Source organism: Novosphingobium sp. GW835-FHT14H07, assembly GCF_058793515.1.
In genome coordinates, this window is sequence record NZ_JBXAFX010000004.1 from 55,258 (window position 1) to 165,494 (window position 110,237).

117 protein-coding genes and 2 tRNA genes (2 of these 119 only partly in view) are annotated in these 110,237 nt (G+C 63.5%); 63 read left to right on the forward strand and 56 right to left on the reverse strand.

Features of this window, described 5'->3' with window-relative positions:
* On the forward strand, positions 1–1,740 hold the 3' portion of the coding sequence (gene metH, locus AC1Q5P_RS05245; RefSeq protein WP_492518336.1) for a methionine synthase. Its footprint begins 897 nt before the window's first position; only the last 1,740 of its 2,637 coding nucleotides appear in the window; its start codon lies off the left edge, out of view; the stop codon is at positions 1,738–1,740.
* 43 nt (positions 1,741–1,783) lie between these two features.
* Here the strand turns inward: metH and AC1Q5P_RS05250 are convergent, their stop codons facing one another.
* Positions 1,784–2,287, reverse strand: coding sequence for a hypothetical protein (locus AC1Q5P_RS05250; protein WP_492518337.1), 504 nt, complete (start codon positions 2,285–2,287; stop codon positions 1,784–1,786).
* 518 nt (positions 2,288–2,805) lie between these two features.
* Between AC1Q5P_RS05250 and AC1Q5P_RS05255 the strand changes: the two genes are divergently transcribed.
* Together AC1Q5P_RS05255 and AC1Q5P_RS05260 are read left to right on the forward strand one after the other, a co-directional pair.
* On the forward strand, positions 2,806–3,417 hold the full coding sequence (locus AC1Q5P_RS05255) for a polysaccharide biosynthesis/export family protein (protein ID WP_492518338.1): 612 nt from the start codon (positions 2,806–2,808) through the stop codon (positions 3,415–3,417).
* Between the two features lie 15 nt (positions 3,418–3,432).
* Positions 3,433–5,637 carry a GumC family protein gene (locus AC1Q5P_RS05260; protein WP_492518339.1) on the forward strand — a complete coding sequence of 735 codons (2,205 nt, stop codon included), beginning with the start codon at positions 3,433–3,435 and terminating at the stop codon, positions 5,635–5,637.
* An 86-nt stretch (positions 5,638–5,723) separates the two neighbouring features.
* Here the strand turns inward: AC1Q5P_RS05260 and AC1Q5P_RS05265 are convergent, their stop codons facing one another.
* A complete protein-coding gene (locus AC1Q5P_RS05265) occupies positions 5,724–6,635 on the reverse strand; it encodes a polysaccharide pyruvyl transferase family protein (protein ID WP_492518340.1) in 912 nt (303 codons plus the stop codon).
* Positions 6,636–6,802: 167 nt separating this feature from the next.
* Between AC1Q5P_RS05265 and AC1Q5P_RS05270 the strand changes: the two genes are divergently transcribed.
* Together AC1Q5P_RS05270 and AC1Q5P_RS05275 are read left to right on the forward strand one after the other, a co-directional pair.
* On the forward strand, positions 6,803–8,155 hold the full coding sequence (locus AC1Q5P_RS05270; protein WP_492518341.1) for an O-antigen ligase family protein: 1,353 nt from the start codon (positions 6,803–6,805) through the stop codon (positions 8,153–8,155).
* A 32-nt stretch (positions 8,156–8,187) separates the two neighbouring features.
* On the forward strand, positions 8,188–9,156 hold the full coding sequence (locus AC1Q5P_RS05275; RefSeq protein WP_492518342.1) for a glycosyltransferase family 2 protein: 969 nt from the start codon (positions 8,188–8,190) through the stop codon (positions 9,154–9,156).
* Here the strand turns inward: AC1Q5P_RS05275 and AC1Q5P_RS05280 are convergent.
* Positions 9,129–10,652 carry an oligosaccharide flippase family protein gene (locus tag AC1Q5P_RS05280; protein WP_492518343.1) on the reverse strand — a complete coding sequence of 508 codons (1,524 nt, stop codon included), beginning with the start codon at positions 10,650–10,652 and terminating at the stop codon, positions 9,129–9,131. The genes AC1Q5P_RS05275 and AC1Q5P_RS05280 overlap by 28 nt on opposite strands.
* A 190-nt stretch (positions 10,653–10,842) precedes the next feature.
* Between AC1Q5P_RS05280 and AC1Q5P_RS05285 the strand changes: the two genes are divergently transcribed.
* From AC1Q5P_RS05285 to AC1Q5P_RS05300, 4 genes are read left to right on the forward strand one after another with little or no spacing between them, the layout of a single operon-like run.
* Positions 10,843–11,646, forward strand: a complete 804-nt coding sequence (locus tag AC1Q5P_RS05285; RefSeq protein WP_492518344.1) for a Stf0 family sulfotransferase — start codon at positions 10,843–10,845, stop codon at positions 11,644–11,646.
* Complete coding sequence (locus AC1Q5P_RS05290; protein WP_492518345.1) at positions 11,643–12,527, forward strand: glycosyltransferase family 2 protein; 885 nt, start codon at positions 11,643–11,645, stop codon at positions 12,525–12,527. Before AC1Q5P_RS05285 ends, AC1Q5P_RS05290 begins: the two co-directional genes overlap by 4 nt.
* Positions 12,524–13,660, forward strand: coding sequence for a glycosyltransferase family 4 protein (locus tag AC1Q5P_RS05295; RefSeq protein WP_492518346.1), 1,137 nt, complete (start codon positions 12,524–12,526; stop codon positions 13,658–13,660). The genes AC1Q5P_RS05290 and AC1Q5P_RS05295 overlap by 4 nt, the downstream gene beginning before the upstream one ends.
* The gene (locus AC1Q5P_RS05300; RefSeq protein WP_492518347.1) at positions 13,657–14,280 is read left to right on the forward strand and encodes a sulfotransferase family protein; all 624 of its coding nucleotides are present in this window, start codon (positions 13,657–13,659) and stop codon (positions 14,278–14,280) included. Before AC1Q5P_RS05295 ends, AC1Q5P_RS05300 begins: the two co-directional genes overlap by 4 nt.
* On the opposite strand, the gene AC1Q5P_RS05305 is transcribed toward AC1Q5P_RS05300, so the two are convergent.
* The 7 genes from AC1Q5P_RS05305 to AC1Q5P_RS05335 form a co-directional block, all read right to left on the reverse strand.
* On the reverse strand, positions 14,277–15,449 hold the full coding sequence (locus tag AC1Q5P_RS05305; RefSeq protein ID WP_492518348.1) for an acyltransferase family protein: 1,173 nt from the start codon (positions 15,447–15,449) through the stop codon (positions 14,277–14,279). The genes AC1Q5P_RS05300 and AC1Q5P_RS05305 overlap by 4 nt on opposite strands.
* Positions 15,440–15,844: a VOC family protein gene (locus tag AC1Q5P_RS05310; RefSeq protein WP_492518349.1), complete on the reverse strand. Its 405-nt coding sequence runs from the start codon at positions 15,842–15,844 to the stop codon at positions 15,440–15,442. The genes AC1Q5P_RS05305 and AC1Q5P_RS05310 overlap by 10 nt, the downstream gene beginning before the upstream one ends.
* Complete coding sequence (locus AC1Q5P_RS05315; protein ID WP_492518350.1) at positions 15,844–16,914, reverse strand: hypothetical protein; 1,071 nt, start codon at positions 16,912–16,914, stop codon at positions 15,844–15,846. The genes AC1Q5P_RS05310 and AC1Q5P_RS05315 overlap by 1 nt, the downstream gene beginning before the upstream one ends.
* 13 nt (positions 16,915–16,927) lie before the next feature.
* Positions 16,928–18,487 carry an MBOAT family O-acyltransferase gene (locus tag AC1Q5P_RS05320; RefSeq protein ID WP_492518351.1) on the reverse strand — a complete coding sequence of 520 codons (1,560 nt, stop codon included), beginning with the start codon at positions 18,485–18,487 and terminating at the stop codon, positions 16,928–16,930.
* 22 nt (positions 18,488–18,509) lie between these two features.
* Complete coding sequence (locus AC1Q5P_RS05325) at positions 18,510–19,445, reverse strand: class I SAM-dependent methyltransferase (protein ID WP_492518352.1); 936 nt, start codon at positions 19,443–19,445, stop codon at positions 18,510–18,512.
* Positions 19,442–21,334: an HAD-IIIC family phosphatase gene (locus tag AC1Q5P_RS05330; RefSeq protein WP_492518353.1), complete on the reverse strand. Its 1,893-nt coding sequence runs from the start codon at positions 21,332–21,334 to the stop codon at positions 19,442–19,444. Before AC1Q5P_RS05330 ends, AC1Q5P_RS05325 begins: the two co-directional genes overlap by 4 nt.
* Positions 21,335–21,434: 100 nt before the next feature.
* Positions 21,435–21,677 carry an acyl carrier protein gene (locus tag AC1Q5P_RS05335; RefSeq protein ID WP_492518354.1) on the reverse strand — a complete coding sequence of 81 codons (243 nt, stop codon included), beginning with the start codon at positions 21,675–21,677 and terminating at the stop codon, positions 21,435–21,437.
* A 277-nt stretch (positions 21,678–21,954) separates the two neighbouring features.
* Here AC1Q5P_RS05335 and AC1Q5P_RS05340 point away from each other — a divergent pair, with 277 nt between their 5' ends.
* Positions 21,955–22,215, forward strand: coding sequence for a spike base protein, RCAP_Rcc01079 family (locus AC1Q5P_RS05340; protein WP_492518355.1), 261 nt, complete (start codon positions 21,955–21,957; stop codon positions 22,213–22,215).
* A 29-nt stretch (positions 22,216–22,244) separates the two neighbouring features.
* Entirely contained in the window at positions 22,245–24,242 is a 1,998-nt protein-coding gene (locus AC1Q5P_RS05345) for a hypothetical protein (protein ID WP_492518356.1), read from the forward strand.
* Positions 24,243–24,291: 49 nt separating this feature from the next.
* On the opposite strand, the gene rfbB is transcribed toward AC1Q5P_RS05345, so the two are convergent.
* From rfbB to AC1Q5P_RS05400, 11 genes are all read right to left on the reverse strand, one after another.
* Complete coding sequence (gene rfbB / locus AC1Q5P_RS05350; RefSeq protein WP_492518357.1) at positions 24,292–25,341, reverse strand: dTDP-glucose 4,6-dehydratase; 1,050 nt, start codon at positions 25,339–25,341, stop codon at positions 24,292–24,294.
* Positions 25,334–26,191, reverse strand: a complete 858-nt coding sequence (rfbD, locus tag AC1Q5P_RS05355; RefSeq protein ID WP_492518358.1) for a dTDP-4-dehydrorhamnose reductase — start codon at positions 26,189–26,191, stop codon at positions 25,334–25,336. The genes rfbB and rfbD overlap by 8 nt, the downstream gene beginning before the upstream one ends.
* On the reverse strand, positions 26,188–26,733 hold the full coding sequence (rfbC, locus tag AC1Q5P_RS05360; RefSeq protein WP_492518359.1) for a dTDP-4-dehydrorhamnose 3,5-epimerase: 546 nt from the start codon (positions 26,731–26,733) through the stop codon (positions 26,188–26,190). The genes rfbD and rfbC overlap by 4 nt, the downstream gene beginning before the upstream one ends.
* The gene (gene rfbA, locus AC1Q5P_RS05365) at positions 26,730–27,650 is read right to left on the reverse strand and encodes a glucose-1-phosphate thymidylyltransferase RfbA (RefSeq protein WP_492518360.1); all 921 of its coding nucleotides are present in this window, start codon (positions 27,648–27,650) and stop codon (positions 26,730–26,732) included. Before rfbA ends, rfbC begins: the two co-directional genes overlap by 4 nt.
* 185 nt (positions 27,651–27,835) lie before the next feature.
* On the reverse strand, positions 27,836–29,071 hold the full coding sequence (locus AC1Q5P_RS05370; RefSeq protein WP_492518361.1) for a nucleotidyltransferase domain-containing protein: 1,236 nt from the start codon (positions 29,069–29,071) through the stop codon (positions 27,836–27,838).
* On the reverse strand, positions 29,058–30,773 hold the full coding sequence (locus AC1Q5P_RS05375; protein WP_492518362.1) for an ABC transporter ATP-binding protein: 1,716 nt from the start codon (positions 30,771–30,773) through the stop codon (positions 29,058–29,060). Before AC1Q5P_RS05375 ends, AC1Q5P_RS05370 begins: the two co-directional genes overlap by 14 nt.
* Positions 30,763–32,754, reverse strand: a complete 1,992-nt coding sequence (locus AC1Q5P_RS05380; RefSeq protein ID WP_492518363.1) for an asparagine synthase-related protein — start codon at positions 32,752–32,754, stop codon at positions 30,763–30,765. The genes AC1Q5P_RS05375 and AC1Q5P_RS05380 overlap by 11 nt, the downstream gene beginning before the upstream one ends.
* A complete protein-coding gene (locus tag AC1Q5P_RS05385) occupies positions 32,735–33,202 on the reverse strand; it encodes a lasso peptide biosynthesis B2 protein (protein ID WP_492518364.1) in 468 nt (155 codons plus the stop codon). The genes AC1Q5P_RS05380 and AC1Q5P_RS05385 overlap by 20 nt, the downstream gene beginning before the upstream one ends.
* Positions 33,203–33,251: 49 nt before the next feature.
* Positions 33,252–33,521: a PqqD family protein gene (locus AC1Q5P_RS05390; protein ID WP_492518365.1), complete on the reverse strand. Its 270-nt coding sequence runs from the start codon at positions 33,519–33,521 to the stop codon at positions 33,252–33,254.
* A gap of 24 nt (positions 33,522–33,545) precedes the next feature.
* On the reverse strand, positions 33,546–33,683 hold the full coding sequence (locus AC1Q5P_RS05395; RefSeq protein ID WP_492518366.1) for a hypothetical protein: 138 nt from the start codon (positions 33,681–33,683) through the stop codon (positions 33,546–33,548).
* A gap of 131 nt (positions 33,684–33,814) precedes the next feature.
* Positions 33,815–34,681: a hypothetical protein gene (locus AC1Q5P_RS05400; protein ID WP_492518367.1), complete on the reverse strand. Its 867-nt coding sequence runs from the start codon at positions 34,679–34,681 to the stop codon at positions 33,815–33,817.
* A 395-nt stretch (positions 34,682–35,076) separates the two neighbouring features.
* Here AC1Q5P_RS05400 and AC1Q5P_RS05405 point away from each other — a divergent pair, with 395 nt between their 5' ends.
* The 3 genes from AC1Q5P_RS05405 (at position 35,077) to AC1Q5P_RS05415 (ending at position 37,554) form a co-directional block, all read left to right on the forward strand.
* Positions 35,077–35,334 (forward strand): hypothetical protein, encoded by a 258-nt coding sequence (locus tag AC1Q5P_RS05405; RefSeq protein ID WP_492518368.1) that lies wholly within the window; start codon positions 35,077–35,079, stop codon positions 35,332–35,334.
* Between the two features lie 157 nt (positions 35,335–35,491).
* The gene (locus tag AC1Q5P_RS05410) at positions 35,492–36,850 is read left to right on the forward strand and encodes an O-antigen ligase family protein (protein ID WP_492518369.1); all 1,359 of its coding nucleotides are present in this window, start codon (positions 35,492–35,494) and stop codon (positions 36,848–36,850) included.
* Positions 36,851–37,065: 215 nt separating this feature from the next.
* Entirely contained in the window at positions 37,066–37,554 is a 489-nt protein-coding gene (locus tag AC1Q5P_RS05415) for a hypothetical protein (RefSeq protein ID WP_492518370.1), read from the forward strand.
* Between the two features lie 20 nt (positions 37,555–37,574).
* Here AC1Q5P_RS05415 and AC1Q5P_RS05420 read toward each other — a convergent pair whose 3' ends face one another.
* From AC1Q5P_RS05420 to AC1Q5P_RS05430, 3 genes are read right to left on the reverse strand one after another with little or no spacing between them, the layout of a single operon-like run.
* On the reverse strand, positions 37,575–38,150 hold the full coding sequence (locus AC1Q5P_RS05420; protein WP_492518371.1) for an LptA/OstA family protein: 576 nt from the start codon (positions 38,148–38,150) through the stop codon (positions 37,575–37,577).
* Positions 38,147–38,791: an LPS export ABC transporter periplasmic protein LptC gene (gene lptC / locus AC1Q5P_RS05425; RefSeq protein ID WP_492518372.1), complete on the reverse strand. Its 645-nt coding sequence runs from the start codon at positions 38,789–38,791 to the stop codon at positions 38,147–38,149. Before lptC ends, AC1Q5P_RS05420 begins: the two co-directional genes overlap by 4 nt.
* Positions 38,792–38,815: 24 nt before the next feature.
* A complete protein-coding gene (locus AC1Q5P_RS05430) occupies positions 38,816–39,433 on the reverse strand; it encodes a ribonuclease D (RefSeq protein ID WP_492518373.1) in 618 nt (205 codons plus the stop codon).
* A gap of 111 nt (positions 39,434–39,544) precedes the next feature.
* On the opposite strand from AC1Q5P_RS05430, the gene cysD reads away from it, so the two are divergent.
* The 3 genes from cysD to AC1Q5P_RS05445 are packed head-to-tail and all read left to right on the forward strand — an operon-like array spanning position 39,545 to position 42,791.
* Positions 39,545–40,564, forward strand: a complete 1,020-nt coding sequence (gene cysD / locus AC1Q5P_RS05435) for a sulfate adenylyltransferase subunit CysD (RefSeq protein ID WP_492518374.1) — start codon at positions 39,545–39,547, stop codon at positions 40,562–40,564.
* Positions 40,564–42,486, forward strand: coding sequence for a sulfate adenylyltransferase subunit CysN (gene cysN, locus AC1Q5P_RS05440; protein WP_492518375.1), 1,923 nt, complete (start codon positions 40,564–40,566; stop codon positions 42,484–42,486). Before cysD ends, cysN begins: the two co-directional genes overlap by 1 nt.
* A gap of 32 nt (positions 42,487–42,518) precedes the next feature.
* On the forward strand, positions 42,519–42,791 hold the full coding sequence (locus AC1Q5P_RS05445) for a DUF2061 domain-containing protein (protein WP_039337221.1): 273 nt from the start codon (positions 42,519–42,521) through the stop codon (positions 42,789–42,791).
* Positions 42,792–42,795: 4 nt separating this feature from the next.
* Here the strand turns inward: AC1Q5P_RS05445 and AC1Q5P_RS05450 are convergent, their stop codons facing one another.
* Entirely contained in the window at positions 42,796–44,100 is a 1,305-nt protein-coding gene (locus tag AC1Q5P_RS05450) for a UDP-glucose dehydrogenase family protein (protein WP_492518376.1), read from the reverse strand.
* A 98-nt stretch (positions 44,101–44,198) separates the two neighbouring features.
* Between AC1Q5P_RS05450 and ung the strand changes: the two genes are divergently transcribed.
* A complete protein-coding gene (ung, locus tag AC1Q5P_RS05455; RefSeq protein ID WP_492518377.1) occupies positions 44,199–44,897 on the forward strand; it encodes a uracil-DNA glycosylase in 699 nt (232 codons plus the stop codon).
* A gap of 51 nt (positions 44,898–44,948) precedes the next feature.
* Here ung and AC1Q5P_RS05460 read toward each other — a convergent pair whose 3' ends face one another.
* From AC1Q5P_RS05460 to ileS, 3 genes are read right to left on the reverse strand one after another with little or no spacing between them, the layout of a single operon-like run.
* A complete protein-coding gene (locus AC1Q5P_RS05460) occupies positions 44,949–45,362 on the reverse strand; it encodes a DUF3035 domain-containing protein (protein WP_427465615.1) in 414 nt (137 codons plus the stop codon).
* Positions 45,362–45,880, reverse strand: coding sequence for a signal peptidase II (gene lspA / locus AC1Q5P_RS05465; protein ID WP_427465613.1), 519 nt, complete (start codon positions 45,878–45,880; stop codon positions 45,362–45,364). The genes AC1Q5P_RS05460 and lspA overlap by 1 nt, the downstream gene beginning before the upstream one ends.
* Entirely contained in the window at positions 45,880–48,708 is a 2,829-nt protein-coding gene (gene ileS / locus AC1Q5P_RS05470; RefSeq protein WP_492518378.1) for an isoleucine--tRNA ligase, read from the reverse strand. Before ileS ends, lspA begins: the two co-directional genes overlap by 1 nt.
* A 97-nt stretch (positions 48,709–48,805) precedes the next feature.
* Here ileS and AC1Q5P_RS05475 point away from each other — a divergent pair, with 97 nt between their 5' ends.
* A complete protein-coding gene (locus AC1Q5P_RS05475; RefSeq protein WP_492518379.1) occupies positions 48,806–49,270 on the forward strand; it encodes a cupin domain-containing protein in 465 nt (154 codons plus the stop codon).
* Here the strand turns inward: AC1Q5P_RS05475 and AC1Q5P_RS05480 are convergent.
* The 6 genes from AC1Q5P_RS05480 to AC1Q5P_RS05505 are packed head-to-tail and all read right to left on the reverse strand — an operon-like array spanning position 49,267 to position 53,157.
* Positions 49,267–50,190: a bifunctional riboflavin kinase/FAD synthetase gene (locus tag AC1Q5P_RS05480; RefSeq protein ID WP_492518380.1), complete on the reverse strand. Its 924-nt coding sequence runs from the start codon at positions 50,188–50,190 to the stop codon at positions 49,267–49,269. The genes AC1Q5P_RS05475 and AC1Q5P_RS05480 overlap by 4 nt on opposite strands.
* Positions 50,187–50,684 (reverse strand): dihydrofolate reductase, encoded by a 498-nt coding sequence (locus tag AC1Q5P_RS05485; protein WP_492518381.1) that lies wholly within the window; start codon positions 50,682–50,684, stop codon positions 50,187–50,189. Before AC1Q5P_RS05485 ends, AC1Q5P_RS05480 begins: the two co-directional genes overlap by 4 nt.
* A complete protein-coding gene (locus AC1Q5P_RS05490; RefSeq protein WP_492518382.1) occupies positions 50,681–51,739 on the reverse strand; it encodes a 5-(carboxyamino)imidazole ribonucleotide synthase in 1,059 nt (352 codons plus the stop codon). The genes AC1Q5P_RS05485 and AC1Q5P_RS05490 overlap by 4 nt, the downstream gene beginning before the upstream one ends.
* Positions 51,739–52,224: a 5-(carboxyamino)imidazole ribonucleotide mutase gene (gene purE, locus AC1Q5P_RS05495; protein WP_492518383.1), complete on the reverse strand. Its 486-nt coding sequence runs from the start codon at positions 52,222–52,224 to the stop codon at positions 51,739–51,741. The genes AC1Q5P_RS05490 and purE overlap by 1 nt, the downstream gene beginning before the upstream one ends.
* A 32-nt stretch (positions 52,225–52,256) precedes the next feature.
* Positions 52,257–52,943, reverse strand: coding sequence for a 2,3-diphosphoglycerate-dependent phosphoglycerate mutase (gpmA, locus tag AC1Q5P_RS05500; protein ID WP_039337234.1), 687 nt, complete (start codon positions 52,941–52,943; stop codon positions 52,257–52,259).
* 46 nt (positions 52,944–52,989) lie between these two features.
* Complete coding sequence (locus tag AC1Q5P_RS05505; protein ID WP_169745743.1) at positions 52,990–53,157, reverse strand: hypothetical protein; 168 nt, start codon at positions 53,155–53,157, stop codon at positions 52,990–52,992.
* A 151-nt stretch (positions 53,158–53,308) separates the two neighbouring features.
* Here AC1Q5P_RS05505 and AC1Q5P_RS05510 point away from each other — a divergent pair.
* Positions 53,309–53,383, forward strand: a tRNA-Thr gene (locus tag AC1Q5P_RS05510).
* A 109-nt stretch (positions 53,384–53,492) separates the two neighbouring features.
* Positions 53,493–54,467 carry a PAS domain-containing protein gene (locus AC1Q5P_RS05515; RefSeq protein WP_492518384.1) on the forward strand — a complete coding sequence of 325 codons (975 nt, stop codon included), beginning with the start codon at positions 53,493–53,495 and terminating at the stop codon, positions 54,465–54,467.
* Here the strand turns inward: AC1Q5P_RS05515 and AC1Q5P_RS05520 are convergent, their stop codons facing one another.
* Positions 54,468–54,758, reverse strand: a complete 291-nt coding sequence (locus AC1Q5P_RS05520) for a GNAT family N-acetyltransferase (RefSeq protein WP_039337238.1) — start codon at positions 54,756–54,758, stop codon at positions 54,468–54,470.
* A gap of 63 nt (positions 54,759–54,821) precedes the next feature.
* Here AC1Q5P_RS05520 and AC1Q5P_RS05525 point away from each other — a divergent pair, with 63 nt between their 5' ends.
* Entirely contained in the window at positions 54,822–55,838 is a 1,017-nt protein-coding gene (locus tag AC1Q5P_RS05525) for a threonine aldolase family protein (RefSeq protein WP_427465597.1), read from the forward strand.
* Entirely contained in the window at positions 55,835–56,773 is a 939-nt protein-coding gene (locus AC1Q5P_RS05530) for a DMT family transporter (RefSeq protein WP_492518385.1), read from the forward strand. Before AC1Q5P_RS05525 ends, AC1Q5P_RS05530 begins: the two co-directional genes overlap by 4 nt.
* Here the strand turns inward: AC1Q5P_RS05530 and AC1Q5P_RS05535 are convergent.
* The gene (locus tag AC1Q5P_RS05535) at positions 56,683–57,531 is read right to left on the reverse strand and encodes a Rossmann-fold NAD(P)-binding domain-containing protein (protein ID WP_492518386.1); all 849 of its coding nucleotides are present in this window, start codon (positions 57,529–57,531) and stop codon (positions 56,683–56,685) included. The genes AC1Q5P_RS05530 and AC1Q5P_RS05535 overlap by 91 nt on opposite strands.
* A 56-nt stretch (positions 57,532–57,587) precedes the next feature.
* On the opposite strand from AC1Q5P_RS05535, the gene pepN reads away from it, so the two are divergent.
* The 4 genes from pepN (at position 57,588) to AC1Q5P_RS05555 (ending at position 62,733) form a co-directional block, all read left to right on the forward strand.
* Positions 57,588–60,239 carry an aminopeptidase N gene (gene pepN, locus AC1Q5P_RS05540; protein ID WP_492518387.1) on the forward strand — a complete coding sequence of 884 codons (2,652 nt, stop codon included), beginning with the start codon at positions 57,588–57,590 and terminating at the stop codon, positions 60,237–60,239.
* Positions 60,236–60,997 (forward strand): peptidoglycan editing factor PgeF, encoded by a 762-nt coding sequence (gene pgeF, locus AC1Q5P_RS05545; protein WP_492477228.1) that lies wholly within the window; start codon positions 60,236–60,238, stop codon positions 60,995–60,997. The genes pepN and pgeF overlap by 4 nt, the downstream gene beginning before the upstream one ends.
* A 4-nt stretch (positions 60,998–61,001) precedes the next feature.
* Positions 61,002–61,631 (forward strand): glutathione S-transferase, encoded by a 630-nt coding sequence (locus AC1Q5P_RS05550; protein ID WP_492477227.1) that lies wholly within the window; start codon positions 61,002–61,004, stop codon positions 61,629–61,631.
* A gap of 226 nt (positions 61,632–61,857) precedes the next feature.
* Positions 61,858–62,733: an OmpA family protein gene (locus AC1Q5P_RS05555; protein ID WP_062346536.1), complete on the forward strand. Its 876-nt coding sequence runs from the start codon at positions 61,858–61,860 to the stop codon at positions 62,731–62,733.
* Between the two features lie 169 nt (positions 62,734–62,902).
* Here AC1Q5P_RS05555 and AC1Q5P_RS05560 read toward each other — a convergent pair whose 3' ends face one another.
* Positions 62,903–63,511 carry an HAD-IA family hydrolase gene (locus tag AC1Q5P_RS05560; protein ID WP_492518388.1) on the reverse strand — a complete coding sequence of 203 codons (609 nt, stop codon included), beginning with the start codon at positions 63,509–63,511 and terminating at the stop codon, positions 62,903–62,905.
* 146 nt (positions 63,512–63,657) lie between these two features.
* On the reverse strand, positions 63,658–63,783 hold the full coding sequence (gene ykgO, locus AC1Q5P_RS05565; RefSeq protein ID WP_011446910.1) for a type B 50S ribosomal protein L36: 126 nt from the start codon (positions 63,781–63,783) through the stop codon (positions 63,658–63,660).
* A gap of 175 nt (positions 63,784–63,958) precedes the next feature.
* Between ykgO and AC1Q5P_RS05570 the strand changes: the two genes are divergently transcribed.
* Positions 63,959–64,681, forward strand: a complete 723-nt coding sequence (locus AC1Q5P_RS05570) for a hypothetical protein (protein WP_492518389.1) — start codon at positions 63,959–63,961, stop codon at positions 64,679–64,681.
* A gap of 9 nt (positions 64,682–64,690) precedes the next feature.
* Here AC1Q5P_RS05570 and galE read toward each other — a convergent pair whose 3' ends face one another.
* Positions 64,691–65,692: a UDP-glucose 4-epimerase GalE gene (gene galE / locus AC1Q5P_RS05575; protein WP_492518390.1), complete on the reverse strand. Its 1,002-nt coding sequence runs from the start codon at positions 65,690–65,692 to the stop codon at positions 64,691–64,693.
* A 119-nt stretch (positions 65,693–65,811) separates the two neighbouring features.
* Between galE and AC1Q5P_RS05580 the strand changes: the two genes are divergently transcribed.
* The 4 genes from AC1Q5P_RS05580 (at position 65,812) to AC1Q5P_RS05595 (ending at position 68,463) form a co-directional block, all read left to right on the forward strand.
* Positions 65,812–66,486 carry a DUF4136 domain-containing protein gene (locus AC1Q5P_RS05580; RefSeq protein ID WP_492518391.1) on the forward strand — a complete coding sequence of 225 codons (675 nt, stop codon included), beginning with the start codon at positions 65,812–65,814 and terminating at the stop codon, positions 66,484–66,486.
* Between the two features lie 81 nt (positions 66,487–66,567).
* Positions 66,568–67,161: a DUF4136 domain-containing protein gene (locus tag AC1Q5P_RS05585; RefSeq protein ID WP_492518392.1), complete on the forward strand. Its 594-nt coding sequence runs from the start codon at positions 66,568–66,570 to the stop codon at positions 67,159–67,161.
* Complete coding sequence (locus tag AC1Q5P_RS05590; RefSeq protein ID WP_492518393.1) at positions 67,158–68,288, forward strand: M14 family metallopeptidase; 1,131 nt, start codon at positions 67,158–67,160, stop codon at positions 68,286–68,288. Before AC1Q5P_RS05585 ends, AC1Q5P_RS05590 begins: the two co-directional genes overlap by 4 nt.
* A 43-nt stretch (positions 68,289–68,331) precedes the next feature.
* The gene (locus AC1Q5P_RS05595) at positions 68,332–68,463 is read left to right on the forward strand and encodes a hypothetical protein (protein ID WP_492518394.1); all 132 of its coding nucleotides are present in this window, start codon (positions 68,332–68,334) and stop codon (positions 68,461–68,463) included.
* A 53-nt stretch (positions 68,464–68,516) separates the two neighbouring features.
* Here AC1Q5P_RS05595 and AC1Q5P_RS05600 read toward each other — a convergent pair whose 3' ends face one another.
* The gene (locus AC1Q5P_RS05600; RefSeq protein WP_039332961.1) at positions 68,517–69,173 is read right to left on the reverse strand and encodes a hypothetical protein; all 657 of its coding nucleotides are present in this window, start codon (positions 69,171–69,173) and stop codon (positions 68,517–68,519) included.
* 290 nt (positions 69,174–69,463) lie between these two features.
* Positions 69,464–69,805, reverse strand: coding sequence for an arsenate reductase (glutaredoxin) (arsC, locus tag AC1Q5P_RS05605; protein ID WP_039333306.1), 342 nt, complete (start codon positions 69,803–69,805; stop codon positions 69,464–69,466).
* Positions 69,806–69,993: 188 nt separating this feature from the next.
* Here arsC and AC1Q5P_RS05610 point away from each other — a divergent pair, with 188 nt between their 5' ends.
* Positions 69,994–72,081: a TonB-dependent receptor gene (locus AC1Q5P_RS05610; protein ID WP_492518395.1), complete on the forward strand. Its 2,088-nt coding sequence runs from the start codon at positions 69,994–69,996 to the stop codon at positions 72,079–72,081.
* 53 nt (positions 72,082–72,134) lie between these two features.
* Here AC1Q5P_RS05610 and AC1Q5P_RS05615 read toward each other — a convergent pair whose 3' ends face one another.
* Both AC1Q5P_RS05615 and AC1Q5P_RS05620 read right to left on the reverse strand, forming a co-directional pair.
* Positions 72,135–72,644 carry a (2Fe-2S)-binding protein gene (locus AC1Q5P_RS05615; protein WP_039332965.1) on the reverse strand — a complete coding sequence of 170 codons (510 nt, stop codon included), beginning with the start codon at positions 72,642–72,644 and terminating at the stop codon, positions 72,135–72,137.
* Between the two features lie 32 nt (positions 72,645–72,676).
* A complete protein-coding gene (locus tag AC1Q5P_RS05620) occupies positions 72,677–73,441 on the reverse strand; it encodes a class II aldolase/adducin family protein (RefSeq protein ID WP_062346958.1) in 765 nt (254 codons plus the stop codon).
* A 46-nt stretch (positions 73,442–73,487) separates the two neighbouring features.
* On the opposite strand from AC1Q5P_RS05620, the gene AC1Q5P_RS05625 reads away from it, so the two are divergent.
* The gene (locus tag AC1Q5P_RS05625) at positions 73,488–74,120 is read left to right on the forward strand and encodes an SOS response-associated peptidase (RefSeq protein WP_492518396.1); all 633 of its coding nucleotides are present in this window, start codon (positions 73,488–73,490) and stop codon (positions 74,118–74,120) included.
* 3 nt (positions 74,121–74,123) lie between these two features.
* Here the strand turns inward: AC1Q5P_RS05625 and AC1Q5P_RS05630 are convergent, their stop codons facing one another.
* From AC1Q5P_RS05630 to AC1Q5P_RS05655, 6 genes are all read right to left on the reverse strand, one after another.
* Positions 74,124–74,819 (reverse strand): HPP family protein, encoded by a 696-nt coding sequence (locus AC1Q5P_RS05630; RefSeq protein WP_492518397.1) that lies wholly within the window; start codon positions 74,817–74,819, stop codon positions 74,124–74,126.
* Positions 74,820–74,970: 151 nt separating this feature from the next.
* Entirely contained in the window at positions 74,971–75,510 is a 540-nt protein-coding gene (rpsI, locus tag AC1Q5P_RS05635; RefSeq protein ID WP_039332972.1) for a 30S ribosomal protein S9, read from the reverse strand.
* A gap of 2 nt (positions 75,511–75,512) precedes the next feature.
* Positions 75,513–75,992 (reverse strand): 50S ribosomal protein L13, encoded by a 480-nt coding sequence (gene rplM / locus AC1Q5P_RS05640; protein ID WP_039332974.1) that lies wholly within the window; start codon positions 75,990–75,992, stop codon positions 75,513–75,515.
* A 167-nt stretch (positions 75,993–76,159) separates the two neighbouring features.
* Positions 76,160–76,468, reverse strand: coding sequence for a hypothetical protein (locus AC1Q5P_RS05645; RefSeq protein ID WP_492518398.1), 309 nt, complete (start codon positions 76,466–76,468; stop codon positions 76,160–76,162).
* 76 nt (positions 76,469–76,544) lie between these two features.
* Positions 76,545–76,871: a divalent-cation tolerance protein CutA gene (cutA, locus tag AC1Q5P_RS05650; protein WP_039332978.1), complete on the reverse strand. Its 327-nt coding sequence runs from the start codon at positions 76,869–76,871 to the stop codon at positions 76,545–76,547.
* Entirely contained in the window at positions 76,868–77,932 is a 1,065-nt protein-coding gene (locus AC1Q5P_RS05655) for a COX15/CtaA family protein (RefSeq protein ID WP_492477213.1), read from the reverse strand. The genes cutA and AC1Q5P_RS05655 overlap by 4 nt, the downstream gene beginning before the upstream one ends.
* Positions 77,933–78,064: 132 nt before the next feature.
* Here AC1Q5P_RS05655 and AC1Q5P_RS05660 point away from each other — a divergent pair, with 132 nt between their 5' ends.
* Entirely contained in the window at positions 78,065–78,436 is a 372-nt protein-coding gene (locus AC1Q5P_RS05660; protein WP_427465560.1) for a MerC domain-containing protein, read from the forward strand.
* Between the two features lie 43 nt (positions 78,437–78,479).
* Entirely contained in the window at positions 78,480–79,475 is a 996-nt protein-coding gene (gene thiS / locus AC1Q5P_RS05665; protein WP_082013311.1) for a sulfur carrier protein ThiS, read from the forward strand.
* A gap of 50 nt (positions 79,476–79,525) precedes the next feature.
* Here thiS and AC1Q5P_RS05670 read toward each other — a convergent pair whose 3' ends face one another.
* Both AC1Q5P_RS05670 and AC1Q5P_RS05675 read right to left on the reverse strand, forming a co-directional pair.
* Positions 79,526–81,790, reverse strand: coding sequence for an NADP-dependent malic enzyme (locus tag AC1Q5P_RS05670; RefSeq protein ID WP_039332981.1), 2,265 nt, complete (start codon positions 81,788–81,790; stop codon positions 79,526–79,528).
* A gap of 131 nt (positions 81,791–81,921) precedes the next feature.
* Positions 81,922–83,568, reverse strand: a complete 1,647-nt coding sequence (locus AC1Q5P_RS05675; protein WP_492518399.1) for a hypothetical protein — start codon at positions 83,566–83,568, stop codon at positions 81,922–81,924.
* A 154-nt stretch (positions 83,569–83,722) separates the two neighbouring features.
* Here AC1Q5P_RS05675 and mutS point away from each other — a divergent pair, with 154 nt between their 5' ends.
* Positions 83,723–86,299, forward strand: a complete 2,577-nt coding sequence (mutS, locus tag AC1Q5P_RS05680; protein WP_492518491.1) for a DNA mismatch repair protein MutS — start codon at positions 83,723–83,725, stop codon at positions 86,297–86,299.
* Entirely contained in the window at positions 86,292–86,906 is a 615-nt protein-coding gene (locus tag AC1Q5P_RS05685) for a 5'-methylthioadenosine/S-adenosylhomocysteine nucleosidase (protein WP_492518400.1), read from the forward strand. The genes mutS and AC1Q5P_RS05685 overlap by 8 nt, the downstream gene beginning before the upstream one ends.
* A 118-nt stretch (positions 86,907–87,024) precedes the next feature.
* Here AC1Q5P_RS05685 and AC1Q5P_RS05690 read toward each other — a convergent pair whose 3' ends face one another.
* Complete coding sequence (locus AC1Q5P_RS05690; protein WP_193827461.1) at positions 87,025–88,281, reverse strand: NupC/NupG family nucleoside CNT transporter; 1,257 nt, start codon at positions 88,279–88,281, stop codon at positions 87,025–87,027.
* 88 nt (positions 88,282–88,369) lie between these two features.
* On the opposite strand from AC1Q5P_RS05690, the gene AC1Q5P_RS05695 reads away from it, so the two are divergent.
* From AC1Q5P_RS05695 to AC1Q5P_RS05725, 7 genes are all read left to right on the forward strand, one after another.
* Entirely contained in the window at positions 88,370–89,017 is a 648-nt protein-coding gene (locus AC1Q5P_RS05695; protein WP_492518401.1) for a queuosine precursor transporter, read from the forward strand.
* Between the two features lie 76 nt (positions 89,018–89,093).
* Positions 89,094–90,002, forward strand: a complete 909-nt coding sequence (argB, locus tag AC1Q5P_RS05700) for an acetylglutamate kinase (protein ID WP_492518402.1) — start codon at positions 89,094–89,096, stop codon at positions 90,000–90,002.
* 243 nt (positions 90,003–90,245) lie between these two features.
* A complete protein-coding gene (locus AC1Q5P_RS05705) occupies positions 90,246–90,614 on the forward strand; it encodes a hypothetical protein (protein ID WP_156135732.1) in 369 nt (122 codons plus the stop codon).
* A 154-nt stretch (positions 90,615–90,768) separates the two neighbouring features.
* Positions 90,769–91,068: a YggT family protein gene (locus AC1Q5P_RS05710; RefSeq protein ID WP_492518403.1), complete on the forward strand. Its 300-nt coding sequence runs from the start codon at positions 90,769–90,771 to the stop codon at positions 91,066–91,068.
* A 26-nt stretch (positions 91,069–91,094) separates the two neighbouring features.
* On the forward strand, positions 91,095–91,988 hold the full coding sequence (folD, locus tag AC1Q5P_RS05715; RefSeq protein ID WP_062348090.1) for a bifunctional methylenetetrahydrofolate dehydrogenase/methenyltetrahydrofolate cyclohydrolase FolD: 894 nt from the start codon (positions 91,095–91,097) through the stop codon (positions 91,986–91,988).
* Between the two features lie 66 nt (positions 91,989–92,054).
* Positions 92,055–92,825 (forward strand): hypothetical protein, encoded by a 771-nt coding sequence (locus tag AC1Q5P_RS05720; RefSeq protein WP_492518404.1) that lies wholly within the window; start codon positions 92,055–92,057, stop codon positions 92,823–92,825.
* 4 nt (positions 92,826–92,829) lie between these two features.
* Entirely contained in the window at positions 92,830–93,450 is a 621-nt protein-coding gene (locus AC1Q5P_RS05725; protein WP_039332992.1) for a MarC family protein, read from the forward strand.
* Between the two features lie 12 nt (positions 93,451–93,462).
* Here AC1Q5P_RS05725 and AC1Q5P_RS05730 read toward each other — a convergent pair whose 3' ends face one another.
* Both AC1Q5P_RS05730 and AC1Q5P_RS05735 read right to left on the reverse strand, forming a co-directional pair.
* A complete protein-coding gene (locus AC1Q5P_RS05730) occupies positions 93,463–94,092 on the reverse strand; it encodes an LON peptidase substrate-binding domain-containing protein (protein WP_492518405.1) in 630 nt (209 codons plus the stop codon).
* A 5-nt stretch (positions 94,093–94,097) separates the two neighbouring features.
* Positions 94,098–94,994, reverse strand: a complete 897-nt coding sequence (locus tag AC1Q5P_RS05735) for a tetratricopeptide repeat protein (protein WP_492518406.1) — start codon at positions 94,992–94,994, stop codon at positions 94,098–94,100.
* A gap of 204 nt (positions 94,995–95,198) precedes the next feature.
* Here AC1Q5P_RS05735 and AC1Q5P_RS05740 point away from each other — a divergent pair.
* The 6 genes from AC1Q5P_RS05740 (at position 95,199) to AC1Q5P_RS05765 (ending at position 98,854) form a co-directional block, all read left to right on the forward strand.
* Positions 95,199–95,273 (forward strand) — tRNA-Gly (locus tag AC1Q5P_RS05740).
* A 317-nt stretch (positions 95,274–95,590) separates the two neighbouring features.
* Positions 95,591–96,574, forward strand: a complete 984-nt coding sequence (locus AC1Q5P_RS05745) for an ArdC family protein (RefSeq protein WP_492518407.1) — start codon at positions 95,591–95,593, stop codon at positions 96,572–96,574.
* Complete coding sequence (locus AC1Q5P_RS05750; protein ID WP_492518408.1) at positions 96,571–96,972, forward strand: DUF2958 domain-containing protein; 402 nt, start codon at positions 96,571–96,573, stop codon at positions 96,970–96,972. The genes AC1Q5P_RS05745 and AC1Q5P_RS05750 overlap by 4 nt, the downstream gene beginning before the upstream one ends.
* Positions 96,972–98,204, forward strand: coding sequence for a hypothetical protein (locus tag AC1Q5P_RS05755; RefSeq protein ID WP_492518409.1), 1,233 nt, complete (start codon positions 96,972–96,974; stop codon positions 98,202–98,204). Before AC1Q5P_RS05750 ends, AC1Q5P_RS05755 begins: the two co-directional genes overlap by 1 nt.
* Positions 98,201–98,587 carry a hypothetical protein gene (locus tag AC1Q5P_RS05760; RefSeq protein WP_492518410.1) on the forward strand — a complete coding sequence of 129 codons (387 nt, stop codon included), beginning with the start codon at positions 98,201–98,203 and terminating at the stop codon, positions 98,585–98,587. The genes AC1Q5P_RS05755 and AC1Q5P_RS05760 overlap by 4 nt, the downstream gene beginning before the upstream one ends.
* 57 nt (positions 98,588–98,644) lie before the next feature.
* Positions 98,645–98,854, forward strand: a complete 210-nt coding sequence (locus AC1Q5P_RS05765) for a hypothetical protein (protein ID WP_139797296.1) — start codon at positions 98,645–98,647, stop codon at positions 98,852–98,854.
* Here AC1Q5P_RS05765 and AC1Q5P_RS05770 read toward each other — a convergent pair.
* Both AC1Q5P_RS05770 and AC1Q5P_RS05775 read right to left on the reverse strand, forming a co-directional pair.
* Complete coding sequence (locus tag AC1Q5P_RS05770) at positions 98,838–99,026, reverse strand: DUF6771 family protein (RefSeq protein WP_139797295.1); 189 nt, start codon at positions 99,024–99,026, stop codon at positions 98,838–98,840. The two genes, AC1Q5P_RS05765 and AC1Q5P_RS05770, sit on opposite strands and share 17 nt — an antisense overlap.
* 111 nt (positions 99,027–99,137) lie before the next feature.
* Positions 99,138–99,635: a GNAT family N-acetyltransferase gene (locus tag AC1Q5P_RS05775; protein ID WP_084277440.1), complete on the reverse strand. Its 498-nt coding sequence runs from the start codon at positions 99,633–99,635 to the stop codon at positions 99,138–99,140.
* Positions 99,636–99,836: 201 nt separating this feature from the next.
* Between AC1Q5P_RS05775 and AC1Q5P_RS05780 the strand changes: the two genes are divergently transcribed.
* The 12 genes from AC1Q5P_RS05780 to AC1Q5P_RS05835 all read left to right on the forward strand — a co-directional run.
* Positions 99,837–100,052, forward strand: coding sequence for a hypothetical protein (locus tag AC1Q5P_RS05780; protein WP_139797294.1), 216 nt, complete (start codon positions 99,837–99,839; stop codon positions 100,050–100,052).
* A gap of 137 nt (positions 100,053–100,189) precedes the next feature.
* Complete coding sequence (locus AC1Q5P_RS05785; RefSeq protein ID WP_492518411.1) at positions 100,190–102,370, forward strand: ParB/RepB/Spo0J family partition protein; 2,181 nt, start codon at positions 100,190–100,192, stop codon at positions 102,368–102,370.
* 65 nt (positions 102,371–102,435) lie between these two features.
* Positions 102,436–102,630 (forward strand): hypothetical protein, encoded by a 195-nt coding sequence (locus AC1Q5P_RS05790; RefSeq protein ID WP_084277437.1) that lies wholly within the window; start codon positions 102,436–102,438, stop codon positions 102,628–102,630.
* Positions 102,631–102,711: 81 nt separating this feature from the next.
* Positions 102,712–103,179, forward strand: coding sequence for a DUF6878 family protein (locus AC1Q5P_RS05795; RefSeq protein ID WP_084277436.1), 468 nt, complete (start codon positions 102,712–102,714; stop codon positions 103,177–103,179).
* A 7-nt stretch (positions 103,180–103,186) separates the two neighbouring features.
* Entirely contained in the window at positions 103,187–103,597 is a 411-nt protein-coding gene (locus tag AC1Q5P_RS05800; protein WP_492518492.1) for a DUF6915 family protein, read from the forward strand.
* Positions 103,594–103,863, forward strand: a complete 270-nt coding sequence (locus tag AC1Q5P_RS05805) for a DUF5983 family protein (RefSeq protein ID WP_492518412.1) — start codon at positions 103,594–103,596, stop codon at positions 103,861–103,863. The genes AC1Q5P_RS05800 and AC1Q5P_RS05805 overlap by 4 nt, the downstream gene beginning before the upstream one ends.
* A gap of 78 nt (positions 103,864–103,941) precedes the next feature.
* Positions 103,942–104,694 (forward strand): hypothetical protein, encoded by a 753-nt coding sequence (locus AC1Q5P_RS05810; protein WP_492518413.1) that lies wholly within the window; start codon positions 103,942–103,944, stop codon positions 104,692–104,694.
* 75 nt (positions 104,695–104,769) lie between these two features.
* Positions 104,770–105,249, forward strand: coding sequence for a UCP036055 family protein (locus tag AC1Q5P_RS05815; RefSeq protein ID WP_492518414.1), 480 nt, complete (start codon positions 104,770–104,772; stop codon positions 105,247–105,249).
* On the forward strand, positions 105,246–105,536 hold the full coding sequence (locus tag AC1Q5P_RS05820; RefSeq protein ID WP_492518415.1) for a hypothetical protein: 291 nt from the start codon (positions 105,246–105,248) through the stop codon (positions 105,534–105,536). The genes AC1Q5P_RS05815 and AC1Q5P_RS05820 overlap by 4 nt, the downstream gene beginning before the upstream one ends.
* The gene (locus tag AC1Q5P_RS05825) at positions 105,533–106,852 is read left to right on the forward strand and encodes a DUF4326 domain-containing protein (protein ID WP_492518416.1); all 1,320 of its coding nucleotides are present in this window, start codon (positions 105,533–105,535) and stop codon (positions 106,850–106,852) included. The genes AC1Q5P_RS05820 and AC1Q5P_RS05825 overlap by 4 nt, the downstream gene beginning before the upstream one ends.
* Positions 106,853–107,040: 188 nt before the next feature.
* Positions 107,041–107,235, forward strand: a complete 195-nt coding sequence (locus AC1Q5P_RS05830) for a hypothetical protein (RefSeq protein ID WP_492518417.1) — start codon at positions 107,041–107,043, stop codon at positions 107,233–107,235.
* 97 nt (positions 107,236–107,332) lie between these two features.
* On the forward strand, positions 107,333–110,237 hold the 5' portion of the coding sequence (locus AC1Q5P_RS05835) for a strawberry notch-like NTP hydrolase domain-containing protein (RefSeq protein WP_492518418.1). It continues 1,445 nt past the right edge of the window; the window shows 2,905 of its 4,350 coding nt (coding positions 1–2,905); it begins with the start codon at positions 107,333–107,335; its stop codon lies off the right edge, out of view.

Below are 110,237 nucleotides of genomic sequence, written 5' to 3' on the forward strand. Positions count from 1 at the left end.
AAGGACAAGGTCGCCGAAAAGGAAGCCGAGGAATGGCGCGGCTGGGACGTCGTCCGCCGCCTCGAACACGCGCTGGTCAAAGGTATCGACGCTTTCGTCGTCGAGGATACTGAAGAAGCCCGCGCTGCCATCGCTGCGCGGGGCGGTCGCCCGATCGAAGTGATCGAAGGCCCGCTGATGGAAGGCATGAACACGGTCGGCGACCTGTTCGGTTCAGGGAAAATGTTCCTGCCGCAGGTGGTGAAATCGGCCCGCGTGATGAAGAAGGCGGTTGCCCACCTTATCCCCTTCATCGAGGCGGAGAAGGAAGAGGGCGCCAAGGCGAAAGGCCGGATCATCATGGCCACCGTCAAGGGGGACGTTCACGACATCGGCAAGAACATCGTCGGCGTGGTCCTGCAGTGCAACGGCTATGAAGTGATCGACCTGGGCGTGATGGTGCCGTGGGCGACGATCCTCGACGTTGCGCAGAAGGAACAGGTCGACATGATCGGGCTGTCCGGCCTGATCACGCCATCGCTCGACGAGATGGTTACCGTTGCCGAGGAAATGCAGCGTGCGGGCATGACCATTCCGCTGCTGATCGGCGGCGCGACGACCAGCAAGGTCCACACCGCGCTGCGCATCGATCCGGCCTACGATGGCCCGGTCGTCCACGTGCTTGACGCCAGCCGCGCCGTGGGCGTCGCTTCGCAGCTCTTGTCCGATACGCAGGCCCAAGGCTTCATCAAGGCCACTGCCGCCGATTACCAGCATGTCCGCGATGCGCGTGCAGGCAAGGGTGCCTCGAAGCTGCTCAGCCTCGAAGACGCGCGCCTGAATGCCTTCGCGCCGGACTTCTCGGAAAAGGCCCCGCCGCCCGAACAGCCCGGTCGCCACGTCTTCGAAGACTGGGATCTCAAGGATCTGGTCGAATGCTTCGACTGGACGCCGTTCTTCCGCTCTTGGGAGCTTGCTGGCACCTATCCGGCCATCCTCGATGACGAAGTGGTGGGCGAATCTGCGCGCAATCTCTACGCCGATGCCCGCGCGATGCTGGAAAAGATCATCGCAGAGAAGTGGCTGACGGCCAAGGGCGTCGCCCAGTTCTGGCCCTGCGCCCGGCACGGTGACGACGTCATCCTGCACCCGAACGACGACGAGCTTTCGGTGCGCCTGCCGTTCCTGCGCCAGCAGTTCATCAAGAGCCGCGGCCGTGCCAACTTCTGCCTTGCTGACTTCATCGACCCGGCGGGTGACTGGATCGGCGGTTTTGCGGTCGGCATTCACGGCATCGACGCACACCTCGCCCGCTTCAAGGCCGACAACGACGACTATTCGGACATCCTGCTGAAGGCCCTGGCCGACCGCTTCGCCGAAGCCTTTGCCGAGCGCCTGCACCAGTATGTCCGCACCACGCTCTGGGCCTATGCCCCTGGCGAGCAGCTGACCAACGAGGCACTGATCCGCGAGCAGTACCGCGGCATCCGCCCGGCGCCCGGCTATCCTGCCTGTCCGGACCACACGCTCAAGCCGATCCTGTTCGACCTGCTCGATGCCACCAACACGGCGGGCATCACGCTTACCGAATCGCAGGCGATGCTGCCGACCTCGGCTGTCTCGGGCTTCTACTTTTCCCACCCCGAAAGCCAGTACTTCGGCGTCGCAACCATCGGCCGCGATCAGCTCGAAGACTATGCCGGCCGACGCGGCTGGGACGTGCCCGCCATGGAGCGCTGGCTGCGGCCGAATCTCGATTGATGCAGTGCGAGCCGGCCTTGGCCCTGCGCGTCAGGGCTAGGCGCTACGGCTTGCGACGAGCGCTTCGTGGCGTGGATTTCTCTGCCTGCACCAATTGTGGGTAGATCCATGCTGCGCCGCCGACGCACAGTGTCGCGCCGATGTCGAACAGCCAGTTGAGGTGAGGACCGCGGTAGAGCAGCCGGTCAACCGCGTGCAGGGAAATCAGGCGCAAACCCATGAGTCCAATCATGCCGACTGACGCCAGACGCGCGGCGCGAAGCGCGATGGTCGAGCGTCGCCAACGATCGCCGCCCGCCCGGAAGGCCAGGCTCGCGAAGACCAGCGTCACGACCACCGCTGCTGCAGCCAATGGTGCCTGCAATTCGCGCCGCTCCCGGTAGTCGCCAGCCAGCAAGAGAGATTCGCGCAGGAGATCGCGCAGCACCTCTTCCAGGTTGAGCGCACGCATAACGCTGAGAATCAGGAACAGCACGCCGCAAAGCACCCAGGAAGATATCGCCTTCTGGCGCCCCGGGTAATCACCCAGCCCGCGCAACTGCAACACGGCGTGGACGCAGAGCCCCGTTACGACGACATAGCAAAAACTGGCGATCAGATTTAGGGTCACAGCTGCTGACCTCGCATTGCAATTGAGCGGAGCCGACCGCTCCAAACAGGTTCCATGTCGCAGTTATTGCGACATTAACTGCCAGTCCATACACCGAACGACTTTGTGCGCTGCAGCATTTCGGCGCAACCTCGGAACCGACCGGCGCAAAAACGGTCGCGTCAGCACGTGCCAAGACGCTGAATTACCGTGACGAACCGTTCCCCCGCCAACACGCCTTCCTAGTTGCCGCACTGCAGCCAAGGGCGTGATGCGGGTTGCTTAGGTAAAAGTTACAGCCTATGCAAAACCACGTGTTTCATGAGGTTCCTCTGCGAATGGCAATAATTCGGACCGGCCGTAAGGCGCCCAAGGCAACCGCTTCCAGAAAATCATATATCAACGGGACTGCTGCACTTGCTTTGGCGTTGGTGATATCAGGTTGTGGGTCCACCCCTCCGCCGGTTGTGGGAACAGTGAACTCGGCACCGGTCGCAGAAGACGGCCAGTCCGGTTACAGCACGATGGTTTCTCCGGATTATCCGCTGAGGCCGTCGGATACGATCTCGGTTGCAGTGTTCCGTGAGCCTGACCTTTCGGCCGAGCGTGTGCGCATAGACACCGACGGCTTCGTCGGCCTGCCGCTCGTTGGGCAAGTGCAAGTCAAGGGCATGACTCCGTCCGCCGTCGCGCGCATGATCGAGCAGAAGCTGGCCGGCGGATATATCAAGAACCCGCATGTCGCAGTAAATGTGATCGAATACGGATCACATCTGGTGACCGTGGAAGGCAGCGTAAAGAAGGCTGGCATCTTCCCGTTCCAGCCCGGAACCCGCCTTTCGGGTGCTATCTCGCTGGCGGAAGGCCCTGCCCGCGTGGCCAAGATCAACCAGATCGCGGTATTTCGCCCGACGGCAGAGGGCATGACGGTAGCGAAGTTCGATTATGCCGCGATCAAGCAGGGTACGATGCTTGATCCGGTCATGCTGCCCGGAGATCGCATCGTGGTGGGCACGTCCTCGCTGTCACAAGCCTGGCAGGACTTCCTCACGGCGATTCCGCTTTTTGCCTTGTTCACCCGCATCTGACGGGCCGATCGAAAGATGCTTATGTCCGATAATTCGCGCGCCCTTCAGGGAGGCACCGGTCCGATGGTCGATGGTTATTACCTGGATGGCCCTGCGCAAGGCGGCACCGGCGGATTCAATCTGCTGGACCTTTCCCTCATCCGTGGCTTCCTGTGGCGGCAACGCTTCATCCTGGTGGGTGTCACTGCGGTCATCCTGATCCTCGGCTACGTCGCGACGGTCCTCACCCAGCCGCTCTACACCGCCACAGCAACGGTCCGGGTCGATCCCGAAGGCGGCGAGATCGTCGAAGGGCAGGAGATGCTGGACCTTCGCGGCAGTGACATGGTGCGATACACGCAAACCTTGTCGGCAGTGCTGCAGAGCCGCTCGATGGCCTATCAGGTGGTCGACAAGCTCAAACTTGCAAGCGACCCCAGCTTCATGGGGGAAGCCGCCGCTCCCAAGAATGCGGATGCAAAGACGCTCGCTTCGCGGCGCGAAGCTGCAGCCAGCAGGGTGCGCGGCGGACTGGCGGTGAACAATCCTTCGACCGACCGCATCATGGCGATCAGCTATCAGTCCGAGAAACCGGCCGAGGCTGCCAGGATTGCGAACGCCTATGTCGACGCCTTCGTCACTGACGACTTGCGTCGGAGCTTTGAAAAGAACGCGTACGCGCAACAGTATCTCGCTGATCAGATCGCCAAGACGCGAGCAGAGCTGACCGCAGCCGAGCGTCGCGCGATTTCCTATGCGCGTGCCAACAAGATCGTCAGCCCTTCGTTGCTGGGCGGCGTCAGCCAGCAGGGCACGTCTGACAGCAACATTCCGCAGACCGTCACTGCATCGAACCTCGCCAGCGTGAACTCTGCGTTCACGTCAGCACGGACGCGGCGCATCGCTGCAGAACAGAGGTGGCGCGCCATTGCCGGCGTTTCTCCGGAGCGCCTGCCAGAAGTTCAACAGAATCCAACGTACCAGAACCTGGTAGCGTCACGCGCAAAGGCGGCGAGCGAAGCCGCCGATCTGCGCACCCGCTATGGCGACAACTATCCTCGCATTGTCGAGCTTAACGCCCAGATCAACACGCTGGACCGCCAGCTTTCGAAGACTGCCAGCGATATCAAGGATGGCTTGCGCCAGGCCTACGAAGTGGCGGCGAAGGAAGAAGGTGCGCTTTCCGGTGAACTGAGCAAGGTATCGGGCGACACGCTCGACGAACAGGATCGTCGCGTTGCGTTCAATCAGATGGATCGCAGCGTTACCGCGCTGAGCACCCAGCTGCAGTCGCTGCTTGAGCGCTACAACCAGATCTCGTCGGCTGCGAACCTGAAGCCTGGCACCATCACCAAGCTCGATGCAGCAATGGTTCCAGGTGCTCCAAGCTCTCCCAATCTCTTCAAGAACCTGATCGTCGCTCTTGGACTGGGCCTTGGTCTTGCCGTTGCGCTGGCCGTCCTGCGTGATGTGCTCGACGACCGGCTGCGTTCGCTGGAGGATGTCGAGCGCAAGCTGGATCTGCATCCGCTTGGAGCCACCCCGCTGGTGCAGGAAGGCGAAGTGGGCGAGCTGTCACTGCCTCTGGCAGAAGCCTACTCCTCGATCCGCACCTCGATCGACTTCGTCTTGCCCGACCGCGATCACAATGTGCTCATGCTGACTTCCAGCCAGGCCAGCGAAGGCAAGTCGACAACCTCGGTTGCCATCGCCCGGCGCTTTGCCCAGCTCGGCCGCAAGGTCCTGTTGGTAGAAGCCGACTTGCGCAAGCCGTCGCTGAACCTGCAGTTCGGCCTGCCGCGCGCAAAGAAGGGCTTCGTCGAGGTCCTGCTGGGAGAATGCAAGCTGGAGGACGCGCTTCTCGAACAGCTGACTCCGAATCTGGACGTTCTACCGGTCGGCGCAATTCCGTCGAACCCCACCGACGTGCTTTCCTCGGCCCCGATCGCAGATTTCATCGCCAGGTATCGTCAAGAATACTCGATGATCATCTTTGACGCTCCTCCGGTCATGGGTCTTGCCGACGCACCGCTTCTGTCGCGTCAGACCGATGGCGTGATCTTCATCATCGAAGCAAACCGCGCTCACTTCGGCCAGGCCAAGGCTGCGGTACGCAGGCTCCGCGCTGCCAATGCCAATTTCCTGGGCGTCGTGATGACCAAGTTCCGTGCGCTCGAAGCCGGCGAAGCCTACGACTATCACTATTCGTACTACACCTATGGCAACGAGGCGAAGAGCTGACCGGCTCAGCTTTTAGCCAAGCAAAAAGAAGCCCCCGGCGCCATGCGGCTCCGGGGGCTCTTTTTTTGCGCTGAAGCAGTTCGCTCTCAGGCCTCGTAATCCTTTGCCACTTCGGCGAGCATCGCCGCAAAGCGGTCCTGAGCGTTGGTCAATGCCGATGTATCGGAAAGTTGGCCCGATTGCCTTGCAAGCTTGCGCAGCATTCTGCGGGCACTAGCCTCGAGCAGACGCCGCTTCAGGCCCTTGGCACGATATTCGCGACTGCCGCCTGCCGCTTCGGAATGGCTTGCTGGGCCTGCCTTGCGCGGGAACAACTTGAGTGCGAGCTTCTGTGCGGAACGCAAAAGCGGGAAGAACTGGACGAAGCGCGGCTCGATGCCGAGGCTGTTACCCCAATCCCGCCATTTGAACCTGTTGAACTTGCGAGCAATCGCAACCGCTTGCCAAGGAACGCGGAAAGCATCGGCGATGATGGCGGCGTGCATCGATTCAGCAATGACCATTCGCGCGCTGGCCAGTTGCGCAATGACCGCATCAGGATCCCCCGAGGGACTGAGCGCAGTGATCCCGACCTCTTCGCACAGCGCCGCCCAATCAAGCAGCCCTTCGCTGCCATGATGGGGAACAAACAGAATCCGGTCGGTCTTGGCTATAGCCTGGAACCGGGGAAGTCGCGGCAGCATCACTGCGGCATCAACGATCGCCTGCGATGGCGGCAACCCCAATGCTGCGGCCGTGAGCGGGCCGCGCACGGCCCGGATATCCCAGAGTTCGGGGTTTGACTTTACATCGGGCGGTTCGCCATAACCCACGCCGGAGCCCAGCACGAGCTTGGGCACGCCTTCCGGCACGAAGCCCCGCTTGAGAATGGTGCCAACGCCGACCAGAACCGCGTCCTTTGGCCAATCCCTCCAGCCTGGCAGCAGTTCGTCCCACAACCAGACGTTCAGATCGTCACCGAAGTTGCCCCCGGGAACACCGAAATAAAGCAGATTCACCAAATGTCCTTTTCGTGCGGTCGGGCGAGCCGGCGGGTGCGCCACGCCCCTTGCCCAAGCACTGTTCCATAAGGTATTGCACTTGGCTAGACAGCATTTTTTTGCAATGCAGCATGTAAGTGTGAGAGTGCCGGGTTGGCGCTGTTGTCTCGAGGGAGTGCATCCACTTGACCAAAAGCGTAGCGGCGCAAGGAGCTTTCGTGGCGCCGCCGGTGTTCGTACCGGGCCGCCTGCCGACTTCGGCTCTGCACCGGTATCTCCCCATAGTGCTGCTATATTCGCTGATCATTCCGGCAGGCATCAGCTTCAGCATCGGCACGGTGGTGCTTTTCCCGTTTCGCCTGCTGCTGCTGGTGTCGTTGCCCTTTGTGGCCATGGAACTGGTGCGGGGCCGGGTAAAGTGGGTTTGGGCCGACACTTGCGTCCTTTTGGCCGCGCTGTGGATCTTCGCCTCCCTCATATTGAATAGAGGTACTGACGAGGGTCTGGAATCAGGCGCTCGCGAAGCCATCGACTTTGCCGTGGGCTATTTTGTAGCCCGAGTATATATCCGCAGCGGCAATGACGTCGCCCGGTTGCTGAAGGCATTCCTGCCCGGTTTCCTATTCATAGCGGCCATTCTTGCGTTCGAGAGCATTACGCACAAATTGGTGCTCTATCCCCTATTTGAATACAACGTGAAGTATGCCGAGGTGCTCAATCAGAAGCGCCTGGGCCTGTTGCGCGCTTGGGGTCCGTTCCCCCACCCGATCCATGGCGGGCTATTCATGGCGATGTTCCTGCCGCTGTATTACGTAACCGAGGCACGGTCAGGGCGACGCTGGACAGGTGTGCTCGCCTCGTGCGCGGGATTCTTTTCGCTCAGCTCCGCAGCAATTCTTGCGCTCCTGCTTGCGGCCGGACTGACTTTCTACATCTGGATTTCCGCCCGCTTGTTCCGGCGCGTGAACTGGCTCTACCTTCTTGTACCATTCGGTGCGATACTATCAGTGCTGGAATTCGTCACACAGAGCGGTGTCGTCAAGCTGATCATCCGTTATTTCTCCATCAGCCCCGGAACCGGTTATTATCGCTTGCTGATCTGGGAATACGGCACGGCATCAGTCTGGGCACATCCTTGGATCGGGATCGGCTATGCAGGCTATGAGCGCGTCGTGTGGATGCGCAGCGGCAGCGTCGACAATCATTGGCTGGCTTTGGCCATGCGGTTCGGCCTGCCGGTCTCCGTCTTTCTCGTGGTGGCAATGGTCCTGGCGCTTTGGTACCTTTCAAGCGCGCGTCGCCTGGCTTTCGTTACCCCACGCGACCGTTGGCTCAGCCACGGTCTTACCATCTCGATCGTCGCGACGTCTGCATGCCTCCTGACGGTGTTCGCATGGCTTCAGGTGCAGGTCTGGTACATGATGCTTCTAGGCATTGCCGTAGCGCTTTCGCAGAGCATGACGCGGCAATCCGCGTTTGCAGCGCGATCACGGATGCACCAAATGGCGAGCCCGGCAACCGGGCAAACTCCGGCTTGACTATCGAGCCTACTATGGACGGAACAGGTGCCATGAACGCGCTGGACAGCACCCCCTCGCTCTCGATCCTCATGGTGAACTGGAACACGCGAGAGATGACGCTCGCGTGTTTGCGGTCGCTTTTCGATCAGACGCGCGAGACTTCGTTCGAGGTCATCATGGTCGACAATGACTCGAAGGATGGCTCGGCCGAAGCGATAACGCGCGAATTCCCGACGGTTCGCCTGCTGGCCGAGAAGCACAATCACGGCTTTGCCAAGGCGACGAACATGGCCGCAGACGTGGCGCGCGGCGAATACTTCCTTCTGCTGAACACCGATACCGTCGTTCTGGATGGCGCCATCGACAAGCTGATGGCATTCTCCCGCCAGCGCCCTGAGGCCAGGATATGGGGTGGCCGCACCCTGTTCGGCGACGGCAAGCTGAACCCCAATTCCTGCTTCAACCGCATCACGCCATGGAGCGCATTCTGCCTTGCCACCGGCCTGACGCGGCTGTTCAGCCACTTTGCATTCTTCAACCCCGAGATCTTCGGCAAGTGGGCCCGTGACGACGAGCGCCAGGTCGATATCGTTTCCGGCTGCTTCCTGCTGATCAAGGCTGGCGACTGGCGAGCGCTCGGTGGCTTTGACCTGACGTTCTACATGTACGGCGAGGAATCAGACCTGTGCGCGCGCGCGCGAGCACGAGGCGCTTTGCCGCGCATTACGCCGGATGCCACCATCATTCATTATGGCGGGGCCAGCAACACGCGGGCCGCCAAGCGGATCTGCTATCTCCATGGCGCGCGGATCGGACTGATCCAAAGGCAGTTCCCGATGGGTTTGCGCAAGTTCGGCCAGAATGCCACCGTATTTGCAGTTGGCCTGCGTGCGGCCCTTTTCAAGATCGCCGCGATGATCAAGGGCGACGAAGGCACCAGAGCCAATGCCCGCGAATGGGGCGAGGCCTGGAGCAAGCGGGCCGTGTGGCGTCACGGCCCGGTCAACGGTCCGCTCTGATCCTTCCGCACCCGCAGGATTGCGCGGATGGCTGAAGAACGCAGCAGTTTGGCTGCGAGTTTCGGCGTGGCGGTCTGCAGCATTTCGACAATCAGGGACGGCCGGGCTGCGATCAGGAACAGGCCGTACGTCAATCCGGCAAGCATTGAGGTAGAGGCCAGCCGAACAAGAATTGGCAGGTCCTCGAAGAACGCTGCGTTTCTGATCGCAACCACCGGTGCCACTCCCACACCTGCGGCAATGACCGGCCAGACAATTGTCCCCAGCGTTTCACGCCAGGTCACGCCTGTTTCGCGCCACAAGAAGTAATAACTGAGCGGAGTTGTCAGCCAGGTTCTGGCGACATGGCCAATGGCTGAATAGAACAGTCCGAAAGGCGCCGAAACAACGGCCAGAAGGATGGCACAGAGTGATTGCACTGTCGACATGACGACCTGCGATCCGGGTTTTCCGGTCGAACCGAGCATGGCATCGATCAGCCTGTTTGAAGTGCCTGCGAAGACAGCGAAACAAAAGACGGGTATCAGCGGGGCTGCAGCATCGAAGCGGGCACCATACATCACACGACCGATGTCGGCCCCCATTACAGCCATCCACGCAAAGATAATGAAGGTACACAGGCTGGTTACCTGGACGATACGCAGATAGCCCTCACGCAGCTTTTCGCGATCGCCCCGAAGGCGGGCGAACAACGGGACTGCAACGTTCACGAATGGCATGATCGTAAGTTGGGTACAGAGGTCTACTGCCGAGAAGGCAAGCCGGAACAAACCGGCCTCGGTAGTACCTAGCAAGAAGCCGATTATTAGGCCAAAGCCGGACAGATTGACCGAACTCAGCATCTGAGCAGTCGTATAGCGCACGCCCATTGACCAAACCTGGCGCACATGTTTGCGACCGCCGGCGAAGTCGAGAGTCCAGCGGTAATTCCACGCCATGGTAAGCGTTCCGAACGTCGCCATGACCAATTGCTGCACGATCAAGGCATAAAGACCGAGCCCGCCCAAGGCGCAGGCGATGGCAGCAGAACCGCCCGCAAGTACTCCGGCCAACCTTCGCACTGCCAGTGCCCGAAAACCGAACGCCTTTGTCAGCATCGCTTCTTGAACCGTGCCCAATGCCTTGATGACAAAGATCGGACTGAGAAGTTCGATTGCCGGTTCCAGCACAGGATCGGAGAAAGCGAGCGCCAGAGGTTCTGCGAGCAGAAAGAGGGCTGCGGAACACGAAACGGCGAAGGCGCAAGTGGCCATCAGCGCCCCCGTCAGCACGGCCTGATCAGGTTTCTCGTGCTGGATCACGTAGTTGTAACTGCCGAACCGGGCGACCGGCCACAGAATAGTGATAATCATCACCGCTGTGGTTGCTGTCCCGAATTCCTTCACGTCGAGCAGTCGCACAAGGACAAGCATGATCAGGAAAACGGATGCCCGCTCCCCAATCGTCGCAATCGAGGACCAGGCCACCCCCGAGAACGCCTTCCGTTTGAGGCTCATGCCGGGTGGCCCTTCACGGTAAAGACTGATGCCAATCCAAGGCTTGCGCACTTGGACCCGCATTTTTCGAAACGGTCCCCGCTGGATGAGTTCTCAGGCAAGAGCACCGCCACGCTTTGTTTGTTGCAACTGCGAAGTGCACCTCTTATCCAGTATGGATAGATCTTGGAAGTCGGCAAACGGAACAAAAATGGCACTCTACGAAGACCAGTTTGAAGACCGTTTTGACTTTCCCAACTCTGCGCCGACGCGACGCACGTTGATCATTGCATCCACGCCGCGGTGCGGGAGCCATTATCTGGGCCATGCATTGCAGGGCACTGGGCTGTTCGGGTCACCTTTCGAGTACGCGAACCCAGTCAATCTGCAGCGGTGGCAGTCGGTCATAGGCACCGTGAACATGCCTGAGGCAATCCGGGCAATCATGGCTCGGCGCACCTCGGAAAACGGGGTTTTTGCGATTAAGGTGCACTGGTCTCACATCGGCCAGTTCGGCAGCGTCAACCGCATGCTGGGTCTGTTCCCGGACGCTCGCTTCTTCCATATCAGGAGGCGTGATCTTGTTGGGCAAGCCATTTCGTTCGCTATTGCCCGGCAGAACGGTGTCTGGATTTCGGGACAGGAGGGCAATGGTCGCGTTCCCGAGTACGATTTCCAGCAGGTATACCGGTGCCTCGGCACACTTGTGGACCACAATGCTGCGTGGCAGGCAGCGATTGCTCAGACAGGTTTGCCGTTCGACGGAATGGATTTCGAGGACATTCGCAAGGACCTGCCTGCTGCGGTGGATCGCGTGGCGTCATTGCTGCACATAGATTTGCCAAGCACAGCGCTGGATGTTTCGGAGAAGACTGAAAAGCAATCCGGTGAGCGGAACGCCGAGTGGCGGGCGCGCTTTCTCGAGGATGTTGCTTCGAGCCGGTACCGCCCCGCCAGGATGGCAGTGGATTTCAGGCGGGTGGCGTCAATGGCCAAGGGGGCCATGTCGCGATGAGCCTGTCGGCAGCTCCGCCCTATTCCGTGATCGTGCCGGCGCACAACGAAGGCCGCGTGATCACGCGGTTGCTGCAGGGCCTGCTGGGCGGGTTTGCTCACGACGACCCGGCCCGGCCCGAGGTCATCGTGGTGTGCAACGGCTGTTCGGACGACACGGCGGCCGTGGCACGCTCGGCAGCGCCAGGATGCAAGGTGATCGAACTGGCGCAGGGTTCCAAGCCTCTTGCGCTCAATGCCGGCAATGCCGCGGCGACAGCTTACCCGAGGTTCTTCGTCGACGCCGACATCCTCGTCACGCACCGCGATCTGGCAGCTGTCGCGCAAGCGCTTGATGAACCAGGCATCCATGCGGCCGCTCCGCGAATCGTAATCGACTTGGCCGGGTGTTCGGCCCCGGTTCGGGCTTATTACAAGGTCTGGCAGTGCCAGCCCTATGTGCAACGCGGCATGGTGGGTTCCGGGGTGTTTGGCCTGTCCGAGGAGGGCCTGGAAATCGTCGGCGAGTTTCCGGCGATCATCGCGGATGATGGCTATGTGCGTTCCCGCTTTGCCGAGGAGCAGCGGCGCTCGATTGCGAAGGATCGCGAGGGCCACGCGGTTTCCTTTACGGTCTTTCCGCCTCGCGACCTTGGATCGTTGCTTTCGATCGAGGCACGGCGCCGGCGCGGTGACGCCGAGTTGCGCGCAAAGTTCCCCACAGCGTTTGCTGTACGCACGACAAGCGGTGGCTCGCTGCTCTCCAGTCGTAAAGAGGGTGCCACCCTTGGCCAGATCATGACCTATGCGGCGATAAAACTGGGCGGCCGCGCGTTGTTCGCGTTCGAGAAACTGACAGGACGACGCGCAAAATGGCGGCGTGACGAGAGTTCACGAGCGTGAGAGTTGCCTTCGTTGCGATGGGCGATCCGCATGACCGGCGGACATGGAGCGGAACGCCTTATTACGCGATGCAGCAGATCGGGCCGCGCGTTTCGGAGTTCAGGGTTCTCGAAACGCCGCGCCTCGATCGCTGGCTCAAGAAGGTCAACGGTGCGGTGCGCAGGCTGGGCCGCGACCTCACCCGTAATCCTCTGATCACACGGCTCTTTGCGCGGGCGATAGAGCGCCAGCTGGAACAGTTCCGCCCTGATGTGATCCTGGCCGTCGGTGGCGCCTACAAGCTGGCCCGGATCAGATCGTCAGTGCCGATCGTGTTCGTTTCCGATGCCCTGTTCTGCTCGATCGTGGATTACTATGCGAAGTTCCGGCGCATGGACGGTGCCACGCGGCGCCGGTCGATGGCGCTGGAAAGCGCGTTTCTGGAACCAGCCAACCGTCGTCTTGCGCTCATGTCAAAGTGGGCAGCGGACACGGCCATCGCAGCACATGGCATCGCGCCTGACCGGGTCCGCGTTGTTCCGATCGGGGCCAATCTCGACGCCGATCCCGGCCGACGGGTGCTCGATACAGTGAAGGACCGACTTATCCTGTTGTGGATCGGGGTGGACTGGGAGCGCAAGGGCGGGAGGCTGCTGCTCGAGTCCTTCGGCCGCATCCGTAAAAGGCACCCTGAAGCGGAACTGCATATCGTCGGCATGGACCCTGCGGAAGCGCACGGGCGTGATGGCGTGACCGTCCACGGTTTCCTGCGCAAGAGCGTACCGGAAGAGCGGGAGCGACTCCTCACCCTGTTCGAGCGATCCGCGCTGTATGTCATGCTGAGCGCCGAGGAAGCCTTTGGCCTCGTCTACTGCGAAGCAGCCGCCTTTGGAGTGCCCAGTATCGGCTATCGTACCGGTGGCGTGACCACCATCGTCAAGGATGGCGAGACCGGCCTACTGCTTCCACTCGAGGCAGGCGCGGAGGAAGTGGCGGACGCTGTCGATGCGATCTGGCTGGATCAGCCGCGCTATGCATTGATGCGAGCGGCGGCACGCAAGCGGTACGAGGATGTGCTGAACTGGAATGCGTGGGGCGATGCCGTGCTTGAAGAACTGACCAACGCCAGCCGCATGGGAGGCAGCGCCGCATGAGCCGGGCGAAAGTATTCTGCATCGGTTTCCAGAAAACCGGGACATCATCGATGCGTGATGCGCTGGAGCAGCTGGGCTACCGGGTGACCGGCGTGTTCGGACGCAAGAACACCCTGGCCGACCTGCGGGCGAATTACGTGAAGATGGGCATTGCCATCGCCCGAGACTTCGATGCGGTGGAGGATATGCCGTGGCCGCTGATGTACCGCGAACTGGATGAGGCCTTTCCTGGTTCGAAATTCATCCTGACGGTCCGCAATACCGACAAGTGGTACAAGTCGATCGCGGGGCACTTTGGCGCCAATCCCTACCACATCCAGCAACTGACCTATGGTGACGATGCGCCCGCTCCGGTTGGGCATGAAGCGCGCTATCGAGAGGTCTACGAGGCGCACAATTCAGCCGTACGGGAGTATTTCCGTGACCGTCCGCAGGACTTGCTGGTCATGGAGCTGGAGAAAGGCGACGGGTGGGAAAAGCTTGGCGCGTTTCTGAACGTGGCGGTGCCGGGCGGGCCCTTTGTGCAGACCAACTCTTCGCGGCAGCGCGCAAGCTTCCTGCAGCGAGTGCGCAAGCGTCTGCACAAGCTGGGGCTGCCAGTAGGCGTAATGGACGGCTAAACCGCGGGTTCGGATTGCGGACGAGGGCCCATGATCCGAGACGCGTTGGCGTTGATCCAGTCGCGAACGGGGCGCTCAAACCAGATATGCGCGGCCCAGGCGAGCAGGGTAACCGCGACAATACCCGCCGCGATGAGCAATAGTGCCGTCCCTGAACCAGCCCCTTGCCAGTCTGGCAAGACGAGATCGTAGAGGGCAATCCCGAAGCCGAAGTGGATCATGTAGACCGCATAGGACACCTCTCCCAGCAAGACCGGGAACGGTGTGCAGGCAGCCTTCAATCCGCCATTCCTCTCGGCATCGGCCGCTGCCAGTATCAAAGCACCGAACGTCAGAACGATGACCGGCAATGGCAGGCGCAAAAGGACAGACGCCAGCATCGCCGCCACGGCTGCGAAGAAGCCGAGCGTCGCTGACCGCCCCGCGCTGTGCCGCATCCCGAAACGATAGAGTGCGACGCCGAGGACAAATTCAGGCAGGATGCGCAGTATTCCGACGTTCCACGTCATCGAGAAGACCGCGAGTCCGATCGCCGCCCTGACCGCGTAGAAATACAGCACGATGCCGATAGCCAGCGCAGCCAGCACGAGTGCCGGCCTGCGCACGGCCGGGGCCAGTACAGCCGTCACCAATGGGAAAAGCAGGTAGGCAAACCATTCAGCGCTGATGGACCAAGATGGCTTATTGAAATACAAGGCATCGCCTGCACCCCAGGCGTGGATCAGCAGGACATTGCCGATGGTCTCACGCAGCAGTTCGCCCCGTGGCAAATGAACGAACCGGCCGGGATCCCACTCGGTGAAGGACCAGTTCGCCTTTGTGGAAATGATGCCGAACACGACCATTACCACCAGCATCAACACGTGCATGGGGTATATCCGCGCAATCCTCCGGCTGAGGAAGTTCCAGTAATCCAGACGCCCCTGTTCCTGCCTGGCCATGTAAACGTGGGCGAGCACGAAGCCTGACAGGATGAAAAAGAAGTCCACGCCGAGAAAGCCATATTTCACGACCGCGAGCGACTTGAGGCCACTCTCCGGGAAGTAATTGGACCAGTGGAACAGGACAACCCACGCCGCAGCAAGCCAGCGCAAGGAGGTAAGTGTCCGGATGTCGGCAGGGTAGTCCTGCTTAGGCAGTGAAACAGTGACGATGTCCGTCACTTCCATGGCTGAACGAATTCAATCTGGATGCCCCGGGTCGAAACCGGGTGGATGAAATTGCACCAGAAATCTCCCGCCCCCTTGATCGGCGCAGGTTCCAGCAGCCGCAACTGGCGCTCTTCACACCACCGCGCCACCGCATCGAAATCGTCAATCTCGTAGGCGAAGTGGTGAACACCGCCCGCACCCTTGTTGAAACGCAGGAGCGGGCCGTCATCTGCCACGACGAGTTCGACTGCGGTTCCCCCGGCGGCCGGCTTGGTGAAAATGCACCAGCTGTGCCAAGGCTCGACATAGCCTCGATAGTCCTCGACCAGACCGAACGTCTCGAGATGTTCGTCAACGTCCTGCATTGATGGCAGGACTACGCCGACGTGGTGCAGCTTGTACGCCTCGAACATCAACGGTCATCCTTTCCCGCGGGTTGGCCCAGCCAGCCCGCTTCTACCATGCGGTCACCCAGCCACTGCGTTACCTTTGCTGCGCCAATGCGGTTAACGTGGCCATAGTCGGAGAAATTCCGGGGATCGGCTGCAAGGAAGCGCGCTTCGAGCAGGCTCCCTCGCGCCGTATAGAAATCGGCGTCCTGAACCGGCATCTCGAAGTGGAAGATCGGCGTGTAGAGGAATACCAGCCGCGTGCCGTTGGCTTTGGCCAAATCGGCGATCTCGCGGGTATAGAAGCGCTCCTTGGCGAACTCCTGATCCTTGGCCCAGGCCGGCAGAAGCGGCGGGGTGATCGAAGTTGCCCGCACCCGCGCATCCGGCATGAGTTCTTCGGCGGTGTGGATGCCGTCACGGTCAACGTGGCCACCGGTCGGCGTATCGAAGGACCTGGTCGAATCGAAGCGAGGGCCGATGTAGTTGGCGGCATCGAATGCAACGTGATTGCCGAAGGCTTCGGGGAACAGCGTCTGCACGAACAGCGACATCTGGCGATAGGGAACGTAGGACAGGTCGCTGAAGTACTCGGTATTGAGCAGCACCGGCGCGCTTACCAGATCGCTTGCCTCGGCGATGTTGCGGAACGCGGGGTGCCCTTCGCGCGGCATCTGCTCGATCGCGGAGAAAATGATCAGCTTCACCTCGGGATGGGTGCGCATAAGCTGGCGGGCAATCACGTAGTGAACGTTCTGCCCTTCCTGCGGCATCGAAAGATTGGCGACATGGATCGGCCTGCCGAGCTCGCGGGTGAGGCGGTCTTCGAGGGCGGGCGAACTGATCGCGGCCTGCAGGCGGGAATTGCCGATGATGGCGACGTCTATCGGCGTCTTGTCGAACGCCATGCGTTCATATCCCCAGACCGCGCGATACTGCAGCGTGGGCAGCAGTTGCTGGTAGCGGATGTACGGATCATGGGGGAGCAACAAGGTTGCTGCGTTCAGGGCGAAAAATGTTGCCAGCAGGAGCCCGAGCAAGCCCCACGGGCTCCGCTCCACCGGCGTTTCGACGTTCTGGGGCTGGTCCGTCATGGTCTGTGGCCCCTCAGAAGTTGAAGTAGATGAACTTGGCGCTTCCGCGCATGATGAAGGCGACGCCCAGGAACAGCACCAACGCCGCAGCCAAGGTCCAGCCCCGGCTCATGCGCCATTCGATTGCCTCACCTGCAGGATCGGTCTTGCGCCATTTGGCCCACTCAAGCACGGGTTCGAACCGCCCCATGATCTGCTGCGTGTTGGGCGCGAGGTAGACGGCAAGATAGAGCGCGATCACGCAGGCAATTGCGCCGGCCAAGCCCAGGGGCCAGGCTTCAGGCAGATTCAGCCAGCCGCCGCTGCCGGCCATGCCCAGGAACATGCGCCCGGCCGGCTTGAGGGCCGGCGAGCCGAACGGGATGATCGCGACCACGAAGGCCAGCAGGGTTGCCGCCTGTGCCAGCGGCTTTCGCCAGCGCGGCTCAGGCAGCTTGGCCTTGCGTCGGGCCTTGCGAACATCCTTGCGCAGCAGAGCGAACAGTTCGTTCGTGGCCATGTAAAGGCCCTGCATCAGCCCGAACAGCACGAAAGTCCAACCCGCTCCATGCCAGATGCCCACGACCAGCATGGAGATGATGGTCGGGATGATGACGCCACAGACGAGCGCACCAAGATCGCCGAAGTTACGCCCCCCGGCAAAGCGTGCCAGCGGCATCGAAATCGGCTGGAAGACGTAGCTCTGCACCCATCGACCAAGGGTGATGTGCCAGCGGCGCCAAAGCTCGACGATGCTTTGCGAGCGCAGCGGCGAATGAAAGTTCAAGGGCAAGACGACGCCGAGCATCCTGGCGGTCCCGATCGCCATGTCGGAATAACCTGAAAAGTCAAAATAGACCTGCGCGGTATAGCAAAGGGCTGCAATCCAAGTGTCGAGAAAACCGGTTACGGTTCCGCTGCGCGCGGCTGAAAACACTGGGTCCGCATAGAGCGCGGCAGTATCGGCAATCACCGTCTTCTTGAACAGGCCAATCGCGAAAATCACCAGCCCGATCAGGATGTTCCTGCCGATGGCTCCGCGCTTTACCGGCTCGGCCAACTGGGGTGCGGTTTCCCGGAACAGCACGAGTGGGCCGGCAAGCAACTGCGGAAAGAACAGGACGAAATTCGCGTAATCGAGCGGGCCTGCAGCGCGGAAGCGGCCACGGCTGACATCTACCAGATACCCGATCTGGATGAAGGTGAAGAACGATATCCCGAGCGGGAGTGCGACACGTTCGATTTCAAACCCGGAGGCAAACAGCCCGTTCAGGATTCGGAGCAGGAAATTGAAATACTTGAAGTAGCCGAGCAGCAGCAGATTGCCGAGAACGGCAACGGCGATCGCGGCGGCGCGCACCTTCTCCGGCTTGTCCCTGACGCGATCGATGATGCGTGAAGCGGCAAAGTTCAGCGTGACCGAGGCAAGGAGAAGCGGAATGAACTCCGATCCTCCGAACGCATAGAAGACAAGCGTTGCCAGGATGAGGACGGGTCGTCGCGCCGCAGCGAGGGGCGAGAGCGCCAACCCGTAATAGACCAGCAGAACGATCGGCAGGAAGGCGAAGATATAGCCTATCGAATTGAACTGCATGTCCCCGCCCCTCAAGCCACCGTCAGGCCGGTTCGGCTATGATCGAGCAGGTGACTGCAATCTTGCGCTTGAGAGCGCGTGGCAGGGTGGCTGCCTGCGTCGTATGCGACGCGATCTCAAGAACGCGAAAGCCTCCGTCGGTCAGCATCCGCACTGCATCATCGGGATTGCGCAGCAACTGCAGGTGGTCCGGCATGGGCGCATTCAGCGGCACGTTGACGAAAAGATAGCCACCCTTGGCAACAGCATTGCGCATCTTCTGCAAGGCTTCGACCGGCTGCTCAAGGTGCTCCAGCAGATGGCTGAGGATGATGAGATCGAACTTCTCCGAGCCCGGCTCAACCTTGTGCATATCCTGGATGGCATAGCGCGCACGGTCCGCCGTGCCGAGCAGGGTCAAGGCCTCGCGCGTCTGTTCGAGCGAGATCGGACTGATATCCCAGGCCACCGCTTCGGACATGCCGAGTTCGGTCAGCGCCAGATAAATCAGCAGGCCGTGGCCGGAGCCTACCTCCATTGCCTTGCCGCCCGGCTTCACCCGCGCTGCAAGACGACCGCGGAAGAAGTGGAGGCTCGACAGGTGCATGTACCACAGCACGTGGCTGAACAGCAGGCCGTGCATGTAGCGTTCCATGAACGCATCATCGGAATAGACGTTCGCGTTGGTCTCGGCGAACGTCGAGTAGCGATAGGCGTCGGTCCGTGCGAAGTTGATTTCCTCCTCGCGAATTTGATCGCACAGCCAGCGATAGTCTTCGGCCACCTTTTCGGCCCGATTGCCGGCAAGTTTGAGCACCACCTCCGCCATGGCTTCGCTCGTGTCGAGCAGGGCGGGCGTGCGGGCCCCGTAGCTGGTGGCAAGATAATCGGCGTGAGCCGGCCAGGCACTAGTGACCAGGTTCGTCAACCGGGCCAATGCCGGACGTCCGGCGAGCAGTGCGTCAAGATCTGTACTCATGCTTGCGCCTCTGCCTTTGCCTGTGCGTCTTGCAACTCGCCGGGGAACGCCACGCTCTCCCCGGAGTCGACTTTCATGGGGAGAGTTGGCGCATCGTAATCCGCCAGTTGCAACGACCACAGCGTTCCGCCATCTGGCCTGTCGCCTTCGAAGGTGAAGCCCAGCTTTTCGAAATGCTTCTCGACCAGGGCGTTCTTTGGTGTCGGAATCCACTCGCCGGTCAACCGCGTCGCACCAGCAGCACGGGCGGCTGCACAAACGTGCGCGAGTACTGCTTCCTCGACACGGCGTCCCAGCACACGGCAGCTCATCAACCATGTGTCGCAGTGCCAGGAGTCCTGCCCGCGATTGAAGATCACTACCGAAATCATGCCATTGTCGCCGAAGCGATCGACCAGACGCACCTGCATCGTGAACTTTGCAGGATCGGCCTGGATCATACCGATTTCCGCCTCGGTGTAGCGGCGGGTGGTGAGATTGAACTGGTTCGATTTGTTGGCAAGCTGGGCGATTCGGGCGCGGCCGAGGTCATCGAAGGGCAGGATCGTGCAGACCATATCAAGCGACGCCAGATATTCGTCGAGATTGCCGACTTTCTGCATGGCCGATGCGCGCTGGGCGTTGGCCTGATACATGTCCGCGCGCTTGCGATCTTCCTCACCGAAGGCGACTGCTTCAAAGTACCCTGCCAGCCCTAGAATCCTAGCGTAGTCCGACGGGTCGTCGCCCACTTCAGGGACCGCGACTTCAGGCAGTTCCTGACGCACGCGCTCACGTTCGGCGGGATTGTCGTCGAGAAACACAAGGGAATCGACACCGATATTAAGCGTCTGGGCAATGGCCTTGAGATTCGTCGCCTTGTCAGTCCAGTTGGCGACGAAGCAGGAGATGTGGCTCTCCTTGAGCACCATCTCATCGTGCTGGCGGAAGGGGATGAGTGCTGCGGCTTCCTCGTTCTTCGAACACACTGCCAGAATAACGCCCCGGCGGCGAAGATCGAAAGCCAGTGACTGGATCGCAAGGTGCGCTTCGCCACGTGCGGAGCCCTGACCAAGCTTGATACCCTCGACGCCATCGTCGCCGATAATTCCGCCCCACAGCGTATTATCAAGATCAAGGACGAGGCATTTGCGGGACAGGCCGCGCGCTGCGGCCAGCAATCGGCAAACATGGTCTGCGTAGAGCGGCACACCATCGAGAGCAAACGGCAGCTTCGCCTCGTGCCAGCGCAGCGGATCATGCCAGCGCGCCAGGCCCACCGTTTCAGCCATGGCCGCCAGATCGAGCAGCAAGTCGGATTCGGCAGCTACATCCTCTGCCAGACGCTGATTGAACCGGGCAATCATCCATCGCACCGACCCCGGAACGCGCGTCTCGTAGCTGCCAAAGAGGGTTTCGACCGGCGGGGCGAGCGTGTGAAGAACCACCGTAGCGCCAATGTTGGCCTTGGCGCCGTCTCGCAACGAAGCGACATAGTCGAGCGCAGCATTGACCGCCGCTTCACCCTCTGCCTTGTCGAAAAAGGGACGCGCCAAGCCCAGCGCCAGTGCATCGAGCGCCAGCAGTACGAAGTCCGGCTTTGCTGCGGCGAGGGCTGAATTCGGATCAAGCAGCGACTGCGCCGTCTGCCCGTAATCCACCTGGAATGTATCGATCAAAAGCCCATGCCGCAGTCCGGTGGACGGGAGCGCCTCGGCCATCAGATCGGCCGTATGCGTAGCGGCGATGCCGATCCGCAGCGCGCGCAGCCGACCCGGCCGCGCCAAGTCGGCGCGACGTTCATCCACCAGTTTGCCCAACTGACCCAACTGGGAAAGATCCAAGGCATGATTGGACAGCTTGAGCGCTTCGGCCAGAGGGCATTCCGCAGACTTGCGCAAGCCCTTCATCTTCGACCGAAAATCCGCTGGCGCAGGAAGGAGCCAAGGAAGTGACGCCGGGTCGATCATGCCAGCCAATACCCTGTCAGAATTGGGCGCTTTTGCGTATTCAAGCGAGCTTGGTGGAAATCAGATCAGCCATTTCGCCAACATTCTGAAGACCTTCGATCTCGCTGGTGCTGAAGCGGATCGAGAATGCCTTTTCGACTGCCACCATGAAGCGGATGTTGGAAAGGCTGTCCCACTCTTCGATGTCGGCGGCGCTGAGTTCGTCCCGGTACTCCAAATCATCGACGTCGAACACGTCTTCCATGATTTCGACAAGCTTCTCGGTGATATCAGAGCGTGGCATCGTAATCCTTTTCAGGCCGCAGAAAATTCGGGTCCAAGCGGCGCGCGTATCGGGGACGCATCGCTATCCGCAATTACCCTTAGCCTCTGTTTGCCCATCTCGCAACTGCAGCAATTCCGTCTTGGACAGGGAGCTAAATGGTTGCTCGCCAAGCCTGTACCGGTCCGAGATTTGCCGCCCATTCTGCAGCGTTCAGCGGCGCGCAAAAACAACTTTCCTACACGATAACGGCACTGCTACGCAAATGTTCCCTTTTTGTTCATAGCAGGAGTCGCTCATGCCTGACATTTCGTTTGCAGAAAGCCCTGTTTCGCCGTCTTCCAATTGCTACGCCATCACACCCAGCGACACGGCACCCCTGCCATTGGTTACAAAAGGTATCTATGTTGGAACCGGTGGCGATATCGTACTGCGATCGTACCGCGGGGAAGCCGATGTGATCTTCAAGAACGTGCCCAGCGGCGGTATCATCGATGTGAGAGCGTCCCAGATCAAAGCGACCGGAACAACAGCGCAAGACCTGGTGGGCATGGCCTAATGGGCGGGTTCGGACATGGCGTGAGGATGATGAGAAGGCGACAGGTTCTCCAAGGCCTCGGCGCGCTTCTTGTCACCTCGATCCTGCCCGGAAACGCCTGGGCAGGGACCGCAGCATCGGGCTTTTCATCGCCCCCAGTCGATCCAGCGCGCGTGACCGCCAAGCCGGTCATGCGCTTGCTGGTGCCGCCGAACCAGTTTTTCACCAGCAGCCTCCTTGTGGGAGTCTACGCAGGGGCGAACCACAACGGCTCACTTCTCGACAAAATGGGGCTGGAGAAAGTCGTCGTCCACTACGAAGGCTCGACGAGCGAAATCAAGGAACCCAGTTGGCAGGTCCTGACTGATGCCAACGGCAAGCGCGTTTCCTACTTCGGGTGGTGGACGAGGCTGCGCCACAACGGCGTCAACGGCCATGCGCACGTCTATTTCGAGGCGATCCCGAAGGATCCGACCATGCAGCGTCGGGTTATCGGGCCGTATCAGTTCAGCCCGCAGCCAGTCGTTCACGACAAGGAACTGGTGGTAGCCCCCAGCCTCCCGCAGGTTGCCGGCAGTCGCTATCCCTCGATCCAGACGGCACTTGCGTACATCAAGACACAAGCCTTTGGTAATCCGCGCATCACGCTTACCGAACCGGGCTTCTACTCGCTCGTCGGGTCATCGCCGTCGTTCGCATGCCAAGGATATGTCACCATCGAGGCGAGCGTGCCAGTAACGATCGGCAGACCAGCCTATACAACCGATACCGCAGCTGCGGCACGCACTCGCATGGACGGCCTACGCTTCAAGGGTGCCAATATCACCCTCGATTTCCAGAACATGTCGGAGATCTACAACGAAGGCCTGCGCGATCATTGGCTTGATGGCGTCGTCATGACGAATTCCGCCGGTAGAGCAACACTCTGGCGAAAAGGCGGGCGTCCGGTGTCTTGGACCGTACGCGGCGCGCCATGGTTTACCGAATGCGACATGTCCCAGACGAACGACATGGCAAAGTTCGCCAATCTTGTACGAGGGTGCTATATCCATCACGGATATGGTGATTGCCTTTCCACGTCACGATGCGTGATCGGAAACACCGTCGAGGACTGGGACGCCTCGAGCTTTACCAGCGAGATCCCGTCCCTGCGAGTTCAGTATACGGGCGCAGGGACCTCCGCGACCCTTTCCGGCACGAAGAGTGGTTCGGCAAGGACGTTTACGGCGAAGGTGACTGGCACTTCCGTAGGCACGTTCACGGTCAACAACACGGAAGCATTCTACACTGCAGGCACCAACTACGATGTCGCAGACGTGGTGGCTTGGCTCAACTCCCTGCCGGGCTGGACCGCAACCTTGCTCGACGATACACGAAACGCCTCGCTGCTGGTTACCAGTGGGCTGAAGTCATCCTCCAGCTTTGGCGATACGGATGCAAGAACTTCTCCGCTGACCCTGATCACGATGCTGGATATCCATGCCGACTGGTACCAGGCCAACTTTGCCGGCTACACCTACGAGAACATCGTCGTGGCCGACAACACGACATTCGGCATGATCGGACAAAACCTGTACCTTGGCAATGGAAGCCAGCCGATCAAGGACATGCTGATCATCAACAATGCCTGGCACAACGGCGAAAACTGGGCGACCTACAAGAGCCAGTTGCTTGGCTTCGAAAGCCACGTTGTCGTTGCCCACAATTCGTTCGCGACTCAGGACCTGACATTCCGGACAGACGGCTCGTACGTCGCTGACGGATATAGCCTCGTTGCCGATAACGCGTTGAGCGCATTATATTTCACCGGAAGTGCGGATCCGGTTCTGAAACTGCAGGATAATCACATCATGGATGGGCAATCACCGCCGCCCGGAGCCATCGGCACTTCCATTGGCGGAACGGCGGCCTCCAACTTCGGCAATGCTGCGAACGGGGACTTCACGCCTGCCGGGCACCTGCTCGTCAATATGAAGAACCCGTCAGTAAGATATGACCGCAAAGCCAAGAAGCGCGGCGTAACGGCGCCGGTCGGCATGTTGAGTTGATCCTGCAGGCCAGCCTGCCGGCTCATAAACGGCAGGCTGGCCTCGCAGATTACAGCAGCGGGCGCCACCAGGCTTCGTTTTCGAGATACCAGCGCAGCGTGTTGCGCAGGCCATTCTCGAAATCGTGCTGCGGTTCGTAACCGAGTTCTGCGCGAGCCTTGGTCTCGTCGATTGCATATCGGCGGTCATGACCCTTGCGGTCTTCAACGAAGGTTTTGAGTTCCGAAGTCGGTCGCCCCTGCGCGGCAGGAGCGTTGGGGAAGCGGCTCGCGAGATCCTCGATCTCAGCGAAGGCCTTGTCGACTTCCGCGCAGATCCGGTCGATCACGGCCATGTTGGGCAGTTCCTCGCCCCCACCGATGTTATAAGTCTCACCCGGCGAGCCATTCTTCAGCGCCGCCTCGATGCCCCGGCAATGGTCTTCCACGTAAAGCCAGTCGCGCACGTTCATCCCATCACCATAGATCGGCAGGGGCTTCCCGAAGAGCGCATTGAGCATGAATAGCGGAATGAGCTTTTCAGGGTAGTGGTACGGGCCGTAATTGTTCGAACAATTCGTGGTCGTCGTATTCAGTCCATAGGTGTGATGATAGGCGCGGACGAGGTGATCCGAAGCCGCCTTCGATGCCGAATAAGGTGAGTTGGGCTGGTACTGCGTCGTTTCGGCAAAGGCCGGATCGTTGGGCCCCAGCGACCCGTAAACCTCGTCCGTCGAGATATGATGGAAGCGATGATCTATTCCGCTGCCCTCGTCCAACCATACCTTGCGGGCTGCCTTGAGCAGGCTGTTTGTGCCCAGAATGTTTGTCTCGATGAACGCATCGGGCCCTGTGATCGAGCGGTCGACATGGCTTTCGGCGGCGAAATGGACCAACGTGGAAATGTCCCGCGCCCGCAGAAGGTTCTCGACCAGGTCGGTATCACGGATGTCGCCGACTACCAGTTCGGCCTGTGGCACTTCTGCGATGGTCGAGCGGTTGCCGGCATAGGTCAGGCAATCGAGGACGATGATCGTATCGGCTGGATGCTGCTTGGCCCAATAGTGGACGAAGTTGCCGCCGATGAAACCGGCGCCGCCGGTAACAAGCAGATTAGCCAAGAGCCTTTTCCTCTTTCAGCATGGTCTTGAGGTTGGTGCGCCAATGGATGTGCTCGTCCCCGAGCAGCGTGCGCGTTTCCGAAACGTCGAGCACGGAGAAGGACGGGCGCTTGGCTGGCGTCGGATAATCGGCAGTGGCGATGGGCGTGATCGCCGGTATCCGAGGGATCAGACCAATCGTATGGGCCTCCTCGGCAATCGCGAACGCAAAATCGTACCAACTGGCGACACCGGCGTCCCGATGATGGAAGACGCCCGGCTGGTTCTTTTCAGCAAGACCCCACAGCACTTGAGCAAGCCCGGTAGCCCAGGTCGGTGAGCCAATCTGGTCCGCCACGACGCGAAGCTCGTCCCTCTCACGCATAAGACGCAGCATTGTGCGAACGAAGTTTGCGCCACCGGCAGCATAAACCCAACTGGTGCGAACAATGATGGCTTCCGGGCCTGCGGCATCTTCGCCGGCAGCCTTGCTTGCGCCGTATTGGGATTGCGGGTTCCGCTTATCTCCCGGGCGGTAGCCGCGACCTTGAGAACCGTCGAAGACGAAGTCGGTCGAAACCTGAACCAGCCTGCCGCCGCTTCCTGAAAGCGCCTTGGCAAAGGCCCCAGGGGCATCAGCATTGATCACGCTTGCCAGAGCGGATTCGCTCTCAGCACGGTCGACCGCCGTATAGGCCGCGGCATTGAGCACGAGGTCGGGTTGTTCGGTATCCACAACACGGGCAATGGCGTCAGGATCGGCAAGATCCAGCGCGTTGCGATCAAGCGCAACGCAGGTCCACTGTTCGGGTCGCGAGGCCAGAAGGGCCTTGCCGAGCTGGCCGTTGATGCCCGTGATCAGCGCTTTCACGCGAATGCCTTCACTTCGGCCAGTGGCACGCCCACTGCGTCCTTGGCGGAGAGCTTGGGCTCCAGCCCGTCGAGCGGCCATTCGATGCCGACCGTTGGGTCATTCCAGGCCAGGCTGGCTTCGTGCTGCGGCGCATATGGCGTGGTGCACTTGTAAAGGAAGTCGGTATCATCCTCGAGCGTCAGGAAGCCATGCGCGAAGCCTTCGGGCACCCAGAACATCCGCTTGTTCTCGGCCGAGAGGGTGACCCCGGTCCATTTACCGAAAGTTGGCGACGAGCGGCGCAAATCGACCACGGCATCGAACACCGCACCACGCACCACGCGAACCAGCTTGCCCTGCGGCCCGGGATTCTGGAAATGCATTCCGCGCAGCACGCCCTTCTGGGAGCGGCTGTGGTTATCCTGCACGAATGTAAGGTCCAGCCCGGCCTTTGCGAATGCGGCGGCGTTCCAGGACTCCATGAAAAAGCCACGCTCGTCGCCAAATACCTTTGGTTCGAGGATCAGCGGACCCGGGATATTGCACTCGATGATGTTCACAGCGGGCCCTTCTGGGTCAGCAGTTGCAACAGATATTCGCCGTAGCCGGATTTGCGCAGAGGCTGGGCGATTGCCTCAAGTCCGGCATCGTCAATGAAACCCTGCCGCCAGGCAATTTCCTCGGGGCAGCAGATCTTCAGTCCCTGGCGCTCTTCGGTAATGCGCACATATGTCGCAGCATCGAGCAGCGAGCCATGCGTTCCGGTGTCAAGCCAGGCATAACCCCGCCCCATGATCTCGACCGAAAGCTGGCCTTCGTCCATGTAGAGGCGGTTGAGATCTGTGATCTCGAGCTCACCTCGTGCCGAGGGCTTCAGGTCGCGGGCACGGTCGACCACCGTGCCATCGTAGAAGTAGAGGCCAGTCACGGCGTAGTTCGACTTCGGCTTGACCGGCTTTTCCTCGATCGAGCTGGCGCGGCCATCGGCATCGAATGCGACTACCCCGTAGGCTTCCGGATTGTTGACGCGATAGGCAAAGACGCTTGCCCCGTCGACGCGTGCGGTCGCGCTGTGCAGGAGTTGCGGAAGGCCGTGGCCATAGAAGATGTTGTCACCCAGTACGAGAGCACTGGGGCTCGTGCCGACAAAACCAGAGCTGATATGGAACGCCTGAGCAAGACCATCTGGGCTGGGCTGCTCGGCGTATGATAGTGCCACACCGAACGCCGAACCATCGCCCAGCACGCGCTGGAACTGGGTGGCGTCTTCGGGCGTGGTGATAATCAGGATGTCGCGAATTCCGGCCAGCATCAACGTGCTAAGCGGATAATAGATCATCGGCTTGTCGTAGACAGGCATCAGCTGCTTGGAGACGCCCCGCGTCAGCGGATAGAGCCTCGTTCCCGAACCGCCTGCAAGAATGATACCCTTGCGGTGCGGCGCACCCGTCTTGTCTGACGCTGGCGATTCACTCACGATCAACAGTGCTCCTTCAGGCAAGATGCGCGCAAAGGGGCGACACCTTGAAAACATGTCCGCTTCGTGTGCGACCCGCTTGCGCTGCTACGACTGCAGCATCGAATCCCGTGCAGGCAACGTGATGTGCTGCATTGCAGCAAGCCTGCTGCAGGTCAATAACCGCTCTGCTCTGCGCTATGCGATCAACCCCTTCCACTCAGCCAGTTTACCATCGCCGCTTCGCGCCGTGCGCTTGCGAGGGCGCGTGGATCAAGGGACGTCGCCATGTAGCGACGCCCCTTCTGGCGAACCCACGCCGGATAACATAGCCAGCGACGCCATTCGTCTGGCCGGCAACCCGCAAGCTTTGCCAGTTCGTACGGATCGGGTCGGGCCGCCCGGCGCACTGCCGCCCACCATCCGGAATCCCCACCAGCTCTGGTTTCGAGGCGTCTCAGCAGCTTGTTTTGTTCGGATTGCTCGCGCGGCTGCAACATCGCCGTTTTCGCGGCAGCGACGTGAGCGGGATCGAGCGCGGTCGTGTCAATGAGACCGGCCGGTACCCACGATGCGCCGAGGTCCTGCGCCAGCGCAAACAGCAATTGAAGCGATCGCAGCAGACCCATGCGTGTCGCTTCCGCCCGCACCTGCTGCCAGTCCATGGGATGGCGCGTCACAAGGTAATGCAGGTCGGCAAGAATGAGAGGGCCATTCTCGAAGGCGTGGTGCAGCGTCGCATGCTCCACAAGATGCAGGAAATTGGAGAGGTGCGATGGAACGGCCACTGCGATGCCCATGATCTTCAGGTCAATGGCCTCGGACCGTATCATGTCCAGCAGAAGCGGTTCCTGAGACCAATTTCGCGCGTTTATGCGGTGGTGGATCTCGATAGTGAGCTCATAATCGATATCCTGGATCTCGGGCAGTTGGTGATTGTATTCGACACCATAGGTGCCAGCCCACGGCGCAACGCGATAATGCGGATTTGCGATCAGCACGGCCTGCGCCCGCGCGGCCTCCTCCGCAGTCAGCAGCAGGTCCACATCGCGCAACGGTCGCAGCGCCGGATCGGGATAACTGGCATGGGCAAGGCCGAATCCCTTGAGGACGACTGGCTTGAAACCCGCCTCGTCCAGAACCAGCATGAGGCGCTTTATCGCCGCCATCTGCTTCAGGGCATACAGGGCGTGCCACTGCTGTGCCGCATCCAGTTGCATCAGCGCAGGCGCTGGCACATTGCCTCGCGCAGAAGCCGTGGCGAGAGCGCGCAGCACGAGCCCCGCAGCACGCCTTTCCTGCGCCAGCAAAGCTAGATTGTCCCAATCACTGTCATGCAGTGCGGCAAGCAACTCGCGGTGGTCCGCATCAGGCGCAGCGCAAATGCGCAACAGCAACTCCCCGGGCACCGCAAGAGATGAAGTGGTGTCAGGAGGCTGCATGCTCTCCCAGATCAACGATTTGATCCGCAAGCGCAAGTAGCGCGGTGCGGTGTCCAAGGATCAGGATGGTGCATTCGCCTTTCAGGCCTTGCACCATGCCCATGATTGCGTTCTCGTTCGTGCCATCGAGCGCTGCGGTAACCTCGTCGAGAATGAGCAGGTCGGGCTCCCGCAGCAGTGCCCGCGCCAGGGCGATGCGCTGCCGTTCTCCGCCGGAGAACTGCCGCCCGGCTTCACCGACGCGCGTATCGAGACCGTGTGGAAGTTCAAAAACGAACTGGGCGGCAGCCCGTACAAGAGCGCGCTCCATTGCCTTGCGCAGGGCGCGCTCGTCACCGTCAGGCTGTCCCCACGCCAGGTTCTCGGCAATGGTGCCATCGAACAGATAGGGCACCTGCTCGACATAGGCCACGCGCCGCCGCCACCGGATGCGATCACGGGGGTCGAGCGGCATGCCGTCGATCGACAGCTGACCACAGTCGGGCTCGATCAATCCGCCGAGCATGTCTGCAAGACTGCTTTTACCCACGCCCGATGGCCCGCAGATCGCCACGACACTGCCCGCCGGGATAGCAAGGTCGAAATCCTGGAATATCGGTCGTTCGCGACCTGCATAGCGCAGCCCGATCCCGCGCAGCTCGAGCGAACGCCGCAGGCGTGGGCCTTCCGCACCATCGTCCTCCGGTTCGCGATGCGCGCCTGCATCGCTGATCATGCGCTGCAGCTCGATCAGCGCAGAGCTATTGAAGCTCCACCGGCGAATATAACCTTGCAGACCCGTCGCCACCGGGACCATCCTGACCAAGATCGCCAGAACCGGCACCAGTACTCCCAATGGCAAGCGCATCACTACCAGTGCCAGATAGATCAGGCCGCTGAGCACGATGGCAGCAATTGCCTGAAACACGACGTGCGCCTGCGATACCGAGCGATGGTAGCGGAGTTGCGACTGCTCCACCTCACGGGCGGTTGCGCTGAACTGTCGCGACAACGAGTCTTCCGCGCCACTTATCCGCGCCGCCCTGAAGTGGAACAGACCATTGGTCACCTGTTGCTGCAAGGCGCCGTAGGCTTGCGCGAACTGCTCGCCATCCCGGTTCCTTCGCCCTCTCAATGCAACGAGGGTAGCAACCACGACCGAACCCGACAGGACGGCAAGACCTGTCAGTTGCCAGGAGATCGCAAATGCGGTGACGATGAGCATCACCAGAGTGATGATTGACGTCACCGCGGACAGGAGGTTCTCGCCCAGGCTTCCCACGCGGTCCGCCTCACCCACCAGCCGCGCGGCATGCGCCGCCGTGCTTTGCTGACTGAGCCAGCGCCAGTCGGCGGAAAGGACTGCATCTTGCGCCGAGATGCGGATCATGCGCGTCAGGGCATGGCCGAGCCTGGCCTGTCGGTCGAGCACGAGATAGACTATCAGCGACCGCACAGTGACCAAGGCTGCGACAGCCGCAAGGAGCAGGCCGACGGGTAGACCCATGAGCGGTTCAAACCAGGCACCAAGGCCCTGCGGCATGTGCTCGCCCGCCACCACCGCCGTGATCGGGACAAGAAGCAGCAGCCCGATTCCCTCGGTCATGCTCGACAAGAGCATCAGCAGGCCAAGCAGGATGAGCCGGGGCCAGCCTGCCATGCTCACCACGGTCTTCACCGTGGCCAGCCCTTCACCCGTGGGCGCCCTGCCGTCAGGTGACATTGCGGCCTTCGGCAAACCGGATGAAGCGCGCTGTCGACAACCCGCGCGTGACCGCCGAAACGATCCTTTCCGCATCGCGCCTTTCAGGCCGGTCTTCACCGTCCCACTCTTCGAGACTGCTGATCAGCCGCGGAAAGTCGAAAACCCGCGCAATACGTTCGTCCCGTGCCAACGACGCGAGCTCACGCAAAATCATGTCCCGATCGCGTTGCATCCGGACCGGCCAGTCAGCGGCCTGACGCCCGAGCCGACGCTCCTGCCAGACCCGGTCCGGCACGCGCCCGGCCAGTACGCGCCGCCCCAGCCAACGGTCCTGACCGCCGCGCAGATACTGCTCGTCCGGAATGCCGGCGCATAGTTCAAGCAAAGGCGCGTAGGAATGCACATCACGGATGGCGAGACCATAGAGCAGCTTGAACCCGAGGAGAATCTCGGATCCGCCATTGCCGAATTGCGCCGCGATCAGATGGCGCCACTCTCGCGACGAAGTCAGGTCGTAATCGTAAAGCGCAAAGCCATCGTTGCCGATCAGGCCCATTAGCCCGGATTGTTCCGCGAAATCGGAACGCAGCGGGCTCCATGAGGCAAACGGTGATTGGCGCCACCCCCGTGGTTTATCGAGCCGGTGCTTCAATTTGAATGGCAGGTGCGGCATAACCGCGCGCGACACGAACTTGCGCCATAGGGGCCGTTCATCCTGGCGGAAGGCCATAAGTTCGCGGATCAGCCGAAGCCACTTGCCTTGGGCAAGCCAGGTCGGAAAACCTGTCCATCCATCGTAGCTGAAACCCAGGTTGCCGGCGTCGCCGGTCAAAAGCACGTCCACGCCATCTGCTTCGGCGCGCTCCAGCGCGGCATGAAACCAGTGCGCATTCATCTCGTTGTAGATCGGCCAGCCCGAAACGAGCATCAGTGCATTAAGTCGTTCGCCATATTGCAGGTGTGCGCCATCAACGAAAGTTGGGCGAATCTGCGGGTACATGGCGCACAAGTCCCGGACGTGTTCGGCTTCGTTTCCGAACGAAGTAGCCCTCTCATCAGGTTGGAAATCTGCCGAGGGCACGCTGGTGTAGCTGCGCAAGACCGATCCAGCGGGAAGCCGCTCGACGGCAAAGCTTGCCGCTGCTTGGGAATCAAACCCCCCGGACAGCATGACGCCCGGCGTCCTTGCTTCTCCGAGCGCAGCCTGCGTGGCGCGACGCAACTGCTCGATAACCGCTTCGACGTAGTCTTCGTCCCGCTTGAATCGAACGTCCGGCACGTCACGCAAAGACCAGAAGCTCTGCTCTTTGTGGCCAGACAGATCATGGATCTGCTCGGTGCCGCGCACCAGACAGGTCATGCCTTCGTAGAAGCTCTGGCCGGGCACGGCCCAACCGCACATGAGCCAGGTTCCAGCCCGGGTGTCATCGAGACGGGGCTGATGCCCCAGCGCAAGGATCGGACCGGGAAGTGAGCACACCACGAGCCTTGTGCCATCCCGCATTAAATGAAGCGGCACGTCTGCGGTCGGCGATCGTGCCAAGCGGACCGTGCGCTGATCCGGCCACCACTGGACCACGGCGTAGTCACCCGCGATCCGGCGGTCGCAATCGCTACCAAGCTTTGCATGGAGCGCCGCATAGAGCGACGCCTGGTCCTCGACGTTCGACAGGCCGAACCGACTGATCAGTTCCTGGGGAAAGTGCAGACGCCCCGCCAGAAGGACATAGGAGCCGTCCGGCTGACGCCGGAAATTGTGCGGCCGCTGGCGTACTGGTCGTGAGGTGCCCGGTCGGACTTCACACCGGCTGGCGAGCCCGGCGCCGTCCACGCGCGCATGCAACACGTCTCCGGCCTTGCCCAGCGCGATGGATCGCAGCGCCCGTTCCCAGTCCTCGCCAAACCAGTCAGGACCGCCGGTGAGGTCAAACGCGGCGAGAATCAGAAGATCGTCCGGCTTGGTGAAGATCAAGGCTGCCTCACCTTCGCTGGTTAGCAATCGTGGCGTCTCCCAGGGCGGGAGCCGCAGCCAGCACCATGATGGGCTGATAGGTACTGCGGTCGCAATGCCCGATCAGCATCTCGCCACCGCATTCCACCCAAGCATGATAGGCATCATCCCCCGTTCTGTCGGATTTGCTGAAGGCGATCACGGTCAGCAACGGCATTGAACGCCGGCGCAGCAACCAGCCAAGTGCGACGGCACGAGGCAGGCAACGACTATTACCAGGAAGCCTCAGGCAGGCCCGGTCAATCTGATCGACGAATGATTGTACCGCGATCCGGGCGCTTTGCTGCATCGGCGCGACCTGCATGGCAAATGCCTGTTCTGCCCCCAACAAGACGCCTATGCTGTCCCGCCACTTGACCAAGGGCACGAAGCGGACAAGCAAGCGCGCCATGACGACATAGGCCATGGCGCGCAAAACTTTGATCCTGAAGAGCATGCGGTCCGCAAAAGTCATGGTAGCGGCAGGGGGTAACCGACCCCCACAACTATGACAATTCCGCAAAACCCGCTGTCGTCAACTGCGACACGAATGCATCTACCGCAGGGCCGCATTCCTCGGCGGTGATGCCGTACTCAAGACAAAGATCGGCACAGATCAGGTCAAGATCGGGCTGACTGTCGAGCCGCTGCCAGATTTCCAGACCCACGCCGGTCAACGAGAAGAATTTACCCGTATCGACGTGTATCATGACCAGTTCGCCGTCCATCTCGGTTGCACAATTGGACGTTTCGATCTTGCGAAGAAACCTTGCCATCAGATCACCTGATCAAGGCGCAGTTCAGCTCTTCGACTTGCCGGTTGAGCCGCCGTCACCGCCATTGCCCTTGCCGGCGGCAATCGCCGCAAGGTCAACAGTCAGTTCTTCAAGAACCGGAGCCGACCACACCTTGTTCGCAATTTCGCCACGCTGAGTCATGTCAGAACCCCTAACTTAAGTTAACTGATAAGTATCTTCCCTTAACAGTGGCTTACATTTGTTGCGGGTGCGAAGCAAGCCTGAATGGGAAGTAAGGCAGAGAAAGTGGCCGTTTTCCAAGGATCGGGACGTCACGATGCCGATAGAATATCCTTAATGCGTTGTAAGTCGGACAAAAACGAATGCGAGTTGCGAGGACGGCGAAGCTTCCAGAAGCGCACCTCGGCGCAAAATCTGAGCAACAATCTCTCATGCATCGCGCGATCGCCCCGCGCTGCATGTACAAAATCGCGGTAGAGGGCGCCGGGAAGAAGCTGCAGTTTTTCCACTCCCAGCACGGGAACCAGTTCTACCGATTCGCCGAACTCGATGAAGCACAGGTCAGTCAGCGGCAAAGTGCCCGACGCTTTCAAGGCGACGTGTGCATAGTGATTGCCCGGCATGCTCGGCACCGGCCGCGCTGCCGCGTTCGAAGTGAGGACTAGGGCATCATCCCACAATTTGAGCGGCTTGGCATCGGGCATGGCCGTGATTCTATCTGCGATCGAGACCACCAGCGTATCGTCACAGACATGGGGAAGCCCCCACTGCGCCAGCCCTGCGGCCAGCGTCGACTTTCCGCCCCCGGAATCCGCAGTGAATGCCACGATGCGGCCGCCAAAATCGACGGCGCTGGCGTGAAGCGGGAACAGCCCGTTCAGCCACGCCACAGCCCCGAACACCGTTCCCCAGAGAAACAACTCGAAGTCGGTGTCCTCCAGCGCCCTTCGTGCGTTAGCGCCATCGCCGGGCATCTGGACGACGATGCCGCGGCCCTTCCTGTAGTGGAATCGCACTGCATCGAAGGTTTCGAACAGAAATTCCGATGGAGAGATGACAAAGCCGTCATCGTCGAAAAACGCACCCTCGACTGTCGTCGGCACCGTCCCAATGACTACCGACATTTCCCGCCGCATCACTTCTGCCGGATCATCGACCCCCTCGTTCCCGCTCATCAAAGCATTCCATTCCTAGGCACCGGCCTTTGCCAGCATTGCGGGTCGTGAACCGTCACGACTTGTGAATCAACCACCTGCCCAAGCTTGATCCCGCATTGCGGCATTGCGCAGCGCATGCTGCATTGCGCCAAAGACTGCCGGAAGGGTGCGGTGCAGCATAATTCTCGGGCGCAACCATCGGCGGCCGCCTCCGCAGTTACCGCGCGAATCGCTCCTTTCCGCCAACGAGCGACCCTTTTTGCGCTCCAGACCGCGTGTATTAACGCGCGGCAGTGCCATGCCAAACGAAGTTAATACGGGGTAATGCCTAGTTTTTCTTGCGAATCATTTTGCATTGCGGTATCCGGACCGCGAGAGGGCGGTAAACGTTAGTGCTACTGCTTAGGAGATTGAGCATGAAGGTTTCTCGTTTTGCATCGGCACTAGCCGCTGCGGCAATGCTGGCCGCTCCGGTCGTCGCCGAAGCCGGGACCCGCGCAAGCGGCTCTTCGGTCTACGCAACCAATGGCTACTCGGCCAGCCGTGCGTCGACCTCGGTCAAAGCCGAAAACGACCTCAAGCCGGCTTACTGGATCATCATCCTGCTGTCTGGTGGCGCTGCTGCCTACGGCATCTCGCGTGCACTCGACAACAAGTCGTCCGGCGCGAACTGATCCTTTCGGACAGCTACGGAAGGCCCGGCACCCTAGAGGTGGCCGGGCCTTTTTCGTGAGTGCTGCCACAGCGCGAAGTTGATCTCGTAGATTACAATCGCTGGCAGGCGCGCGGTATGTGCTTGACCGGACCCCAGATACGATCAATCAGGTGCCGATGCGAAATGAACCTGGCGTATCTCTCGCTGCACTGATCGTTCTGGCCTGCCTTTTTGGCGGCGGAGGTGTGGCATACGGCCTTCCCAACCTTGTCGTACAGCTTGCAGCGCTTGTCGTCCTCGGCATGCATGGCCCGGCGGTATGGCGTTTCATCCGGAAGGCTCCCCGCGGGCTGGAAATCCTCGCGCTCACGACGCTCGCGCTGCCTTTGCTTCAATTGATCCCGTTGCCGCCGGCGATCTGGCAGGCAATTCCCGGGCGCGAGCTTCTTCGTGATTCCCTCGGCACGCTGGGGCAACTTCCCTGGCACCCATTGACGGTCAGCACAGCCAGAACACTTGTCGCTTTCCTTGGGCTAATTGCACCATTCGCCGTTCTGGTCCTCGCGTTGCAGAGTGACAGCCGCGCGCTGCACCGCGCGAAGCAGATCTTCATTGCCATGGGCATTGCTGGTGTCGTTCTGGGCACCATGCAGGTCCTCGCCGGTGGAGAGAGCGCGCTTCTCTATGTCGAGGCTGCCAATCAGGGCGTGCTGGCCGGGCTTTTCGCCAACCGCAATTCTACTGCGATCTTTTTCGTTTGCTGCCTCTTGCTGCTTTGCAGCAACCACGCCGGGCGCCTTCTTTCATTGAAGGGTCTTCTCGCGTTCGGTACGGCTGCCCTTCTGGTCGTCGGCGTCATCCTCACTCAATCGCGGACCGGGCTGGTCCTGCTGGCGCTACCGGGCGGATTGTTCCTGTTGCGCCTTATCGTCAACCAAAGAGGTCGTCAGGACGATGCGCAGGGCTTCGGCAGAACCGGCCGGGGCCTGTTTGCGGCAAGTCTGGCGGTGGTCTTGGTTGCGCTAGGCGTTGGGGCGGGAATGGGCACCCTCCCCCAGACACGCTTCGATACGGTGATGGACCGGTTCAACAAGACAACCGAGGAACGTCCGGCAATCTGGGAAGATGCCCGTTTCTCGGCACAGCGCTACTGGCCGGTTGGTGCAGGCATGGGAACCTTCGACGAGGTTTTCCAGATCGACGAATCGCTTGAAAACATCACCTCTCGGCGAGCAGGACGCGCGCACAACGATTACCTCGAACTGGCGATCGAGGCGGGCGCTGCCGGCTTCCTGCTTATTGCACTTTGGGCCGGCTGGATCCTGTGGTCCACCTGGACCGCGCTCGGTAATGAAAGGCGCTGGGATGCGCTGGCTCACAGCGGGATCCTGCTTGCGATTGCGCTCCAATCGCTAGTCGATTACCCGCTGCGCAACCAGACCATGCTCTGTCTTGCGGCATTCGCCGTCGCCATCTTGACCCGAGCCTCTGTCGGCAGGCCATCGGCCGCAGCAAGTGATGGGAGGAAATCCTGATCCGCGTCCTCTGGATCGCCTTCATTGGCGCGTTGTGTTTTGTCGCGTTCGGTGCCGAACTGGATCGCGCGTCCCGCCGACAGCCGGCGCTGGCCTCCTTCGTCCCCGTGGTTTTTCGCAACTTCGCGCAGGAGAGCCTGACACTCGCCAATGTGCGTTCGGCGGAACCCGATCGGGCCTTGTCGGATGCCAGACTTCTGATTGCGCGAAGCCCGTTGCCAGCAGAACATCTGACACTGCTCGCCATTGCGCAGGAGCGGCAGGGCAACCGGGAGGCCAGCGCGCGTCTTGTGCAGCAGGCCGCGCAGCGCGGGTGGCGCGATCCGATCGCGCAGCAGGCCATGTTCGACATCGCGCTTGCCGCCGGTGATCCGGTTGAAGCCTCGCACCGCTTTGCCGCGGTCTGGGCCCTGCGCGACGAAGAGGCCCCCTTGCTCGACATGCGCAATCGCCTGCTTGCCGCACGAGGTGGCAAGGAAGCTCTTGCCGAGACACTGACCGCAGGCGGCAGCTGGACGCGGTACTTCCTGCGCAATACTGCAGCCGACCTCGACCCACTGGCAGTCGAAAGCACGATCCTCGCCCTGCGAAACGGCGCAGCACTCGAATGTGCAACGATCAATCAGATGCGAACGGCCTTGTCGAAGCGCAATCGGGACGCTGAAGCCGAAGCGCTGGGCCAGTGCAGGAAGATGCCCGGCTAAAGGACGCCCGAACCGTTGCCTCAGTTCTTGTTGCGGACGTTGAAAGTGCCGGTCACGCGCCCGCCGCTGCCGCCAGCGGCTCCCCCGCCGGAACGACCGTCCACGCTGGAAAGGCCCGAATCGAGATCGATCACCAGTCTTCCGCCGTTCAGCGTATCGCCGTTGCGGCGCAGCGCCACGTTCCCGGTCATGGTGATGATGTTGCGATTGAAATCGTAGACAGCAACGTCGCCGCGCGCGCTTTCACCGCCACGATTTACCTGCACGCCGCCTGTGGCATCGATCCGTTCGATCTGGATATCGCCCGCGTTGCTGTATGCCACCGTGGTGCGGGCCGCCTGGATGCGCAGGTCCGATTGGGTGATGTCGACGCTGCCCGAAAGGACGACGCGCTTGGCCTTGTCCTGCACTTCGATGCGGTCGGCGGCATAGTTGACCGGAGCCTTGCTGTCATGCCCGGCGATGCCTTGCGCTGCGAGGTGCTGCGCGCCCGCAACAAGTGCGGCCGAGCCGGCAAATCCGATTGCGACCCAACGCAAGGGGCGAGCGGAACGGATGATCTCGCCGGTGGTCTTTTGCACAGTGGTCTTCGTCATGGCATCTGCATCCTGCCCGGGACCATGCGGAGGCGGGCGTTTCCATCAAGCGTTACAGTACGTTCCGAAAGATCGGCATGAATGCGGTCGGCAGAAAAGGTTCCGGCGGGAATCCGCCCTTCGACCGGCCCACGACTCCTGAGGAGCTTGGCGCCGAGGTCGATATCGACGTTCGTCGCGGTCATGCGGTAGCCGTCCGAGGTCTGGAAGTTGATCGGCCCGACAATGTCGACGATCTCCTTGCCGAAGTCGTAGTTGCCCTTGCCTGCGGTAAGCAGCGCCGGCCCCTCATCAAGCATGATGCGCGCCGTCAGCTGGTCGAGCTGGATCAGGGGCTTTTCCTTGGTTTTCTGCACTGCCGATCCGGCCGTGATCGAGAAGTTGCGACCGTCGTCGTCCTGCCCGCGGTACATCGCGCTCGATACCTGCATGCGCTCGTTCAAAACGGCGACCTTGCGCCGGTCAAGCAGGAAGCTGATCTCGCCGCGCGGAGAAAGCGGTGCGATGATCATTACTGCCAGCAGTGCCCCGACCAAGGCTGGCAGGGCGCGAGCAAGCAAATGCACCAGGCGATCATGAAACCCGCCCGGCGCGGCAAAGCCACGGCGCTGCGTACGGATCATGTCGGCCTGGACGGTCATCGCGGCGCCTTGCCCTGCCTTGCCTTACTCGTGGCTGAAGATGTCACGCTCTGCCCAACCGGCAAGATCGAGCCGGGCCCGCATCGGCAGGAAATCGAAGCAGGCCTGCGCCATCACGGTGCGGCCCTCGCGCTCCAGACGCTCGACGAGGATCGCGTGCATGGCATGGAGGTGGCGCACGTCGGATGCGGCGTATTCCTGCTGCGCATCGGACAGCACCGGCCCACCCCAGTCGCTCGACTGCTGCTGCTTGGAGATTTCCTTTCCGAGCAGTTCGCGCACCAGGTCCTTGAGGCCGTGGCGATCGGTATAAGTCCGGACCAGCTTCGAGGCGATCTTGGTGCAGAACACCGGCGCCGCGACCACGCCGAGGTAATGCTCGATCGCGGCAAGGTCGAAGCGGGCGAAGTGGTACAGCTTGACCCGCGAAGGATCGGCCAGGACAGCCTTCAGATTGGGCGCCGCATAGCTGCTGCCCGGTGAGAAGCGGACGAGGTGTTCGTCGCCCTGCCCGTCCGAAATCTGCACGACGCAAAGGCGATCACGCGGTGTGATCAACCCCATCGTCTCGGTATCGACGGCGACGGCACCCGGCGCAAGCACGCCTTCGGGGAGGTCTTCTTCATGGAAATAAACGGCCATTCCTGTCGCTTAGGGCGTTGGGCAAGGACCCGCAAGCTTTCAGTCCCGCCCAGACAAGTGCAAGGAGGAAAAGACGTGGCCCGTCACGACCGCCAAGTTGGCGTTTGCGGCATGAAAGTATTGTATCGCGGCCATGCTCCCAGATGGGAGCGCACCACACGCGGTGAATCGCGCAAGGAACGCTCACGCAATTACGGAGCGAGAGCCGTGGCACTGGACGCCAAGACCCTGACCCATCTAGAACGCCTTGAATCCGAGGCGATCCACATCATGCGCGAGGTCGTCGCCGAGGCGACCAATCCCGTCATGCTCTACTCCGTCGGCAAGGACAGCGCGGTCATGCTGCACCTTGCCCGCAAGGCGTTCTATCCCTCGCCGCCGCCGTTCCCGCTGCTGCATGTCGATACCACCTGGAAGTTCCAGGACATGTATGCCCTGCGCAACAAGATGGCGGTCGAGAGCGGCATGGAACTGCTCATCTACCAGAATCCCGAAGCTGCCGAGAAGGGCATCAATCCGTTCGATCACGGCGCGCTCCACACCGACATGTGGAAGACGGAAGGGTTGAAGCAGGCGCTCGACAAGTACGGCTTTGACGCGGCCTTCGGCGGCGCACGGCGTGACGAGGAAAAGAGCCGCGCCAAGGAGCGCATCTTCTCCTTCCGTACTGCCAGCCACGGCTGGGACCCGAAAAACCAGCGCCCCGAATTGTGGAACCTCTACAACGCCCGCAAGAACAAGGGCGAGAGCATTCGCGTGTTCCCGATCTCGAACTGGACCGAGCTTGATATCTGGCAGTACATCCACCTCAACGACGTGCCGATCGTCCCGCTCTACTTTGCCGACGAGCGTCCGACTTATGAGTGGGAGGGCCAGCTGTTCATGGCCGACGACATTCCGCGTCTGGAAAAGGTGCTGGGCTATCGCCCCGAAATCACCATGAAGTCGGTCCGCTTCCGCACCCTTGGCTGCTTCCCGCTGACCGGCGCGGTGGAGAGCACCGCCAAGACGCTGCCTGAAGTGATCCAGGAAACCCTGCTCACCACCACCAGCGAACGTCAGGGTCGCGTGATCGACAAGGATGCCGGTGGCGCCGGCATGGAAGTGAAGAAGCAGCAGGGGTATTTCTGATGAGCACGCAGGACGTTATCTATCAGACCGACGCCCTCATCGCCGAGGACATCAACGCCTATCTGGACCAGCATCAGCACAAGACCATGCTGCGCTTCATCACCTGCGGGTCGGTGGACGATGGCAAGTCCACCCTTATCGGGCGCCTGCTCTATGATTCGAAGATGATCTTCGAGGACCAGCTGGCCGCACTCGAGAACGATTCGAAGAAGGTCGGCACGCAAGGTCAGGAAATCGACTTCGCGCTGCTCGTCGACGGTCTCGCTGCCGAGCGCGAGCAGGGCATCACCATCGACGTTGCCTATCGCTTCTTCAACACCGAGAAGCGCAAGTTCATCGTCGCCGATTGCCCCGGCCACGAACAGTACACCCGCAACATGGTCACCGGCGCATCCACCGCCGACCTTGCCGTGATCCTGATCGATGCGCGCAAGGGCGTGCTGGTGCAGACGCGCCGCCATTCCTACCTGTGCCACCTGATCGGCATCCGCAATATCGTTCTGGCCGTGAACAAGATGGATCTGGTTGACTACGACCAGCAAGTGTTCGACGCCATCGTCAAAGAATATGCGGAATTCGCCAAGTCCATCGGGATCGAGAGCTACACCGCGATGCCGATCTCCGGCTTCAAGGGCGACAACATCACGACGCGCTCGGCCAATACGCCCTGGTATCAGGGCCCCACGCTGGTCGATCACCTTGAAACCGTGGAAGTTCTTTCCTCGGTCGATGCCGACAAGCCCTTCCGCATGCCGGTGCAGTGGGTCAACCGCCCCAACCTCGATTTCCGCGGCTTCTCCGGCTTGATCGCCACTGGTTCGGTCAGGCCGGGCGATGAAATCCGCGTCCTTCCGTCCGGCAAGACCAGCAAGGTCACGCGCGTCGTCACGCTGGATGGGGACCTCGAACAGGGCGTTGCAGGCCAGTCGGTCACACTGTGCCTGGCCGACGAGGTCGACTGCTCGCGCGGCGACGTGATCAGCCTTGCCGACAATCCGCCTCAGGCCGCCGACCAGTTCGAAGCGACGCTCGTCTGGCTCAACGACGAAGCCATGCTGCCGGGTCGCGCCTACTGGCTCAAGCTCGCCACGCAGACCGTCTCGGTCACGGTGCAGCAGCCGAAATACGTCGTGAACGTCAACACGATGGAGCATCTTGCGGCCAAGACGCTCGAGCTCAACGCAATTGGCGTGGCCGAGATCGCCACCGACAAGCCGATCGTTTTCGAGGCCTACAACGATGGCCGCACGCTCGGCGGCTTCGTGCTGATCGACAAGATGAGCAATGCCACCGTCGCTGCCGGCATGCTCAACTTCAGCCTGCGCCGGGCCCAGAACGTGCACTGGCAGGCATTGGACGTGAGCCGCGAGGCCCACGCCACGCTCAAGAATCAGAGCCCCAAGGTGCTGTGGTTCACCGGCCTTTCCGGTTCCGGCAAATCCACCATCGCCAACATGGTCGAAAAGCGCCTGCACGCGCTCGGCAAGCACACCTTCCTGCTCGATGGCGACAACGTGCGCCACGGGCTGAACAAGGACCTGGGCTTCACCGAGGCCGACCGCATCGAGAACATCCGTCGCGTCGGCGAAGTCGCCCGCCTGATGACCGACGCCGGCCTGATCGTGCTCACCGCTTTCATCAGCCCGTTCCGGGCCGAGCGCGAAATGGTCCGCAGTCTGATGGCCGACGGCGAGTTCGTCGAAATCTTCGTCGACACGCCACTCGAAGTGGCAGAAGCCCGTGACGTGAAGGGCCTCTACAAGAAGGCGCGTTCCGGCCAGCTCAAGAACTTCACCGGGATCGACAGCCCCTACGAAGCGCCTGAGGCTCCCGACTTCCGCGTGGATACGACCGCCGAGTCGCCCGAAGATGCCGCCGAACGCATCGTGAATGCGCTTCTCGGGTGGGCCCCGACCATTTAAGCAATCGTCTCTGGCCGGGAGGGAAACCGCCAATGATTCTGTTTCATGGACACGAGGCGCACGCCCGTTCGATCGTCAAGGCGATCAGCTGGCGTACCTTGGGCAGTATCGATACGTTTTTGCTCGGCTGGCTGTTCACCGGCAGCATGAAGGCTGCCGGGGCCATTGCCGGCACCGAGGTGATTACCAAGATTGGACTCTATTACTTCCACGAGCGCGTGTGGAGTTCAATCCACTGGGGCACTCAGCGTCCCCCGGTGGAAGAGGAGGACGCTGCAATCAGCGCCGAGGCAGGCTTGGTCTGACCCCTCAGACCCGGCCGATGCTGCTGTAGGCAAAGCCTGCAGCACGCGCCTCGGTCGGGTCATAGACATTACGCAGATCCACCAGCACCGGCGCGTTCATAAGGCTCTTCACCCGCGCAAAATCCAGCGCGCGGAACGCATCCCATTCGGTGACAAGGGCAACCGCGTCGGCCCCTGCAACGGCTGCATATGTAGATGCCGCCATGGTCACCTCAGGCAGGATCTCTGCTGCGGCGTCCATGCCTTCCGGATCGTAGGCCACAACTTCGGCCCCCGCATCCAGCAACGTCTGCACGATCGCGATCGAGGGCGCATCGCGCATGTCGTCGGTGTTGGGCTTGAACGTCAGGCCCAGCAGCGCCACGCGCTTGCCGCGCGCATCGCCGCCCAGCGCCTCGATCACCTTGCGGCCCATTGCGCGCTTGCGGCTGTCGTTCACCTTGACCACTGCTTCGACCAACCGCACCGGGCTGTTGTAATCCTCCGCCGTCTTGAGCAGCGCCAGAGTGTCCTTGGGGAAGCACGACCCGCCATAGCCCGGCCCCGCATGCAGGAATTTCGACCCGATGCGATTGTCGAGGCCGATACCCCGCGCCACGTCCTGCACATCGCCGCCGACCTTTTCGCACAGGTCTGCCATCTCGTTGATGAAGGTGATCTTGGTGGCAAGAAAGGCATTGGCGGCGTACTTGATCAGCTCGCTGCTGCGGCGCGAAGTAAACAGGATCGGCGCGCGGTTGAGAAACAGCGGGCGATAGACCTCGCGCATCACGCCACGCGCCCATTCCTCCTCGGCACCGATGACGATACGGTCGGGCCGCTTGAAATCGCCGATGGCGGCGCCTTCACGCAGGAATTCCGGATTGGATACCACGGCGAATTTCACATCGGTTCCGCTCTCGCGAATGATCCGCTCCACCTCGTCGCCGGTGCCCACCGGCACGGTCGACTTGGTTACGACAACGGTCGGCGTCCTGATGTTTTCCGCAAGCTCCTGGGCCACGGCATAGACATAGGTCAGGTCGGCGTGCCCGTCGCCCCGGCGCGAGGGCGTGCCGACTGCAATGAAGATCGCAGCAGCATCTTCGATGGAACTGGCAAGATCAGTCGAGAACGACAGGCGCCCGGCCTTGACGTTGGCGGCGACCAGTTCGGCCAAGCCTGGTTCGTAGATCGGCATGACGCCGGAGCGCAGTCGCTCGATCTTGCTCTCGTCCTTGTCGATGCAGACCACGTCGTGGCCGAAATCGGCAAAGCAGGCTCCCGAAACCAGCCCGACATAGCCCGAGCCAACCATTGCGATCTTCATCAAAGCACTCCGTACAGCCCTGCGCTGTTAGCAAGCACTGGCCCATCCCGGAACCCTGCTTGCGGGCGCGCCTCCTAACCGTCTAACCTTGCCGGAACATGACTAGCATTTCCCTGCCCGAAAGCTGGCTGCCGAGCCTCGAACCGGTCCTGCAATCCCCTCCCTTGCGCGACCTCGACGCTTTCCTCGACGCCGAAGAACGCATCGGCAAGGAGATCTATCCACCGCGCGATGCGCGCCTCGCCGCGCTGGAGCTGACGCCGCTCGATCAGGTGCGCGTGGTCATCCTCGGGCAGGACCCGTACCACGGTCCGGGACAGGCGCACGGTCTGGCTTTCTCCGTCCGGCGTGGCGTCAAGATTCCGCCAAGCCTCGTGAACATCTACAAGGAACTCGAAGCCGACCTTGGCATCCCGCGCGCAGGCCACGGCAATCTCACGCGCTGGGCGCAGCAAGGCGTGCTCCTGCTCAACAATGCGCTGACAGTCGAGGCAGCAAACGCTGGCTCGCATCAGGGCAAGGGCTGGGAACTGCTCACCGATGCCGCAGTCGAAGCCGTCGCCTCGCGGCCCGAGCCCACCGTCTTCATGCTGTGGGGCAGCCATGCGCAGAAGAAGGCAGCGCGCATCGCCGCGCTGCGGAGCGGCCCGCATCTCGTGCTCAAGGCCCAGCACCCCAGCCCGCTTTCGGCCTACAAGGGCTTTTTTGGATCGAAACCCTTCAGCCAGGCCAATGCCTTCCTTCAGGCCCATGGGCGCGGCGCGATAGACTGGCGCCTCCAGGAAACCCTGTTCTGACGCAAAAAGCCCCGCCACAGCGGGGCTTTCGCATCGGGCTCGGGCCGAAGCTCAGCCCGGGATCGAAGCGGACGCTGCCTGACCGTCACCTTCCGGCGCGGCAAGGATGTCGCGCACGACCTGGCCCTTGGCCACGGTCTGCGTTGCCGGATCACCCACGGTCGAACGGATCGAGGCTGCTGCGGTACCCGCACGGTTGAGCGCGTCGGTCTCCACGCTGGAACGTGCCGAAGGACCGCCGAACAGGGTTTCCAGCGTCTGCTTGCCGGTTTCCGAATCCTGCGGACGCGGCGCGCCGGGGCTCGGCGGGGTCAGCGCGAAATCGGGCGGCACGACCAGCGGCGCGGCGCGCGTCACGGCCATTTCGTCAGGACGGTCACGGTTGAACAGCGAACCGCCGCCACCGCAGGCCGACAGAAGAGTCGCCGCCGAGACGACAAGGGCAAGGGCGGCAGCTTTACGCATCATGCATTCTCCGTGGCGGTATGGTCGCCGCTATCGTTTGGCTTTTCGCGCGATTTGAACGAGCGGGCAAGCAGTATCAGGACACCGAACGTGATCGCCACGTCGGCCAGATTGAAGATGGCGAAAGGCCGCCATTCGCCGATGTGCAGGTCGGCATAGTCGATCACATAGCCCAAGGTCAGCCGGTCATAGATATTGCCCAGCGCCCCGCCCAGCACGAGCCCAAGCGCAAGAATGTCACCGCGCAAGGTCTCGCGCAGCATCCACACCGTCACGCCCAGCGCAATCAGTGCCGTCACGATGATCAGACCGTACCGCATCTCCATCGACGTTGCCGTGAACATGCCGAACGAAACGCCATAGTTCTCGGCATAGCGCAGGTCGAAGAACGGCAGCAGGTCTATCACCCCCAGATCGCGCAGCATCAGCGGGCCCACCATGACCGCCTTGACGATCCGGTCGACCACAGCAACCAGCAGCGCCAGGCCCAGGCCCTCGATGCGCGGACGGGTCAGCATCAGGCCGCTGCACCTGCGTCAATGGCCATCACGACCTCGTCGCAACGATCGCACAGCGCTCCGTCTTCCGTGACTTCCGGAAGCAGGCGCCAGCAACGGCCGCACTTGTGGTCGGTGGAACGGGTGACAATCACGTGACTGCCCTGCCCGCGATTGACTGTCGCGGTGATGAACAGCTCTGCCAGATCAGCCTCCGGCGCGCCTTCCGGCACGGTCACAACCGCTTCGAGGCCGGAGCCCAGCACCTTTTCGCGGCGCAGCGGCTCGATGGCTTCGTTCACCGTCTGGCGCAGCGCGCGAAGTTTGCTCCAGCGCGCTTCGTCCACCGAAACGGCAGGCACCTCAGGCCATTCCAGCAAATGCACGCTGTCGCTACCCGGATAGCGCGACTGCCACACTTCCTCAGCCGTGAACACCAGCACCGGCGCGCCATAGCGGACCAGCGCGTGGAACAACGTGTCGAGCACGGTGCGATAGGCGCGGCGCTTCGGGTCCGAAGGTGCGTCGCAGTAGAGGCAATCCTTGCGGATATCGAAGAAGAACGCCGAAAGGTCCTCGTTGCAGAAATCGGTCAGCGCGCGGACATAGGTGTTGTAGTCGAAGTCCTCGACCGCCTGCTTCAGCGTGGCGTCCAGCTTGCCGAGCAGGCCGAGCATGTACTGCTCCAGCTCGGGCATCTCCGCAACCGGCAGCCGCTCGGCCTCGCTGAAACCGTCCAGCGCGCCCAGCAGGTAGCGATAGGTGTTGCGCAGCTTGCGGTACTGGTCGGCAACGCCCTGGAGGATTTCCTTGCCGATGCGGTGGTCCTCGGTGAAATCGACCGAGAGCGCCCAGAGCCGCAGGATATCCGCGCCGTAATCGCGCATCAGGTCGATCGGGCTGATCGTGTTGCCCAGGGACTTGGACATCTTCATGCCCTTCTGGTCCATGGTGAACCCGTGCGTCAGCACGCCCTTGTAGGGCGCATGGCCGCGCGTTGCGCAGGATTCGAGCAAGGACGACTGGAACCAGCCACGATGCTGGTCCGACCCTTCAAGGTAGAGGTCGGCACGCGGGCCGGTCCAGCCTTCGGGACGCAGCAGATCGGGCCAGCGCCCGGATTCCAGCACGAAGGCATGGGTGGAGCCGGAATCGAACCACACGTCGAGAATGTCGGTGACGCGCTCGTAGTCCTCGAGCTTGTACTTGTCGCCCAGGTACTCCTGCGCCCGCTCCTCGTCCCACGCATCCACGCCCTCGGCCATGACCGCGGCGACGATGCGCGCGTTGACGTCGGGATCGTTGAGGTATTGGCCGGTCTTGCGATCGACGAACAGCGTGATTGGCACGCCCCACGCGCGCTGGCGCGACAGCACCCAGTCCGGGCGGCCTTCAACCATCGCGCCGATGCGATTGCGGCCCTTTTCGGGCACGAAGCGGGTGTCGGCGATGGCCTTGGTGGCCTTCTCGCGCAGCGTGCCGCCCTCGGCCTCGCGATCCATCGGCACGAACCACTGCGGCGTGCAGCGATAGATCACCTTGGCCTTCGAACGCCACGAATGCGGATAGGAATGCTTGTAGTCGGCAGACGCCGCCAGCAACCCGCCCGCCTCGCGCAGGTCCGAACAGATCGGCCCATCGGGCGCGTTGAACTTGGGGTTGATGACCGATCCCTGCCCGCCGAGCCAGCCCCAGTCCTCACGATACTTGCCATCGCCCTGCACCGCGAAGACCGGCTCGATCCCGTGCGCCTTGCACAGCGCAAAGTCGTCCTCGCCATGATCGGGCGCCATGTGGACAAGCCCGGTGCCGCTGTCGGTGGTGACGAAGTCGCCGGGAAGCATAGGACGCGGCTTGGCGAAGAACCCGCCGAGCGCGTGCATCGGGTGGCGGCAGATGGTTCCGGCGAGGTCGGAGCCTTTGCCGCGCCAAGTAACATTAGTCAGAGGATCTTGATCGCCCCAGACGTCCTTGCCTTCCCACAAACGACAAATGAAATCACGCAACAAAGGCTCTGCGACAATGACGTCCCAACGACCTCCAGATGTTGAAACGGCGATTGTGTATGCAACATACTCAACCTCAGGCCCATAAGCCAAAGCCTGGTTCACCGGGATCGTCCACGGGGTCGTCGTCCAGATCACCGCATGCGCGCCGACCAGTTCCGCAATCGGCGACTCAACAATCTCGAACGCCACATCGATCTGGGTCGAGACGATATCCTCGTACTCCACCTCGGCCTCGGCCAGCGCGGTCTTTTCGACCGGGCTCCACATCACCGGCTTGGCCCCGCGATAGAGCTGGCCGCTTTCGGCAAACTTCAGCAGTTCGCGCACGATGGTGCCCTCAGCCTGGCTGTCCATCGTCAGGTAGGGGTTGTCCCAATCGCCATTGATGCCAAGGCGCTTCAGCTGCTCGCGCTGCACGTCGACCCACTTCTGGGCATAGGCGCGGCATTCGGCGCGGAATTCCTTCGGCGGAACCTCGTCCTTGTTCTTCTTCTTCTTGCGGTACTCTTCCTCGACCTTCCACTCGATGGGCAGGCCGTGGCAGTCCCAGCCGGGCACATAGGGCGCGTCCTTGCCCAGCAGCGACTGGGTGCGGCAGACCATGTCCTTGAGGATATGGTTCAGCGCATGGCCGATGTGCATGTCGCCATTGGCATAGGGCGGGCCGTCATGGAGGATGAACTTCTCGCGACCGGCGCGCGCCTCGCGCAGCTTCCGGTAAATCCCCTCATCCTGCCAGCGCGAAAGAATGACCGGCTCCTTCTGGGGGAGGCCAGCCTTCATCGGGAAATCGGTCTTCGGCAGGAAGACAGTCGGGCGGTAGTCGCGTTGCTCGGTCATGACCGGCGGGCACTAGAGCAATTGCGCGCGTTGGGGAAGTGGCGAGACTTCGGCCATCTCGCTATCGTCGGCGGAAGTGTCAGGCAGGAGCTACCCCATGCCCAAGATCGATCTCGAAGCCATTCCGCAGAGCAATGCGACCGGCTACCCGGCTCCATTCGATGCTGCGGTCGAAGGCCGCTGGTGGCGCAGGCTCGCTCCAGCCGCAGGTCTCACCGATTTCGGCGCAAGCCATGTCGTGCTCAAGCCCGGCGCTTGGTCAAGCCAGCGCCATTGGCATCGCGACGAGGATGAGTTGCTGGTGATGATCGCGGGCGAAGCCGTGCTGGTCGAGGATAACGGTCGCACCGTAATCCGCCCCGGCAATGTCGTGGCATGGGCCAAAGGCATCGAAAACGGCCACCACCTGATCAACGAAAGCGCGAACGATTGCGTGTTTGTCTGCATCAGCGGGGGTGATCGCGATGGCGGGGGTGCCTATTCCGATATCGACATGACATTCAGCGCCGATGGATACTTCCACAAGGATGGCACGCCCTATCCCGCCGAGCGATTGCCCTAAGCCAGCAACCGCCGCGCCTCGTCGCAATCCCGCCCCATCTGCGCCACCAGCGCCTCAAGGCCATCGAACTTCGCCTCGGGCCGCAGGAAGTGGTGGAACGCCACCTCGATCTCCTGCCCGTAGAGATCGCCCGAGAAATCGAAGAAGTGCGGCTCGAGCAGCTCCTTGGGCGGATCGAACGTCGGGCGGATTCCAAGGTTCGCCGCGCCTTTGAGCACGCACCCGTCAGGCAGGCGCCCCGTCACCGCATAGATGCCGTAACGCGGACGCAGATACATGCCGATGTCGAGGTTGGCGGTGGGGAAATTGATCGTGCGGCCCAGCTTGTCGCCATGCTGAACCATGCCACGGATCGCGAATGGCCGCGTCAGCAGCTTCGTCGCCGTCTCGCAGTCGCCTGATTTCAAAGCCTCGCGAATGCGGCTCGATGAGACGACCTCGCCCTCCAGCGTGACCGGCCCCACCGCGCGCGCCGTCAGGCCAAAGCGCGGCCCCTCTTGGCGCAGCACTTGCGCATTGCCGCTGCGGCCCTTGCCGAAGGTGAAGTCCTCGCCCGTCACCACGCCGACCGCGCCAAGATGCCCGACCAGCCCCGCCTCGATCCATTCGAGCGCGGTCATCCCGGCAACGTCCGCGCCGAAGTGGATCACCAGCATGGCATCTGCCCCCGCCGCACCGAACAGCTCCTGCCGCTGGTCGAGCGTGGTCAGGCGGAACGGCTCGGCATCGGGCTTGAAATGGCGCACCGGATGCGGATCGAACGTCGCTACGATCGCCGGACGCCCTTCCGCCTTGGCCCAACGGATCGCCTCACCCACCACCGCCTGGTGGCCAAGATGAAACCCGTCGAAATTGCCCAGCGCGACAATCCCGCCACGCATCGCTTCCGGAACCGGCTGCAGACTGTCGAGACGAATCATGCGTCCGCCCTGGCGTACGTGACGAAATCGAAAGCGGGTCTCTCAGCCTGCGCCGGATGCACTTCGCGCGATACCTCTGTCCACTCCTGTCCGAGCGGCTCCATCACGGTATCACCCTCGAACAGCCCACGTACTTCCGTCAATTCCACCCGTTCGGCAAGGGGCATGAACAGGCGGTACATCTCCGCCCCGCCGACGACGGCAACCTCGCCCTCACCCGCCAGCGTCAGAGCCTGCTCCACGCTCGTCGCCACTTCGGCACCTTCGGCGTTCCAACCGGCATCGCGCGTCAGCACGATGTGGCGACGTCCGGGCAGCAACCCTGGCAGGCTCTCGAAGGTCTTGCGCCCCATGATCATCGGCTTGCCAAGGGTCAGCGCCTTGAACCGCTTGAGATCGGCGGGCAGGCGCCACGGCAGGCCATTGTCCTTGCCGATCACGCCGTTGTCGGCGCGGGCATAGATCAGGAACAGCCCAGCCCTGATTGCGCTCACAGCACCAGCCGCGTCACGTGGCCCATCTTGCGCCCGGGCCGCACCGCCGCCTTGCCGTAAAGGTGCAGGTGGTTGGCAGGGTCGGACAGGATCGCGGGCCAATCGTGCGCATCGTCACCAATCAGGTTGTCCATGACCACGCCCTTGGCCGCCAGCGCGGTCGAGCCCAGCGGCAGCCCGCAGATCGCGCGCACGTGGTTCTCGAACTGGCTGGTGAGCGCGCCCTCGATGGTCCAGTGTCCGGAATTGTGCACGCGCGGCGCCATCTCGTTGAACACCGGGCCGTCAGCCGTCGCAAAGAACTCCAGCGTCAGCACGCCGACATAGCCCAGCGCATCGGCCACCTTCGCCGCCAGCGCCCGCGCCTCTTCCACTTGCGCCAGAATGACCGGCGATGCAGGTACGGTGGAGCGATCCAGAATGCCGCCCTTGTGCACGTTCTCGGCGCTGTCCCAGAAGCGCACTTCGCCCGCTTCCGTGCGCACGAGGATCACCGAGAACTCAGCGTCGAAGGTCACGAAGCCTTCGTAGATCAACGGCTTGCCGGGCAGTTCAACGGCCTCGGCATCAGAAGCCTGCACGATCCGCCACTGGCCCTTGCCGTCATAGCCATCGCGCCGTGTCTTGAGGATCCCCGGCGCGCCGATACTGGCCACCGCCGCGCGCAAGTCCTCCATCGAATCGACCTTGGCCCAGGGAGCAGGCCGCCCGCCGAGTGCTTCGACGAACGACTTCTCGTTCACGCGGTCCTGCGCCACTTCCAGCGCCCTGGCCGGAGGATGGAGCGGCGCATGGGCCGTCACTGCCGCCAGAGGCGTTGCCGCCACGTTCTCGAACTCGTAGGTCACGACCGCGCATTGTGCAGCGAATGCCGCCAGCGCCGGCTCGTCGTCGTACTCGCCTTGCGTGAATGCGGCGCAGACATCGGCGGCAATCGAATCCGCTTCCGGCGCATAGACGTGGCAGCGATACCCCAGGTACGCCGCCGCCAGCGCAATCATCCGGCCCAGCTGGCCGCCACCGAGGATGCCGATCGTCTCGCCGGGGGGGATCATCAGACCGGCCGCTCCGCCACCGAATCGGTCTGCGCGGTGCGGAAGGCAATCAGCCGCTCGGCCAGCGCCGCGTCAGACGTCGCCAGGATCGACGCTGCAAAAATGCCCGCATTGGTCGCGCCCGGCACGCCGATGGCCAGCGTCCCGACCGGAATGCCGCCCGGCATCTGCACGATCGACAGCAGCGAATCCATGCCTTTCAGCGCCTTGGATTCGACCGGCACGCCCAGCACCGGCAGATGGGTCATCGAAGCGACCATGCCCGGAAGGTGCGCCGCACCACCAGCGCCGGCGATCACCACCTTGAAGCCTTCGGCATGCGCGCCCTTGGCAAAGCTCACCAGCCGATCGGGCGTGCGGTGCGCCGAGACGATGCGGCATTCATGTGCCACGCCGAGCTTTTCCAGCACGGCAGAGGCGTTCTTCATCGTCTCCCAGTCGGACTGGCTGCCCATGACGATGGCGACCAAAGGCTTGTCAGTCATCTCCCCTGCCCCCTTCAGGCTTGCCGAAGCGCTCAGCGCTCCGAGAGGTAATAGCGTTCGATCTCGGCAAGGTTGTCGTCGAGTTCATAGACGATCGGCTGGCCGGTCGGAATCTCGAGGCCGGTGATGTCCTCGTCCGAAATGCCGGACAGGTGCTTGACCAGCGCGCGCAAGGAATTGCCGTGGGCCGAGACGATAACCGTCTCACCGGCACGCAGCGCAGGCGCGATCTTCTCTTCCCAGCACGGCAGCACGCGCGCGATGGTATCCTTGAGGCTTTCGGTCGAAGGCACCGCGATCCCGGCATAGCGCGGGTCGGACGACAGATCGAATTCGCTGCCTGCTTCCAGCACCGGCGGCGGCACGTCAAAGCTGCGGCGCCAGACCTTGACCTGATCGTCGCCATGCTTGGCCGCGGTCTCGGCCTTGTCGAGCCCGGTCAGGCCGCCATAGTGCCGCTCGTTCAGGCGCCAGTCCTTGTCTTCCTGCACCCACAGACGGCCGGCAGCCTCAAGCGCCAGATGCAGCGTCTTGATCGCGCGGGTCTGCAGCGACGTGAAGGCCAGCGTCGGCAGCACGCCCTTGTCCTTGAGCAGCTTGCCTGCGGCGAAGGCTTCGGCCGCACCCTTCTCGGTCACGTCGACGTCCCACCAGCCGGTGAAGCGGTTCTCGAGGTTCCACTGCGACTGGCCGTGGCGAATCAGGATCAGGCGGGGCATCAGGGCATCCTGTAACTGACTTTAAGAAGGAACCGCGCCCCTAGCGTCAGGCGGCCGAATTGGAAAGCCCGGTTTCCGGCGAATCGGGCGATTCGGACTCGGATCCGCTGGCAGATCCCATGGCACGTGCCTGTGCCTTGCGGCGCTTGAGGTTCTCGCGCAGCCGCGCCGCCAGCCGCTCTTCGCGCGTCATCGGGGTTTTTGCATCGTTCATGGCACCCGATTGCCGGTATCGCCGACCAACTGCAAGACTTGAAGGCATTGCGCCGGAACGTCGCTTGACAAAGGGTCATGCCCCCGTCATTAGCGCGCCCCTGCCCACCCCGCCGGTTCGCCGGTGAGAAGTGGCCAAGCGGAAATGGTGTGCTGCTGTAGCTCAGTGGTAGAGCGCATCCTTGGTAAGGCTGAGGTCGGGAGTTCAATCCTCCCCAGCAGCACCATTTCCCCGCAGACACAGCATGGTCTGCCGCAAAAACTTACTTTTGATATATGGAACCTGCCGTAGCGCTGCGGCTTTATGCTGTATTGAACGCGCGTGGGGGCTCCCGGATGCTGTCTAGAGCAGAACTCTCTCCTGAAAGCCTGTCCCACGTCCTTGAACAGAGCACCGATTGCGTAAAGCTGGTCGATCCGCAGGGCAACTTGTTGTGGATGAATCCCAACGGCCTTTGCGCGATGGAAATCGAGGACTTCGACTTACTTAGCGGTCAGGAGTGGGCGGCACTCTGGCCGGAGGATGCCCGCCCGGTGATCCGTTCTGCCCTGGCCGACGCCAGCGCAGGCGGCGTCGTGCGCCTCGAGGCGTTCTGCCCCACCGCCAAGGGCACGCCTCGCTGGTGGGAAGTCAGCCTTTCCGCGGTTCGCGCCCCTGATGGCGAACACGCCGGCTACATCTCCATCTCGCGCGACGTCAGCCAGCTGCATGCCGATCGCGAGGCGCTGAAGATCCTGCTGTCGGAAATGCGCCACAGGCTGAAGAACAGCTTCGCCATGGTCTGCGCCATGTTGCGCACGGTTGCTCGCGGAAACGAGACCCACACGGAGTTTGCCAGCGACATGGTCGCGCGGATCTCGGCCCTTGCCACCGCACAGACCCTGTTTGACGGCGAGACCGACCAATCCGACCTGCATGATCTGCTCTCCACGCTGATTCTCCCCTTTCGCACGGCACAGGGCACGCGGGTCGAGCTTGATTGCGCCGCCAGCCAGGAGGTTGATCGGCGGGAGGCCGACGTGATCTCGCTGGTCGTGGGGGAGTTGACCGTCAATTCCACCAAGCACGGTGCCATCGGGCACGGTGGCAGCATCGCGCTTGACGCGCGCACTGAAGGCGAGGGACTGGAGACGCGCCACGTTATCGTCTGGCAGGAACAGTCCGATCGCCCTGTGGTCGCCAGAACACGCTCGGGCGGACAGGGGCTGACCCTGATCGAGCGGATCTGCGCCGCCCGCGGAGGCACGTTCAGCATCGAGTGGCAGGACAGCGGCCTAGCCGCCATGCTGTCCCTGCCGAGGATAGCCTGATCAGGCCCTGAGGTCGGCCCACTCCGGATGGCGGCGAAACGCCGCTTCCACATAGCTGCACTGTGGCACGATCCTGAAGCCGAACTGCCGCGCGTCTTTCACCAGCGCCTTGACCAGTTCGCCCGCCACCCCGCGACCGCCGATTTCGGTGGGCACCAGAGTATGGTCGGCCACCACCACGTCACCGTTCCGCTGATACGTCAGCCGCCCGATTGCGTCGCTGCCTTCGACCTTGGCGTGGTATTCCCCGCGCGCGCCCTGATCGAGATGAGTGATGCTGACGTCGGCCATTGTGCTTCCTGTCCTTTTGTGACTGCTTGACCCGAAACGCCGCTCCCGACATTGCGGTTTCCGATGAAATTTCTCTCCGACAACACCGCCGCTGTCCACCCCGCGGTCTGGGATGCCATGCGTGCCGCCGATGCGCCCGATTCGGGCTATGACGGCGATGCCCTCTCGCAGCGCATGGACGAGGCTTTCTCCGAGCTTTTCGGCACCGAATGCACCGCGCTGTGGGTCGCCACCGGCACAGCGGCCAACTGCCTGGCGCTCGCCGCGATGGTGCCACCCCACGGCGGCGTGGTCTGCCACCGCGAGGCGCATATCGAGATGGACGAAGGCGGCGCGCCCGGCTTCTATACCCACGGTGCCAAGCTGATGCTGGCCGAGGGCGAAGGCGCGAAGCTGACCTCGCAGGCGATCGAGCGCGTGATCGACCCCATCCGCAACGACGTACACCAGGTCCAGCCGCACGCCATATCGATCACGCAGGCCACCGAATATGGCCGCGTCTATACGCCAGAGGAAGTCGCCCGCATCGGCTCGCTGGCGCAAGGGCGCGGCCTTGGCCTGCACATGGACGGGGCGCGCTTTGCCAATGCCGTTGCGCATCTGGGCTGCCACCCGGCCGAAGTCACTGCGCAGGCCGGCGTCGACGTGCTGACCTTCGGCTGCGTCAAGAATGGCGGCATGAACGCCGAGGCGCTGGTATTCTTCGACATGGAACTTGCCGATGTTGTCCGTTACCGCCGCAAGCGCGCCGGGCACCTGCAATCGAAGGGTCGCTACCTTGCCGCGCAGGTCCTCGCCATGATCGAAAATGACCTGTGGCTCGACAATGCGCGCGCCGCCAATGCCGCCGCGCAGGAAATCGCGCAGGCCTGCGGATCGCGCGTGTTCCATGCCGTCGAAGCGAACGAGATCTTCGTGGTACTTTCGCCGGCCGAGCAAGCGACACTGCGCGCGCAGGGCTTCGACTTCTACGACTGGACGGCACCCGAAGGTGCCCCGGGCGCCGCGCGCCTTGTCACCGCCTGGAACACCGACCCGGCCCACGCCTCCGCGCTTGCCCGCGCCATCTCCGCGCTGTGACCGAGACGGGACAAGCGGGACACGAATTGCCCGGACAGGCGAAGTTCTGGCAATGGGACGTTGCCGGGCCGTTCTTCCTCGTCGCGTTGATCTGGGGTTCGACCTGGCTGGTGATCAAGGACCAGATCGGCAGCGTGCCGCCAAGCTGGTCGGTGACCTGGCGCTTTACCGCAGCCGCCATCGGCATGGCGGCGCTTGCGCTGGTCCGGCGCGAATCCTTGCGCGTTTCGGACAGCACGCTGAAAGTCGCAGCGCTGCTGGGCCTGCTTCAGTTCGTCATGAACTTCCAATTCGTGTACCGCGCTGAACATCACCTCACCTCGGGCATCGTCGCGGTGTTTTTCGCGTTGCTGATTGTGCCCAATTCGCTGCTTGCTTGGATCGTGCTCAAGCAGCCGGTGACGCGCGGCTTCCTCGTCGGATCGGCGGTGGCGGGGGCGGGCATCGCCCTCCTGCTGCTGCACGAATACCGCATGGCCCCGCCCGAGGGACAAGTCCTGACCGGCATTGCCCTCACCACCGCCGCGCTGTTCAGCGCTTCGTCCGCCAACGTGTTGCAGGCCAGCCCCATGGCCCGCGGCACGCCGATGATCCCCATGCTGGCCTGGGCAATGCTGTTCGGCGCGGCCATGGACGGAGCTTTCGCGTGGGCCGTCGAGGGTCCGCCGCAGTTCGACATGCGTCCCGGCTACATCTTTGGCGTGCTGTACCTTGGTCTGATCGGCTCAGTGGTCAGCTTCCCGCTCTACTTCCGCCTGCTTCAGCGCCTCGGCGCAGGGCGCGGGGCCTACAACGGCGTGCTGGTGCCGGTCGTCGCGATGCTGCTTTCCACCGCGTTCGAAGGCTATCGCTGGTCGGTTCTGGCGCTTGCTGGCTCGGCACTGGCGATGCTCGGCCTCGTGCTGGCGCTAAGGGCCCGCAGCCCATCGCGATAGGTCGGATAGGCAGGCTTCCACCCGAGCAGCCGCTTGGCCTTGCCGTTCGCCACGCGCCGGTTCTCGGCATAGAACGCCAGAGCCATCGGCGAAAGGTTCGCCTCCTCAAGCGATTGCATCGGCGGCGGCGCAACGCCCAGCAGCCGCGCTGCCTCCTCGATCACCGCGTTCTGGCTGCAGGGTAGATCATCGGCGAGGTTGTAGACGCCGGCAGGCCCGGCAAACCCCGCGATGACGCCGCTGGCAATGTCGTCGACATGGATGCGGCTGAACACTTGCCCGGGAATATCAATGCGATGCGCCTTGCCCTCGGCCACCCGCTCCAACGCACTGCGCCCCGGCCCGTAGATGCCGGGCAGGCGGTACACCCGCACCTTGGGCGATAGCGCCTGCCAGTCGAGGTCCGCCTGCGTCCGCGCCGAACGCCTGCCAGTGCCGACCCCTGAGCTTTCGTCCACCCAGGCCCCGCCCGCATCGCCATAGACGCCGGTCGAAGACAGGTAGCCGATGGCCTCGAGCGGCGCGGCAGCAATCGCCCCGCCATAGGCCTGCAATACCGGATCGCCGCCCTCTCGCAGGGGTGGAACGGAGGACAGCACGTGCGTTGCCCGTGCCAGCGTGGCCTCGATCAAGGCCTTGTCACCAAAGGCGATATCGCCTGCGCTGCCCGTGCCCCGCACCGTCCAGCCCTGCGCCCGCAGCCGCGCCGCAATCACCTGCGCGGTGTAACCCATTCCGAAGATCAGCAAGTTTCCCATCAAAAGCCTGATAACCGCGATTGCCCCGCCGCGCACGCGTTCCTAAGTTCAGCCGCATGAACGATCTCTCCGGCCAGCCCGTCGTCGCCCCAACCGTGATCCACCGCGCGGACTATCGCCCGCCCGAATGGCTCGTTCCCGAAATCGCGCTGGATTTCGCGCTTTCGCTGAACGCGACGAAGGTGCAGGCGACCCTGAAGGTGGCGAAAAATCCCGCAGGCACAGACACTTCGCTTTTGCGCCTCAACGGCGATGCCATCGAGCCCAAGTCTGTCACGGTAGATGGCCAAGCCCACAATGACTGGCACATGGACGGCGCCGATCTTGTCATCGAACTTCCCGGCGATACCCATGACATCGGTATCGAGACGCTGATCGATCCTTCGGCAAACACCCAGCTTTCAGGGCTTTACGCCTCGAACGGCCTGCTCTGCACCCAGTGCGAGGCCGAGGGCTTCCGCCGCATCACCTTCTTCCCCGACCGGCCCGACGTGCTCTCGGTCTATTCGGTGCGGATGAGCGGAGACAAGGCGCTGTTCCCGGTGCTCCTGTCCAATGGCAACCCCACTGCTGCGGGCGACAATGGCGACGGCACCCACTGGGCAGAGTGGCACGATCCCTGGCCCAAGCCTTCGTACCTGTTCGCGCTGGTGGCCGGTGAATTGGTCGCAAACCGCGATAATTTCACGACAAAATCGGGCCGCAAGGTCAATCTTGCGATCTACGTCCGCCCCGGCGACGAGGAGCGCACCACCCACGCCATGCGCTCGCTCATCGCCTCGATGAAGTGGGACGAGGACGTCTATGGGCGCGAGTATGACCTTGACGATTTCAACATCGTCGCGGTGAGCGATTTCAACGCCGGAGCGATGGAGAACAAGGGCCTTAACGTCTTCAATACGCGCTATATTCTGGCCGATCCCGAGACGGCGACCGATGGCGACTACGACGCGATCGAGGGCGTGGTGGCGCACGAGTACTTCCACAACTGGTCGGGCAACCGCGTGACCTGCCGCGACTGGTTCCAGCTGAGCCTCAAGGAAGGCTTCACTGTCCTTAGAGATCAACAGTTTAGCGCCGATCGCGGCTCCGCGCCGGTCAAGCGGATCGAGGATGTGCGGATTCTGCGCGCCGTGCAGTTCCCTGAGGATTCGGGGCCGCTGGCGCATCCGATCCGACCCGATTCCTATCAGGAAATCAGCAACTTCTACACCGCGACCGTCTACAACAAGGGGGCCGAGGTGATCCGCATGATGACCGTGCTGGCGGGCATGGAGCGGTTCCTGAAGGGCACCACGCTCTACTTCGATCGCCACGATGGAGAGGCGGCGACCTGCGAAGACTTTGTAAAGGCTATCGAAGATGGCGCCGGGCTGGACCTGAAGCAGTTCCGCAACTGGTACGAACAGGCCGGAACCCCGCGCGTGAGCGTTGCCATGACTCTCGATGCGGCAAATCCAACTCTCGAGGGCGAAGCGGCAACTCTCGGAGGCAGAGGGGTAACTCTCACGCTCAAACAGACAACTGCACCCACACCCGGACAGCCGGACAAGAAGCCGTTCGTGATCCCGCTTCGCATCGCGCTGTTCGACCGCGAGACGGGGAAGCACCACGGCGAGGAACTGATCGTCCTGACCGAGCCGGAGCAGTCCTTCACCTTCGAGGGCTTCACCTCGCTCCCCGTCCTTTCCATCAACCGCGGCTTCTCCGCGCCGGTCGAGATCGTGGCGCCGGTGACGACGGAGGACCTCGTCTTCCTCGCCCGCCACGACGACGATCCCTTCGCCCGCTATGAGGCGATGCAGCAGCTGATCGTGCGGCATCTGGTTGGCGCCGTGGCGGGGACGCTGGAGAAGCGCGAGGAATCGCAAGGTGCAATCGGCGCGGCGATGGGCGCGATTCTCGATGACACCGCATTGGACGACCTGATGCGCGGCGAATTGCTGATCCTGCCGGGCGAGGCCTACCTTGCCGAGCAGCTGACCCGCGCCGACCCGACGCGCATCTTTGCCGAGCGCGAGGGGCTCAAGCGCTGGCTGGGCGAGACGCTGAAGGACAAGTGGCTGGCCCTGCACGAACGCGTCTCTGCCGTGCCCTACAGCCTTGCCGCCGAGGCGCGGGGCGCGCGCAAGTGCAAGACGCAGGCGCTCGTCTATCTCGGGGCCGCCGATCCCGCCGAAGCCGCACGCCGCGCCAAGGCGCAGTACGATGCCGCCACCAACATGACCGACCGCCAGGGCGCGCTCATGGTGCTGTGCAGCCTCGAATGCCCCGAGCGCGAAGCGGCGCTGGCCGATTTCCACTCGCGCTTTGCCGGCAACATGCTGGTGATCGACAAGTGGTTCTCGCTGCAGGCAGGCTCGCTCAATCCCAAGGCGACCGAGCATGTGAAGGCATTGGCCGAGCATCCAGACTTCACAATGACCAACCCCAACCGCGTCCGCGCGCTGTGGATGGCGTTTGCGGCCAATGCGCAGGCGTTCCATCGGGAAGGCGGCGAAGGCTATCGCCTGATAGCCGACCTGATCCTGAAGCTGGACCCGATAAACGGCAACGTGGCGGCGCGCTTCGTGCCCTACCTCGGCCGGTGGAAGAAGGTCGAGGAAGGCCGCGCCGCGCTGATGCGGGCCGAGCTGGAGCGGATCGCCGCCGAGCCGACGCTGTCGCGCGATGTGCGCGAGCAGGTGAGCAAGAGTCTGGAGGCGTGAGCGTCGAGGCGCTTACCCATCCGCTTCTCGCTGGCGCCGCCCACGGCTTCCTTGGCCGCAAGGGCGGGGTGAGCACGGGTGACCTTGCGGGGCTCAATGTCAGCTACAGCGAGGATGACCCGGTGCTGACTGCCGAAAACCGCCGACGTGCGGTGGAGGCGGTGCTGCCGGGCGGGACCTTGCAGACCTGCTTCCAGATTCATTCGCCTGACGTGGTGACCGTGACCGAACCTTGGGCCGACGCAGATCGTCCAAGGGCCGATGCCCTGGTAACGGACCGCCCCGGCCTGGTCCTTGGCGTGCTGACCGCAGACTGCGCGCCGGTGCTGTTCGTTGACCAGCGTGCAGGCGTGGTCGGCGCGGCACATGCGGGCTGGAAGGGTGCGTTTACGGGCGTGACCGATGCGACGATTGCGGCGATGGAAGCGCTTGGCGGGAACCGGCAGAACATCGCCGCAGTGGTGGGCCCTTGCATTGCGCAGAAGAGCTACGAGGTGGACGCAGGGTTCGAAGCGCGGTTTCTTGAACAGGCGGGCGAGAACGAGCGCTTCTTCCGGGCCGGGCGCGAGGGCCATGCCTGGTTCGACCTTGAAGGCTATGTCGCCTTGCGCCTGCGCGATGCGGGCCTCACCAAGGTCGGGATGATGGGCGAGGACACGTACGCGCAGGAAGAGCGGTTCTATTCCTTCCGCCGCGCCACGCACCGCCAGGAGCCGGGCTACGGCCGGCAGGTCTCGCTGATCGCCTTGCGCGGCTGAGCCAATGGCATTGCCGGTCCTCTACAGCTTCCGTCGCTGCCCTTATGCGATGCGGGCGCGACTGGCGATTGCGGTCAGCGGCGTGAGCGTGGAGCTGCGCGAGATCAAGCTTTCCGCCAAGCCGCCCGCGATGCTCGAAGCCTCGCCCAAGGGGACGGTGCCGGTGGTGGTCCTTCCCGACGGCGCGGTGATCGAGCAGAGCCTCGACGTGATACACTGGGCGCTCTTGCAGCATGATCCCGAAGGCTGGCTGGAGCGCGACGATGCGGGGCTGATCGCGCGCAACGACGGGCCATTCAAGCATGACCTCGATCGCTACAAGTATCCGGAGCGGCATGACAGCAATGCGCTGGAGCATCGGGAAAGCGGCTTGGCGTTTCTTGCCGATCTGGATTCGCGGCTGGCTGAGCACGGACAACTGTGCGGGAAAGAGCGGGGCCTTGCCGATATGGCCGTGATGCCGTTCGTGCGGCAGTTTGCGGCGACGGACCCTGTCTGGTTCGAGAGCCAGCCTTTGCCGCACCTGCAGCGCTGGCTTTGCGCGCACCTTGAGTCTGCGTTGTTCGCGAGCGTGATGGGCAAGTTCGCGCCTTGGCGCGAGGGCGATTTGCCGGTGGTGTTTCCCTTCCCTTGAGGTGGCGGGCGGCAGCGCTTCTTGCCTACCCCCAACCCCTCCCGCCTGCGGGAGGGTCAAGAAAAAGGGGCTCATTCCGTCCTTCATCAGTGCACGGCCCACTCGGTTCGTCGCACGCTTGGCGCTGCCAGTGCCCGGAATCGGGTTCCCCGGCGGGATCGTTCATCTGCGGGAAAGTTCCGTCGCAACACCGACACCTTTTTGAAGGTCGCAAGGAGCGTTCTCGATGACTACCACTACCCCCCGGCGCGCAAGGCTGATGCTGCTCGCTGCGGCTGCCGCATCGGTTTCCGCCATGGCTGTCGCTCAGCCACAGCAGAACGGGATGCAGGACCCCAACATCATCGTCGAAGGTGAGGTCGTGCCTGATACCTCGGCGATGACCAAGGGCCCCGAGGTCAAGGGTATCATCACCGCGCGCAAGGGCGACAAGATGAAGGTCACTGCCGACGATGGCACCAGCACGATCGTGTTCTTCAACGACGCCACGACGGTGAAGGCCAGCACCGGCCTGTTCGGATCGAAGAAGCTGACGACGGAAAACCTGCTCAATGGCCTGCCCGTGACGGTAAAGACCATGCAGGCGGGCGAGGCGCTGCTGGCCAGCCAGATCACCTTCCGCAACGGTGACTTCAAGACCGCGAAGATGATCCGCAACGGCACCGCGCAAGGCTTTGCCGAACAGACCGCTGCCACTGCCGCGCTCAAGGGCCGCATGGGCGACATCGACAAATACAACATCAAGGCAACGACAAACGTCTACTTCGACACCGGCAAGTACGCGCTGACCCCGCAGGCCAAGGCCGAGCTGTGCCAGACCGCCTCGATGGCAAACGGCACCGAGAACGCGCTGATGCTGGTGGTGGGCTATACCGATTCGGTCGGTGACGAGGAATACAACCAGACCTTGAGCGAGAAGCGCGCCGCCAGCGTGATCAATTTCCTGCAGCAGCAGTGCCGCTGGGCGCCCTACCGCATGCTGACGCCGACCGGCATGGCCGAATCCGATCCGGCGGCGGACAATTCGACCGAGGAAGGCAAGGCGCAGAACCGCCGCGTTGCCGTGAACGTGCTGGTGAGCAAGGCCATCGACGGGCTTTGATCACGTGGGGGCGAGAGGGTGCGTTACACCTCTCTCCTCCCCCTTGCCGTCACCCCGGGCTTTGCCCCGGGGTCCCGCTTCCGGCTTCGGTTGACGCCGTGGCCAAGAAGGAAGCGGGACCCCGGAGCAAGTCCGGGGTGACGTTGTTTCTGCAGGTGAGAAGCGGGGGTTAGAGCAGGCCCAGCGCGCGCATTCGCTGCTCCAGCACATCGGGATCGCCGACGAAGTGGTGGACGTGCCACCCCAGCGACCTGGCCGTCGCGATGTTAGCGGCGTTGTCGTCTATGAACAGCATGGTTTCGGGCGCACGACCGAAGCGGCGGGCAGCGAGGTGGAAGATTGCCGGGTCGGGCTTTACCAGCCGTTCGACCGCCGAAATCACGACGTCGCCCATGTGGTCGAGAATCGGGAAGGTCGGGCGGAACAGGCCCCATGACTCGATGCCGAAATTGGTGATCGCGTATTGCGGGACCTGGCGCGCGGCCAGACGCTCGATCAGTTCGTGCGTGCCGGGCACCGGACCCGGCAGGCTGGCAAGCCAGTTGCTGGCGTAGAGCGCAATCAGGTCGGCGTATTGCGGAAACTGCGCCGTGCGGGCGGCGACCATCTGCGCGAAGGGTACGCCCTCGTCATGCTGGGCGTGCCAGTCCTCGGTGACGACTTCGGAGACGAATCGGGTGCGTTCTGCGGGATCGGGGATCGCTTCGGCGTAGATGCCGGAAAGGTCGAACTGCACCAGCACACGGCCGATGTCCCAGACTACCGCTTCTACGGACATGCCAGCCTCTCGATTCGCGATCCTGCGATGCGCGGCCCATAAACGACTGCGCCCCCGCATTTCGGCGGGGGCTGCGTGGCTTTTGCAGAAGCCTGTCGGTTTCCGGTGCAGCCCCGCCGTCGCGAGACTGCACCGAAACTGGTGAATTAGCCCTGGCGCGCCTTGAAGCGCTTCTGGGTCTTGTTGATCACGTAGACGCGGCCACGGCGGCGGATCACGCGGTTATCCCTGTGGCGGTCCTTGAGCGACTTCAGGCTGTTGCGAATCTTCATGTCGAATCCCTTTGCCCGAAGCTGACCGGGCTGAAAACTGAAGCGTGGCCGTTAGTGGGGGCAAAAGCCCAAGTCAACCCTGCAGGTGCCGAGGATGGCGCTTGCCCGGCCGTCATGAGCATGCAAATCGTGCTGATGCGGGCGGGGCCTCGCGGGATGGACGGGAACCGGGCGGATGACCTCTTCGATCATGACAGGACTGCTGCACAAGCCCGGGCAGTCGGTCTTCCTCAACCCCTCGCTGATGGCCAGGAACGTGCTCGAATTCGATGTGCCACAAGCGATTCTCGACGAGCTTGCCCCGCTGGCCGAGGCCGCGCGGACAATGGAAGAGGACAAGGCGACGTATACGCTGCCCGGCGGACAGAAGCTTTACAATCAGCGTCCTGCGGCATGGAAGAGCGATATCTGCTGGCTGAGCAATGCCGACGAGGCGACCTACTGGTGGTTCGATGGCCTGTTGCGTCGGCTCAGGCTCGACGAGGCCGTCGCGCCGTTCGTGGCGCACGATGCCGTGATCCGGCTCTATTCCGGCTTCTTCGTCACCCGCAGCCGATGCGAGGCGCATGACATGCACCGCGATTGGCTGACGGAAGGCAACACGGCCTTTACCGTGATGGCACCGCTGACCCCCAACGCCTGCGCGATGGGCCTCGCCTATGTTTCAGTGAGGGGCGAGGAACGCGAATACCCCTATCGGATGGGCAAGGGCGTGGCGTTCGGCTCGGGCTTCGTCCACTCAACCGCCATCGGCCAGCTCGATGAGCGCGCGGTGTTCCTTTCGCTCACCTTCGGGACCGACCGGATGGACGAATGGAACACGATCGAAAGAACCGCAGGCCGGCAGGGGCGCTTTTTCTGCCAGCCGGACGGCGTGTTCCGGTCAATCGGTGGCTAGGGGCGGGACCTAGCCAGGGCGAATCTCGTCCAGCTTGCGCTCCCAGGCCAGGGCGTGGGTGACGATAGTGTCCAGATCATCATAGCGCGGGACCCACGGCAGCGTGGCTTTGATGCGGCTGTTGTCGGAGATCAGCGCGGCGGGATCGCCTGGACGGCGGCCCTGCATCTCGCGCATGATCTTGCGGTTGGTGACGCGATCGACCGCGTCGAGCACTTCGAGCACCGAGAAACCGCGCCCGTAGCCGCAGTTCATCGTCAGCGATTCGCCGGGATCGGCAATTAGCGCCTGCAGTGCCAGAACATGGGCGGCGGCAAGATCGGAGACGTGGATGTAATCGCGCACGCCGGTGCCGTCGGGGGTGTCGAAATCGGTGCCGAACACGCCGACCGAGGCGCGCTTGCCCAATGCCGCCTCGACCGCGACCTTGATCAGGTGCGTTGCGCCCGCGGTCGACTGGCCGGTCCGCCCCTGCGGATCGGCGCCGGCGACGTTGAAATAGCGCAGCACGCAGTAATTGAGCGCATGGGCGGCGGCGACATCGGACAGCATCGCCTCGGTCATCAGCTTGGACATGCCATAGGGATTGATCGGGCGCTGTGGCGCATCCTCGGTAACGGGCGAAACCTCGGGCGTGCCATACGTGGCGGCGGTGGAGGAGAAGATGAAGTGCGGCACGCCCGCCTCGACCACCGCGGCGATCAGTGCGCGGCTCTTGGCGGTGTTGTTGTGATAGTACTTCAGCGGGTTCGAGACCGATTCGGGCACGACCACGGAACCGGCAAAATGCATGACCGCGCGCGTACCCTGTTCGGCAAAGATGCGCCGCAGAAGGTCAGCGTCCTCGATGTCCCCTTCGTAGAACGGGACGCCATCGGGCACGGCGAAGCGGAAGCCGGTGACCAGATTGTCGATCACCGCGACCGGATGGCCCGCATCCCTCAGCGCCAACACGGCGTGGGCACCGATGTAGCCTGCGCCGCCGGTGACGAGAACGGGAACCTTCGGCATTGGCAATTCGCTCCGCTCTGGCGCAGGTTTCGTTGCTCCCGCGCGTTCATGGTTGCGACAGCGCGGGCGATTTACACGTCCGGCCGGGTCGCGCCTCACCCCTTACGGGAAAATTACGAATGAAAGCCAAACCGATCTTGTCTGCCGTCGCATTCCTTGCGGCAAGCTCCAGCGCGTTTGCCCAAGCCATGCCGCCTGGGGAACGGTGGGACCAGCCGATGGACCAGCGCATCGGGCGGCAAAACGGGCAGCGGGGTGCCGAGCCTTCGCGCAAGGTCGAGGTCGAGGCGTTCCAGGCCGCCGATGCGGCATCTCTTCTGGGCAAGGGGCCGATCACCGTCGCCGCTGCCGAAGGCGCCGAGGCGGAATGGAAGCTGCCGGTCTATGAAGCCGCCGTCGTCGATCAGTTGGCCAAGCTTGGCTACGAAACGGCCGTGAACGGCGCGGAAGGCGGACAGATCGCGCAGATCGGCATTCGCCACGAGCAGGTCGTGCCCGAGGAAGCCAAGCGCAAGCCGGTTTCGGGCGCGATGGAGGTGGGCGTTTCCAATCGCGGCAACTACACCGCGATGGCGCTCAACATCGACCTGACCAAGGCGAAGAAGGCCATCGTCGCAACCCGGCTCGACGTGCGCATCCGCGACAAGGCGAGCAATCGCGTGCTGTGGGAAGGCCACGCCGAAGCGCAGACGCGCGAGGACGACGATGGCCTGAACAATGGCGCAGTTGCGGCAAGGCTGGCCTCGGCGCTGTTCGCGAAATTTGCCGATGCGCAGGTGGTTCCGGCGAGCTGACTGGAGCAGGTGTGCCAATTGGCATTGCGGTGAAATCCGCGGCGTAGCACCACCTGCGCCATGATCATGGGATGCAGAATGATGAAACGCCTTACAGCCGCAATTGCCCTTGCTGCCCTGATGGCAACGCCCGTCATGGCCAAGCCCGCACCGATCGAGGTCACGCGGTTTCACACCGCGCAGACGCTGCCCCGGCTGAAAGGCGCGGCGGTGATTGTCGAGGCGGCGCCGGGCAGTGACCGATCCAGCCTGGAAGATCAGGTCTGGCTTGCCGCGGTACAGAAGGAACTGTTTGCCAGCGGTTTTGGCAGCGCCACGCCGGGCGCCGCCGATGCCGTGGCCGAAGTGCGCGTCGACCGCGAGGTGCTCAAGCGAGAGAGGCAGCGCGGACCGGTGAGCGTCGGCGTGGGCGGATCGACCGGCAGCTATGGCGGCGGCGTGGGGCTGGGTGTCGGCATCAATCTGGGCGGAGGGCCGAAGGACTACGTCGTCACGCGCCTGTCGGTGCGCATCCGCGACCGCCGGACCGGCGAGGCGCTGTGGGAAGGCCGTGCCGAAAACCGCGAGAAGGCCAAGGCGAAGGAAGCCGACCCGGCGCTTGCCGCACCTCGCCTGGCGCATGCCCTGTTCTCGGGCTTCCCCGGCACGTCAGGGGATACTATCACTGTAAAATGACAGATATCCGCATCAATGCCGCGTTCGATTCCGGCAACATCGAAGTGCTCCAGGTTTCGGGCGCGCGTGCGAAGCTGGCGATCCGCAAGGACCGCGACTCAGAGTTCTTCCAATGGTTCCACTTTCGCGTCGACGGGGCTGCGGGGCGTGAGCTGGAGCTGAAGATCACCGGACTTGGCAATTCCGCCTATCCGGGTGGCTGGCCGGGGTATCGGGCAGCCTTCTCCGAAGACCGCGAGTTCTGGGGCCGGACCGAGACCAGCTATGATCCGGGCGAGGACGGCGCGACGCTGACCATCCGCCACACGCCCGAGGCTGGCACCTGCTGGTTCGCTTATTTCGCGCCCTATTCGATGGAGCGGCATCACGATCTGGTGGCGCAAACGGCGGCGCTGCCCGGCGTCACCCATCGCTGCCTTGGCACCAGCATCGAAGGCCAGCCGATCGACTGTCTCGAACTGGGCGAAGGCCCGAAGCAGGTCTGGCTCTATGCCCGCCAGCATCCCGGCGAATCGATGGCCGAATGGTGGATGGAAGGCGCGCTCGAACTGCTGACCGACCCTGCCGACCCACATGGCCGCAAGCTGCGCCAGCTCTGCCGCTTCCACGTGGTGCCCAACGCCAACCCGGACGGATCGTGCCGGGGGCACTTGCGCACCAATGCCGTGGGCGTGAACCTCAACCGCGAATGGCACGAGCCGACGCCGGAGCGTTCGCCCGAAGTGCTGGCAATCCGCAATGCCATGGACGAGGCCGGCGTGGACTTTGCAATGGACGTGCACGGCGACGAGGCGATCCCGCACGTGTTCCTTGCCGGATTCGAAGGCATCCCTTCGTGGACCGACGAGCTTGGCGCCTCCTACGAACGCTACCGCCGCATCCTGGAACGCCGCACCCCCGATTTCCAGACGCGGCGCGGCTATCCCATCGCCGCGCCGGGCCGCGCCAACCTGACGATGTCGACCAACCAGGTCGCCCACCGCTTCGGCTGCGTGGCAATGACGCTGGAAATGCCGTTCAAGGACAACGACGACCTGCCCTGCAAGGAACAGGGCTGGAGCCCGGAACGGTCGAAGCTGCTGGCGCGCGATTGCCTCGCCTCGCTGCTGGAGTGGCTGGAGGGTTAAGCCCTTTACCCAAAGTTAAGAGATGAGGGCGCATGGCTCGGACATGCTCCGCACAATCGCCCTCATCCACGCGCCCCTCGCCGACTTCTCGGCGGCTGAACTGGCGCGCAAGGCGATCGTCCTCGGCTGCGCCGCCGCGCTGATCATGGCGGGCAAGCCGTTCCTGTTTTTCTGAGTTAGCACTGCCCAATCTAGGTCAAGTGGCAACGCCTGTGACCGCTCGCCGCTCTAGTCACGAAGCTCCAGAACCCGCTTTACCGCAAACCAAGTACCCCAATCGAAGGGTGCATCGCTCAGAGATCCGGACAGAGTCTCCGCAACCAAACTCATCAAATCGGCGTAGTGGCTCATGCACGCCGCATTTCCGGATCCACCGACGACTGCCCGCTCCCGCCATCGCTCGAACATGAATCCTGTACCGTCGACGCACTGGAATGCTTCGCCCCTGTACCTACCCACTTTCCGGTCAAACACATCCAAGAACAGTTTTGCCTGGCCTTTGCTAAGCGAGAAGCTTCTCTCGTATGCTGGCCCCGTCCCATCATATGCAATCGCGTAGATTGCGCCTTTGGCAGTGCCATCTAAGCGACGGTCCAACGAAATCTTGTACCGCCAGCGAGGCCATTCCGACAGAACCAGCCGCAAGCCGCCATTCGCTTCCGGGTCGAGACTATGGCGCTTTTCAAACTCACGAATGATCTTCAGATCCGCATCGTGCCATTCATCGCCAAGGACGAACTGGCGCTGTTGGGTTGTTCGGCTGTATTGGCGGTACGATTCATCCAGAACAAATAGTCCGACACCGTAGAGCACGATTGCGGCGGCCAAGAAGACAGTAGCGACGACGACGATCTTGCGAACCGATCTGTCGTTAAACTTGATCATGGCCGGGAGCTAGCCGCAAGTCAGCCAAGGCGACAATAGGGTTTGTCGAAGCTGGGCAAGAAGACCTTCAAGGTTGCGACAGGTTCCTTCGGAAGATCGCCGTCGCCCGGTGTTCGACATGGGGCTGCGCTCATTCTGCGATTATGCGCTCGGCATGACGGCTCAACAGGCGCGGCAAGATTCGCGGGAGTCTGCGAGGGGCGTCAGAAGGGAGCCAGGCCCCGTGTCGAGCACGGGGCGACGAGGGGTTTGGGGCTGGTTGGAGCGGGTAGGCTCAACCGCCGCTCCCCCTACAATATCTCCAGCACCTTTTCCTTCGGGCGGCACAGGCGGACGCCCTTTTCCGTCTCCACCAGCGGACGCTCGATCAGCTTGGGTTCGGCGGCCATGGCGGCCAGCACCGTCGCGTCATCGGCTGAGGGCAGGCCGCGTTCCTCGGCGTCGGTGCCACGCAAGCGCAGGCCCTGCTGTGGGGTGAGGCCGGCATCGCGGTAGAGCTGGGCGAGCTTTTCGGCACTGGGCGGGGTCTTGAGGTATTCGACCACCGTCACCTCCGCGCCCGCATCCTGCAGCATCGCCAAGGTGTTGCGCGAGGTGCCGCAGTTGGGGTTGTGCCAGATCGTTGCCTTCATCGCTGCCTCCTGCGTGTTCGATGCAAACCTCATAACCCCGCGAGCACTGGCTGCAACGCCCGCGTTTTGACGCAGGTCAATGTTATTGCGAAAAATTCGCAAGAAACCCCTTGCAAGTGCGATTGACTCGCAATACTCGCCCTCTTGCGAATGATTATCGCAAACACGTGATCGTTAAGGGGACTACCGTGAACCGTCTTTCCAGCCTGCTGCTCGCCGGAACCATGCTGATGCCTTCTGCCGCCTTTGCAGAAGATCTGGTGCCCGCAGATGCCGCGCTGGAGGCCGATGGAACCAACACCGTGATCGTCGTGACCGGCACCGCCGACGGCTATCGCCCGGTCGATGCCAATGCGGTGAAGACGCCGACCCCGCTGGTCAACGTGCCGCAGACCATCACCGTGCTTACCCGCGAGCAGCTTGACGACCAGGGCATCACCCAACTGGGCGATGCACTGCGCTATGTTCCGGGCGTGGTGCTCGGCCAGGGCGAGGGCCATCGCGACCAGATCAACCTGCGCGGCCAGAACACCACTGCCGACTTCTACCTCGACGGCCTGCGCGACGACACGCAGTATTACCGCTCGCTCTACAACATCGAGCGGGTCGAAGTGCTGAAGGGCGCCAATGCGCTCCTGTTTGGCCGTGGCGGCGGTGGCGGCGTGGTCAATCGCGTCAGCAAGACGCCCGACCTTGACCGAACCAAGGGCGAGGCCAGCGCCAATGTCGACAGCTTCGGCGCCTTTGCGCTGGCCGCCGACTGGAACCAGCCCCTCACCGAGACTGTCGGCGCGCGCTTCAACGGCACCTACGAGGAATTCGACAACCACCGCCAGGACTTCGAGGGCCGCTTCATCGGCGTGAACCCGACCATGGCCTTCCAGCCCGGCGAGAAGACCCGCATCGAGTTGTCCTACAACTATGACGACGACCGCCGTACCACCGACCGCGGCGTGCCCTCGGTAAACGGCAAGCCGCTGACCGGCTATGACGATACCTTCTTCGGCCGCTCGGACGTCAACATTGCGACGGTTGTCGCGCACATCGCGCAGGCCCGCCTCGATCACGAACTGGCCGATGGCCTCAGCTTCAACGTGCTGGGCCAGTACACCCACACCGACAAGTATTACGGCAACGTCTTCGCCGGCAGTGCGGTGAACGCTTCGAACCAGCTGACGCTCTCGGGCTATTCCAGCGCCAACGTGCGCGAAAGCTGGGTCGGGCAGACCAACCTTGTCTGGGAAGGCCGGACTGGCGGCATCGGCCATACCGTTCTGGCCGGTCTCGAGGTTTCGAGCCAGGACACCTCGAGCCTGCGTTCCGACCCGATCTTCAGCGGCTCCACCACCGTGACACTGGCCAAGCGCCTGACCATCCCGGCGGTGACTTTCGCCGCGCCCAGCCGTTCGACCTTCAGCCGGGTCGATACCTGGTCAGCCTACTTCCAGGACCAGATCGAGCTGGCCTCGTTCCTGCAGGTCGTGGCAGGGGTGCGCTTCGACGAATTCAGGATCAGCGCTGACAACCGCATCGCCACGACCACGGCCGCGCGCACGGACCGCAAGTGGTCGCCGCGCTTTGGCCTGATCCTCAAGCCTCAGGAGAACGTCAGCGTCTACGGCAGCTTCACCCGGACCTTCCTGCCACAGTCGGGCGACCAGTTCGGCTCGCTGGATGCAACGCAGGCGACGCTGGCGCCCGAGCAGTTCGAAAACCTCGAGGCCGGGGTGAAGTGGGACGTGAACGCCGGCCTTGCCTTCACAGCCGCCATCTATCAGCTCAACCGCGACAATTCGCGCTTCAACAACCCGGTCACCGGCCTGCCCGAACTGTCGGGCAAGACCCGCGCCAAGGGCGTGGAGCTTTCGCTCGCCGGCCGCGTGCTGCCGGAACTGCAGGTGAGCCTTGGCTATACGCTGCAGGATGGCGAGGTCCGCTCAGCCACCACCGCTGCGCCTGCCGGACGCAAGCTGTCGCAGCTGCCGCGCCACCAGGCTTCGGCGTGGGCCCGCTACGACGTGAGCGACAAGCTGGGCCTTGGCATGGGTCTGACGCACCAGTCGAAGAGCTTCACGACGATCAGCAACGCGGTAACGCTGCCGGCGTTCACGCGGATCGATGCCGCGGTATTCTATGACCTGTCGGAGAACCTTTCGTTCCAGCTCAATGTCGAGAACCTCACCGACACCGACTATTTCCCCTCGGCGCATACCGACAACAACATCTCCACCGGCGAGCCGATCAATGCCCGCCTGACGGTGCGCGCGAAGTTCTGAAACACCCCAGGCGCTCTCCCATTCCCCCCTCGCAACGGGAGGGCGCCACCCCTTCAGCCTGCGCCGGGCGCCACGATCGCCGGTGGCGGAGCGGCGCTGATCGTCTCCTCGCCGCGCATCACGCGGGCGGCGCGCTGGATCGCGCGGGTCAAGCGCGGATAGACGCCGCAGCGGCAGATGTTGGTGATGGCGCGGCCGATATCCTCGTCGGTCGGGCTGGCGCTGGTGGTGAGCAGCGCGGCCGCAGCCATGACGATGCCCGGCGTGCAGAAGCCGCACTGGATTGCCTGCTCGGCCACCAGCGCCTGCTGCACCGGGTGCGAGCGATCACCCGACAGGCCTTCGATGGTGGTGACGCTGCGGCCCTCGGCCTCGCCCAGCGAGAGGGTGCAGCTGGGCATTGCCTGTCCATCGACGATGACCATGCAGGCGCCGCATTCGCCGGTGCCGCAGCCGTACTTGGTGCCAGTGAGATTGGCCGCATCACGCAGCGCCCAGAGCAGCGGGGTATCGTCCTCGAGACGGTACTGCACGGGCTGGTTGTTGACGGTGAGGCGGGCCATGGCCTCCGCTTAGCGCGCCGCCACCGCTTCAATCAATCCCGCCAGCTGCGGTCGATCCTGTCGATGCGGCGGGTCCATGCGGCGAAGTCCGCCTCGCCGACGCGGCCGCCGGCATTGACCTGGCCGAGATCGCGCTGGTGGACCTTGATCACGTCCTCACCGACGTGGATCGGCGGGCGGCCCATCGAAAGCGTCGCCATCTGGATCTCGCAGGCGCGCTGCAGGCTCCACTGCGTGATGAACATCTGCTGCAGTGTCTGGGCCAGCACCACCGGGCCGTGGTTGCGCAGCATCAGCACGCGCTTGTCGCCAAGGTTGGCCAGCAGGCGTTCGCCCTCCTCGGCGCGGACGGTGACGCCCTCGAAATCGTGGTAGGCAAGCTGCCCAATGAAGTTGCAGGCGTAGAAGTTGATCGGCATCAGCCCTTCTTCGAGGCTGCACACCGCCATCGTCTCGGTCGTGTGGACGTGGCTGATCGCGTGGGCCCAGGGCAGGTGGCGGTGGAAGTAGGCGTGCTGGGTGAAGCCCGCCTGGTTGACCGGGTAGGGACTATCATCCAGCTTGTTGCCGTCGATGTCGATCTTGACGAGGTTCGAGGCAGTGACCTCGCTGTAGAGCAGGCCGAACGGATTGATCAGGAACGCGCCTTCCTGATCAGGCACTTTCAGCGAGATGTGGTTGTAGATCGATTCGGACCAGCCCAGGTGGTCGTAGATGCGATAGCAGGCGGCGAGTTCCTGCCGGGCATGCCATTCAGCGTCGCTGCATTCGATATTCGGCCGCAAATGGGTGGCCATGGCGCTCTCCCGCACATATCTGGTTGTCATGTGCAACTTGTATCGCATGACCAGCAACGTGCAAGCCATCGCGCAGATGTTCGCGCCGGTGGCCAATGCGCAGGTCAATCTGCCCGCCTTTTCCGAAATCTACCCCGATGCCGAAGCGCCCGTGCTGATTGCGCGGGGGCCGACGCGCAGGCTGGGCACGATGCGCTGGGGCTGGCCGCCGTTCGGCGAAGTGAAGCGCCCGGTGACCAATATCCGCAACCTCGCTTCGCCAATGTGGCGGGCAGCGCTGGAGGACCCGAACCGGCGCTGCCTCGTACCCGTCACGGCCTTCTCGGAGTGGTCGCAGACGCCGGACCCGGACACGGGACGCAAGCGCAAGCACTGGTTCGCCCTGAAGGAGCAGGAGTTGTTCGCCTTCGCAGGGCTGTGGCGTCCGACAGCGGAGGGGCCGCGCTTTGCCTTCCTTACCTGCGAGGCCAATGCCGTGGTCGGGCGGGTCCATCCCAAGGCGATGCCCGTCATCCTCGGCACGGCGGAAGCCGCACACCAGTGGCTGACCGCCCAAGGCGATGCGGCGGTGGCGATGCAGCGGCCCTATGCCGACGCGGCGATGGTGGAAATAGAGGTAGAGGAGAACGCGCCCGCTCCGTCGGCGCCGCGCAAGCCGGAACAGCCCAGCCTGTTCTGACGCCTACTTGTGATCATCCTCCCAGCGTCGCAGCACGCGGCGTTCGACCGCGCGGAACAGCGCGTCGAGATCTTCCGGTGCGACGTCGAGCACTTCGTCCCAATCTTCCAGGACGGCATCGAGGTCCGCACGCTCGTATGTGCCTGCCCATGTGCCCTTTGGCATGGGTGGGGCCTGAAGCGGAATGTGCGGCCATGGGTGGCCAGTGAAGTTGTTATAGAGCCACCCTGCGAAGACCAGTCCCAGCAGATTGGCGAGGAGCGGCAGAAGAAGCCCGATTGCGCTACTGGCAGGGTTAGTTGCCGCAAGCGCGCCGAGGATGGCACAGGCGCCGCCGGGTGGATGAAGGCAACGGGCCAAGGTCATCGTGGCGATCGCCATGCCCACCGCAAGTCCCACTGCAGTCAGCGGATCGCCGACCAGATGGCCTGCGGCAATGCCGGTTAGCGCAGCAACCATGCTTCCGCCGAGGACCGACCATGGCTGCGCGAGAGGGCTGGCAGGAACCGCGAAGACCAGCACCGCGGATGCACCGACAGGCGCGACGATCCATGGCGACTGCGGAGTGCCGGGGAGAAGTTTGCCGGCCACTGCTGCCAGCGCCACGCCGAAGAGCGCACCCACAGCGCCACGCGCCCAGCCGAGGCGTCCGCCGAAGCGCAACTGTCCCCATGCTGCGGGGCGCGGCAGCCTGATCATCGCGCAAGGTCTCCTCTCGTCCGCCCATGCGATGCGACCGTGAACTGCGGCAGGCAAGAAAAGAGGGGCTGGCCCGGAAGCCAACCCCTTTCTGTTCTGCCTTGCAGCCGAAGCGCGATCGGCGCTTCGAGAACTGCCCGCCGAAGCGCGATTAGCGCTTCGAGAACTGGAAGCTGCGGCGGGCCTTGGCCTTGCCGTACTTCTTACGCTCGACGACGCGCGGGTCGCGGGTCAGGAAGCCGGCAGCCTTCACGGCGCTGCGCAGTTCGGGTTCGAACTTCGACAGGGCCTGGGCGATGCCGTGCTTGACCGCGCCGGCCTGGCCCGAGAGGCCACCGCCCTTGACGGTGCAGACGATGTCGTACTGGCCTTCGCGACCGGCGACTTCGAACGGCTGGTTGATCACCAGACGCAGAGTCGGACGGGCGAAGTAAACTTCCTGGTCACGGCCGTTGACAGTGACCTTGCCCGAGCCGGGCTTGAGCCACACGCGGGCCACGGCGTCCTTGCGGCGGCCGGTGGCATACGAACGGCCCTGCGCATCGACTTCGCGAGCGCGGATCACGGCAGCGGGGCCGGTGCGGACAGGAGCGGCTTCACCAGCCTCGGCCGGAGCGGCAGCCACGGGAGCAGCAGCGGTCAGGTCCTTGAGGTCGGCGAGGCTCGACACGGTGTTTTCGGTTTCGGCCATGATTATGCACCCACCTTGTTCTTGCGGTTCATCGAGGCGACGTCGAGCGCCACCGGCTGGGTGCCGCCATGCGGGTGCTCGGCACCGGCATAGAGGTGAAGGGCGCGCATCTGCGCACGGCCGAGCGGGCCGCGGGGGATCATGCGCTCAACCGCCTTTTCAAGCACGCGCTCGGGGAAGCGACCACCGAGGACCTTGTCCGCGGTGACTTCCTTGATGCCGCCGGCATAGCCGGTGTGCTTGTAGTAGGTCTTGTTCTTCAGCTTGTTGCCGGTGAACTTGACCTTGTCGGCGTTGATCACGACAACGTGATCGCCGCAATCGACGTGCGGGGTGTAGCTCGGCTTGTGCTTGCCGCGCAGATGGTTGGCAATGACGACGGCGAGACGGCCGACAACCATGCCTTCGGCATCGATCAGATGCCAGTTCTTCTCCACCTCGGCCGGCTTGATCGACCGGGTGACCTTGCTGAGAGCCTTCATGGCTACGGGTTCCCTGGATATTCGGTGCGTCGATCCGGGCGAGAATCCGCTTCTTCACGACGAAGGAAGCGCGCCTTTGTTGCAAATGCCCGCGAGAGTCAAGCAAACTGCGGGTTTTCCGAGAGGTAAAATAATACCTCTTCCAATCTGCTGCTTTGCGACGCGCCTTATTGATCACCAAACTTTAGTGCCAACCTGAAGGCAAGCGGCGCAAAGATCGCAGGAATGACGCTCAGCAGTCCGATGGCGCTGCTTGTGAGGAACCAGAGTGCAAGGGTGCTCGCCAGTACGGCAATGGCCGAAGCACTTACGCTCCATGGCCAAGGATGCACCCGGATTGGATCTGCAAATACTACCCCGAACACCGTCGCCAATGCGAGAAAAGGCAAACCCGAGAGAAACAGAAGCTTGGCGAGCCAAAGTCCTTCCCGACCCATGACAAGGATTGGAAGAAACGCAGCTGCATATGCGGCCATCACAGCGAGCAAGACGAGAACTCGATTGCGCATTGTCGCAGATAACATCGTCTTGCGGCGACGACACAACGAATATTCATGGCAGAAGAGGCCCGCACTCTGCCCCCAGCCAGCCCAGCGTGGCCACTCCTGCCGCATCGCAGCGCCACCCGGAGATCGCGGGCGCATCGTAGGGATGGAGCGCTTCGAGGCGCGCCACGGCGGCATCCAGCAGGTCGGCGCGGGTCTTGAACAGGACTGCAACTTCGCTGCCCTTCCCCCGCTCGCCGTTCCAGCGATAGAGCGAGCGGATGGCGGGGAGGATGTTGGCGCAGGCGATCAGGCGCTCTTCGAGTAACTGACCTGCCGCCGCCTCGGCGCTCTCGACGTCGCCGAAGGGGCACCAGATCAGCGCGGCGGTCATTGCGCACCTTGTTTCGGGCGACCGAGGATGTGGGCGCACCATACTGTGGTGGCGACGAGCAGCGCGCCGACCAGCTGGTGCAGCACACCGAGCCACAGGGCGACGCCGCTCCATACGGTGAAGATGCCGAGCAGGACCTGTGTGCCAAAGACCGAGTGGAGGACGACAGAAGCCTTGCGGTCCGTTTTGCGCAGCTTCCGGGCGACAACGACCAGCACGGCGACCAGGCCCCAAGCCCACCAGCGGTGGATGAAGTGGACGAGGAACGGATCGGACAACAGCGCGTGGCCTGCGCCCAGTGCCCAGTCGATGCCATCGGGATAGACCTTGCCCTGCATCAGCGGCCAGGCGTCCCAGTTGAACCAGCCGCCGCCGGCCGAAGTGCCTGCGCGCAGGCCCGCTACCAGCGCGCCGTAGAACAGTTGCAGCACCAGCATGATGAGCGCGAGCAGACCTATGCCGTGCAGGCGTGAGCGACCCTCGCCCTTGCCGAGCGCGATCAGATCAAGCGCGGTCCACACGAGGCCTGCAAGCGTGAACAGCGCGACCAGCAGGTGCGTGGCGAGGCGGAAGTGGCTAACCTTGACGTCGTTGACGATGCCCGACTTGACCATCCACCAGCCGACCGCACCCTGCAGTGCGCCCAGTGCCAGCAGCGCGAGCAGCCGGGGCTTGTAGCCTTCAGGGATGCGCCGCTTGATCCAGAACCACGCGAGCGGCGCTGCAAACACGAGGCCGATGGTGCGGGCGAGCAGGCGGTGGACCCATTCCCAGAAGAAGATGAACTTGTAGGTCTCGAGCGTCATGCCCGCCGGACCGTTGACCAGCTGGTACTGCGGCGTGGCGCGATAGGCGTCGAATTCGGCCTGCCATTGCGCCTCGGTAATCGGCGGCAGGGTGCCGCTGACCGGCTTCCACTCGGTGATCGAGACACCCGATTCGGTGAGGCGAGTGATGCCGCCGACCACGACGATGGCGAGGACCATGAAGGCGACAATGCACAGCCAGCGCGCAAGGGCAGTGGCATCGTTTCGCAGCTTGGGCGTGACGCTGTTAGTCATGGCTCCCGCCCCTGCTCCCGCCCTCCTCGAATCGCAAGAGCGATTGTCGGGCAGTACCGTGGACATTCGGACAGGAGAGAATTTCGCCACATCGCCTTGTGTGATGTAACATTGTAACATATATGAGGCTGCATGAGTGATGCCCTGCTTGCCTTGCGTGCCCGGCTTGACCGGATCGGCGTGCTCCTTTCGGGGCTGTGCCTGATTCACTGCGTGGCGGGGCTGTTCCTGGTCGGGATGCTGGGCATCGGCGGCGGTGTGCTGCTGAACCCGGACATACACCGCTGGGGCCTCGCCTTCGCGCTGGTCATCGGCGCGGCGACGATCGGGATCGGCGCGCTGCGTCATGGACGCTTGCTGCCATTGGCCATTGGCGGGACGGGGCTGGCGCTGATGGGCGCAGCCGTTGCAGTTGGCCATGGCGATGCCGAAGTGGCGCTGACGGTGGGCGGCGTGATCCTCGTGGCAGTGGCGCACGTGATCAACATGCGCGCCTCTCACTAAGGCCATACTTGCACCCTGCCCCCGCGTCGCTAAAGCGGGCCGCATGACTGGAATGCTCTCCCTTGTCGTCAACGGCGAACCCCGCCGGGCCGCGCCCGGATCGATCGCCGATCTGGTGCGCAGCCTCGAACTCGAGCCGACCAAGGTTGCGGTCGAGCGCAATGGTGAGATCGTGCCTCGCTCCACGCTGGGCGACGTGGCGATTGCCGAGGGCGACGTTCTGGAAATCGTGCATTTCGTAGGTGGAGGACAAAGCGACGTGACGGATTCAAGCGATACCTGGACCGTTGCCGGCCGCACCTTCCGCTCGCGCCTGATTGTCGGCACCGGCAAGTACAAGGACTTCGAGCAGAACGCCGCCGCAGTCGAGGCCTCGGGCGCGGAGATCGTCACCGTGGCGGTGCGCCGCGTCAACGTGTCGGACCCCAAGGCGCCGATGCTGACAGACTATATCGATCCCAAGAAGATCACCTACCTCCCCAACACTGCCGGGTGCTTCGATGCCGAAAGTGCGATCCGCACGCTGCGCCTGGCGCGCGAGGCGGGTGGCTGGGATCTGGTGAAGCTCGAAGTGCTGGGCGAGGCACGCACGCTCTATCCCAACATGATCGAGACGATCCGCGCCACCGAAGTGCTGGCCAAGGAAGGCTTCCTGCCGATGGTCTACTGCGTGGACGATCCGATTGCGGCCAAGCAGCTCGAGGATGCGGGCGCCGTGGCGGTCATGCCGCTGGGCGCGCCGATCGGTTCAGGCCTCGGCATCCAGAACAAGGTGACGGTGCGGCTGATCGTCGAAGGGGCCAAGGTGCCGGTGCTGGTCGATGCCGGCGTGGGCACGGCTTCGGAAGCGGCCGTGGCGATGGAACTCGGCTGCGACGGCGTGCTGATGAACACCGCGATTGCCGAAGCCAAGGACCCGATCCGCATGGCCCGGGCGATGAAGCTGGCAGTGCAGGCCGGGCGCGATGCCTATCTTGCCGGACGCATGCCAACGCGCAAGTATGCCGATCCAAGCAGTCCGCTGGCGGGATTGATCTAGGTTCCGAGGCACTGCGCCCCAGCCTTCGCGGGGGCGCAAGTCCGAAGAACTTAACCCACCACGCCTGCAGCCGCCAGCACCGCCAGCGTCAGGATATCGGGCGCCAGCGAGGTCATCGGTGCGATCTGGACGGGCTTCTCCATGCCCAGCAGCATCGGGCCGATCACGGCATTGCCAGCCAGTTCGCGCAGCAACTTGGCCGAGATGTTGGCCGATTGCAGGCCCGGCATGATCAGCACGTTGGCCGGAGCGGAAAGGCGGCTGAACGGATAGTTGGCCATGACCTTGGGGTTCAAGGCAGCATCCGGCGCCATTTCGCCTTCGTATTCGAAGCCCGGGTCTTCGGCATCGAGAATGGCCACCGCACCGCGGATCGATTCCAGCCAGCGGCCATAGGGATTGCCGAAGGTCGAGTACGACAGGAACGCAACGCGCGGTTCGTGACCCATGCGGCGCGCGACGGCGGCCGTTTCCTTGGCGATATGCGCCAGGTCCTCGGCCGAAGGACGCTCGTTCACGGTCGTATCTGCCAGGAACACCGTATAGTTCTTGGCGACCATGAGGTGGATGCCGAAGGGCAGGTGGCCGGGCTTGGGGTCGAGAACGCGGCGCACTTCCTTCATCGACTGCGCGAAAGTACGCGTCATGCCGGTGATCAGTGCATCGCCATGGCCGAGCGCGACGAGCAGCGAGGCAAAGACGTTGCGGTCCTGGTTGACCATGCGCTTGACGTCACGCTCAAGATAGCCGCGGCGCTTGAGGCGTTCATAGAGGTAGGCAACCATCTCGGGCACCAGCGGCGAGACGGCGGAATTGTGGATTTCATAGGACGAAGGATCGCTGACGCCGAGTTCGGTCAGCAGATCGAGCACGCCCTGGGTGCGTCCGACCAGCACCGGGGTGCCATAGCCGAAGTCCTTGAACTGGATCGCGGCACGCAGCACCACCTCGTTCTCGGCCTCGGCAAAGACGACGCGCTTGGGATTGTCCTTGGCCTGGGCGAACACGTTGGTCAGCACCGAGGTTGTCGGGTTGAGGCGCGCCTTGAGACTGGTCCGGTAGGCGTCCATGTCCTCGATCGGCTTCTGCGCCACGCCCGAATCCATCGCTGCCTGCGCCACTGCCGACGACACGACTTCCATGAGGCGCGGATCGAACGGTGCGGGAATGATGTAGTCGAGACCGAAGGTGTGGTTGATGCCGTAGGCGGCAGCGACTTCCTCGGGGACAGGCTCGCGAGCGAGCTGGGCAATCGCCTCGGCTGCGGCGATCTTCATTTCTTCGTTGATCGCGGTCGCCTGAACGTCGAGCGCGCCGCGGAAGATGAAGGGGAAGCCAAGGACGTTGTTGACCTGGTTCGGATAGTCCGACCGGCCCGTGGCGATGATGCAATCCGGGCGCACCGCCTTTGCTTCGGGCGGAGTGATTTCCGGGTCCGGGTTGGCCATTGCGAAGATGATCGGCTGCGGCGCCATCTTGGCCATCCAGTCCGATTTCAAGGCCCCGGCTGCCGAAAGGCCAAGGAAGATGTCTGCGCCGACCAGAGCATCCTCGAGGCTCCGGGCCGAAGTATCGACCGCGTGCGCGCTCTTCCACTGGTCCATGCTGTTCTCGCGGCCGCGGTAGATCACGCCAGAACGGTCGCACATGATGACGTTGTTGTGGCGCACGCCCATCGCCTTGATCAACGCGGTACAGGCAATGGCCGCAGCGCCCGCGCCGTTGACGACAACCTTGACGTCCTCGAGCTTGCGTCCGGTCAGGTGGCAGGCATTGAGCAGACCTGCGGCGGAAATGATTGCCGTGCCGTGCTGGTCGTCGTGCATCACCGGTATCTTCAGGCGGTCCTTCAGGGCCTGTTCGATGATGAAGCATTCGGGCGCCTTGATATCTTCAAGGTTGATGCCACCGAAGGAGGGCTCCATCAGCGCAACAGCTTCGATGAAAGCGTCGGGATCTTCGGTGGCGAGCTCGATGTCGATCGAATCGACGTCGGCAAAGCGCTTGAAAAGCACGGCCTTGCCTTCCATCACCGGCTTGGAGGCCAGCGCGCCAAGGTTGCCAAGGCCAAGGATGGCAGTGCCATTGGAAATCACGGCAACAAGGTTGCCCTTGGCGGTGTAGTCATAGGCAGTGGCGGGATCTTCGGCGATAGCGCGGACCGGGACCGCAACGCCGGGAGAATAGGCCAGCGACAGATCGCGCTGGGTCGCCATCGGCTTGCTGGCGATGATCTCGATCTTACCGGGGCGGATCGTGTTGTGGTAGAAAAGCGCCTCGCGTTCGGTGAAGCGGACGTTGCTTTCCTCGGACATGGTTCCCCCGTATCTGACCGGACTTGTTGTGATGGCAGTGTCCGACCTTTGACGTTACGTCAAGGCGCGCGGACACTGCAGAGTCGATGCAAATCTATCGAAAATGCCGGATGCGGAATCGGACTGCCGGTTTAGAGGTCCTTCGGCTGCCACGTCGGGATGCCGAGCCGCCTTACCTTGAACAACAGGCTGCGGCCCTCCTGCCAGACCAGTTGCAAGCGAGGATCGGCGCGTCGCGGCAAGCCGGTATCGATCAGCCAGACATAGTCCACGCGCTCGATCGGGGCGTACTTCAGCGCGGTATCGACGCTGCGACGCCAGCCACCGGCGCAACCGCGCGACCAGACGAACTCTGAAGGGTCCGCCGTGAAGTTGCGACCCGGACGAAAGCGCGGCACGACCATGTGCAGGCCGGGGACCGCCCAGTTGTCGTTGACCCAGGCCTGCCGGTAGAGGCTCGCGAGGCTGGCGAGGTGATCGCGGCGGGTGTTGCGCCAGGATTCGTCGAGGCACGAGTGCTCTACGAAAGCGAGGACGCGGCTGCCGGGCTCGACATGGGTCAGCGCGGAAAGCTGCTTGTTGTAGTCTTCGGCATAGCCGTTGAAGCTCCATGCCGTCACGGTGAGGCGCACGGCAAGCAGGGCCATGCCGGCATAAGCGACTGCGCGCGCCCACTGCGGGCGCCGGGCGCCGCTCCAGTCCTGCAGGCCGAGGCCGAGCATGGCCGCGACCGGAAGGATGCGGATGTCGACGAAGGCCGAACCGTTGATGTCGCTCGGGATCGCGAGGAACAGCAAGAACACCATCAGCGCGGGCATGCCCTGCCGGAAGCGCCACTTTGCGCCGAGGAACGGCCCGACCAGCACCAGCAGGCAGGCGATGATCGTGGTCCCGGCATCGAGCAGCTTGGACTGGTCGCGCAAGGTCAGCACGAAGGACCACGCCTTCTGGTCCCAGCGCCAGATGTTCATCGACTGGACGGGCGGCGAAAACGCCTTCCACAGCACGATCGTGATCACCGTGGCCAGCAGCGGCCAGCAAGCTTGCCAGAGGCGCAAGCCAATCGCCTTCCAGTCAAGCGTGCGCAGCCACTGGCGGTTGGTCAGGTCGCGCCAGCGCCAGCCTTCGGGCAGTTCGTCCATCGCGCGGCCGAAAGCATGGGCGCCTACCAGCAACGCCAGCAGCAGGCCGCCGATCGCGTGGCAGAGCATTGCCACCGGCTGCGCGACCACGAGCATCGCGGCGCGCGCCTTTGGGTTGCGCTGTTCAAGCCAGAGCGAGGCGCCGAACGCGGTCAGCGAAAGGCCGGTGGCAAGGATGTAGTTGAGGAAGCCCGTCAGCAGCGGGAAACTGAACACGAACATCAGCGACCATGCCGCGGCGTGCCCACCCTTGGGATTGAGCATGCGGATGGTCCACAAGCAGCCGCCTGCAAACAGGCCCGTGGCAAGCACCGTGCTCCACCAGCCTGCAGCGAGGATGCCGAACTGCGCTCCGAGCACCTTCATCAGCACGCCGCCGCCGATGTTCAGGGTGAACACCCACTTCCAGGTGAAGTACTGTTCGAGCGGATTGCCGGGGCCGGCAGCCTCGATCGCGGCGGCGCCCATGTGGCCGGGCACGTCGATCAGTGGCGGCACTTCGACCAGCGCGAAGGGGGCGCAAACGAGCAGCACTGCAATGACGATGCCGGGGCCCGAAAGCCACGGCAGCGCTCCTGCGCGCGCCCAAGCGGCCTTCAGACCCTGGAGCCAATCCTTTTCGCGGACTTGCGTCAAACCGTAAGTACCCCCACAAGACCGGAACCGTCCCCATGCTGCCTGCTCTGCACAGGCTGCGCGCTGGAGTTGCGGATATCCCGGTGTCGATGGTTTGAGAAACACGTCGCGCTCGTCTAGCCACGTGCGCGTGACGCCTAATGCCCCAACTCCGATGATGGCGCAATATCTTGCGCTTAAACAGCAGGCTGGCGACTGCCTGCTGTTCTACCGCATGGGCGACTTCTTCGAGCTGTTCTTCGACGACGCCAAGATCGCCGCGCAAGTCCTCGACATCGCGCTGACCAGCCGCGGCGAACACGGCGGCGCGCCGATTCCGATGTGCGGCGTGCCGGTCCATTCCGCCGAGGGCTACCTTGCCCGGCTGATCAAGGCGGGCTGCCGCGTGGCCATCGCCGAACAGGTCGAAACGCCCGAGGAAGCGAAGAAACGCGGTGGTTCGAAGGCGCTGGTGGCGCGCGACATCGTCCGATTCGTGACAGCGGGCACGTTGACCGAGGAAGCACTGCTCGAACCGCGCCGGGCGAACGTGCTGGCCGCGGTGTGCGAGGTGCGCGGCGCGATCGGCATTGCCGCCTGCGACATCTCCACGGGCCGCATGGAACTTGAGGAATGCGCGCCCGATGAGATGGGCGCGGCGCTGGCCCGGCTTGGCGCGAGCGAGGTGGTCGCGCCAGAATCATGGGAGAACGCGCCGATTGATTGCGTTCCTCGTCCGAATCGGTCGTTCGGCAGCGACGAAGGCGAGACGCGGCTGAAGGCCGTGCATGGGGTCTCCACACTCGACGGATTCGGGCAGTTCAGCCGCGCCATGCTGGCTGCGGCGGGCGGTCTCGTCGCCTACCTCGATCATGTCGGCCGTGGCGCGCTGCCCCTGATCCTGCCGCCGGTGGCGCGCGAGGCCGGCACGCACATGGCGATGGACGAAGCCACGCGCAGCAGCCTTGAGATACTGGTCAGTTCGAGCGGTACCCGGCGAGGCTCGCTGGTCGAGGCGATTGATCGCTGCGTAACGGGGGCCGGGGCGCGTCTCCTGGCCGAGGACCTGTCAGCCCCGCTGACCGATACGCGCGCAATCAACCGGCGGCTGGAACTGGTCAGCTGGCTCCACGACGATCCGCTGCTGCGGGGCGACATCCGCGGCATCCTGCGCAGCCTGCCCGACGTCGGCCGTGCGCTGGGCCGGGTCGTGGCCGGGCGTGGCTCTCCACGCGATCTTGGCCAGTTGCGCGACGGGCTTTCCGAGGCACGCCGCCTGCACGACGTGCTGCGCGCGCGCTCCGACCGGCCCGGCCCGCTCGACGAGATGCTGCCCTCGCTATCGGGCCATGGCGCGTTGTGCGATCTCTACGCCCGTGCGCTGGTGCCAGCGCCGCCGACCGAACGGTCGCAGGGTGGCTATATCGCCGAGGGCTACGACGCCGCGCTCGACGAGTTGCGCCGGGTTTCCGGCAACGCCCGCCGCGCCATTGCGGCGCTCGAGGCGAAGTACCGCGACGATACCGGGGTCACCGCGCTGAAGATCCGCCACAACGGCGTGCTGGGCTACTTCATCGAGGTTCCGGCGCGCCACGCTGACCGGCTGATGGCGCCCGAATCGGGCTTTACCCACCGCCAGACCATGGCGGGCGCAGTGCGCTTCAATGCGCTGGCCCTGCACGAGGAAGCCAGCCGGATTGCAGAAAGCGGTGGCCATGCGCTGGCAGCGGAAGAAGCGCATTTCGAGGACCTCGTCGGTCACGCCGTGCGCGCCAGGGAAGCGATCGCTGCCACGGCGGCAGCACTTGCCCGCATCGACGTGGCCGCGGGACAGGCCGAGCGGGCAGCCGAAGGCGGCTGGGCGCTCCCCCGCGTGGTGGACGAGCCCTGTCTTGAGATCACCGGCGGGCGGCATCCGGTGGTCGAGGCAGCGCTGGCGGCCAAGGGCGAGCGTTTTGTCGCCAACGACTGCTGCCTGCATCCGCAGGATCGGCTCTGGCTGGTCGGCGGGCCGAACATGGGCGGTAAATCCACCTTCCTGCGCCAGAACGCACTGATCGTGCTGCTGGCACAGGCCGGCGGCTTCGTGCCCGCGCAAGCCGCGACGATCGGCCTGGTCGATCGCCTGTTCAGCCGCGTCGGCGCATCGGACAATCTGGCGCGCGGCCGCTCGACCTTCATGGTCGAAATGGTCGAGACGGCGGCGATCCTGTCTCAGGCGACCGAGCGCAGTTTCGTGATCCTCGACGAGGTGGGCCGGGGTACATCGACCTACGACGGCCTGTCGTTGGCCTGGGCGGTGGCAGAGGCAATCCATTCGATCAACCGCTGCCGCTGCCTGTTCGCCACGCACTACCACGAGCTCTCGCGTCTTGCCGAAGCTTGCGATTCGCTCTCGCTCCACCACGTCCGCGCGCGGGAATGGAAGGGCGATCTGGTGCTGCTGCACGAACTGGCGGAAGGACCGGCAGACAAGTCCTATGGCCTTGCCGTGGCCCGGCTGGCAGGCGTGCCAGCGCCGGTAATCAAGCGTGCCAAGTCGGTGCTGGAAAAGCTCGAGAAAGGCCGCGCCGCCACCGGCGGCCTTGCCGCAGGGCTTGATGACCTGCCCCTGTTCGCGGCCGCGATCGAAGCGGCAGAGGAGAAGGTCGACGCGCTGCGCGAGCGCCTCAACGGCCTCGACATCGATGCGCTGTCGCCCCGCGAGGCTTTGGATCTGCTCTATCAGCTGAAAGCCCAAGCCAATGGTTGAACTGACGCAGCTCGGCACCAAGCGTGCGCTGTTCGTGATGGCAGCAGAGCCTGAATATGGCCCGCACCTGCGCGCGCGGTTCGTGCCGCTGATTACCGGAATCGGCCCGGTCGAGGCGGCGCTGCACGCAGGAATTGCGCTGGCGCGACTGGAGGCTGCGGGCACCCTGCCCGACCTGATCGTCTGCCTCGGCTCGGCCGGATCGCGGCGCTGCGCCCTGGGCTCGATCCACCAGATCGGCAGCGTTTCGTGGCGCGACATGGACGCCTCGGCGCTGGGCGTGGAGCCGGGCTTGGTGCCCTATCTCGATGAGCCCAAGGACCTGCCGCTGGACACGCCGCTGGACCTGCCAATCGCCACGCTATCGAGCGGCGGCGACGTTGTCAGCGGCGATCACTGGGACCGGGTGAGCGCCGACATGGTCGACATGGAAACCTATGCCGTCGCCCGAGCTGCCCGCACGTTTGGCGTGCCGCTGGTGGGCCTGCGCGGCGTGTCAGACGGCCCCGGCGAACTGGCCGGCGCGCACGACTGGCACAAGCTGCTGGGCTACCTCGACGGCGAACTCGCCAAGGCGGTGGATATACTGGCGGAACATTTCGCCTGACGTCACTCCAACGTCGCCCCGGACTTGATCCGGCAGGGCGTTTCTCGCGCGTGTTTGGAAAGAAGCCTTGGCCCGGATCAAGTCCGGGCCGACGAATGTATGTCGTTGAAATCCCCGCCTAGAGGCTGAGAAACAGCCCCGCCAATGCGGCGCTCATCAGATTGCTGAGCGCGCCTGCTACCAGCGCGCGGATGCCGAGTTTGGCGATGATCGGGCGCTGGTTGGGGGCAAGGCCTCCGGTTACCGCCATCTGGATCGCGATCGAGCTGAAGTTGGCAAAGCCGCACAGTGCGAAGGTGACGATGGCGACGGTGTGGGCCGACAGCGCGGTGTCCTTGCCGAGTTCGATGAAGGCGACAAATTCGTTGAGCACGATCTTGCTGCCGAACAGGCCACCAGCCTGCATCGCCTCGCTCCAGCCGTCGGCACCCAGCAGGTAGAACACCGGCGCGAAGACATAGCCCAGCACCATCTGGAACGAGAGGTCGGGCGTACCGAACCACCCGCCGATCCAGCCGAGCACGCCGTTGGCGAGCGCGACCAGCGCGACGAACGCCAGCACCATGGCGCCCACGGCGACGGCGAGCTTCACCCCGGTCTGCGCCCCTTGGCTTGCCGCCATGATGATATTGGCGGGGCGCTCTTCCTCGTCCGAGGCGAGGCTGGGTTTCACGTGCGGGTTGGGCAAGGCTTCGTCGGCAACTTCGGCGGGCACGGGCGGCTCGTCGGGCATCATCAGCTTGGCCATCAGAATCCCGCCCGGCGCGGACATAAAGGCAGCCGCCACCAGATAGTCGATGCGAATGCCCATGCTGGCATAGGCTGCAAGGATGGTCCCCGCCACGCCCGCCATGCCCACCGTCATCACGGTGAACAGCTGGCTGGGGTTGAGCGCGGCAAGATAGGGCCTGATCACCAGCGGTGATTCGCTCTGGCCGACGAAGATGTTGCTGGCGGCGCATAGCGATTCGACCTTGCTGATGCCGGTGACCTTTTCAAGCGCACCTCCGATCCAGCGGATCACCAGCTGCATCACGCCAACGTAGTAGAGGATCGAGATCAGCGCGGCGAAGAACACGATCACCGGCAGGGCCGAGATGGCAAAGCTGGTGCCGCCGATCGCCGGGTCCGCCAAGGGACCGAACAGGAAGGCCACACCGGCGCGGGCGAAGCCGAGCAGGCTTTCGACCCCGCCCGCTGCGCCCTGCAGCAGGCGATTGCCGACCGGCACGTACAGCACCAGCGCGGCGAAACCCGCCTGCAGGGCAAAGGCCGCGGCTACCACGCGCAGGCGGATCGCCCGGCGGTTCGACGAGAGCAGGAAGGCGAGGGCAAGGATGAGCACCATCCCGAGAAGACTTGAAGCGACACGCATCGGGAAGGATCTGCTCCGCACGCAAATTGGTTTCAGCAGAATCTAATAGCGAATTGGCGGGAGGTTAAAAGCGCGCTATCGGCCCGAAATGCACGATACCACCGCGCCAGCCTTCGCAATCCCCCGTTCGCTGTTCCTCTTCGCGCTGTTCTATGGCGGCATGGTGACGTTGGGCGGTGTGCTGGGAGCAAAGCAGGTTGCGCTTGGTCCGCTGGCGGTGGAGGCCGGGATATTTCCCTTCCTCACGCTTGTTGGCATTTCCAGCGGGATAGCCGAGCTTCATGGCAAGGACGCCGCAGACCGCCTTGTCCGCTATGGCTTCCTGCCGCTGGCCTTTGCCATCGCGCTGACGCTGTTCGTGCTGAACCTGCCGACTGACCCGGGCATGTACGAACCGGCCAAGGGAGCCTTCCCGATCATCCTTGGCCAATCGTGGCGCATGATGCTGGCCGGGATCATGGCCTATGGCGTGTCGGTGACGCTCAACGTGTGGATCTTCAACCGCCTGCGCGGTGCGGCAGGGCGGTTTCTTGCCGTGCGCGGTTTCATTGCCGCGGCACTTTCGCAGGTTGTCGATACCCTGATCTTCATTTCGGTTTCGTTCTATGGCGTGCGCCCGATTGCCAGCCTGATGGCGGGGCAGATGCTGGCCAAGGTCGTGCTGTCGGCAGTGCTGGTGCCGCTGATCATTGCGCTGGTGATGAAGATCGGTCGCAGGCTCGACAGCCCATCCTGATTGGACGGCATAAGCTGCCGTCACGCGCGCAACGCCAATATTGGATTCTGCAAGCATTGCGCGTAAGGGCGCGCGCATGAGCCAGAACCACGACCCCGCGATGCTTGCCAAGGCAGAGACCCTGACCGAGGCGCTGCCCTATCTCCAGCGCTATGCCGGCAAGACTTTCGTTGTGAAGTATGGCGGCCACGCGATGGGCGATCCCGAACTGGCGCAGGACTTTGCCGAGGACATCGTGCTGTTGAAGGCCGTGGGCATCAACCCGGTCGTCGTCCACGGCGGCGGGCCGCAGATCGGGCGGATGCTAAAGGCGCTGGGCATCGAATCGCAGTTCGTCGACGGCCTGCGCGTGACCGACAAGCAGACCGCCGAAGTGGCTGAAATGGTCCTGGCCGGCGCCATCAACAAGGAACTGGTCAGCTGGATCGCCCGCGCGGGCGGCAAGGCCATCGGCATTTCCGGCAAGGATGGCGGCATGGTGGTCGCCCGCAAGGTCCAGTCGAAGAAGTCGCCCAAGGCCATCGAGGGCGAGGATGGCGATCCGATCGTGGTCGACCTCGGCTTCGTGGGCGAGCCCGACCGCATCGACACGACCGTGATCGACACCATCGTCAACGCCGGAATGATCCCCGTGATCGCGCCGATCGGCGTCGGCGAGGATGGCGAGACCTACAACATCAATGCCGACACCATGGCAGGTGCGATTGCCGCCGCACTCGGTGCCTCACGCCTGTTCCTGCTGACCGACGTTCCGGGCGTGCTCGACAAGGACAAGAACCTGCTGACCGACCTCAGGCCCGCCGACATTGCGCGACTGGCCGAAGACGGCACCATCAGCGGCGGCATGATCCCCAAGCTCGAGACATGCGTCCACGCCGTCGAGGCGGGCTGCGAGGCGACGGTCGTGCTTGATGGCTGCGTGCCCCATGCCATGCTGCTGGAGATCTTCACCGCGCGCGGTGCGGGGACGCTGATCCGCGCCTGAGGCGCCGATTCGACCGGAGATTATGTTTCCATTAAGCGCGGAACCGGATCGGCCCGCGTTCGTCCCTGCGGCATGATCCGCACCGCTCTTGTCACGGCCGCCATGTCGGCGCTGGTCTTTCACCTTGGCGGTTGTCAGCGGGGGCCGGCGTCGCCTGCAGAAGACAGCACCGCGATGGCTGCGCCCGCTGCTCAGTCGACAGCCGGTCCTGCACAGCGATTGGAGCCTGCAGCATCCGGAAAAGTGGCTCAGCCCTCTCTTGCCAAGCGGCCCGAGGACGTGCTCGATGCCTTTGCCGCCGCCATCGAAGCCCGCGACTGGCGCAGTGTCCGCGCTTTCTGGGCAGACAAGGGGGATCGCAGCGGCATGGACGCGAGGCTTTTCGCCGAGACTTGGGGCAGGCTCAAGGCTCCTTCGGTAGTGATTGGCGAAGGCCAGCAGGAAGGCGCGGCGGGTTCGATCTATTATACCGCCCCGGTGGTCATAACCGATGGTGACCGCACGATAACGGGCGACGTGATCTTGCGAAGGGTCAACAACGTGCCCGGAGCGTCGGCGGAGCAGCTGCGCTGGCATATCGACAGCACGACGCTCAACCCAGGCAAGCCCTGAGGACAACAGCGGCGAAGCTTGCCTAAATTGTAAGTAGCACATACAGAGCCGCGCAAGTGTCGCCCCGTAGCGACACTGCGGGCACTTGTGGCCCGGCAAGAGGGTCGGCTAGGAGCATGGCTCGCTCTCAATCTGCCGACGAGGATATGCACCGATGCTGCTTTACACGCTGATCGCCATGATCAACTACCTCGTGAACATCCTTGTCGTAGTCGTCATCGTGCAGTTCGTGCTGAGCCTGCTCATCTCGTTCAATGTCGTCAACATGCACAACAACGCGGTTGCCGCAATGTGGAAGGCCCTGAACGCTATCCTTGAGCCGATGCTGCGCCCGATCCGCAAGATCCTGCCCGATACCGGCGCGCTCGATTTCTCGCCGATGGTACTGATCATCGGCCTTAACCTGCTGACGATCCTGCTGAGCGGCATTGCCGCATCCTCGGCGGGAATGTGACACACAAACTCGCTGGATTATAGACGATGACTGCTGCCGTGATCGACGGAAAGGCCTTCGCCGCCACCCTGCGCGCCCGCGTGGGCGATCTTGCCGCTGCGTTCGAGGCCCAGGCCGGGCGCAAGGCTGGCCTGGCCGTGGTGCTGGTGGGCGAGGACCCGGCAAGCCAGGTCTATGTCCGCTCCAAGGGCAAGAGCACGGTGGAAGCGGGCATGAACAGCTTCGAGCACAAGCTGCCAGCCGAAACGTCCGAGGCCGATCTGCTGGCGATGGTCGAGCAGCTCAACGCTGATCCCGCGGTCGATGGCATTCTCGTGCAGTTGCCGTTGCCCAAGCATATCGACGAGCAGAAGGTCATCGCCGCGATCAACCCCGACAAGGACGTCGACGGCTTCCACGTCACCAACGCCGGCCGCCTTGCCGTGGGCCAGCCGGGTTTCGTGCCCTGCACGCCGCTTGGCTGCCTGATGCTGCTCAAGGACAAACTCGGCAATCTATCGGGCCTCGACGCGGTGGTGATCGGCCGCTCCAACATTGTCGGCAAGCCGATGGCGCAGTTGCTGATCGCGGAAAGCTGCACGGTGACGGTGGCGCATAGCCGCACGAAGAACCTCGCAGACGTGGTGAAGCGGGCTGATATCGTCGTGGCTGCCGTTGGCCGACCAGAGATGGTCAAGGGAGACTGGATCAAGCCCGGCGCGACCGTGATCGACGTAGGCATCAACCGCGTACCCGGCGCCGAAGCAGGCAAGACCAAGCTGGTGGGCGATGTCGACTATGAAAGCGCCGCGCAAGTCGCCTCGGCCATCACGCCGGTGCCCGGTGGCGTCGGCCCGATGACGATCGCGGTGCTGCTGCGCAACGCGCTCGTCGCGGCCTATCGCAACGAGGGTCTGGATCTGGCGGCGGACGCAATCTGATCTGCCCCTTGGCGGGATAGGTTTGGCGGGGTGGGCAGGCTGCAGCGCATCGGCTAGGCTGGTGTGATGAAGCGCCTGATCCCCCTCGCATTCCTCCTTGCAGCCACGCCCGCACTCTCTCAATCGGCCCCGGATTCGCAAGGGCCTGGCCGCCCGCAGCGCGCCTATGCCAATCCTTCTGCGCTGATCGCCGCGGACATCGGCTTTGCCCGGCTGGCGCGGGAGAGGGGACAATGGACCGCCTTCCGCGAGACGGCGGACGAGACCGCCGAGATGTTCGAAGACGGACGCCAGCTGGCCAGGACATTGCTCAAGGACCGCAAGGACCCGCCCGCGACGGTAAAGTGGGCTCCGCACCTTGCATGGATCAGCTGTGACGGCACCGCAGGGCTGACCTATGGCGCATGGCAGGGACCGTCGGGAGGGGACGGCGAATACGTCACCGTGTGGCAGCGCCAGTTCAAGGGCAAGGTCGATTGGAAATGGGTGCTCGATGACGGGCAGGACCTCGCCTCGCCCTTGCGCGAGGTGGACTGGGCCGAGGGCAAGGTTGCCGATTGCCCGGCCCGTCCTCGTCCGCCGGGAGACCCAGCGCCGCAGCCCGGCAGCAAGCGCGAGCGCAAGGAGGACAGCAAGCTGCCGCCCATGCGTCCGCTTGCCGGAGCCATTCCGGCAGCCGAAGGCGGCGACAGCAAGGACGGCCAATCGCGCGACGGCAGCCTGGCCTGGCGTTCGACCGTTCTGCCTGACGGCAACCGTCGCTTCACTGCTTGGATCTGGAAAGACGGCGCGATGCGCGAAGTGATCGCGCGCAACTTCAAAGCGAACGGAGCCTGAGGCGATGCTGCAGCTATTCCTCTCCGCCTTCGTCACGCTGTTCGTGGTGATCGACCCGCCCGGCTGTGCGCCGATCTATGCGGGCCTCACCGCCAACGCGACGGCGAAACAGGCGTTCTCCATGGCCTTGCGCGCCTGCCTGATCGCCACCGGCATCCTGCTGGTCTTTGCATTGTTCGGCGAGGATCTGCTGGGCGCATTGCACATCGAACTCGACAGCTTCCGCATTGCCGGCGGCATCATGCTCTTCCTGATCGCGCTCGACATGGTGTTCGAGAAGCGCACCGAACGGCGTGAGGAGCGGGCCGAGAAGGTACGGTCCGCCCAGCCGCAGGTGGAGGACGTCTCGGTCTTCCCGATGGCCATGCCGATGCTGGCCGGCCCCGGCTCGATCGCATCGGTGATGCTGCTGACGGCACGGGCCAACGGGCTGGAGGAAACCGCCGTGATCCTTGGGGCGCTCGCCGTGGTGATGGTGCTGAGCTTCATCGCGCTGGTCGCGGCGCGGCCACTGATCCGGGCGCTGGGTTCGCAGGTGGAGGCGGTGATCACCCGCCTGCTCGGCGTGCTGCTGGCGGCTCTGGCAGCGCAGTTCGTGATTGACGGAATTCAGGCCCAGTTCTGAAGTTCGTTGCAACTACTGCAGCGTCACCCGCCCGCCATCGTCGCTGTCGCGCTTTCCGAAGAACTGCATGAGCTGGACCAGCAACTCGCAGCGGGCGGCGAGCGAGTCGGCTTCGAGCAAGGCCTGCTTGGCCGCTGCGTCGAATGGGGCGATCTGCGAGACGCCGTTGATCAGCGACATGTCATCCAGCCGTCCGACCGAATCCCAATCGACCGCATAGCCCTGCGCATCGGCGAAGCGGCGGGCTTCCTGTTCGAAGGAAGCGCGCTCGACCGCGCTGAGCGCTTCTGCCATGTCGTCGGCGAGGAGTTCGGCTTCGATCTGGCGGAACGGGGTGGTCACGTCCAGTTCGCGGATCATGCGGAACCTGGCGATGCCTTCAAGCACGAGATTGAACCGCCCGTCCTCCAGCGCCTCGACGTCGGCGATCTTGCCGACACAGCCCACGCTGAACAGCGGCGCGCCATCGACCGCCGATTGCGGCTGGATCATCGCGATGCGCCGATCACGCGCCAGTGAATCGCTCACCATCGCACGGTAGCGGGGTTCGAAGATATGCAGCGGCAGTTGCAGGCCGGGATAGAGCACCGCGCCTGTCAGCGGGAAGATCGACAGGCGCGTCGTGTTTGCGCTCGCGCCCATCGCGCTCAACCGAACAGCACGGCGGAGAGCTTGCGCCGCGTGGCCGCAACCCAGGGATCCTCCAGCCCGATCGCTTCGAAAATCTGCAGCAGGCGGGCCTTGGCCGCGCCCTCGTTCCACTCGCGGTCGGCGGCGATCATGGCAAGGAGCTTGGCGGCAGCCTCGTCTCGCTGGCCGGCGGCATAGAGTCCGTTGGCGAAGGCAAGCTGGGCGTCCATGTCGGCCGGGCGTTCTGCCGCCGCAGCGCGCAGGGCAGCGAGTTCGCCCTCTTCCGGCGCATCCTCGGCCAGTGCCAGCGCGGAGCGCGCTTGAGCGAGGGCCGGATCCGCAGCGAGCTTGGGGTCGAGCGAATCGAGTACGGCCTGTGCTTCGTCCTTCTGGCCTGCCGCGATCAATGCGCGCACGAGGCCGGCGTGGGCCTGAGCATTATCGGGCGCGATCTCGACGATCTGGGCAAAGATGCTGGCAGCGCGTTCGCCATCGCCTTCAGCCAGCACTTCCTCGCCCATGGCAAGCAGCGGCGTCACGTCCTGCTCGGGCTCGCCCGCCTGCACCGGCAGCTTGGCGAGGATCTGGTCGAGGTACTGCTTCAGCTGTGATTCGGTGCGCGCAGGTGTCAGGTCCGCCACCGGCTGGCCCTGAAACATCGCATAGACCGTGGGGATCGAGCGTACCTGGAACTGCGCGGCGATGAACTGTTCCTCGTCGACGTTGACCTTGGCGAGGACCACGCCCTTGTCGGCATATTCTGCGGCGACCTTTTCGAGCACTGGCGTGAGCGCCTTGCACGGCCCGCACCACTCCGCCCAGAAATCCAGGATGACGAGCTTGGCCATCGACGGCTCGACCACGTTCTTGCGGAAGCGGTCCACTGCCTTCTGTTCGTCGAGATTGAGCCCCATGCTGGCCAAGATGCGTCTCCGGTCGATGTTTTCAGGTTTGCCGCACAATGTGGGAACGCTTCGCGCTTCGGCAAGGGGAATCGGGGGTTTTGCGAAAGACTTCGCCTTCGATGCATTTTTGGTGTTGCGCTCTTTCCGAGTCGCCGTTAGAGGCCCCCACACCCCAGCCGGACGGGGCACTTCCCACCGGCCAGAAACGCACGAGCGGGCGTAGCTCAGGGGTAGAGCACAACCTTGCCAAGGTTGGGGTCGAGGGTTCGAATCCCTTCGCCCGCTCCAATTTCTCTCTTAAAATCAATATTTTGCCGAAAGGCAATGAGGCGTGCGTTGCTCCTGTTTTTGCTCGGGCGACCACCGGGCGACCACGCGAGCCTCTGACGATGGCGCGTTGTTTCGTGGGCTGGCGTATAATTCGATTCTTGGAGGGGAAAGCCTTCCCCTGACTGCAAGCCGCAGCTTCGCTGAGTCTCGCCGTACCCCTTCGAACGGGGCTCGCGCCCCGTAGCGCCCCGTTAGAGGGAAAGAAAAGCCGGATGGCCGTGACGGGTTAAGGGTTGCGAGAGAGGCTCGCCGCCGGCCCGTCATGGAGACAGGCCATGGCACAGGCACACCGCACCCGCCCGACCGGCGAACGGGCGAACCTCTACGAGCAGATCACCAACCGCATCATCACTGAACTCGAAACCGGGCGCGTGCCCTGGGTGCAGCCCTGGGGCTCGTCCCGCGCGGCAATCGGGATGCCCTATAATGCCGTCAGCAACCGGCGGTACAGCGGCCTCAATATCCTGACCCTGTGGAACGCCGTCGTCGAACGCGGCTTTGCCGGACACGCCTTCCTCACCTTCCGCCAGGCGGTCGCGCTCGGCGGTTCCGTCCGGCGCGGAGAGCATGGCGTCGGGATCATCTATACCCGTCGCTTCATCCCCGGCGAGGAGCGGCGCCGCGCGGAGAACGAGGGGCGCGAGCCGTCTGGCGGCATCCCCTTCCTCAAGAGCTTCACCGTCTTCTCGGTCGAGCAATGCGACGGGCTGCCAGCGCATATCTGCGAACCGCCGGCGCCGATCCCCGAAGGGATGATCCTGCCGCAAGCGCAAGCCCTGATCGATGCGACCGGCGCCGATTTCCGGATCGGCGGGGCACAAGCCTATTATTCGCCGCGTCACGATTATGTCGCCGTGCCCCGACCGGAGGATTATTTCGACCCCATAAACTGGCACCGGACGGCCCTCCACGAACTCTCGCATTGGGTGGGCCACCCCTCGCGTCTCAATCGCGACCAGAGCGGTGCCTTCGGATCGCCTGAATATGGGCGGGAAGAGATGATCGCCGAAATTTCAGCCGCTTACTGCTGTGCGGCTCTGGGAATTGTGCCGACTGTCCGTCACGCGGATTACATCGGCTCCTGGCTCGAAATCATCCGGGAGGACAATCGCGCCATCCTGCGCGCCGCCAGCGCCGCGTCCAAGGCCGCCGATTATCTCCTCGCTTTCCGGCCCGAAGCGGCACTCGCCGCCAATGACGACGATCCCGACCCGGCCCCCGACTGCGCCATCGCGCCAGAAGGGAGGGCTGCGGCATGATCCTCCTGACTCCCGAATTGCGCGAGCAGCTTCGCGCCATCGCCCTCGCCCGGGCCGACGCGCTTCGTCGCGGCGAGCCGGCACCCGATCCGGCGCCCGTGGTCCGCTTCTTCAATCCCGTTGGGTCCGCCACCTGGCTCGCGACCGAGTTGGATGAGGACGGGATTTTCTTCGGCCTTGCGGACCTCGGTTTCGGCTGTCCGGAACTGGGCAGTTTCGCGCTGGAGGAACTGGAATCGATCCAGCTTCCCTTCGGCCTCGGTATCGAGCGGGACATCCTGTTCGAAGGCGCATTCCCGCTTTCGGTCTATGCCGGAGCGGCCCGCCGGGCTGGCTCGCTGGTCGAGGCCGAACGCATCCTCTACCGGGCCGCCAGGACCGCGAAAGGCGGTGCGTGATGCGCTTCGCCAAATGGCCCCGGCCCACCTCCTATGAGGAGACGTCGCGCAAACGCGCCGCCTTCGCCCATGAGCAGCGGCGCGAGCGCGAGGCGCTGCCGCTCTTCGCCGAGCTGATCGCCAGAGGGCAGCATAGCGTCGAGGAGGAGATGGCGCGCCGGGCCGAATGGTGGCCCCGCCAGCAGCAGGATCGGCGGGACGCGCGCGCCGCCGTCTGGCGATCAGCACGGACGAGCCTGTTCGCCTTTCCCGAAGCACAACGCCAGACGATCCGACGGGCGTGGCGGGATTGTCCCTATCCGGCCGATCCCTCCAGCTTCGCGGACCTGCTGCACCAGATCCGCATCGGCAAGGTCGATCCGGAGCGACCGCCGTGGAAATATCATGCCCGTCCGCAGGCGCGCGTCACGCCCGATCCCCGTTGCTTCGCCGAGGCCTTCAGGCGCGTCGGCCAGCGCAGGATCGAGCCGACGCCCGGACATGAACCTGTCGAGGCCCCGCAATATTGCGGCAATCTCGGCCACGGCATCCTGTTCATCAATGCGGTGCCGCCGGTCGAAGTCGACGGCCTTGCGACCTTCCACGTTCGGGGTGTCTGCACCGACGCCGACATCGCCCTGATCGGGCGGCTCGCCGAGGTGGAGCAAGGCCGTCCAGTCCGCGTGGTGCGCGTCGATGTGCCCCAGACCCGCGCAGCAGGCTTTTCACACCGTCTGCTGTTTCTCGCCTGCTCGGCCACCAAGCGCCATGATCCCGGATGGATGCCGGCGTGGGAGCGCTATGACGGGCCGCTCTGGCAGACCTGGCGCAGCGTCGATCCCGATCGCCGTCTGGCGCGGGTCGGGTTCCTTTCCGCGCGCTACGGTTTCGGCGGGGGCGACCGGCCGATCGAGGACTATAACGCGCGGCTGTCGCCTGACCTTGCGACCCGCATGATCGCGGGCGGCATCGGAACACGCTGGCCGCGTCCGCCGTCGCCCAGCAAACCCGACAACTACGGTTCGCACCCCGGCTGCGAGATCGCCAGCCTCTGCTATCATGGCACGCAGCCCTTCACCGACGTCGCGCTGGTCGGTGGCGGCCTCTACCTCAAGGTCATGCGCGCCTTCCTCGAAGGCTTTCGCGAGATGCGCTGCATCACCCCCGATGCCGAGATCACCGAAATCAATGCCGGGATTGGCGTGATGCGCCAGCGCCTGCGTGCCTGGCTCGAACACGGACGCGGGCGATGAGCGATCCGCGCGCCCGTGTTGGGCACAATGGCGGGCCGGCGCTCGACGAGGAGGACAACAAGGAACCGCCGGGACCGCGCTACTGCAAATACTGCCGGCACTGGTCGCCGCCGTCCGATTGGGAAATCCGCGCCTATGAATCCTTCCAGCTCGGCCTGTCGAAACGGCGGGTCAAGCGTCCGTCGGGCACCTGCGACCGTGTGCTGATGCAGGCCGGCAAGCCGCTGGTCTTCTCGGCGACGGTCGACACTTTCGGATGCCTGAACTTCTCGGCGAAGCCGCCGGAGCCAATCGTACGCAGGCGCGGTTTCGTCACCATCTATGAAGGGGACCAGATCGTATGGCAGGGCCATGAGGAATATGTGCCCGACGAGCATCGGTGATCGGACTGTATCCCGATCCATGCTATGGACGAGCGATCCCGGCCCACGGAGGCGCCGATGCCGAAGAACCGCCAGACCTTCCATGATCCGCTGGACGAGCTGCCGCCGGTGATGATCGAAATCCTCAAGGGGGATATGCTGCGCTTCACGCAGATCGATCGCGACGGGCGCACGAACGTCGTGACCTTCTCCGATCGTCTTGCGGTCCGGCGGGGCGTGTTCGACGCCGCGCCTGCCGGCACCGAAGGGCTCAGAGCGGAAGCCTGAACTGATCCGGGTCGGGGCCGGGCGTTCCTTCCAGTCTTTCGATGATGGTTGCCGCAAGCGTGTCTGCGGCGCGCTCGCGCATCCGCTCGTCCGGCATCGTCAGCCCGACCCGCGCCCAGCCGGGCGCGGCAAGCAGGATAGCGGACAGTTGCTGTCGTTCGATTCGTTCCATGCGTCGATGAGAACGAATATCGAACATTCTGACGAGCCGGTTGCGGTGGATGACCCGTCCTCGTGCCTTGCCTGCACGCTCCAACGCAGACGACTGACTTCAACTGCGCTGTCAGCGCGCCTCGAACCCTTCATGGTAGGTAACCTCGCCCGCGCAGGGCTCGCCTGACAGGATCAACGACTGGAAATATTCCGGCGGAACATCGCCGTAGCGCAGCGCATCATCGCTGCTGAACCCGAAGCGGCGATAATAATCGGGATCGCCGAGCAGCACGCATCCGGCCGCACCCCGTTGCCGAAGCTGCTGTAATCCCTCCAGGATCAAGGCGCTGCCGATGCCGCTGCGTTGGAGGTAGGGCCAGACCGATACCGGCCCCAGACCGAACCAGCCCAAATCCTTGCCGTCGATCAGCACCGGCGAGAAGGCGATATGCCCCACGATCTTGCCATCCTGCTCCGCGACAAGCGAGAGGGGGAGCGCGCCAGCGGCTCTGAGCGCATCGACGATTGCGCCTTCGGTCTGGCTACTGTGTTCGACACTTTTGAACGCGGCTTCGGTCAGGGCGCGAATGGTCGAGATGTCGGCAGGTGTTTCGACGCGAATGATCATCAGGCTCGTCTGACGGGTCCGACCCGCTCGGGCAACAGCAACATGCCCGTCAGACCGTGAACAGCGCCCGACATACGTCGGAGCATAGGGGCGTGGACGGCCTGCCTGCGGCGGCACCCAAGAGCGAGAGTATCCCTGCGGGTCTCGTGACGGGCAGGAAGCCGGGAGAGAGTCTCCTGGCTGCTCGTCATGGAGAATGCCATGACCCGATCCACCTCTTCGCATCCCCTCATCGCCCGCCTGCGCGCCTTTGTCGCGGCCTGGTTCGTGATGGAGGCAACACCCGACATGGACACCGCCGACCATGAGGCCCGGCTCCAGGAAACCCGCTTGTCGCCCGGTGTTTCGCTGCTGGTCATCCTTCTGGGCGCGCTCCTGTGCTGGGCGGCGGTTCTCGTTCTCGCCGGTGTGCTGTGAGGACGCCGGGCCGCGCCGGGGGCGAGCGAAACGGGCCTGCCGGTGGCAGGCCCGAAAGAGGCAGAGGGAAGCCGGGGCTTCGTGACGGGCCGGGAGCCGGGAGAGAGTCTTCCGGCGGCCCGTCATGGAGAAAACCGATGGCTAAAAGCCTTCCGAAGATCATCCTCAGCGGCTCGCGCGACATCCCGTTCGACCGTCTGGTCCTGTCCCAGTCCAATGTCCGCCGGGTCAAAGCCGGCGTGTCGATCGGCGAGCTGGCCGCCGACATCGTGCGCCGCACCCTGCTCCAGAGCCTCAATGTGCGGCCCATGCTGGACGGCGAGGGTCAGGAGACCGGCCAGTTCGAGGTGCCGGCCGGTGGCCGGCGGTTCCGCGCGCTCGAACTGCTGGTGCAGCAGAAGCGGCTCGCCAAGGACGCGCCCATCCCTTGCGTCGTCAAGGCGGCCAATGATGTCGTCACGGCCGAAGAGGACAGCTTCGCCGAGAACACCTTCCGCGAGCAGCTCCATCCGCTCGACCAGTTCCGCGCCATGCAGGCGATGGTCGACAAGGGCGAAGGCGTAGAAGCCATCGCCGCGCATTTCCTGGTGACGCCTGCGGTGGTCACGCAGCGGCTGCGCCTCGCCAAGGTTTCGCCCAAGCTGCACGACATCTATGCCGAGGACGGCATGACGCTCGAACAGCTCATGGCCTTCGCCGTCTCCGACGATCATGCGCGTCAGGAACAGGTCTGGGAGATGCTCGCGCACAGCTATAACAAGTCGGGCGCCTATATCCGCCAGAAGCTCACCGAGAACACAGTGCGCGCGCGCGACAAGCGGGTGCGATTCATTGGCGTCGAAGCCTATGTCGCGGCGGGCGGCTGTGTCATGCGCGACCTGTTCGAGCCCGATGATGGCGGCTGGCTGACCGATCCCGCGCTGCTCGACCGCCTCGTTGGCGAGAAGCTCCAGGCGGAAGGCGAGCGCATCGCTGCCGAGGGCTGGAAATGGGTCGCGACCGCCATCGACATGCCCTGGGGCGTGACCAACGGCCTGCGCGAGATCGACGGAGTCGAGCTTGCCATGACCGGCGAGGAGGAAGCGAAGCTCGCCGCGCTCCAGACCGAGATCGAGGAGCTTGAAGCCGAATGGGCCGATGCGCCCGAGGTGCCCGATGAGGTCCAGGCGCGGATCGAGGCGATCGATGCCGCTATCGGCATGCTGGTCGAACGGCCGATGAGCTTCGAGGCGCGGGATATGGTCATCGCCGGCGCGTTCCTGTCGATCGAGGTCGACGGCACGCTCGCGGTCGAGCGCGGCTATGTCCGCCCCGAGGATGAGCCGGTGATCGAGATCGAAGGCGCGGAAGATGTCGGCGTGGACGGTCATGCCGGACATCGCGCCGAGACAGGTGATGACGACGCGGCGGACGAGGATCAAGCGGCCGGTCCGGGCGTCTCCAATGTCGTTCCGATCAGCGCGGCATCCGGGGATGAGGACGATGAGGATGGCGAGGTGGTCAAGCCGCTGCCCGACCGGCTCGTCGCAGAACTCACCGCCTGGCGCACGCTGGCGCTGCAGGATGCGTTCGCGCAGTCGCCCTCGACTGCCTTCGCGGCGGTGCTGCATGCCTTCGTGCTCGATTGCTTCTATTCTTCGACACGCGAATCCTGCCTGCAGATCTCGCTCCATGAAGCGTCCTTCGGCTTCTCGACCACGGGACTGCGCGACAGCGCGCCGGCGCGGTCGATCGCCGAGCGGCACAAGCGCTGGGCCGACCGGCTCCCCGATTCTGACAAGAATTTGTGGGAAGCTCTGCTGGCGCTCGACGGCAACGAGCAGGCCGCGCTCTTCGCGCATTGCGCTTCGCGGGTTCTGAACGCGCAACAGGAGGTGGTGCCCAAGTATGACAATGGCCGCATCTCGAAGAGCAGCATCGAGCGCCGGGTCGAGCATAGCCATGTCCTTGCCCGGGCGGTCGGGCTGGATCTAGTCGGCGCGGGCTGGCGGCCGACGGTCGCAGGCTATCTCGGCAGCGTCACCAAGCAGCGGATCATCGCCGATGTGGCCGAGGCCAAGGGCGCGAAGTTCGCGGAGATGATCGACCATCTCAAGAAGGCCGACATGGCCCGCGAGGCCGAACGGCTGCTCGAGGACGGCGACTGGCTGCCCGAACCGATGCGCACGCCGGTGCTGGTGGATGCCGCGCAGGCTGGCGAACCGGAGGGGCAAGTCGATGAGGCCACCACGCTTCCGGCCTTCCTCGATGAAGAGCTGGTCGAGGCTGGCGCCGTTGCCGGCAATGACGACGGCGAGGCGCTGCCGGAAGCGGCCTGAACCTCCGGGCGGGGTGGCATTTCGCTGCCCCGCCTCCTTCCAATCCGTTCCTGAAGGATCGAGCCATGTCTGTTGCCAATCTTGAGACCGCCAGCGCCGACCGCCTGGCGCCTGTCCTGCACGCCGCCTTGCACCGTCTTGGTCATTTGGGCCGCGAGGGCGCCGTCGCGCTCGCCCGGCTCGTCGAAGACGATGACGCCGATTTCGACGAGGCGGCCGCATGGATCGCCGACGTAGCCAGCGGGGCTTTGCGCGAATGACGCACCGTCCCGTCATATCCTTCCCTTTTTCTCAGAAAGCCCGGTCGCAGCGCCGGGCTTTTGCCGTTCCGGAGAATAGCAATGACCGATACTCCTCAGCCCGTGATCGACATGGACGCGATCTTGGCGCGCTTTCGCGAATGGGAGGCACGCGCTGCCCATCTCCTTCCCGACAACAAGGCCAGGCTGTTCGCGGTCCTCGCCTCGGCGGGCATCACGCGCGTCATCGTCACCTTCGACGGAGGCGGTGACAGCGGCCAGATCGAGGACATTGCCCCCTTCCGCGCTGACGAGCAGGTCGAAATGCCGGTCGGGACGGTCGAAGTGATGATGCTCGACCATGGTGCCGACCAACCCGTCGCCAACAATCTGTCGCCCGGCGAAGCGATCGAAGACCTCTGCTACGATCTGCTCCGCCAGAAGCATTGCGGTTGGGAGAACAACGATGGCGCCTATGGCGAGTTCACCTTCGACGTGACCGCCGGCACCATCGCGCTCGATTATAATGAGCGGTTCACCTCGTCCGAATCCTATTGGCATGAATGGTGAGGCGGCGATGGGACATTGCTATCATCACGCGCTTTCCTCGGTCCGCAAATGGGGCAGCGTGCCGGAAGACTATCTGGCGCTGCACCAGTGGTTCGATCAGCCGTCCAAGGAGATCACAGCGGATTTCCGCCACCGGGCGCTCCGGCACCACGCCCAAGGTATATTCGAACTGGAGAGGGCATTTGGTCCAACTATAACCCTTTCAACGGGTAGGGTTGTTCCGGTTCGGCTGATCGGTGAACAGCACGTTCGAGAAGATCTGGGATTTATTCCCAGCTTCGCCGATTGGGTGCGCTGCATCAGGCCCGAGCCCTGGATGGGACGCGCGCAGCCGATCCGCCGCGATGTCGATCCTTTCGCCGCCGGCGCCCCGGAGCGGCCAACCATGACGACGGTGATCGCGGGAGGGCAGCCATGAGCGTCATCTATCCGCTGCGCCTCTTCCTCGATTGCTCTACGGCGCACCTTTCGCCTGATGCGCGCAGTTACGTTGGCAGGTCGGACGTGATCGCGTCATCGACGCCCTATGGCTGGTTCGTCTGGGCCAGCGAGGAGCCCGGCGAGGATGTGCCGGACGATCTTGCCGCGATCATGGCGCACGCCCGTTCGTTCGGGGCGGAATACATCAACTTCGACCGCGATGCCCACGAGATCGACGACTTGCCCGTCTTCGACTGGGGGTAGCCGGTCGTCGCCTTTCAACCTTTCAACCACCGAGCCCTGCCGTCGCGTCGGGCTTTTTGTATATCTGGAGATCTGATCATGGCTGATTATCATTCGCCGACCGTCGTGCGACCGAGCATCCCGCTCGCCGCAATCACCCCGCTCGAACATGCCTTGCTTTGCCAGATATTCGAGCATGAGAGCGATGACGATGCAGTCTATTTCTTCGCCAGTGATGGACCGTGCGATACAGTCTGGCTCGACATTGCCGATATCAAATCCCTGCTGGCGGACGAACCGACGCCGTCCGGCCCTGTCGTCGAGATGATCCGCGCCAAGCTGACTGACGTCTCACCCGAGGAGACCGAACTGGAACTGGAACTCGACCTGTCCGATCTGGGCGTGGAAGTGATCTTCCAGCAGATCGTCCGGCGATGCGAGGAACTGGATCATGTCGTCATCACTTCCGCATGGACCTGTACGAAGATGCGGCCCGATGGCTTTGGCGGCAGCGTTACCGTAGTGACGGCCGATCATACCCTCTCCAGTTCGACCAGCGAGATGGAGGCGCGGCTGCTCGACAGGTGCGACTACGGCGATCTGGGATGCGCCCCCGGTCATGGCAAACATCCGGTCCTGACGCTCAAGGAAGCCGAGATCCGTTCTATGGCGGCGAATATCCAGCAGGCTAGTGAGGGCACCGACGCCGCCGGGGTGACAGTCACCGACGAGCAGATCCGGCAGGCCTGTCTTGCGTTGCTCCCGACGCTCGATTTGGACGAGCAGCTTCGCGGTCTCGAATTCAGCGCCGCTATGGCGGCGATCCGGCTCGCGCGCGCAGCCTCCGCCTGACTCTTTCCCCTTCTCCAACCACCCCCTCGAAAGCCCGGCCATGCGCCGGGCTTTCGCGTTTCAAGGAGCACGAAAATGTCCGCACAGCATATCTACGACAGCGCACCACTCGGCAGCCTGATCACTTTCTCCAATGGCGAACCGCGTCCGCCAGCGCGGTTCACCCGCAAGCTGCGGGCGTGGAATGAGGCAAACGGCATGGGCCGGCTGGTCGAACGATGGCAACGGCGGGAATTTGGGTCTGGATATGTATCGCCCGCAACCTTCGCGCTCCATCTCGGCAATTACGGGAGCCACGGCACGATCCTGATGGTGGTCCGCCGGATATACACCGTCACCAGCCAGCTCCGGTTCGAGATCGCCGACCAGCCCAAGGCCGGTATGGTTCGCGTCGTGTCGCGCCGCGATGGCCGCGAGGAGTTGCACCATCTCGCGCCCAACCGCGCCGTTGCCGAAGTCTGGGCCGCGGCGCATCGCTATCACGGTTCTGTCATGGAGGAGGTCGCTGATCCCGATCTGGTCGCGGCGCCTGTTCGGCTCGGGAGGGCGGCATGAGCAGACGGCCGCACTTCGTGCATGTCTATGCGACTATCCGGATCAAGGTGGCGGTCGATGCATGCGATCATCGCGCGGCGATGCGAGCCGCCGACGCCGTGGTGTTCGGCGCCCGGCATGCGGTGGGACTGATCCCGGTCCATCCGGCGGTGATCGACGCCGACTATGCCGAGGAGGTCACCGAATATCTGGTCGACGAAGACGATGATCCGAGCTTCGCGCGAACGCGCAGTTACGGCCCCGATCACAAGCCGAGGCTGGCTTACGGCGACAGGAGGGTGGCATGAGCGCGATCCTTCCGGACTATGGCACCAGCGCCGACGGACATCTCGCGGCCCGGGTCGGCGACCTTGCCTTTATCGCGCTACCGTGCGCATCGGGTCTGCGTCTCGCGTCGGGATGGCGGCTGCGGCGTCCGATCGGGGAATGGAGCGAGGCCGATGTCTATGGCAGCGAGGATACAGTTCCCGACGAAGCCGGCTTTCGCGCGCATGTCGAGGATGTCGCGCTCCATCTCACCCAGCGCGAGGCGCTTGGGCGCAAGGAGGTCTGCATGCGTGTCTCGACGCCCTGGGGCATGTCACAGGGCGCGACCATCTATGCCGAGGGTGTGGTCTGTCATTCCACCGCTTCGCATGGCGGATTCAAGCTAGACCGCGCTCGCAACGCCGCCCTGCATCCCGCACTGCGGCTCAAGGGCGGGTGGTATGAAGAAGACGGTGACTGGGCGCGGGTTGCGGTCGGCTATCCCGACCTCTTCACCGACCGGGAGAAACGATCCGCCGACCGGACGCTCCGCGACTGGGAGCCCGATACCTGGGAGGCGGTTCATGGCCGAATGCTGCGTGCTGAGGAATCGTTCACCCGTGACCGGCAGCGGTTCGAGCGCGAGCATACCGCAGACTGGGTGGTGATCTCGGCGGTCACGTCGAAACGGCATCCGGGTTTCATCGAGACCATAGCCGCGATTGGCGGCCGTCGCGACGGATCGGACAGGTGTACATGGCTCGTGCCCACCGCCGAATATAGCGCCGGACGCCACGGTTTCGTGATCGATCCCGCGCGCGCCATCAACCGATACCAGCCTGATCGATGCCCGTTCCGCATATCGGGACGGGCATTTTTCATGCCCGCCAGCCAGAGGCGCGTGCATCATCCGGCTCGCCCCGCACAGCGGCATCGCTGGCTTTGGCACGGCCTTGCCGATCATCAACGGGCAAGCCGTTCCCCTCCGGTGACGTCCGGACCTGACCCGTGCCTCTCGCGCTCGCATGCCGTCGTGCTGGCGGCGCGGAGACGACAGATGTGCAAGGTGCTCAACAAGCGACTGGCAGGCGTTCCTGAAAACGCTGTCTATATCGGACGCGGCTCGAAATGGGGCAATCCGTTCGTCATCGGCCGCGATGGCGATCGCGCCGAGGTCATCGCCAGATATTCGCGCTGGCTACGCCGCCAGCATCAGCTTCTGCGGGCGCTCGACGAACTGCGTGGATGTGATCTCGTCTGCTATTGCGCACCGCTGCCGTGCCACGGCGACCTGCTGTTGTGGCTCGCCAGGGCCAGTCGGCAGGAGCGTATCATCTGGTGGCGTTCCGCGGCATGACGGCCAGCCGCGATCTTCCCGTCCTCGTGTCTGATCTTCTCGCCGGATCGACGTTCGGTAAGAGGCTCGGTCTCATGTCCGTCAACCCGCAAGGGGTTTCCCTCGCACATGCTCGGTGACGGCCTCGTACGGCCTCTTGTTTCCGGCGTCGGCGGGAATGGTTCCGCCAGAGGAACAGGAGACAGCTTATGACCGATCACACGCTCCCTCATGGCCCTGACGATGTTGCGGTCTGGCCCGATGGCACCTGGGGCTTGCTCGGCGACGTCTGGGCCGGCGACTATGCGTATATGTCGGACGACTATGAGATCGTGCGCAGCGTCGATCATGCGCGGCTGAAGGCGCTGGGCGTCGAGGAGGACCTCGATATCGAGCCCGGGTGAGAGGGAGAGGCTTGGCCGGGAAGGGAGAACCCGGCCGGGCCCAGAGAGAGCGTCCGGCGGGCTTCGCCCTTTCTCGCTCTCCCGGAGACTTGCCTCCATGACCCAGATCCTGTCCGACGCGGCGCTTTGCGCCGCGCCCCTCCCGACCGCACCCGGCTTTGCCTTGCAGGGGCTTGCCCTGCTCGCTGCCGCGCGCGGCCTCCTGCCCAGCCTGGAGGCCGGGCGTCCGATCGATGCCGCAACCTTGCGCGCGGCGATGTCGCAAGCGTTCGGCGGAACCGACGCCGAAGGCGCGTGGGACTGGAAGAGCGCCTATGACGCCTGCGAGGCCGCCGAGATCCTGTTCCTTCGCCGCTATGGCCAGACGATCATCGGCCGTGCGCCCGCCAGTGCGCTGGCATTGATCGAGCGGGTCGCGGCACTGCTGCCAACACACACCCGCCGCTCGGAAACCTCCCAGGCGCTCCAGCAATATTCGACGCCGCCGGGCCTTGCCTATGTCGCCGCGCTCGCCGCTGCGCTCGTACCCGGCGATCATGTGCTCGAACCTTCGGCAGGCACCGGCATGCTGGCGGTCCATGCCGTGCTGGCGCGGGCAGGCCTGACGCTCAACGAGTGGGCCGAGATCCGCGCCGCACTGCTTGGGGTTTTGTTTCCGGGCATCGCCGTCTCGAACCATGATGCCGCCTCGATCGACGACCGGCTGCGACTTGCGATCCGTCCCACCGTCGTGCTGATGAACCCGCCTTTCTCGGCCGTGGCCCATGTCGACCGCACCATGCGCGACGCCGCAATGCGCCATATCGAATCCGCGCTGGCCCGGCTCGAACCCGGCGGCCGGCTGGTCGCGATCACGGGCGCGAACTGTGCGCCGGCGTCCTCGGAGTGGCGCGGCCCGTTCACGCGCCTGCAAACCGAGGCCCGCGTCGTGTTCACCGCCGTGATCGACGGCAAGATCTATGCGAAGCACGGCACGACCATCGACACGCGGTTGACCGTGATCGACAAGCTGCCTGCGGAGGATCCAGGCCGGTTCGTCGAGAGTGCCGGCAAGGCACCCGATACTGCCACGCTGCTGGGCTGGGTGCTGGATCAGGTGCCGCCGCGCTCGCCGATCACACCATCGCCTGTCACGCCCCTGCCGGTCACGGCGTCGGTTCCGCGCGGTTCGGCAAAGGCGCGGATCGCCGTGTCGCCCTCTGTGCCCGCTGGCCCGGAAGCCGAAACGGTCGAACAGGCATATGAGACGACCGACTGGACGCCGCCCGCCGATCGGCTCGGCGAGAGCATCTACGAGCCCTATGCACTCCAGTCGATCGTGATCCCTGGCGCAGGCGCACACCCGACGCCGCTGGTCCAGTCCGCCGCGATGGCCTCGGTCGCGCCGCCCAGGCCCTCCTACCGGCCGCATCTGCCGCCCCAGCTCGCCACGCTGGGCATCCTCTCCGATGCGCAGATCGAATCCGTGATCTATGCGGGCGAAGCCCATTGCGGGCATCTGTCGGGCGCGTGGAACGTGGATGCCACCTGCGATGTTGTGACCGCTGCGGCGGAGGATGCCGAAGGGGCGGTCAAGTTCCGGCGTGGCTGGTTCCTCGGTGACGGCACCGGCGCGGGGAAAGGTCGGCAGGTCGCCGCGATCATCCTCGACAATTGGCTCAAAGGCCGTCGCAAGGCGCTGTGGCTGTCGGTCTCCGATCGGTTGCTGGAGGATGCCCAGCGCGACTGGTCCGCGCTCGGGCAGGAACGGTTGCTGGTGACGCCGCTTTCGCGCTTCAAGCAGGGCAGCGCCATCCGCCTCGACGAAGGCGTGCTGTTCACGACTTATGCCACACTGCGCTCGCAGGAGCGCGGGGGCAAGAAATCGCGCGTCGAGCAGATTGTCGAATGGCTCGGCGCGGACTTCGACGGGGTGATCGTGTTCGACGAGGCCCACGCGATGGCCAATGCCGCCGGCGGCAAAGGCGCGCGTGGCGATGTCGCGCCTTCGCAGCAGGGCCGTGCGGGGCTCCGGCTTCAGCACGCGCTGCCCAATGCGCGCATCGTCTACGTCTCGGCGACCGGCGCAACTACCGTGCAGAACCTCGCCTACGCCCAGCGTCTCGGCCTCTGGGGCGGCGACGACTTTCCCTTCGCGACGCGCGGGGAGTTCGTCACCGCGATCGAGAATGGCGGGGTCGCGGCGATGGAGGTGCTCGCGAGGGATCTGAAGGCGCTGGGGCTCTATGCGGCGCGTTCGCTGTCCTTCGATGGTGTCGTATATGAGATGCTCGAGCACCGGCTGACACCTGAGCAGGTGCGCATCTATGACAGCTATGCCTCGGCGTTCGAAGTGATTCACAACAATCTCGACGCCGCGCTCCAAGCGGCGGGTGTCACCAGCGCTTCGCAGGGCACGCTCAACCGCCAGGCCAAGGCGCAGGCCAAATCCGCCTATCAGGGAATGCTCCAGCGCTTCTTCAACCATCTCATCACCAGCATGCAGACGCCCAGCGTCATCGCCAGCATCGCGCGCGATCTGGAGGCGGGCCATGCCGCCGTGGTCCAGATCGTCTCGACCGGCGAGGCGATGCAGGAGCGCCGCTTGGCTGAAATCCCCGCCGACGAGTGGAATGACGTCTCGGTGGATATCACGCCGCGCGACGGCGTTCTCTCCTACCTGCAGCACAGCTTCCCGGTGCAGCTCTATGAGCCGTTCACCGATGGCGACGGCAATCTTTCCTCCCGGCCGGCTCATGACGCAGAGGGCAATCCGATCATCAACCGCGAGGCGGTGCGCTTGCGTGATGCGATGATCGAGCGGCTTGCGGCCTTGCCGCCCGTTCCCGGCGCGCTCGACCAGATCGTCCAGCATTTCGGGACGGAGATGGTGGCGGAGGTGACGGGCCGGTCGCGGCGCGTGGTGCCGAAGACGAACGATGACGGCACGGTGCGCTTCGCGGTCGAGAACCGTCCGGCCTCGGCGGCGCTGCACGAGACTGATGCCTTCCAGAGCGATGTGA

Coding starts and splice junctions, on each gene's coding strand:
- AC1Q5P_RS05370 (WP_492518361.1), bottom strand. CDS start 29,071: ATGCAGCCTCCTGACACCACTTCATCTCTTGCGGTGCCCGGGGAGTTG.
- AC1Q5P_RS05420 (WP_492518371.1), bottom strand. CDS start 38,150: ATGACGAAGACCACTGTGCAAAAGACCACCGGCGAGATCATCCGTTCC.
- AC1Q5P_RS05685 (WP_492518400.1), top strand. CDS start 86,292: ATGGTTGAACTGACGCAGCTCGGCACCAAGCGTGCGCTGTTCGTGATG.
- AC1Q5P_RS05385 (WP_492518364.1), bottom strand. CDS start 33,202: ATGCTCTTCAGGATCAAAGTTTTGCGCGCCATGGCCTATGTCGTCATG.
- AC1Q5P_RS05490 (WP_492518382.1), bottom strand. CDS start 51,739: ATGATCCCCCCCGGCGAGACGATCGGCATCCTCGGTGGCGGCCAGCTG.
- AC1Q5P_RS05520 (WP_039337238.1), bottom strand. CDS start 54,758: ATGGCCGACGTCAGCATCACTCATCTCGATCAGGGCGCGCGCGGGGAA.
- AC1Q5P_RS05325 (WP_492518352.1), bottom strand. CDS start 19,445: ATGAGTACAGATCTTGACGCACTGCTCGCCGGACGTCCGGCATTGGCC.
- AC1Q5P_RS05795 (WP_084277436.1), top strand. CDS start 102,712: ATGACCGATACTCCTCAGCCCGTGATCGACATGGACGCGATCTTGGCG.
- arsC (WP_039333306.1), bottom strand. CDS start 69,805: ATGAAGGCAACGATCTGGCACAACCCCAACTGCGGCACCTCGCGCAAC.
- AC1Q5P_RS05375 (WP_492518362.1), bottom strand. CDS start 30,773: ATGTCACCTGACGGCAGGGCGCCCACGGGTGAAGGGCTGGCCACGGTG.
- AC1Q5P_RS05345 (WP_492518356.1), top strand. CDS start 22,245: ATGAGAAGGCGACAGGTTCTCCAAGGCCTCGGCGCGCTTCTTGTCACC.
- pepN (WP_492518387.1), top strand. CDS start 57,588: ATGAACGATCTCTCCGGCCAGCCCGTCGTCGCCCCAACCGTGATCCAC.
- AC1Q5P_RS05720 (WP_492518404.1), top strand. CDS start 92,055: ATGAAGCGCCTGATCCCCCTCGCATTCCTCCTTGCAGCCACGCCCGCA.
- AC1Q5P_RS05570 (WP_492518389.1), top strand. CDS start 63,959: ATGACCTCTTCGATCATGACAGGACTGCTGCACAAGCCCGGGCAGTCG.
- AC1Q5P_RS05655 (WP_492477213.1), bottom strand. CDS start 77,932: ATGACTAACAGCGTCACGCCCAAGCTGCGAAACGATGCCACTGCCCTT.
- AC1Q5P_RS05600 (WP_039332961.1), bottom strand. CDS start 69,173: ATGATCAAGTTTAACGACAGATCGGTTCGCAAGATCGTCGTCGTCGCT.
- AC1Q5P_RS05780 (WP_139797294.1), top strand. CDS start 99,837: ATGACCCGATCCACCTCTTCGCATCCCCTCATCGCCCGCCTGCGCGCC.
- AC1Q5P_RS05340 (WP_492518355.1), top strand. CDS start 21,955: ATGCCTGACATTTCGTTTGCAGAAAGCCCTGTTTCGCCGTCTTCCAAT.
- AC1Q5P_RS05815 (WP_492518414.1), top strand. CDS start 104,770: ATGTCCGCACAGCATATCTACGACAGCGCACCACTCGGCAGCCTGATC.
- AC1Q5P_RS05755 (WP_492518409.1), top strand. CDS start 96,972: ATGCGCTTCGCCAAATGGCCCCGGCCCACCTCCTATGAGGAGACGTCG.
- ung (WP_492518377.1), top strand. CDS start 44,199: ATGACTAGCATTTCCCTGCCCGAAAGCTGGCTGCCGAGCCTCGAACCG.
- cysN (WP_492518375.1), top strand. CDS start 40,564: ATGAGCACGCAGGACGTTATCTATCAGACCGACGCCCTCATCGCCGAG.
- AC1Q5P_RS05580 (WP_492518391.1), top strand. CDS start 65,812: ATGAAAGCCAAACCGATCTTGTCTGCCGTCGCATTCCTTGCGGCAAGC.
- AC1Q5P_RS05335 (WP_492518354.1), bottom strand. CDS start 21,677: ATGCCACGCTCTGATATCACCGAGAAGCTTGTCGAAATCATGGAAGAC.
- AC1Q5P_RS05480 (WP_492518380.1), bottom strand. CDS start 50,190: ATGATTCGTCTCGACAGTCTGCAGCCGGTTCCGGAAGCGATGCGTGGC.
- AC1Q5P_RS05560 (WP_492518388.1), bottom strand. CDS start 63,511: ATGTCCGTAGAAGCGGTAGTCTGGGACATCGGCCGTGTGCTGGTGCAG.
- AC1Q5P_RS05830 (WP_492518417.1), top strand. CDS start 107,041: ATGACCGATCACACGCTCCCTCATGGCCCTGACGATGTTGCGGTCTGG.
- AC1Q5P_RS05800 (WP_492518492.1), top strand. CDS start 103,187: ATGGGACATTGCTATCATCACGCGCTTTCCTCGGTCCGCAAATGGGGC.
- folD (WP_062348090.1), top strand. CDS start 91,095: ATGACTGCTGCCGTGATCGACGGAAAGGCCTTCGCCGCCACCCTGCGC.
- rpsI (WP_039332972.1), bottom strand. CDS start 75,510: ATGGCCGAAACCGAAAACACCGTGTCGAGCCTCGCCGACCTCAAGGAC.
- AC1Q5P_RS05735 (WP_492518406.1), bottom strand. CDS start 94,994: ATGGGGCTCAATCTCGACGAACAGAAGGCAGTGGACCGCTTCCGCAAG.
- AC1Q5P_RS05730 (WP_492518405.1), bottom strand. CDS start 94,092: ATGGGCGCGAGCGCAAACACGACGCGCCTGTCGATCTTCCCGCTGACA.
- AC1Q5P_RS05280 (WP_492518343.1), bottom strand. CDS start 10,652: ATGAGCCTCAAACGGAAGGCGTTCTCGGGGGTGGCCTGGTCCTCGATT.
- AC1Q5P_RS05770 (WP_139797295.1), bottom strand. CDS start 99,026: ATGGAACGAATCGAACGACAGCAACTGTCCGCTATCCTGCTTGCCGCG.
- AC1Q5P_RS05625 (WP_492518396.1), top strand. CDS start 73,488: ATGACCAGCAACGTGCAAGCCATCGCGCAGATGTTCGCGCCGGTGGCC.
- AC1Q5P_RS05300 (WP_492518347.1), top strand. CDS start 13,657: ATGAGCCGGGCGAAAGTATTCTGCATCGGTTTCCAGAAAACCGGGACA.
- AC1Q5P_RS05615 (WP_039332965.1), bottom strand. CDS start 72,644: ATGGCCCGCCTCACCGTCAACAACCAGCCCGTGCAGTACCGTCTCGAG.
- purE (WP_492518383.1), bottom strand. CDS start 52,224: ATGACTGACAAGCCTTTGGTCGCCATCGTCATGGGCAGCCAGTCCGAC.
- AC1Q5P_RS05555 (WP_062346536.1), top strand. CDS start 61,858: ATGACTACCACTACCCCCCGGCGCGCAAGGCTGATGCTGCTCGCTGCG.
- AC1Q5P_RS05535 (WP_492518386.1), bottom strand. CDS start 57,531: ATGGGAAACTTGCTGATCTTCGGAATGGGTTACACCGCGCAGGTGATT.
- AC1Q5P_RS05785 (WP_492518411.1), top strand. CDS start 100,190: ATGGCTAAAAGCCTTCCGAAGATCATCCTCAGCGGCTCGCGCGACATC.
- AC1Q5P_RS05285 (WP_492518344.1), top strand. CDS start 10,843: ATGGCACTCTACGAAGACCAGTTTGAAGACCGTTTTGACTTTCCCAAC.
- AC1Q5P_RS05695 (WP_492518401.1), top strand. CDS start 88,370: ATGCACGATACCACCGCGCCAGCCTTCGCAATCCCCCGTTCGCTGTTC.
- gpmA (WP_039337234.1), bottom strand. CDS start 52,943: ATGCCCCGCCTGATCCTGATTCGCCACGGCCAGTCGCAGTGGAACCTC.
- lptC (WP_492518372.1), bottom strand. CDS start 38,791: ATGACCGTCCAGGCCGACATGATCCGTACGCAGCGCCGTGGCTTTGCC.
- AC1Q5P_RS05290 (WP_492518345.1), top strand. CDS start 11,643: ATGAGCCTGTCGGCAGCTCCGCCCTATTCCGTGATCGTGCCGGCGCAC.
- AC1Q5P_RS05505 (WP_169745743.1), bottom strand. CDS start 53,157: ATGAACGATGCAAAAACCCCGATGACGCGCGAAGAGCGGCTGGCGGCG.
- AC1Q5P_RS05725 (WP_039332992.1), top strand. CDS start 92,830: ATGCTGCAGCTATTCCTCTCCGCCTTCGTCACGCTGTTCGTGGTGATC.
- ileS (WP_492518378.1), bottom strand. CDS start 48,708: ATGACCGAGCAACGCGACTACCGCCCGACTGTCTTCCTGCCGAAGACC.
- AC1Q5P_RS05405 (WP_492518368.1), top strand. CDS start 35,077: ATGAAGGTTTCTCGTTTTGCATCGGCACTAGCCGCTGCGGCAATGCTG.
- AC1Q5P_RS05315 (WP_492518350.1), bottom strand. CDS start 16,914: ATGACGGACCAGCCCCAGAACGTCGAAACGCCGGTGGAGCGGAGCCCG.
- AC1Q5P_RS05745 (WP_492518407.1), top strand. CDS start 95,591: ATGGCACAGGCACACCGCACCCGCCCGACCGGCGAACGGGCGAACCTC.
- AC1Q5P_RS05275 (WP_492518342.1), top strand. CDS start 8,188: ATGAACGCGCTGGACAGCACCCCCTCGCTCTCGATCCTCATGGTGAAC.
- AC1Q5P_RS05820 (WP_492518415.1), top strand. CDS start 105,246: ATGAGCAGACGGCCGCACTTCGTGCATGTCTATGCGACTATCCGGATC.
- AC1Q5P_RS05805 (WP_492518412.1), top strand. CDS start 103,594: ATGAGCGTCATCTATCCGCTGCGCCTCTTCCTCGATTGCTCTACGGCG.
- AC1Q5P_RS05660 (WP_427465560.1), top strand. CDS start 78,065: ATGAGTGATGCCCTGCTTGCCTTGCGTGCCCGGCTTGACCGGATCGGC.
- AC1Q5P_RS05810 (WP_492518413.1), top strand. CDS start 103,942: ATGGCTGATTATCATTCGCCGACCGTCGTGCGACCGAGCATCCCGCTC.
- AC1Q5P_RS05590 (WP_492518393.1), top strand. CDS start 67,158: ATGACAGATATCCGCATCAATGCCGCGTTCGATTCCGGCAACATCGAA.
- AC1Q5P_RS05620 (WP_062346958.1), bottom strand. CDS start 73,441: ATGGCCACCCATTTGCGGCCGAATATCGAATGCAGCGACGCTGAATGG.
- AC1Q5P_RS05395 (WP_492518366.1), bottom strand. CDS start 33,683: ATGACTCAGCGTGGCGAAATTGCGAACAAGGTGTGGTCGGCTCCGGTT.
- AC1Q5P_RS05775 (WP_084277440.1), bottom strand. CDS start 99,635: ATGATCATTCGCGTCGAAACACCTGCCGACATCTCGACCATTCGCGCC.
- AC1Q5P_RS05645 (WP_492518398.1), bottom strand. CDS start 76,468: ATGGCCGCATATGCAGCTGCGTTTCTTCCAATCCTTGTCATGGGTCGG.
- thiS (WP_082013311.1), top strand. CDS start 78,480: ATGACTGGAATGCTCTCCCTTGTCGTCAACGGCGAACCCCGCCGGGCC.
- cysD (WP_492518374.1), top strand. CDS start 39,545: ATGAAAGTATTGTATCGCGGCCATGCTCCCAGATGGGAGCGCACCACA.
- AC1Q5P_RS05445 (WP_039337221.1), top strand. CDS start 42,519: ATGATTCTGTTTCATGGACACGAGGCGCACGCCCGTTCGATCGTCAAG.
- AC1Q5P_RS05260 (WP_492518339.1), top strand. CDS start 3,433: ATGCTTATGTCCGATAATTCGCGCGCCCTTCAGGGAGGCACCGGTCCG.
- AC1Q5P_RS05585 (WP_492518392.1), top strand. CDS start 66,568: ATGAAACGCCTTACAGCCGCAATTGCCCTTGCTGCCCTGATGGCAACG.
- AC1Q5P_RS05430 (WP_492518373.1), bottom strand. CDS start 39,433: ATGGCCGTTTATTTCCATGAAGAAGACCTCCCCGAAGGCGTGCTTGCG.
- galE (WP_492518390.1), bottom strand. CDS start 65,692: ATGCCGAAGGTTCCCGTTCTCGTCACCGGCGGCGCAGGCTACATCGGT.
- rplM (WP_039332974.1), bottom strand. CDS start 75,992: ATGAAGGCTCTCAGCAAGGTCACCCGGTCGATCAAGCCGGCCGAGGTG.
- AC1Q5P_RS05390 (WP_492518365.1), bottom strand. CDS start 33,521: ATGGCAAGGTTTCTTCGCAAGATCGAAACGTCCAATTGTGCAACCGAG.
- AC1Q5P_RS05475 (WP_492518379.1), top strand. CDS start 48,806: ATGCCCAAGATCGATCTCGAAGCCATTCCGCAGAGCAATGCGACCGGC.
- argB (WP_492518402.1), top strand. CDS start 89,094: ATGAGCCAGAACCACGACCCCGCGATGCTTGCCAAGGCAGAGACCCTG.
- AC1Q5P_RS05310 (WP_492518349.1), bottom strand. CDS start 15,844: ATGTTCGAGGCGTACAAGCTGCACCACGTCGGCGTAGTCCTGCCATCA.
- AC1Q5P_RS05305 (WP_492518348.1), bottom strand. CDS start 15,449: ATGGAAGTGACGGACATCGTCACTGTTTCACTGCCTAAGCAGGACTAC.
- cutA (WP_039332978.1), bottom strand. CDS start 76,871: ATGACCGCCGCGCTGATCTGGTGCCCCTTCGGCGACGTCGAGAGCGCC.
- AC1Q5P_RS05670 (WP_039332981.1), bottom strand. CDS start 81,790: ATGTCCGAGGAAAGCAACGTCCGCTTCACCGAACGCGAGGCGCTTTTC.
- AC1Q5P_RS05550 (WP_492477227.1), top strand. CDS start 61,002: ATGGCATTGCCGGTCCTCTACAGCTTCCGTCGCTGCCCTTATGCGATG.
- AC1Q5P_RS05410 (WP_492518369.1), top strand. CDS start 35,492: ATGCGAAATGAACCTGGCGTATCTCTCGCTGCACTGATCGTTCTGGCC.
- lspA (WP_427465613.1), bottom strand. CDS start 45,880: ATGCTGACCCGTCCGCGCATCGAGGGCCTGGGCCTGGCGCTGCTGGTT.
- ykgO (WP_011446910.1), bottom strand. CDS start 63,783: ATGAAGATTCGCAACAGCCTGAAGTCGCTCAAGGACCGCCACAGGGAT.
- AC1Q5P_RS05690 (WP_193827461.1), bottom strand. CDS start 88,281: ATGCGTGTCGCTTCAAGTCTTCTCGGGATGGTGCTCATCCTTGCCCTC.
- mutS (WP_492518491.1), top strand. CDS start 83,723: ATGATGGCGCAATATCTTGCGCTTAAACAGCAGGCTGGCGACTGCCTG.
- AC1Q5P_RS05330 (WP_492518353.1), bottom strand. CDS start 21,334: ATGAAGGGCTTGCGCAAGTCTGCGGAATGCCCTCTGGCCGAAGCGCTC.
- AC1Q5P_RS05750 (WP_492518408.1), top strand. CDS start 96,571: ATGATCCTCCTGACTCCCGAATTGCGCGAGCAGCTTCGCGCCATCGCC.
- AC1Q5P_RS05515 (WP_492518384.1), top strand. CDS start 53,493: ATGCTGTCTAGAGCAGAACTCTCTCCTGAAAGCCTGTCCCACGTCCTT.
- AC1Q5P_RS05825 (WP_492518416.1), top strand. CDS start 105,533: ATGAGCGCGATCCTTCCGGACTATGGCACCAGCGCCGACGGACATCTC.
- AC1Q5P_RS05790 (WP_084277437.1), top strand. CDS start 102,436: ATGTCTGTTGCCAATCTTGAGACCGCCAGCGCCGACCGCCTGGCGCCT.
- AC1Q5P_RS05525 (WP_427465597.1), top strand. CDS start 54,822: ATGAAATTTCTCTCCGACAACACCGCCGCTGTCCACCCCGCGGTCTGG.
- AC1Q5P_RS05630 (WP_492518397.1), bottom strand. CDS start 74,819: ATGATCAGGCTGCCGCGCCCCGCAGCATGGGGACAGTTGCGCTTCGGC.
- AC1Q5P_RS05760 (WP_492518410.1), top strand. CDS start 98,201: ATGAGCGATCCGCGCGCCCGTGTTGGGCACAATGGCGGGCCGGCGCTC.
- AC1Q5P_RS05460 (WP_427465615.1), bottom strand. CDS start 45,362: ATGCGTAAAGCTGCCGCCCTTGCCCTTGTCGTCTCGGCGGCGACTCTT.
- AC1Q5P_RS05595 (WP_492518394.1), top strand. CDS start 68,332: ATGCTCCGCACAATCGCCCTCATCCACGCGCCCCTCGCCGACTTCTCG.
- AC1Q5P_RS05710 (WP_492518403.1), top strand. CDS start 90,769: ATGCTGCTTTACACGCTGATCGCCATGATCAACTACCTCGTGAACATC.
- AC1Q5P_RS05450 (WP_492518376.1), bottom strand. CDS start 44,100: ATGAAGATCGCAATGGTTGGCTCGGGCTATGTCGGGCTGGTTTCGGGA.
- AC1Q5P_RS05765 (WP_139797296.1), top strand. CDS start 98,645: ATGCCGAAGAACCGCCAGACCTTCCATGATCCGCTGGACGAGCTGCCG.
- AC1Q5P_RS05320 (WP_492518351.1), bottom strand. CDS start 18,487: ATGCAGTTCAATTCGATAGGCTATATCTTCGCCTTCCTGCCGATCGTT.